Below are 115343 nucleotides of genomic sequence, written 5' to 3' on the forward strand. Positions count from 1 at the left end.
GTCGTATGCGTGCGGGTGGCGAGCCGAAGGCGATCCTGAACCGTCCGCTTCGACGCCTGCGTCACCGACTCCAGAAACAGTTGCACTGACCGGAACCCGTGAGACTTCGACAACCCCTCATCGCCGTGTTCGGCAGCAGACAAAGCCGCCACCTCCCCCGCCATCCGCACACGCAAGCCATCCACGATCCGGCCTAGTGACTCGACCTCCGCAGTCGCGGCCATGACGTCGTCGTCGGCAAGCCCGCAGGGCGCGGCAGCCCCAACCCCAGACCCAGGCAGCACGCCCAACCCCTGCAGCGCATCCACCAAACCATGCATCACCGAAGCGATGTCAAAGGAGGAGGCGGCTGGCTGGTTCATACAAACAGTCAAACACCAACCACTGACATTCCCTCAATAAGACTGCGACAAGCTGCAGCCGAAGCAAAAACAGTTCCTGAAAGTTTTCGGCGACAATGAAGCAATGACTCCGACCCCCGAGACGAGCGGCGCCGCACGCGCCAGCCTCGCCGTCGGTCTCGCCACGGCCGCCTACGGAATCTCGTTCGGAGCGCTGGCCACCGCCGCCGGCCTCGATGTCTGGCAGACCTGTTTCCTGAGCCTCGTAATGTTCACAGGCGGCTCGCAGTTCGCCCTCGTCGGCGTCATCGCGTCGGGAGGTGTCGCCGCCGGACCTTCGGCCATCGCCAGCGCAGCCCTGCTCGGCTCGCGCAACGTCATCTATGCGCTGCGAATGTCGCCCGTGGTCGGATCGGGTTGGATGAAACGAATTGCAGCCGCCCACCTGACGATCGATGAGTCCGTGGCCGTTTCGACCGCCCAGTCGACGCCGGCCGCGCAACGCATCGGGTTCTGGCTGACGGGGCTCCTCGTCTTCGTCGGCTGGAATCTCACCACTCTCGTGGGCGCTCTCATCGGTAACCTGATCGGTGACGTCAGCGCCTACGGGCTGGATGCCGCCGCGGCTGCGGCCTTCCTCGGGCTGCTCTGGCCCCGCCTGAAACACCTCCAAGCCCAGGCCGTCGCCGTGGTCGCCGCCGTCGCCGCGGCACTCCTGACACCGGTGGTCGCCCCAGGGGTCCCGGTGATCGTCGCGGCGACCGTCGCGGTCGTCTTCGGGCTGACCGACTGGCTGGGCCCACGCACTACACGAGACACAGAAGGAGCCCCGCTCGCGTGACGCTCTGGCAGATCCTCATTCTCGCGTCGATCGCGTGTTTCGCTCTCAAGCTCACCGGCTACGTGATCCCGCCGGCGCTCCTCACACGACCGACGCCAGCCCGTGTGGCCAATCTGCTCACCGTTGCGCTCCTGGCGGGTCTGATTGCTGTGCAGACGCTCGGCCAGGGGCAGTCGTTGGTTCTGGATGCTCGTGTGCCGGCCATCCTCGCAGCCGCTGGCCTCTACGCCCTGAAGGTGCCCTTCATCGTCGTCGTCGCCGTGGCGGCGCTGGTGGCGGCGGGCATCCGGCTGGTGACCTAGTAGCCGGCCTCCGGATCCACGACCCCGGCGAATCTGCCGTCACCGAGGAACGCCGCCACATTCTGTTCCAGCCGCGCCGCGAGGAGCGGAGCGGTCATCTCGGGGGTGTCCGCGCTGTGCGGCGTGACGATCACGTTCGACGCCGACCAGAGCGGGTGGCCGTCGGGCAGCGGCTCTGGGTCGGTGACGTCGACGCCCGCGCCGGCGATCTCGCCGGATTCGAGGGCAGCGACCAGCGCGTCCGTGTCGATGAGGCCGCCGCGGGCGATGTTGACGAGATACGCGGTCTTCTTCATCAGAGTGAGCTGTCGCTCCCCGATCAGGTGCCGGGTGCCCGACGTCATGGCGGCGGCCACGAACACCACGTCTGCTTCGGCGAGCACCTCATCGAGGGCATCCGAAGCCACGGTGCGATCGGCTCCGGGCAGTGGATCGGCGCTCCGACGCACGACCGTGGTCGTGACGTCGAACGGCGCGAGGAGGCGGAGCATCTCGACGGCGATACCACCCGCACCGATGATGACGACGTGGCGGCCGTACAGCGAGTCCCCCGTGGACTCGCCCCAGGATGTCGCGCGCACCCGCTCGGGAATGCGGCGCATGAGCGCCAGTGCGAGCATCAGCGCGTGCTCGGCGACAGGCTGGGCGTAGGCGCCTTTGGCGCTCGTCCAGAGCAGGTGCGGCCGGTTGTGGCTCTTCAGAACATCGGCGAACGCGTCGACTCCAGCCCACGGAAGCTGCACCCACTGCACCTGGGGGTTCGCATCGAGGGCCGCCCCGAGATCGTTCGCCGAGCTGGAGGTGAGCCAGACGATGCCGCGGGTGGCCTCGGAGAGCTCGCTCACCTCTCCCCCGGCGGCGGTCACGGCGTCGACGAAGAGGGCACCGGGCTTCGGGAGGATCGCGATGGGCCCCGGGATGGGCCGGAGCTCGGTGCTCACGGGCACGACATCGACGGAGAGCACAGCACGGTGCTGGCCGGCGTTCGGCCCTGCGACGTCGGGCTGGTCGTAACGGGAGGTGCTCATGGAGGCCTTTCGGGCGGATCCGGCGGGCGCCTAGCGTTCCGTCGTACCCATTGTCTTCGCCAGGCTGGCGACGTACGGATGCCTCGGATCGGAGAGCACCTCGTCCATGGTACCGACGCCGACGACCACGCCTTCGTGCAGCACGACGATCCTGTCCACCGATCGCCGCAGCACCTCCAGGTCATGGCTCACGATCAGGGCGGTCGCGCCGCGCTCCCGCTGCATGGCGACGATCACGTCGATGATGGGGCCCCGGATCGAGACATCCACACCCGCCGTGGGCTCGTCGGCCACGAGGAACACGGGATCCAGGATGAGCGAACGCGCGATCGCGACGCGCTGGCGTTGGCCGTTCGACAGCTCGTGCGGGAGCTTCCGGGCTGTTCCGTTCGGCAGCAGCAGGGCATCCAGAAGCGTCGCGACCTTCAGGCTGGCGGACTTCTCGTCAAAACGTTTGTCGCGGGAGAAGATCGGCTCGGCAACGAGCTCGGCGACGGTCAGGTTGGGAGCGAAGTCGTTGCCCGAGCTCTGCGGAAGATAACCGACGCCGAAGGTCAGCCGATTGAACTTGCGACCGCGCACGCCCTTGCGGAGGTCGAATCCGAGAACCCGGAACTCCCCGCCGGTCACCCGGGGGTTGACGGCCCGCGACTTGGCTCCGGCCAGCCCCGACGCGACGAGGCCGAAAGTGGACTTGCCCGACCCGCTCGACCCGACCAGCCCGATGATCTCACCGGGTTCGATGCGGAGACTGACTCCGCGAACGGCGGTGTGGACAGCGCTGACGCTGTGGGCGGGGTACTCGATCGTCACATCGGACGCGAGCAGAACGGGCTCACTCATGACTGCGAGCTTAACTGTTCTGCCTCGAAGGAGCGTCAGTCTGCGTGGATGGCGCGCCGCTCCGCTTCCAGTTGCATCAGTTCGCGCTGCAAGGATCGATACGCGTCGGGGTCGACGGACTGCTCCGTGCGCTGCAGCCGCCCGAGTACCTCTTCTTTTCGCCGCACGAGGTGTCGTTCGATGAGCGAGGAGGTGACGCGCCGGAGATAGACGTCGAGTTCACGCTCCGGCCGCTCCGGAACCGGAGCGACGGCGAGCTGCTCGACGAGCGTGACGTAGGGCGCCCCGACGCTTTCCACGATGGTGGCGACCCAGTCGGGCCGTTCGTAGTCGTCGATGGATGCCGCGATCGCACTCCGCACGGCCGCGAGCGACTGGTCGCTGAAGCCGACGACGGATGCCCGGGCCAGCAGTTCACGGCCCACGACCTTCGGGTACTGCAGCATCGCCATCAGGGCATCGCGTTCGAGACGCACAGCCGTCGTGCTGGGAAGCTGGGTGAGCGACACCTGTTGCACCGGAGGCGCTTCCTGCTGGGGCTGCTGGGACCGCTGACCGAGCTCCTGCCGACCGGCCACCTGAGGAGATTGCTGCTGCGGCTGGGATCGTTGCTGCTGGGGTTGCTGCTGCTGGGGTTGCTGCTGCCTCTGTTCAGGCCGACGACCCTGTTGCGGTTGTCCGCCCTGCGACCCTGCCTCACGGCGCCGGGCACTCTCCACGGCACTCTTGACCTCCGCGAGGTCCACCCCGAGCATCCCGGCGAGCTCCCGCGTGTAGCCCGGCCGGAGCGCGGGGTCACGGATGTCGGAGACGATCGGTGCCGCATCCCGGAGGCCGGCCGCCCGGCCCTCGACCGTGTTGAGGTCGTAGTTCGACAGCTTCTGCCTGATCGCGAACTCGAACATGGGCTTCTTCGACGTGATGAGCCTTCGCACCGCGTCATCTCCGCGGCCCAGGCGGAGATCGCAGGGGTCGAGCCCGTCGGGCGCCACGGCCACGTAGGTCTGCGCCTCGAAACGCTGCTCCTCGCTGAAGGCGCGGAGTGCTGCCTTCTGCCCTGCGGCGTCGGGGTCGAAGGTGAAGACCACTTCGCCGAGCCCGACGGTGTCGTCGCCCAGGATGCGCCGGATGATCTTGATGTGTTCGACACCGAAGGCCGTTCCGCAGGTGGCCACCGCGGTCGTCACCCCGGCGAGATGGCAGGCCATGACGTCGGTGTAGCCCTCGACCACCACGACCTGCCGCGCGCGGGAGATGTCGCGCTTGGCCAGATCCAGACCGTAGAGCACCTGTGACTTGTGGTAGACCGGCGTCTCGGGGGTGTTGAGGTATTTGGGGCCCTTGTCGTCGTCGTACAGCCGCCGGGCGCCGAAGCCGACGGTCTGGCCGGTCTGGTCGCGGATCGGCCACACCAGCCGGCCGCGGAAACGATCGTAGCACCCACGGTCGCCCGAGCTGGTGAGACCGGCGAGCGAGAGTTCCTCGGCGGTGTAGCCGCGGGAACGGAGGTGTTTGCCGAGGTTGTCCCAGCCCTGAGGGGCGTACCCGACACCGAAGCGTTCGGCAGCGGCAGCGTCGAACCCGCGTTCCCCGAGGAACCGCCGGCCGATGTCGGCGCCCTCCGTGACGAGCTGTTCGGTGAACCACTCCCTCGCCGCCTCATTCGCCGCAAGCAGCCTGGCCCGGTTGGTGTGGTCGCTGGCGGAGCCGCCGTCTTCATAGTGCAACTCGAACCCGATGCCGGCAGCGAGCCGCTCGACGGCTTCACTGAACGTGACGTGGTCGATCTTCTGCAGGAAGGTGAAGACGTCTCCGCCCTCACCGCAGCCGAAGCACTTGTAGTAGCCCACCTGCGGCCGTACGTGGAAGCTCGGTGAACGCTCGTCGTGGAAGGGGCAGAGACCCTTCATCGACCCGACACCCGCGCTCTTCAGTGTGACGAATTCGCCCACCACGTCGGCGATGTTGATGCGCGATCGCACCTCGTCGATGTCGGCGCGCCTGATCAGCCCGGCCATGGTGTCACGCCTTCTCGGGGATCGGGGTGACCGCGGTGAGCCGGGTGTGCCAGGTGAGAGCGGACTGGTCGGTGAGGCTCGCGACCTGGTCGACGACGACACGCTTGCGCTCGGCATCGGACCCGGCGGCGGCCCAGTCCGCGGCGAAGGGCGGCTCGAGATGCTGCTCCCCCGACGCCATCAGGGTCTCCGCCAGGTCGACGAGCAGCGCCCGCTGTGCCCGGTAGATGGGCTTCCGCTTGGTGCTCGACATCACGAAGGCTGCCACGATGCCCTTCAGAACCGCGATCTCCGCCGCGACGGAACGGGGAACCACCACGTTGGCGCTGTAGCGGATGAGGCTCGCCGCGGGATACGCCTCGCGAGTGGCCTGCGTGGCGGAACCCGCGAACCGCCCGATCAGCTGGCTTGTCAGGTTCTTGAGCCGGGCCTGGGCTACGCGGCTGCCGTTCCAGTCGTCCATCCAGATGTCGAGGGAGTCGAGCCGGTCGAAGGCCGCGATGAGTTCGGCGTGACTGAACGACCCGCCCACCCAGGAGTGCATGCTCGTGACGAGGGCATCGTGGTCGACCCGGCTGCCGAGAGCCGGCACGTCGACGTAGCCGTTCAGCACCGCATCCTCGAAGTCGTGCACCGAGTAGGCGATGTCGTCGGAGAGATCCATGACCTGGGCCTCGACGCAGAGCACCCCGGCGCGCGCGCCCTGCCTCAACCAGGTGAAGACGGGCACGTCGTCGCTGTAGACGCCGAACTTCTGCCGCCCGCTCGCGTCGGTCACCGCTTCGTCGGCCGACCACGGGTACTTGCAGCTCGCATCGAGGCTCGCGCGGGTCAGGTTCAGCCCGAAGGTCTCGCCTCCCTGCCCGAACACCTTCGGTTCGAGCCTGGTCAGGATGCGGAGGCTCTGCGCGTTGCCCTCGAACCCGCCGATGTCGGCTGCCCACTCGGAGAGCGCACGCTCCCCGTTGTGGCCGAACGGAGGGTGACCGAGGTCGTGGGCGAGGCACGCGGTGTCGACCACGTCGGGATCGAGCCCGAGGCTCGAGGCGAGTTCTCGCCCCACCTGCGCCACCTCGAGGGAGTGCGTGAGCCGGTTGCGCGCGAAGTCGAGGTCGGCCGCCGGGCTCAGCACCTGGGTCTTCGCGGCGAGACGACGGAGAGCCCCTGAGTGCAGCAGGCGAGCGCGATCCCGGGCGAAGTCGCTCCGGCGGCTGTAGTGCTCTTCGGGAAGCGGGCGCTCGGTGTCGACGATGCCGTACCCGCTCGGGGGTTCGACCGACATCACGCGGGCGTCAGCCACCGCTGTGCTCCAGCTCCGCGCCGGCGAGTTGGCGGAGGCCCGGGCTGTCGAGCGTGCGGGAGGCGAGCCAGCCGTCGGGCAGGGTCGGCTTCTTCGGCCGGCCGGCCCGGCCCCGCGGGCCCTCAGCGTCGACACCCGGATACGGCAGATCGGGGTCGAGCATCGCCAGCAGGTCGTCCATCTCGGCGAGCGAGGTGACCATCGCGAGCGACGTTCTGATTTCGTGCCCCACCGGGTAGCCCTTGAAGTACCAGGCGACATGCTTGCGGATGTCGCGGCAGGCGTGCTCCTCGCTGTCGTAGAACTCGGTGAGCAGCACCGTGTGACGGCGGAGCGCCAGAGCGACTTGGCCGAGGGGCGGGTGGGCACGGGCCGCGATGGCCTCCGCCTCGGAGATCTCGCCGTTACGCGCACGGAAGGCCGCTGCGAGGTCGCCGAAGAGCCACGGCCGACCGAGACATCCGCGGCCGACGACCACGCCGTCGCAGCCGGTCTCGTCGACCATACGGAGCGCGTCGTCGGCCGACCAGATGTCTCCGTTGCCGAGCACCGGCACACTCGTGATGGTCTGCTTGAGCTTCGCGATGGCCGACCAGTCAGCCTGGCCCGAGTAGAAGTCGGCAGCCGTGCGGGCGTGCAGGGCGATGGATGCGACACCGGCACCCTCAGCGGCACGCGCGGCTTCGAGGTAGGTGAGGTGGGTGTCGTCGATGCCCTTCCGCATCTTCACCGTCACCGGGATGTCGCCGGCCGCGTCGACCGCGGCTTCGACGATCGAGCGGAAGAGATCGCTCTTCCACGGCAGCGCCGAGCCACCGCCTCGCCGGGTGACCTTGGGCACGGGGCATCCGAAGTTCATGTCGATGTGGTCGGCACGGTCTTCGGCGACCAGCATGGTGACGGCCTCACGCATCACCTTCGGGTCGACGCCATAGAGCTGGATCGACCGAGTCGTCTCGGAGGGATGGTGCGTGATGAGGCGCATCGACTCGGGGGTGCGTTCGACGAGAGCGCGCGACGTGATCATCTCGCTGACGTACAGCCCGGCGCCGTATTCCCGGCAGAGCCGGCGGTAGGCGGTGTTCGTGATTCCCGCCATGGGCGCGAGAACGACCGGCACGTCGAGGGCGATCGGGCCGATGGAGAGTCTCCGCCCGGGGGCGGTGGTGGTTGTTGGTGCGGACATCTCGTCAATTCTCCCAGAGTTTCGAAGGGGCGACGCCGTCCAGGGTGCGACTGTGGAGAAGTGTCAGTTCTGCTCCGGTGTGGAGGAGCTGTTCGCATCCGCCGGCGCGCACACCCCGTCGACGCTGCAGACCATGCCCGCGGGAGTGACCCCACCCAGTAGGGACGTCACCGGGGAGAGGATCTTCACCGCACCGGCCGGAACGCCGTTCCCGGTCACGATGCCACTGCCTTCCGCTCCTCGGTCAGCTGCGTCAGCAATTCGCTGAACGTCGCCGCATCCTGTGCCCCGGAGACTCCGTACTGCTCATCGAACACGAAGAACGGCACACCCTGGATGCCGTAGGCGACGGCCTGCGCCTGGTCGGCCTTCACCCCGGCGAGGTACTCGTTCTCACGGAGCGAGCGTAGGGCGTCCTCACGATCGAGCCCGATCTCGGCGGCCAAGTCGGCCAGATCCTCGTCGCGCCCCACGTGCCGCCCCTCTTCGAAGTACGCCTTCAGCAGGCGTTCCTTCGCTTCGAGCTGCAGGCCGTGCGCCTTCGCGTAGTGGATCAGCTGGTGGGCCTTGACCGTGTTGGTGTGCTGGAGTGCGTCGTAGTCGTAGTGCAGCCCCACGTCGGTGGCGATGCCGGTCACCCGCTCCAGCATCTCGGCAGCCTGCGCAGGGCCGATGCCCTTGTGAGAAGCGAGGAACTCGGTCTCGCTGCCCTGGAAGTCGACGGGCGTGTCGGGTGACAGTTCGAAGGAGTGGTACTCGACCTCGATGTCGGATGCCTCGGCCCCGGCCGCTGCACGATACGAAGCGATGCCGCTCTCGAGCTTCCGCTTGCCGATGTAGCACCACGGGCAGGCGATGTCGCTCCACACGTCGATCTTGATGGGGGCGGTTGTCCGAGAGTCGCTCATATGGAACCCAACGGGCCGGGTGGGAAGGCTATTCCCCGATGCGCGGTTGGATGAAGACATGAACGATGTGACGAACCCGCCCGAAGAGCTCCATCCGCCCACCGGGCGCCAGCGGGTGGAGCAGGATGCCCACCGGTACGGCCTCGCAGTCGAGATCGTCGAGCGACCCGCCGCCGGCAGTCTCGACGAAGCCGCCGCACTGCTCGGGCTCGACCCCTCCGACATCGTCAAGTCGCTCGTGGTGAAGCGGCACGACGGCGACTACCTGTTCGCACTTGTTCCGGGCGACAGGCAGATCAGCTGGTCGAAGCTCCGCACGCTGGTGGGAGTCAACAAGCTCTCGCTGCCCTCCCCCGAGGCAGCCCTTGAGGCCACCGGCTACGAGCGCGGCACCATCACGCCCCTCGGCAGCACGACGGCCCTGCCGGTGTACGCCGACGAACGGATGACCGGCAAACGCATCGCGCTGGGCGCCGGTGAGCACGGCCACTCCCTCTTCGCCGAGGCCGACGCCCTGCTGGCCGCCCTCGGCGCCACGGTCGCCGACATCACAGACCCCCTCAAGCCCCGCGCCTGATCGACAGTCCGCCGAAACGTCAGTCGGTCAGAGGCCGGCGGGGGTGTCGACGGCGCCGCCGAAGCGGCGGGCGCGGCCGGTGTAGTGCTCGATCGCCTGCCAGAGGTCTGCGCGCGTGAAGTCGGGCCAGAGCCGGTCGAGGAAGACCATCTCTGCGTACGCCGACTGCCACAGCATGAAGTTGCTCGTTCGCTGCTCGCCGGAGCTCCGCACGAACAGGTCGACGTCGGGCAGGTCGGGCACGTACAGGTGCTTCTGGATGAGCTTCTCGGAGATGCCCGACGGCTTCAGCCGCCCGGCAGCGACCTCCGCGGCGATCTGCTGCACGGCATCCGTGAGCTCGTTGCGCCCGCCGTAGTTCACGCACATGGTGAGCGTCAGCGTCGAGTTGCCGGCCGTGAGCTGCTCGGCGAACTGCAGCTCGTTGATCACGGAGGCCCAGAGCCGGGGGCGGCGACCCGCCCAGCGCACCCGCACCCCCCACTCGTTCAACTGGTCCCGGCGACGGTGCAGCACCTCCCGGTTGAAACCCATCAGAAACCGCACCTCGTCGGGTGAGCGCTTCCAGTTCTCGGTCGAGAACGCGTACACGCTGAGATGCTTCACACCGATCTGGATGGCGCCCGCGACGACGTCGAGCAGCGCTGCCTCTCCGGCCTTGTGCCCTTCGACCCGGGTGAGTCCGCGGGAGTTGGCCCAGCGACCGTTGCCGTCCATGACGATCGCAACGTGCTTCGGCACCTGCGACACCGGGATCTCGGGCGGATACAGCCCGGTGTAGTCGAGCGGCTTGAACTCGGCGGCCAGCGGTGAGGTCTTGCCTACTCGGCTCATGCGGTCGGGGCTTTCGGTGAGGATGTCAGGGAGGGCAGGGTGGGGAGGCCGGGGAACGAGGATGCCGCGTGACGGGCCAGTTGCGCATCCCGGAGCGTCTTCACCGGTTCGTTCGAGCGGTCGACGTGCTGGAGGGAGCGAAGGCCCCGTTCGAGGTGCCACTGGGCGTAGGCCGCGACGATGCCGCTGGCCTGGGACTTCACCCGGTCTGCGGCGGCATCGGCGAGCATCCAGTCGCCGGAGAGCAGCGCGCTCAGCAGTTCCAGCGTCGAACCGTCGAGCCGGGGAGTGCCGGGAGGTGCGAGTTCGTCACTCACGACGCCGCCGAGCTGCACCACGAACGCCGAGTGCGGGCCGGGGGCTCCCGAGACGGCGCAGTCGAAGAAGCTCGGTGCCCAGCCTGCCATCGAGAGGGCGCGGAGCAGGTAGGAGTCCAGGGTGAGGCTCGAGCCGTGCTCGCCCCGCGAGAGCGACCGGAGGGCGCCGACGAGCAGCAGGTACTGCTGCTGGGTCGCGTCGGCATCAGTGAGTTTGTCGGCCGTCTCGACCATCGCACTGGCGGCCGTGTAACTGCCGTAGTCGGAAGCGATCTCGGCACCGTAGGAGGCGATCGTCACCGCCTGGGTGATCGTGTCGAGCGTACGGCCCTCGAAGAACTGCACGTCGGCGACCATGAACGGTTCGAGCCGGGCACCGAACTTCGACGCGGTGCGTCGCACCCCCTTCGCCACCGCACGGATCTTGCCGTGCTGGCGCGAGAGCATCGTGACGATGCGGTCGGCTTCACCCAGCTTGTGGGTGCGGAGCACGACGACTTCATCACGGTAGAGGGGCACCTGCCAATTATCAGCCCTGCGGCTGACAGTGGTGGGAGGCGCCCCTCAGGGTCGTGCTACGCCGTAGCCAACTGCCGGTCATGCCCGGTGACCCGGATCGCGCGGTTCACTGCACTGACGACCGCCTTCAGCGATGCCGTGGAGATGTCGGCATCGATCCCGACACCCCAGAACGTGATGCCCTCGACCTGGCACTCGACGTAGGCCGCCGCGAGGGCGTCACCGCCGGCGCTGAGTGCGTGCTCCACGTAGTCGAAGACACGTACCTCCACGCCCTCCTGGGCGAGAACGTCGAGGAAGGCGGCGATCGGGCCGTTGCCGGAACCGACGACGCCTCGAACCTCCTCGCCGACCCGCAGGTCGACGGAGAGCGAGGTCTGGCCGCTCAGATCGCTCGACGTGCTCGTTCGCGTGAGCTCGAAACGACCCCACTTGTCTTCGACGCGGGACGAGGGTGCGGGCAGGTACTCGTCCTGGAAGATGTCCCAGATCTGGTCGCTCGTGACCTCGCCGCCGTCGGCATCCGTCTTTGCCTGCACGACGCCGCTGAACTCGATCTGGAGGCGCCGCGGCAGGTCGAGCTTGTGGTCGTTCTTCAGCAGGTAGGCCACGCCGCCCTTGCCCGACTGCGAGTTGACCCGGATGACCGCTTCGTACGAGCGGCCGAGATCCTTCGGGTCGACCGGCAGGTAGGGCACCGCCCAGAGCAGCGAGTCGACCTCCACACCCTTCGAGGCCGCATCGGCCTCCATGGCCTCGAAGCCCTTCTTGATCGCATCCTGGTGGGAGCCGCTGAACGCGGTGTAGACGAGGTCGCCGGCCCACGGATGACGCTCGGCCACCTTCAGCTGGTTGCAGTACTCCACCGTGCGGCGCACTCCGTCGAGGTCGCTGAAGTCGATCTGCGGATCGATGCCCTGGGTGAACATGTTGATACCGAGCGCGACGAGGTCGACGTTGCCGGTGCGCTCCCCGTTGCCGAAGAGGCAGCCCTCGATGCGGTCGGCGCCGGCCAGGTAGCCGAGTTCCGCGGCGGCGACGGCGGTGCCGCGATCGTTGTGCGGGTGCAGCGAGAGGATGACGTTCGAACGATGCACGAGGCGCCGCGACATCCATTCGATCGAATCGGCGTAGACGTTGGGCGTCGACATCTCGACCGTGGCCGGCAGGTTGACGATGACCTTCCGTTCCTCGGTCGGCTCGAACACCTCGATGACCTGGTTCGTGATCTCGAGGGCGAAGTCGAGCTCCGTGCCCGTGTAGCTCTCGGGGCTGTATTCGTAGTAGATCGTCGTGCCCGGGATGGTCGCCTCGTACTGCCTGCAGAGGCGAGCGCCCTCTAGGGCCAGGTCGACGATGCCCTGGCGGTCGCTCCGGAACACGACGTCGCGCTGCAGGATGCTCGTGGAGTTGTAGAGGTGCACGATCGCCTGCTTCGCACCCTCCAGCGACTCGAAGGTACGGGAGATGAGGCTCTCACGCGCCTGGGTGAGCACCTGGATCGTGACGTCGTCGGGAATGGCGTTCTCATCGATCAGGCTGCGCACGAAGTCGAAGTCGGTCTGGCTGGCGCTCGGGAAACCGATCTCGATCTCCTTGTAGCCCATGCGCACGAGCAGGTCGAACATGATGCGCTTGCGCTCGGGGTTCATCGGATCGATGAGGGCCTGGTTGCCGTCCCGGAGATCGACGGCGCACCAGCGAGGCGCCTCGGTGATCGTCTTGGTCGGCCACGTGCGATCGGGCAGCTCGACGGCGAACGTCTCGTTGTACGGGCGGTACTTGTGGATCGGCATCGCCGACGCGTTCTGGGTGTTCTTCATGAGTCTCTCCTGCAGTCTTCGAGGGGTCTGGCCGGGGGCGAAACACACACGCCGGACTCCGCGACGGGGAGGGCCTGGTTAAGACCCGTCGCGGCAGCTAAGAAGCAGGAGACCGAAAGACACGCTCTGAGGCTAGCACTATCAACTGCGGGTGAGGAAGCCGAACGCGTGCCGGGCAGAGAACGTCGGCACATAGGCCCTCGCCAGACTCACGCCGACGACGGGCAGGGCGAGCGGGTCGGCGTAGGCGAGATACAGGGGCACCCGTGCCGGCTTGAACTTCTGTTTGAACGACAGCAGCGACTGGAATCCGTAGACCGGTTCGAGGGCCCGGCCGAGAACGCTCAACAGGGCCTGGGTCGCGTTCTCCTGGCGGGCCGGGTTCGCCGCGTCATCCGGAGCACCCTGGGCGAGCGGCGCCGCGGAGAGACTGACGAAGTCGAGGCCGCCCGCCTTCGCCCCGAGAATGGTCTCAGCGATCAGGAACTCCATCACCCCGTTCACGGAGTCGGGCCGGCGCCGCATGAAGTCGAGCGTCCACCCGCACACCGTGCCGGCACGGTAGCTCGGCAGCCAGCTGGTCACGCCCAGCACGGCACCGTCGGTGTCGACGGCCAGCATCAGCCGCACATCCGGATCGGTCAGTTCGTCGAGGCCTCCGAGGGTGAATCCCATCTCGGGCAGGTCCTTCTCGGCCACCCAGAGTTCGGAGATGTCCCGCACCTGGGCGACCTGGGAGGCACTGAGCTTGGCGAACGACGTCCACTCGGCCGTGATCCCGAGCTTCACGGCCTTGTTGATGGCGGTACGGATGCCCTGCATCTTCTTTCCCTCGAGGCTGAACGAGGCCACCTCGACGACCGCCTCTTCCGCGATCTGCATGAGCGACCAGTGCATCTGCCGGAATTCGGGCGCGAGTTCGCCCGACACCGCGTAGAAGACCGGGGTCCAGCCGTGGTCGGTCGCGAACCGGGCGAAGTCCGCCAGAGCCCCCGCCCGATCATCCGGAGCACAGAGCGGCTCACCGGTCGCGATGGCGATGCCGTTGATCACCCGGTAGGCCACCGCCGGTGCACCCTGCTCCGGGCCACCGAACCAGTAGTGGTGCCCGCTCCAGGTGGCCATCCACGACAGGGAACCGGTCGCCCCGGAGTACAGGAGCGAACGGATGCGCGCACTCGCATTCGCCTCAGAACCGAGCTTCAACCGGCTGATCGACAGCAGGGCCGCGATGACGACGACGATCCAGAAGGCGGGTCCGACCCATTCGTAGAGAAGCCGTGTCGCGTCGCTCGACGGGAACACATCCGCGCGCTCGAGGGTGAGGAATCCGACCGGCATGAACCGCTCGGGCAAGTCGACCGCGAGGTCGCCGAGCGAGACGACCGGGGTGAAGTCGGCCCGGAGCAGCCAGGCCAGGGAGAGGTACACGGCAGCGACCACTCCGAGGGCGACCGACACGACCACGAAGAAACGCGGTGTCGCCCCGGCCGAGAACTCGCTCGGGAAGATGCGGAGGCTCGACACCAGCAGCCCGGCGATGAGAAGCGGCAGCACGATGGAGATGACCACAGAGATGCTGTGCTGGTCGAACTGGCCGTTCGAGAGATCGAAGAACGTGTTCGCACCGATCGCGGGGAACACCCCGTAGTAGGTGAGGCCGAGTACGGCAAAGAAGAGGTTGACGGCGACGGCGAGCCAGAGTGCGACCCGCCGGCCACGCACGATCCCGAGCGCCGAGACGAGGAGCACGACGAGCGGGAGGAGGGTGACGAGCACGGGGCCGACCCCGTCGAGCCGCGCCGCAGCGACCGCGTCGGAGCACAGCTCGCTGTACTGCCCGGACACACAGGCAGACGCGATGTCGGCCTGGTTCGACAGGGTGTCCCGAAACAGCAGGCCGAGGGGCTGCAACGGTCCGAAACCGTTCGGCGAGACGATGGTGATGAGGGGGCCGACGGCCGTGATCGCCACGAGGGACGCAAGGAGCGAACGGAGCTCGCGGTGGCTGCTGCGGGTGACGCGGCGGGCCGCCGGGCCATCCCGTCGTCGCCGGAGGAACATGCCGAACAGCAGACCGACCACGGCCGCCAGAAGTCGGTAGAGGTCGGAGGGCAACCCGGAGTAGAGCACGAACATCAGAAGCGCTGCGAAGCCGAGAACCCGGATACGGCGCCGCAGCAGAGGGCCGGCGAAGGCGCTGGCCGCCAGGATCGCTCCCACCACCGGGATCAGCGGATCGATCGTGGCCATCGAGCGCACCTGCTCGGCCGCGATCACCTGCAGCCAGATGCCGAGGCCCTGTAGAGCCAGGCCGAGGGCGCTCGCCACAACGGCCACGGTCAGATAGACCACGACGGTGCGCCAGGTGCCGAGCAGTCGTTCTGCCGCGCCGAGCACGATGAGGATGATCGGCACCAGCACGACGATGTGCAGGGCCCGCGCGGCGAAGAGCACGCTCGTGATCCCCGCGAACCAGTGGTGCTGGCTGACGACCTGGTCGAAACTCAACGAGAGGAGGCTCTCGAAGAGACGCCCGAGAGAGGCCCGGAACACCATCTGCAGGATGCCCACCACGATCGCGACTCCCGCGATCACCCAGGTGAACGGGATCGACTGGGCCCACCGCGCGACCGAGGCGAGCCAGGGCCGAAGCGTCACGGGGCGAGCCCCCAGTGCGACGCCAGCAGGCCGACGCCGCGGGCGAAGGAATACGTGGCTGTCGTGTAGTCGTGGCCGCTCCCCGGTGCCACGAACGAGGTGGTGGTCATCCCGGCCGCCTGGGCCGCGGCGGCGACGGTGAGCTGGGTGGCGAGGAACTCCGGGTCGTTCTCGCCGACGGCGAAGACCGCGTAACTCCCGGTGTACGGTGTGTGTTCCCGAAGAATAGTCAGGGGCTGGGCAGCTGTGTAGGCCGACACGCTCCCGGCGAACCCGGAGTCGATGGTCTCCTGCGGCGTGCTCCCGTTGGTGGGTACCAGTTCGCCGGAGATGTCGAGGAGGGCACCGAAGAGCTCCGGATGCTCGGCTCCCAGCTGGATCGCGCAGGTTCCCCCTTCGGAGAAGCCGGCGATCGCCCACGTCTCCGGTGCGGCGCTGGCGGGCAGGTGTGCGGTGATCCAGGCCACCACGTCGACACTCAGGTAGGTGGCCGCGTTTCCGAGGGCACCGTCGACGCACATCGGATTGTTCTCGGGGGCGCCGAGCTGGTCGGGGCTCACCACGATCGGGGCGAGACCGTTGTGCGTTTTCGCGAACGCGTCGAGCGACTCCGTGAGGTGACCGGAGACCAGCGGATCGGCCGGGGCGCCCGGTTGGCCCGAGAGGGCGATGACGACAGGAAGCGCCGGCGGATGCGCCACGAGTGCAGCGGGTGGCAGGTAGACGAGGCCGTCGCGGGCGTGGAATCCCGAGACGGTGCCGGGGATCCGCACGCTGGAGGTCGAGCCTGCGGCCGGGAGGTCAGCTGGTGGCTGCCAGCTGGTGTACAGCGGGTCGGCGAAGGCGACGGCCTCCCCCAGCACCGGAAGGGACGACGCGTCGTAGGGGCTCACGCCGGCCAGGGACTGGATCGTGGGATACGTTCCGATGTCGATGTTGACACTCATCGCACCCGCAGCGAGAAACACGACCGCGCCAAGAGCGCCGAGCAGTTTTCGGCGGAGGCGCCCGGCCACCACGGAACAGAGCCCGAGCGCGACACCGGCAACCGCAGCCGCGATCCAGGCACGGGTGACGAGGGAGAACGACACGCCGAAGAGGTTCAGCACGTCATCCGTGAACCAGGTGAGGAGGGCCCCTGCCACAGCGCCCACGACCATCACGATGAGGCAGACGGTGACCCAGCGACCGCGGATCCAGGTCGCGTTCGGCCGCGCAACCACCAGCACCAGTGCCAGCAGCAGAGCGACCGCGTAGAGCACCCACACCACGGGTCCGTCGACGATGCTTGCGCTCCCGAAAGAACCCATGCAGCAACCTCGATCTGTGTTTCCAGCCCCCCGCAGCCCCGGTGGGGACGCCGACGCCCAGTGTGCTGGGCCTTTCTGAATGTAGTCTGTAGAGACCGAACCGGAAGGCCGTGACACATGGACATCCTCATCTCCGGTGGGTCGGGGTTCATCGGCACCGAGCTCACCAGGCAGCTCCGCCAGAGCGGGCACGAGGTGGTGCGGCTTGTGCGGCACCCGACTCGGAACGCCGACGAACGCATGTGGGACCCGGATGCGCTCTGGCTGAACCCCGAGGCCGTCGAACGCGCCGACGCGGTGATCAACCTGTCGGGCGCATCCATCTCCCGTCTCCCGTGGACGCTGGCGTACAAGCGCGTCATCCTCGAATCCCGGGTCAACGCCACCTCAACGCTCGCCACTGCGATCACCCGGGCCGAGAAGCCGCCGACGGTGTTCCTCAGCGGGTCGGCTGTGGGGTACTACGGCGACCGTCCCGGCGAGGTGCTCACCGAGCAGAGCCCGATCGGATCGGGGTTCCTGCCGAAGGTCGTCGATGCCTGGGAACGTGCCTCCCAGGTTGCCGCACCTGTCACGCGCGTGGTGAACTTCCGCACGGGCGTTGTGCTCGGAGCCGGCGGACTGACGAACACGCTGAAGCTCATCGCCCGCCTCGGCGGTGCAGGGCCGCTCGGATCGGGAACCCAGCACTGGCCCTGGATCAGCCTGCACGACGAAGCCGCCGGCATTCGCCACCTGCTCGACTCCACCCTGAGCGGACCGGTGAATCTCGCCGCGCCCCAGCCGGCGACCGCAGCCGAGGTCATGAGGACGATCGCCGAGCAGGTGCACCGGCCGTACTGGCTGCCCGCGCCGGCGTGGGCGATAAAGGGCATCCTGGCCGATGCAGGCAGGGAGCTCATCCTGAGCGATCAGAACGAGTCGTCGGAACTGATCGTCTCCGACGGTTTCGCCTTCACCGACACCGACCTCGGTGAGACGGTGGCGAAGGCGCTGGCCGGCTGAGCCCGGCGGGCGGCCGCGCCTATGCGGCGTTCGGCTGCACCTGGTAGAACGCGATCGCCTGCCGGAGCGCCTTCCGCGCCCGCTTGCGGTCACCGCTCGCGTCGTAGGCGAGACCCAGCCGGAACCATGCCTTCCAGCTCTCGGGCGCAGATTCGACCTCCGCACGGTAGAGCTCGAACTCGGCGTCGGCGTCGGCGCGGTACGGGCGTCCGCTCGGGCGCTTCGGCAGGTCATCCACCGGCAGGTCGTCGTTGTTCCGCAGGATGCCGACGAGCTTCTGGGTGCGGAATCCGAAGAGCAGCTCGCGGTAGAGAGCCCAGGCACCCACCACCGGCAGAACCAGCAGGGCCACACCGATGCCGATGCCGATGCCGGCCGGGTCACCCGTGCCGATGAAAAGCAGGGCGTGCTGGAACATCAGCGCGATGTACATCACGAGCAGCAGGGCCATCACCAGGGCCGCGATCCGGCCCTTCATGCGGTGGTCGCCCGTGCCGCCTGGCCCGAGACCCGCTCCGGCTCGGGCACCCAGCCGTCGTCGGGCGCGGCTGCGGCGCGGAGGAGACGGTTGAGGTCGAGCAGCCTGTCGAGCCCCACGACGACCCCCGTCGCCGTGGTAGCGGCCCGGAGGCCGAGCAGGATTCCCGCCTCGTACGACGTCGACGACAGGGTCTCGTGGCTGAGGGTCAGCACCTCGCCCACGCCGCCGAAGATCACGGACTGCTTCGCGACGACTCCCTGCATCCGGAGGCTGTGCACGGGAACGCTCGCCACCTGCTGGCCTCTCGCCCGCTGGTCGGTGTGCGGAGCGGAGACCGGGCCGACCCCGCTTCGTGCCGCGGCGATGAGTTCGGCGGTGCGCACGGCGGTGCCCGAGGGAGAGTCCACCTTGGTGGCGCCGTGCGCCTCGACGATCTCGATGGAATCGAAGAACTGCGCCGCCATGGCCGCGAAGGCTGTGGCGAGAACCGAGCCGAGCGAGAAGTTCGGCACGATGACCACTCCGGTGCCAGGCGTCGCCGCCACACGGTGCTCGAGGGCGAGGATGCGATCGCCCGACCACCCGGAGGTGCCGACCAGAACGTTGATGCCGTGCGAGACGGCGAAGTCGACCACGGCCTGGCTCGCGGCCGGCACCGTGACATCGAGCACGACGTCGGCCCCGATCATCCCGTCGAGGGCATCCTTCGAGCCCAGCTCGGCGACGATCTCGAACTCGGCTGCGGCACCGGATTCGCGCGTCAGCAGTTCGTGCGCCAGGCGCCCCATCTTGCCCGACGCGCCGACGATGGCCACCTTGGTACTCATAGGGACAATCTACCAAGCGCGCGTAGGCTTTCCCTGTGCGCCTCGTCGAAACCACGGTCACCGATCCGGATGCCCAGCTGCTGCTCGGGCACTACTTCGCCTCCCGTGCTGATGGCTTTCCGCCCGAACTCGGCACGTACCGGGTGACGTTCCCCGACCCGACCCGGTTCGTGCCCCCGCACGGCGTCTTCGTGGTGCTGCGGGGCGACGTGGTGCTGCGGGGCGAGGTGGTGCGGCCGGGTTACGCTGACGTGCCGCTCGGCTGCGGCGGCATCCGGCGCCTGGACACTCCTGACGACGAGACCCCCACCTTCGAGGTGAAACACGTGTGGCTCGAACCTCCAGCGCGCGGGCAGGGCTGGGCGGGCATCCTGATGCAGCACCTCGAAGACCGGGCGAAGAGCCTCGGCGCGGCAGCCGTCGTGCTCGACACGAATGCGAGCCTCCTGGGCGCGGCGAAGCTCTACACGCGGCGCGGCTACGAGAACATCCCGGCCTACAACGACAACCCGAATGCGACGAACTGGTACCGCAAAGCGCTGGCCTGACGGCTGTCCGGAAGCGTGGGAGTGTGGGACGCGCGCGCCGCTAGTACGGCTGCTGGTCGGCGAGGCCTGTGCGGAGTTCCACGGGAAGGTGGCCGAGATCGTTGTGGGTGACCAGCTCGGGCATCCGCCCGCTCCGGTACCGGATGATCGTGAGCCCGCAGTTCGCCTGGTTGACCCCGACCCAGCGCCAACCCGGCGCGCTCAGCGCCTCACGCACGAACCAGCCGATGACGAAGTTGTGGGTGATGAGCAGGTCGTGGGTGGTCTCCCGCGATGGCGTGAGGAACTCGGCCACGGCGTCGGACATCTGCGCCCGTCCGGCGTCGACCTCCTCCTCGGTCACCGAGTTGAAGAACGGTTCGAACGCCTTCGGCATCTCGGGTGAGTACTCGGTGGGCACACAGTCGAACAGCAGGGGCGTGGGTTTCGGATCGAGCGCGGGAAGCTGGCGTGCCATGATGGCAGCCGTCTCCTCAGCCCGCTGCAGGGGCGAGTGCCAGACGCTCTTGAAGGGCACACCACCCAGACGGTCGGCCAGCAGGCGCGCCTGGCGCTCACCGCGCGGCGAGAGCGGGCCGTCGGCGACGCCGTACTCTGCATCGACCTGCTCACCGTGCCTCACCAGATACAGCACATGGCCCATCGTCACTGTTGCACCACCCCGTCGAATGCGCCCGCCTCGAGGGCACCGACCGCGGCGATGGACAACGGCCGCGAACGGAGCTCGGCCGCGAGTTGCTGCACGTCATCCAGCGTCACCGCGTCGAGTCGTCGGAGGCCCTCGTCGAGGTCGGCGAACTCTCCCGTGGTGATCTCCGAGCGGCCGAGACGTGACATGCGGGTGTCGCTGTCTTCGAGCGAGAGGGCCGCCGAGCCCGAGAGCTGGCCCTTGGCGCGGGTCAGTTCGTCTGCCGTGATGCCAGCGGCTGCGAGCTTTCCGAATTCCTCGAGCAGCAGTTCGCTCACCTGGGCCGCGTTCTTCGGCGAGCATCCGGCGTACATGCCGAACAACCCTGCGTCGGAGTAGCCGGCGGCGTAGGAATAGACCGAGTAGGCGAGGCCGCGTTTCTCCCGCACCTCCTGGAAGAGCCGGGACGACATGCCGCCGCCGAAGACGGCGTTCAGCACGCTCAGGGTCGAGCGCCGGTCATCCGTCGCCACCAGGCCCGGGTAGCCGAGCATGACGACGGCCTGCTCGTTGGGCCGGGTGGTGATCGAGAGCGCCGAGCCGCGGGTGAGCACGACAGAGTCGCCAGTGCGTCGCTCGACGGGGCGCGCGGAGCCGGCGAGATCCCAGCCGGCAGCGGCGACGGCCTGCTGCACGCGGGCGACGAGCTCATCGTGGTCGACCGCGCCCGCAACCGTCACCACGAGGTCGTTCGGACGGTAGTTCGCGAGGTAGTGCTCCCAGACGGCGTCACGGGTGACCGCACGGATGGTGTCGCCCGTTCCGCCGATCGGCCGGCCCAGCGGATGATCGCCGAGCACGGCCTCGAACAGGCGCTCTCCCACGACGTCGTTGGGGTCGTCATCCGCCATCGCGAGTTCTTCGAGGATGACTCCGCGTTCGTTGTCGAACTCGACCTCGTCGAGCAGCGACGAAGTGAACATGTCAGCGAGCACGTCGACGGCCATCGGGAGATCCCGATCCTGCACCTTCGCGTAGTAGCAGGTGTACTCCTTGCCGGTGAGGGCGTTGTGCTCACCGCCGACCTGGTCGAACGAGACGGCGATGTCGAGCGCCGTCCGCGACGGGGTGCCCTTGAAGAGCAGGTGCTCGAGGAAGTGGGTCGAGCCGAACCGCGACGGGACGGCCGCGACGGCGCCGAGCTCGTCGCGGGATCCGACCGCCACCCAGAAGCCGATCGTGGCGCTCCGGGCACCGGGAACACGTTCGCTCAGGATCCGGATGCCGCTCGGCAGCACGGAACGCCTCACAAGGGCGTCACCGGAAGCGGTGAGGGACAACTCGGGCAGGTCGAGGGGAAGAGCAACAGCACCGTTCATCGAGACCAACCCTAGCCGATGACACCCCGGAAGACCGGGAGGATGTGCCGCAGACGACGGCCGGGTGGCCGAGCGCTGGTCGTCACGCGCGAACCTCAGTCGCGGGCATCCGAGACGTCACGGGCCTTCATCACGGTCTGGCCGTGAGCCGGCTTCATTCCCAGCACGATCTTTCCCCGGGCGTGGCGCTTCTCGAGATCGTCGAACGCGTCGCGCACGAAACCGAAGGGGTAGTACCCCGAGATCAGCACCGAAACCTGCCTGTCTGCGGCGAGCTGGGCGAGTTTCGTGAGCACGTCGGTGTTGTGCTTCTCGGTCGCTTCGTCGGGGCAGATGGTCTCGAGTTCCAGGTCGCGACGGTGCTCAGTGGAGCTGAAGCGCTTCGGGTCGACACCGAGCTCTTCGGCGAGGGCCGCACCGTTCTGGCCGAAGTTGTCGATGTAGGCGTCGACACCGTCGGGTGCCAGCTTCTCGATGCGCTCGATGATCCCGTCTCCATAGACGACCGGCTTGATGCCGAGCTGGCGCAGGTAGTCGAAGTTCCGTTCGCCGCAGGTGCCGATGACGGTCGCGCCCCGGAGCTTCGCGAGCTGGATCTCGATGCTGCCCACCCCTCCGGCCGCCGCTGAGACCACGACGGTGTCGCCCTGGCCGACACGCACCTGGTCGACGAGGTCGTGGGCGGCGAGCCCGGCCAGGAAGAGCGACCCGGCAACCTCCCACGGAAGCTGCTTCGGCTTCGCCACGAGGCTCGTCGCCTTCACCACGATGTGGTACGCGTGCGACGACATCCGGGCGTGACCGAGCACCTCGGCGTTCCGCTTGAACTGGGTCACCCCGTTGCCCACAGCGATGACGATCCCGGCGAAGTCACTGCCCTGGGTCTGGTGGCGCGAGGTCTCGATCCGATCGGCGAACTGCCCCTGGCGGATGTAGGCCTCGATGTGGTTGATGCCCGCGGCGAGCACTTCGACGAGCACCTCGCCGGGGCCGGGCTCCGGCATCCGCACGTCGACGAACTCGAGCACCTCCACTCCCCCGAACTCGGCGAACTGGACAGACGTGGTGGACAGCGCAGTGCGACTCATGGTGTGCCTTCTCTCTGCTGCGATCATCCGCCCCTGCGGGCCCTCTCGGCAAGAGGTTTCCGGATGCTCGTCCCACCTGATTCCGCGTGGTAGAAGCGGAACGACGGATGCCCGCCAGAACCGCTCGGTGTGAGCAGGTTCTGACGGGCATCCGGGAGGAACGGGTGTGGCTAGCCTTCGGCGGGAGCCGAGGGGCCCTCGCTGTGGGCAGCGGAACCCTCGGTGTCGGCGGCGACGGCCACGAGGTTGTCCTCGAGCGCGGCCTCATCGATCACCGGGGCGAGCGACAGCTTTCCGCGGTCGTCGATCTTGGTGATCTCGACCTGGATCTTCTGGCCGACGCCGAGCACGTCTTCGACGTTCTCGACACGCTTGCCACCGGCGAGCTTCCGGACCTCGCTGATGTGCAGCAGGCCGTCCTTGCCGGGCATGAGCGAGACGAACGCACCGAACGTCGCGATCTTCACGACGGTTCCGAGGAACCGCTCGCCGACCTCGGGGTTGAGGGGGTTCGCGATGGCGTTGACCGCCGCGCGCGCCGCCTCGGCCGACGGGCCGTCGACCGCGCCGATGTAGACGGTGCCGTCGTCCTCGATCGAGATGTCGGCTCCGGTGTCGTCCTGGATCTGGTTGATCGTCTTGCCCTTCGGGCCGATCAGCTCACCGATCTTGTCGACCGGGATCTGGACCGAGATCACGCGGGGCGCGGTCGGGGCCATCTCGTCGGGCGTGGAGATCGCCGCGTTCAGCACCTCGAGGATCGCCGTGCGGGCCGCCTTGGCCTGGCCGAGCGCGCCATCGAGCACCGAGGTGGGGATACCGTCGAGCTTCGTGTCGAGCTGGATAGCCGTGATGAACTCACTCGTACCGGCGACCTTGAAGTCCATGTCGCCGAGCGCGTCTTCGGCGCCGAGGATGTCGGTGAGGGCCGCGTAGCGCGTCTCGCCGTCGACCTCGTCGGAGACGAGACCCATGGCGATGCCGGCGACGGGTGCGCGAAGCGGCACACCGGCGTTCAGCAGCGACAGGGTGGAGGCGCAGACGGAACCCATCGACGTCGAACCGTTGGAACCGAGAGCCTCGGAGACCTGGCGGATGGCGTAGGGGAACTCCTCGCGCGAGGGCAGCACCGGCACGAGGGCGCGCTCGGCGAGGAAGCCGTGCCCGATCTCGCGACGCTTCGGGGTACCCACGCGGCCGGTCTCACCGGTCGAGTAGGGCGGGAAGTTGTAGTGATGCATGTAGCGCTTCTTGGTGACAGGGCTCAGCGAATCGATCTGCTGCTCCATCTTCAGCATGTTCAGCGTGGTGACACCCAGGATCTGGGTCTCGCCGCGCTGGAAGATCGCCGAACCGTGCACGCGGGGAATGACCTCGACCTCGGCGTCCAGCGGACGGATGTCGCTGAGGCCACGGCCGTCGATGCGGATTCCGTCGCGGAGGATACGGCCGCGCACGACGACCTTCGTGACAGCCTTGTAGGCGGCCGAGAACTCGGCGAGCACGACGGCCGGAACGGATCCGGCTTCGACCTGCTCGGATATGGTCGACTTGACGCGGGCCTTGAGTGCGTCATCCGCATCCTGGCGCTCGATCTTGTCGGCGATCTGGTAGATGTTGACGAGTTCGTCGTAGGCGAGGCCCGCAACGGTGTCGTAGGACTCCTTCGAGTACGGCAGGAACACCGGGTACTCGACGATGGCCTTGGCGCTCTGCGAGGCCATGGCGGCCTGGGCGGCGACGAGCTGCTTGATGAACGGCTTCGACGCCTCGAGGCCCTGGCTGACGACAGCCTCGTCGGGCTTGGTGGCGCCGGCCTGGATGAGGCCCCACGCGTGCTCGGTGGCTTCGGCTTCGACCATCATGATCGCGACGTCTTCGTTGCCGTTCCTGTCGGTGACGACCCGGCCGGCCACGACGATGTCGAAGACGGCGTCGACGAGCTGGGCTGCGGTCGGGAAGGCGACCCACTGCGTGCCGATGAGCGCGAGGCGCACCGCACCGATCGGGCCCGAGAACGGAACGCCCGAGATCTGGCTCGACGCGGATGCCGCGTTGATGGCCAGTGCGTCGTAGAACTCGCCCGGGGCGATCGACAGCACGGTGATGACGACCTGCACCTCGTTGCGGAGGCCGGTGACGAACGACGGGCGAAGGGGCCGGTCGATCAGGCGACAGACCAGGATGGCCTCTGTCGAGGGGCGGCCTTCACGGCGGAAGAACGAGCCGGGGATCTTGCCGGCTGCATACGAACGCTCTTCGACGTCGATGGTCAGCGGGAAGAAGTCGAAGTTGTCCTTCGGGTGCTTCGAGACGCTCGTGGCGCTCAACAGCATGGTTTCCTCGTCGAGGTAGGCAGCGACTGCTCCCTGCGCCTGCTGCGCAAGGCGGCCGGTCTCGAAGCGGATCGTGCGGGTGCCGTACGAACCGTTGTCGAGCACGGCTTCGGCGAATGTGATTTCTGGACCCTCCATATGGGGGTTCTCTCCTTTGACTCATTAGTAGTGCACTGCGTTCCGCGCCATACCGGCGCTCAGAACGTCGTCATCCCGTATGGATGACGATCCTCCTCGGAGCAGGGCATGCCTCGGCATGCCTCAGGAGCGATTGACGACTGGCCAACAGTAGAAATACACCGAGCGGGCGGCTCCACCCTCGGGATACCACCACCGGTGACCAGTTCCGTACCTGGCTGCTCCGTTTGTAGCACCTCCAGTCTACTCCCGGGGTCCGAATGCGCCTAGCGGCGCGCCCGGGGAGTAGTTGTGCTAAACTGAGCAGATGTCACCTCTCTCCCGCACGGGTATTGCACTGGCCACCGTCGCCCTCCTGCTCCTCGGTGTGCCCGTGGCCCATGCCGAGTCGGCTCCGGATGGCGCGCCCTCGCTCGAGCAGCAGAATGCTGCGCACGACCATGTGATGGGTGCAACACTCGACGCTGAGGAGCCGGGCGACCCGTCACTCGGGCCGCAGGTCGCGACGGAGGCACGCACGGCGGCATCGGCAACGGGCACGCACGTGCTCGGCATGGATGTGAGCGGCTGGCAGGAGAGCGTCGACTGGAACACCGCGTGGTCGAATGGCGCGCGATTCGCCTACATCAAGACCACCGAGAGCAACGACTACGCATCGAGTCACTTCGCGGGCCAGTGGTCGGGAGCGACCGGCGTCGGGATGGTGCGCGGTGCGTACCACTTCGCGAATCCCTTCGAGTCGACAGGTGCCGTCCAGGCCAACTGGTTTGTCGACCACGGCGGCCGGTGGAGCCCTGACGGGCGCACGCTGCCGCCGCTGCTCGACATCGAGTACGACCCCTATACCGGGTCAGACCACACGAACAGCTGCTACGGGCTGAGCCAGGCTGTCACGGTGGCGTGGATCCGCGAGTTCTCGAACACGGTGCTCGCGCGGACGGGCGTGCTCCCCGCGATCTACACCACGACGAACTGGTGGAAGCTCTGCACCGGCAACTCGTCATCGTTCGGTGCGAATCCGCTGTTCATTGCGCGCTGGCCCGAGAACATCTCGGACGGCGCCGGCACCCTCCCCGCCGGATGGTCGGACTACTCGATCTGGCAGTACGCCAGCGCCGGCACATTCCCCGGCGACCAGGACCTGTTCAACGGCGACTACTCCCAGCTGCACCTGTTCGCCTCGAACGGTCAGACCCCCACCGGCGGGCCGTCCCTCGACGCCAACTACATCTCTGCGCTCTACCAGGACTACCTCGATCGGTTCCCGAGCGCGGCGGACATCAATTTCTGGGAGGGGTTCCTCGCCACAGGCTCACCCCGGTCCAGCATCGCCGCCAGCTTCGTCGACAGCGACGAGTACCGCCTGAAGCGGATCGATGCCGCCTACAAGGACATCCTCGGCCGTCAGGCAGAGGAGAGCGGCCGCCAGAACTGGCTGCGGGCGATGCAGGCCGGGGTCATCACGACCGATGACATCGAGACATCGTTCTACGCCTCAGACGAGTACTACCAGCGGCATGGCGGCACCGACACGAGTTTCGCCAAGGCGCTCTACAACACGCTGCTCGAGCGCGATGGCGGGGCATCGGAGTACGCCTTCTGGGCGGGTCTCACCCGCCAGCAGGGCCGGGCATGGGTCACCGCGCAGTTCTGGGACTCGACCGAGACCATCAGCAAGCGCGTGGCGGCGATGTACAACCGCTACCTGGGTCGACAGCCCGATCCGAGCGGTCTCACCACCTGGGTCGCGCTCGACCTGCAACTCGGCGACTCCGGAGTGCGCGCCGGGCTCACGAGCAGCGGCGAGTACTTCGGCAGGGCGCAGGCGCGCTGAGCTGGACTCGCCTCCCCTCAGAAGGAAGGACCTATGCCTCGGAGCCCGCGTCCGACTCGGGCAGGATACTCAGGGCAGAGCCCAGTCGCACATCGAGCCGGTAGTTCCTCCTGCGGGGCTCGATTGGCGTATCGCGGGTGCTGAACGGTGAGACACGGACCGCGACAGGAACCTCGCGGATCGTGAGCTCCACCGTGCGGTACACCCCGCGGGCCGCCAGGGGCCGGAGGGCCGAGTCGATCTGCTGGTCGATCTCCTTCGGCAGGTAACCGACCCGGTACACCTTGCCAGAAGCGACGGCGTCGACGGCCACCCGGATGTCGCGCCCGAGCCAGGCTGTCGCGCCCGGGACCAGCACCGCGATGACCTCAGTGCCGGCACGGGCGACCGTCGCCTCGACGCTGGCCCTGTGCCGATGGCCGTCGATGACGGGGAACGTCTGCGTTCCGGGCAGGGGAACCAGCCTCAGCTGATCGGTGAGCACGAGCGAACCTTCACCGTCGCGCCGGAGAGACCGCACGAACAGCGGAAGCACCAGCAGCACAGCCGCGGCCACCGCAGCGAGAAGGAGGACGGTGAGGGCGAGGGGGCTGACGACGGGGAGATCGAGCCGCTGGAACAGCGCCGCGACCAGCGAGAGCACCAGAACGAGCGCCGCGAGGAAGGGATCCCAGCGCCAGAGGGGAAGTCGTCTACGTTTCATGGGAGGTATGGAAATGGGCCGCTCCTCCCGCAGGAGGAACGGCCCATCCGCCAAGAAACGGTCTGAATCAGACGCAATCTATCGGCGAAGGCCCAGACGCGCGATCAGCGAACGGTAACGCTCGATGTCGACGCTCTGCAGGTAGCCGAGGAGTCGGCGACGCTGACCGACCAGCAGCAACAGGCCGCGACGTGAGTGGTGGTCGTGCTTGTGAAACTTGAGGTGCTCCGTGAGATCGAGGATGCGAGTGGTCAGCATTGCGACCTGCACCTCGGGAGAACCGGTGTCACCTGGGTGGGTGGCGTACTCGTCGATGATGGCTTTCTTGGCATCTGGCGTAAGTGGCATAGATGACCCCTTTTCTCTCATTGCGCGGCGCCCATCACAGATTGTGTGGGCTCTCTTGATCCGCGGCCGTTCGACGGCAACCTTGCGAGTTTAGCACCGAATTGCCCGGGCAGCCGCTATGAACCGGCGATGAGGGTTCCGAGCCAGAATCCGGCACCGGCCAGCAGCACGGAGACCACGAGCATCCCGACGCCATTGCAGAGGGCTGCTCCGTAGCGGCCGGCCTGCAGAAGCCGGACCGTCTCGAAACTCGCTGTGCTGAACGTGGTGTAACCGCCGAGCAGACCCGTTCCGAGCATCAGCCGCCAGTCATTCGACAGAACCTGGCCGAGCGCCAACGACGTGACGAAGCCGAGGAGCATCGCTCCGCTGAGGTTGATGACCGTCGTACCGAAAGGGTATCGCGATCCGAGACGGGACCGGACGACCCCATCCACGACGAAGCGGATGATCGCCCCGAGGCCTCCGGAGACAGCCACCAGAACGGTGAGGAGAAGTGCCGCCATCAGCGCTTACCCCCTGTACTGTCCGAACCCGTGGCACGGCGATCCGCCCGCCGGTTCGCCCGGATACCGACAGCGATTCCGAGGATGCTCGCCGCCACGCCAGCCACAAGGGTGCCCATGGCGTACAGAAGGGCGAGGCCGACCCTTCCCTCATGGAGGAGCGTGAGGGTGTCGACGGAGAGTGCGCTGTAGGTGGTGAAGCCGCCGAGAGCACCGGTTCCGAGCAGCAGCCGGAGCACCCGGCGGCGGCCCCTGTCCTCGCCCCGGCGCACGAGGTTCTCGAGCAGCAGGCCGAGCAGGAAGGCGCCGACCGCGTTGATCACCAGCGTGATGACCGGCACACCGCCCACCGGTTCGACCATCTGCTGCAGCGTGTAGCGCGCGAGCGTTCCAGCGGCACCGCCCACACCGACGATCAGAAGGAAGATCGGGCGGAGGTGCACCGGTCGAGAGCTCGCCACAGCTTCGAGCGACCCGGTCTCGATGTCGTCGACCTCGACATCGCTGTCATAGGGGAGCTCGTAATCACCGGGCGCGGGGTCGCTGTCACTCATCATCACCAGCCTACGATCCCCGACGCCCTAAACTCGGGCCATGAGCAACTACGAATTCGGGGGACGCAGCGATATCGAGAAATCCCTCGACATGCTGGTCAACCTCGACAACGCGCAGTCGAACGCCCTGGCCGTTCTCGAGATCGACTCGGAGATCGAGCGCCTGCAGCGCGAGCTCGACAAATACGACGTCAACCCGAACCACGTTCCCGACGCCGACTTCATCGAGATCCTGAGCGGATACGTCGAACGCGCCGACGACTGGAACGCGTCGAAGGCGTAACCCGGCATCCGGTCAGCCGCTGCGTAGAGACTCTGCGGAGGGACGCTGCGCAGTGCCGCCCGTCATCGCTGGATGACCAGCAGCGTCGACGTCGCTGTCGCGAGCAGGCGCCCCTGGGCATCCGTCAGCGTCGCCTCGGTGAACGCGGCCCGGCCACCCATCTTGATCACCCGGCCCGTTGCGCGCACCTCGCCTGTGTCGACCGTCATGCCGCGAAGGTACGACACCTTCAGTTCGAGCGTGGTGTACGCCTGGTCCGCTCTCAGCAGGGAGTGCACGGCGCAGCCGCACGCCGAGTCGAGCAGCGCCGCCGCGTAACCGCCGTGCACGGAACCGATCGGGTTGTAGACGTCGGCGGTCGGTGTGCCCGTGAAGACGGCCGTGCCCTCGCCGACCTCGATGAGGTCGAAGTTCATCGTGCGGCCGATGTTGGGCTGCGTACCGGCATCGATGAGGGCCTTCAACTGTTCGATCCCGGTCAGACCGGGTGCCACGTCATCAGCGAGCGTCACGATTGTTCTCGAAGCGTCATATTTCTCTCCGCGGGGATGGGGGTCGGTCCCCCGACGTTATCGTTGATCCATGGCAATCACTACGTCCCTCGCGGCTGGCAGCGACCTCCGTCTGCCGGTCCTCGATCTCTCCCGGCTCGACCGGGGCGACACCGAAGCCGAGGCATTCCGCTCCGAACTCCGTCAGGCGACCCACGAATTCGGCTTCTTCTACCTCACCGGCCACGGGGTTCCGCAACCTCTCATCGACAGGGTGATCGGAACGGCCAGAGAGTTCTTCGCGCTTCCCGAGGCCGACAAGCTGGCGATCGAGAACCTGCAGAGCGCGCAGTTCCGCGGCTACACCCGCGTCGGCGGCGAACTGACCCAGGGAAAGGTCGACTGGCGCGAACAGATCGACATCGGCGCAGAACGCGAGCCCGTGGACCGTTCCGACGGTGTCGCCGACTACTGGCGACTGGAGGGCCCGAACCAGTGGCCGGCCGCCCTGCCCGAGCTCCGCGAGGTGATGAGTGAGTGGCGTGAGGCCCTTTCCGAGGTGGCCCTCACCCTGATGCGCGCGTGGGCGGTCTCGCTCGGCTCCCCCGCCGATGTCTTCGACGAGGCCTTCGCCGACAAGCCCTTCCCGCTGATCAAGATCGTTCGCTACCCCGGCAAGAGCGACCCCGAACCCCAGCAGGGCGTGGGTGCGCACAAGGACTCCGGCGTACTCACCCTGCTCTTCGTCGAAGACGGCAAAGGGGGCCTCCAGGTCGAGAAGGACGGCGAGTGGATCGACGCTCCCCCGCTGCCCGGAACGTTCGTCGTCAACATCGGCGAGTTGCTCGAAGTCGCGACCGACGGCTACCTCAAGGCCACCGTGCACCGGGTCATCTCACCCCGGATCGGTGATGACCGCATCTCGATCCCGTTCTTCTACAGCCCCGCGCTGGATGCGAAGGTGCCCGCTCTCCCGCTTCCGCCCGAGCTGGCGCGGGATGCCGCGGGGGTGACCCTCGACCCCCGGAACCCGATCTACAACACCTACGGCGAGAACGCCCTGAAGTCGAGGCTCCGCGCACATCCGGATGTCGCGGCGATCCACCACCCCGACCTGGCCGGCGGCCGGTCGGACGCCTCATGACCCAGCCCACGGGAGACAGCGTGGAGGTTCGCGACAACCCCGGCTCTCAGCGGTACGAGGCGTGGTTCCGCGGAGAGATCGCCGGCTACATCCGCACACACCCTGAGTTCCTGGATCTCGTCCCGGGCCCGGTGCAGAAGCGCCTCGACCTGTGAGCGAGGTCCCGGGGAGACCCGCAGCCGCGCCCTCACCCGGTTCTTCGACACCCGCGCCACCCACGCGCAGCCGGTTCGTCGACCTCACCCCCCTGAAGCGGAGTCCCGCCTTCGCGAGGCTCTGGGGTGGCGCCGCCATCTCGGGCATCGGCGGCCAGATGACCATCGTCGCGGTGGGCCTGCACATCTACGACCTCACCCAGTCGACGTTCGCCGTGTCGCTGGTGGGCATCATCGCGCTGCTGCCGATGATCGTCTTCGGACTCTACGGCGGCATCCTCGCCGATTCGTTCGACCGTCGACTGGTCGCTCTGGTCGCCGGTGTCGTCGCCTGGGCGTCGACCGCCGTGCTGGCCTCCCTCGCGTGGCTGCGGATCGATGTGGTCTGGCCGTTCTACCTGCTCGCCACGGTCATCGCGGTCGCTGCCGTCGTGATCGGCTCCACCCGCCAGTCGATCGTGCCGCGCCTCCTGCCGAAGGAACTGCTGCCGGCAGCATCGGCTCTGAACGGCATCAGCGTCGGGGCCCAGATCACCATCGGCCCCGCGCTGGCCGGTGTGCTGGTGGCGACGGTCGGATTCCAGTGGACCTACACCGTCGACGTCGTGCTCTTCGTGGCCGCCTTCTCAGGCATCGTCTCGCTGCCGAAGATCGTGCCGGAGGGCGACCTGAAGCGGCCCGGGTTCGCGTCGCTGGTGGACGGCATGCGCTTTCTGAAGAGCGCGCCGAACGTGCGCATGACGTTCATCCTGGACATCATCGCGATGACCTTCGGCCAGCCCCGGGTGCTGTTCCCGGCGGTCGGCGCCGTGCTGCTCGGCGGCGGGGCGATCACCGTGGGCATCCTCACCGCGGCTGCGGCGATCGGGGCACTCTTCAGCAGCATCCTCTCGGGTCGCCTCGGGCACGTTCGCTGGCAGGGCCGCGCGGTCGGCAGCGCCATCACGGTCTACGGCCTGTTCATAGCCGGGTTCGGCCTGGTGCTGCTGGTGTCGTCGGGAACAGGCCTCCACGGCATCACCGAGTCGATCACCGATGCGAACATCCCGGCGCTCATCGTCGCTGCCGTCATGCTCGCCGGATCGGGAGCCGCCGACAATGTGAGCGCGATCTTCCGCAACACGATCCTCCAGGCGGCCGTGCCCGACGGAATGCGGGGACGCATCCAGGGCGTCTTCATGGTGGTCGTCACCGGCGGCCCGCGCCTCGGCGATGCCTACATCGGCATCCTGTCGGCGTTCGCCTTCCTGTGGATCCCCCCGCTGATGGGCGGCGTCTTCATCGTCGTGCTGGTTCTGGCGATCGTGCGGGGCAACAAGCGGTTCCGCCAGTACGACGCCCTGGCACCGACCCCCTGAGTCGCAGACCCCCCGAGGCGCAGACCCCCTGAGCTGATGGTGCGCTACCACCATGAAAAGAGGCTCGCCGCCCGGGGTCCTGTGGACGGCCCGGTGGCGGCGAGCCTGACGTTGAAGATGTGGAGGGTGCCTAGCTGACGCCCTTGAGGTCGATGACGAAGATGAGGGTGCGGCCGGAGAGCGCGTGACCGCCACCCGCAGCACCGTAGGCCAGTGCGGGCGGAACGGTGAGCTTGCGGCGACCGCCGACCTTCATGCCGGGGATGCCCTGCTGCCAGCCCGCGATCAGCTGACGGAGCGGGAAGTTGATCGAGGTACCACGGCTCCACGACGAGTCGAACTCGTCGCCGGATTCGTAGTCGACGCCGAGGTAGTGCACATCGACGGTCGAACCGGCGGTGGCTTCGGGGCCGTCGCCTTCGACGATGTCGAGGATTTCGAGACCCTCGGGGGCGGGGCCGTCGGGGGCGTCGAGTTCTGGCTTGGTGTTGAGATCTGTCATAGCTCTATCCAACCACGTCAGCTTCGACCACGAAGGTCAGCCGCTGCGTCGGCCGGGTCATCGCCACGTAGAGCGCCGACGCACCGCGCGGGATGTCGGTGAGGATGCGCTCGGGATCCACGATCACCACCGAGTCGAACTCCAGCCCCTTCGCCTCCTGCGGGGTCATCACCGCGACCTGACGGGTGAGCCCGGCCGCCCCGAGACCCACCTCGCCGGGGAGGGCCGCGCTGAGCGTGTCGAACGTGCTCTGCAGCAGGTCGGGCAGCACGATGACACCGGTCGTTCCGAGGGACGCGATCCGTCGGTCCGCCAGCACCGCTTCGAGAGTCGAGCGCACCGTCGTGATCGGCCACTCGCTCTCCCGCACCGACGTCGAGCGGGTCACGGGCAGGCCCCGACGCTCGGCCATCTCCTGGGCGGCCTCGGCGATCTGGGTGGGGGTCCGGTAGTTCACCGTCAACTCCTCGAGCCGCCAGCCCTCGCCCTGCTTCGTGCGGCCGACGAGCGGCGCGACGGCCTCGCTCCAGCTGCGCGCGCTCGATGCCGCGCTGGCCTGGGCGATGTCGCCGACGATCGTGAACGAGCGGAGCGGCCCGCGGCGCCGGAGGAGGCGCCACTGCATCGGCGAGAGCTCCTGCGCCTCGTCGACCACGATGTGACCGTAGGTCCAGGTGCGGTCGGCCGCAGCCCGCTCGGCCGTGGTCGCCCGCGACGCCTGCTCGGCGAAGGTGTCGGCCAGATCTTCGGCGTGCACGAGCCCTTCGACATCCATGTTCCGGATGGCGTTCTCGGCGTTCTCGACATCGCGCTTCCGCTGCTTCTTGGCCTCGCGGTCGACGGCGGCATTCCGGTCGTTGTGTTCACCCAGGTGCTCCGCTGCCTCGTCGAGCAGCGGCACATCGGAGACCGTGAACGGGGCGTCGCGGCCCCGGCGGAGGAGCGCGCGCTTCTCGGGACTCCAGTTCGGGGTGAGGCCGGCTAGCCACTGCGGGCGCGCATAGAGATCCTGCAGGAGCTTCTGCGGGGTGAGCGGAATCCACGCCGTGTTCAGCGCCACACGCACGTCGTACGCCGAACGGAGGTCTTCGCGGAGCATCCCGTAGTCGTCCTCGTCGACGGTGTTGCCGTGCGAACGCAGCTGCGCGGCGAGGGATCGGGTCATGTCGTTCAGAGCCGTCTTGACGAAAGTGACCCGCGCCTCGTTGTACGGCTTCCGACTCTCGTTCGCCCGGGTGATGGCCGTGGCGATCACGTGCGGCTCGAGGGTGAGCGACTCGCCGTTCACGTCGAGAACCTGCGCCTCATTGGGCACCTGCTGGCGGGAGCGGATGGCACGCTCGATCAGCGACGCCATCTCGGTGGCGCCCTTGACCCTCGCGACCTCGGGCGCATCTTCGACCGTCGCGTCGACTCCCGGGTAGAGCTGGCCCACGCTCGCGAGCACGACTCCGGTCTCGCCGAGGCTCGGCAGCACCGCCTCGATGTACTGCAGGAACGCGCGCGACGGACCGACCACGAGCACTCCGGAGGAGCGCAGCCGATCGCGAAACGAATACAGCAGGTAGGCCGCCCGGTGCAGCGCCACAGCGGTCTTGCCCGTACCTGGTCCGCCCTGTACGACGAGCACGCCGGGCAGCTCCGAACGGATGATGCGATCCTGCTCGGCCTGGATCGTCGCCACGATGTCGTGCATCCGGCCGGTGCGCTCGGCCGAGAGTGACGCCATCAGTGCACCCTCCCCCTGCAGCGCGCTCGCCTCGTCGTCGGTGATCGAGGCGCCGTCGAAGATCTCGTCCTCGATCTTCACGATCTTCCGGCCCCGGCTGAGCAGGTGCCGGCGGGACCGGATGCCCATCGGCGTGGCCGCCGTGGCCTGGTAGAAGGGGCCCGCCTGCGGCACGCGCCAGTCGAGCAGGATCGGCCTCAGGTTCTCGTCCCTGAGGCCGATGCGACCGATGTAACGGAAGCGCCCGTCGTCGTCGGTGTCGGCTGCGCCGGCAACGGTGCCTGCTCCACCATCGCCGCGCTCGGGCTCGGCCACCTCGAGGCGACCGAAAGCCAGGCGTTCGTCCACCTCGTTCAGCTGCACGATGCGGTCTTCGAACACCCTCGCGAAGGCATCGCGCTCTGAGCGACTCTGGTGGTTGCCCCCCACATCCTGGCGGTGCACCCGCTCGAGCTGCCGCTGGGCATCCGTCCGCAGCTCGTCGAGGCGCGCATAGAGAGTCGCAACGTAGTCACGCTCTCGATCAAGCTCGGAAGAAACCACGTGTGCACCCCTAAAAAATCCGGCACACAATTCTAGCCCGGCCACGAAGGCCCGGCGGCCCGGCAGCGCTCGGCGGGCGAGTAGCGCTCGGTCGGCCAGTGGCGCTCAGCCGACCAGCAGAGCGGCCCGGTCGGACACGACGGCGGCCAGCAGGTCGGATTCCTGCTGCTCGACGCCGATCCGGTTGCGGCCCGTGATGAGGCGCTGACGGGTGAAGGCCAGGGCCGTCGAATCGTGGATGAACCGGCGCATCTGCTTTGTCTTCGCAACAGGCTGCCGGCGCGCCCAGGCCGTGGCCGACCGGCGCCCGCGGCCGGTCGAGAGCATGTCGACCTCGGCCGGCACGAACCAGCCCGCCTCCTGGTATTCGGTGAGCCGTGCGCGGGTGAGCCTCGCCTCCGCGCGGCGGAGGAGCACCACCCCCACGATCGCCACGGCGAAGAGCGGCACCTGGATGACCGCGTAGGCGAAGAGGAATCCTTCGATGCCCTCGGCGACGACCGTGCTTCCGTTCCAGAGGGCGTGCAGCAGCATCGCGCAGAACAGCCCCGCGAGGAACAGCCCGGCGACCGGCCAGAACCCGCGGCGCCGGGAGGCGAAACCGAGCGCGATGCCGGTGCAGGAGGTGAACATGACGTGGGCGAACGGTCCCATGATGCCGCGGAGCGCGAACGTGACCCCCAGCGAGACTCCCCCGCCCTCGATCAGCGACGATCCGAAGTAGAGGATGTTCTCGGTGAACGCGAAGCCTCCCGCGACGGTCGCGGCGTAGACCAGGCCGTCGACGGGACCGTCGAACGTGCGCCGCAGCACGAGGAAGATGAGCAGCACGCCGAGGCCCTTCGCGCTCTCCTCGACGATCGGCGCCTGCACCACGGCGCCGAAGACGTCACTCGGCACGGCCTGCCCGTCGCTGGCCACATAGACGAGGATCTGCACGCCGGCGTCGACCAGCAGGGCGAGGGCCACGGATGCTGCGGCCCCCCAGAGGAACGCGAACCAGAGGGCGCCGCGGGGCTCGGGCTCCCAGCGGTCGATGAGCCGCACGACGAGCAGCACCACGGTGAGCGGAATGAGCGCGATGATTCCGCAGATGAGAGCGGCGACGGGCCCGATCGAGAGCATCACGTAGCCGAGCACCAACAGGAACACGAAACTGAGCACACACAGCACGATCACTCCCAGCACGAATCCGGTGCTGACCGGCTTCTTCGGGGTCGGTGCCGACCAGACCGGGGTGGGCGGCGCCTCGGCGGGGCTCGGTGAAACGGCAGGAGGCGTGCCTCCGACGGACGCAATCGTCATGATGATTCCTCAGATCAGATGTTATTCGAGCATACTGGGCGGCGGCAGGCCGCACGAGTCGTCGAACAATAGAATCGCAGGATGAGCGAACCCGTGCACGAACCCGCACCCGAATCGGAATCGGAGACGAGCAAGCTCGAACGCAACTGGACCGAATTGCTGCAGGAGCTTCGCGTCATCCAGACGGGCACCCAGATCCTCACCGGATTCCTGCTCACCCTCCCGTTCCAGGCACAGTTCCCGTCGCTCACGCCCTTCCAGAGAACCCTGTATCTCTGTCTCGTCATCGGAGCGGCCCTGGCCACCGCCCTCGCGCTCGCACCGGTGAGCGTGCACCGGGCTCTCTTCCGGCTCGGCGACAAGCGCCAGATCGTCGATACCGGCAACGGCCTGGCCATCGTCACTCTGGCGGTGGTCGCACTCGTGCTCACCGGAACGATAACCTTCGTCTTCGACGTGGTGGTCGGTGACACGGCTGCGCTGGTGGTCGGCAGTGCGGCCCTGGTCGTGCTCGCCTCCCTCTGGGTGGTTCTGCCGCTCAGGGTGAGGTCGCGTGGAAGAACGGCGAACAGCGGTTCCGGTCACGACGGGACCGGGCACAGCGGAACCGGGCGCACGTGAGCGCCGACGACGACGTGCTGAACCCTCTCGCCGGCCTCACCAAGCCCGGACTCCGCGAACGGAGCAGCCACGCCGAGTACCGTGAGCTCGACCGGCACGCGCTGCTCTACGCCGCCCGACGCACGTATCACGGGTTCATCCTGCACCGTGGCATCGATTCGGGCGCCGCCCTCACTTTCTACTCGGCACTCGCGCTCTTCCCCTCCGTGCTGGCCATCGTGTCGATCGTCAGCCTCCTCGACCCGGAGGGCGACGTGGTGAAGGTCATCCTGAGCGTCATCGACTCGTTCGTGCCCGAGGCCACCCTGCAGACCACCCGGCTCGCCCTCGAGCAGTTCACCCGGACGCCGGATCCGGTCATCCCGCTCGTCGCCGGCATCGCCCTCACGATCTGGACGGTCGCGAGCTACGCCACGGCCTTCGGGCGGATGGTGAACGGTATCTACGAGATCGAGGAGGGCCGACGCTTCTTCAAGCTGCGCATCCTGATGCTGGTCGAGTCGCTCGCCCTGATCGTGATGCTCTTCGTGATCGCCATCACGGTCATCGTCACCCCCGATGTGGCGCGCACCATCGTGAACTCCCTGCACTGGCCACCGCTCGCCGCCGATGTCTGGAACGTGCTGAAGTGGCCGTTGCTCGCAGCCTTCGCCGTGTTCACCGTCATCGTGCTCTACTACGGCACGCCGAACATCAGGCGGCGCCGGGTGCGCTGGCTCTCGCTGGGCGCCGGCTTCTCGATCGCCGCCTGGGCCCTGACCACCGCCGCCTACTCGATCTACGTGGCGCATTTCGCCTCGTACGACAGGTTCTACGGGCTGCTCGGCGGGGCGATCCTCACCCTGGTCTGGCTCTTCCTCTCCAACCTCGTGCTGGTGGTCGGTGTGGAGGTGGATGCCGAACTCACCCGGGCCCGGGAACTCCTGAAGGGCGTCGAGGCCGAGCAGGTCATCCCGGTGATCCCCCGCGACGAGCAGCGGAACGCCATCCTCGCCAGGCGCATGCACCAGGACATCAGCGAGGGCCGCGCCATCCGCGCCCGCGCCATGGAACTCGCCGACCCCGACTACGAGATCTGAGAGACAGACATCGGCGGGCGGAGGCAGGAACGGGGTCAGTCGAGGTCGGGCTCGCCGGGGTTCATCACGGCCTCGGCGTCGGCGGCGATCACCGGGATGGAGCTGGTGATCGTCTCGAGGCCCGAGAGCCGCGCGGGCGAGAGCAGCTTCGTCACACGCTCGCGGGTCATCAGGTCGGCCTCCACAACGAGGTCGGCGATGTTCCGGCCGGTCAGCAGGGCCGTCTTGGCCAGGGCGGATGAGGCGGAGTAGCCGATGTACGGAGTGAGCGCGGTCACCACACCCACAGACGTGGAGACGAGCCGGTCGAGCCGGTCGACGTTCGCCGTGATGCCGTCGACGCAGTTCACGCGGAGCGTATGACAGCCCTGCGTCATCCAGGCGACGCTCTGCAACAGCGAGTGCGCGATGACGGGCTCGAAGGCGTTCAGCTGCAACTGGCCGCCCTCGGCTGCCATGGTCACCGTGAGGTCGGCGCCGGCGACCGAGAACGCTATCTGGTTGACGACCTCCGGGATGACGGGGTTCACCTTGCCCGGCATGATGCTCGACCCGGCCTGGCGTGCCGGCAGGTTGATCTCACCGAAACCGGCCTGCGGGCCGCTCGAGAGCAGCCGGAGGTCGTTGCAGATCTTCGACAGCTTGATGGCGGAGCGCTTCAGGATGCCCGACACGGTCATGAAGACACCGGCGTCGCTCGTCGCCTCGATGAGGTCGGGAGCCGTGACGTACTCGAACCCGGTCAGCTCACGGAGGTGCCACCTGGCGCGCTCGGCATACCGCGGATCGGCGGTGATGCCGGTGCCGATGGCGGTCGCCCCGAGGTTGATCTCCCAGAGCAGGGGAACCGTCTCGGTCATGCGGGCGTTGTCCTCGCCGAGGGTCGTGGCGAAGCCGTGGAACTCCTGGCCGAGGGTCATCGGCACGGCATCCTGAAGCTGGGTGCGACCGATCTTCAGAACGTCGTTGAACTCGAGCCCCTTCTTCGCGAAACTGGCGCGGAGCAGCTCGTGCTCGGCGATCAGGTCGTTCAGCCCGAAGCCGACGGCCAGCTTCACCGCGGTCGGGTAGACGTCGTTCGTGCTCTGGCTGCGGTTCACGTCGTCAAGCGGGTGCATCAGGTCGTAGCGGCCCTTGGCCTCGCCCATCAGTTCCAGCGCGATGTTCGCGAGAACCTCGTTCGCGTTCATGTTCGTCGATGTGCCGGCACCGCCCTGGATGACGCCCACCACGAACTGGTCGTGGAACGAACCCGCCCGAACGAGCTTGCACGCCTCGTCGATGAAGCGCGCCTTCTCAGGGTCGAGCACGCCCAGTTCGGCGTTCGCGCGAGCGGCGGCCTGCTTGACGATCACGAGGGCGTCAACGAGGTCGGAGTAGACCGAGATGGGCCGCCTCGAGATGGGGAAGTTCTCGAGCGCCCGGGCCGTGTGGATGCCCCAGTAGGCCTCGAAGGGGATCTCGACCGACCCGAGCGAATCGGTCTCGGTGCGGGTGGCGGAATCGGTGCGGGTGGCGGTCTCTTCTTCGATGATCTCTGGCACCCGCACCACAGTACTCGCGCTAGGTCAGTCTTCTGAGGAATCCACGGATGAACGCATCTTTCTTCTGCGTGAAGGGCGGATACACCAGATTGAACGTGTCGGGCTTCAGAATCTTGCTCAGCACGGCCTTCTCGTGACTGAACACTGCGACGCTCCTCTCCCCGTGGTACGACCCCATGCCGCTCTGCCCGACCCCGCCGAACGGCAGGTCGGCCACGAGCAGGTGCGCCGCAGGAACGTTGAACGACACGGCTCCCGACGACGTCCGGGTGAGCAGGGCGCGCCGCGCCTTCTTCGAATTCGTGAAGGCATAGAGCGCCAGCGGCTTCTCCCCGGCGTTGATGAAGGCGATCGCGTCCGTGAGGGAGTCAGCGGTGACGATCGGCAGCAGCGGCCCGAAGATCTCCGCGGCCATCACCGGGGAGTCCCGGCGGACGCCCGAGATCACAGTCGGGGCGATGTAGCGGGTGCGGGCATCCGACTCGCCGCCCGCAACGATCCGCTCACTGCCCTGAATGCCGTCGAGGAGCCCGGTGAGGCGTTCGAACTGCGCGTCGTTCACGATGCGACCGTAGCTGTCGCTGGTCGCCGGGTCGGCGCCGTAGAACTCCTCGATGACCGTGACGAGCAGCGGCTCCAGGCGCCGGGCGATGGCGGCGGTCGTGAGCACGTAGTCCGGTGCGACGCAGGTCTGCCCGGCGTTCATGAACTTGCCCCAGGCGAGCCGGTGGGCCACTGCTTCCAGGTCGACGGTGTCATCGATGTAGGCCGGGCTCTTTCCGCCGAGCTCGAGGGTGACAGGCGTGAGGTTCTTCGCGGCGGCCTCCAGCACGATGCGACCGACCCGCGCGTTGCCGGTGTAGAAGATGTGGTCGAACCGCTCCGCGAGGAGCTCGGTGGTCTCGGGCACTCCGCCCTCCACCACGGCGACCGCGCGGTTGTCGAGGTAGCGCGCGAAGAGCCGGGCGAACACCGCGGATGTCGCGGGCGCGAGCTCGCTCGGCTTCGCCACGACCGCGTTGCCGGCTGCCAGGGCCCCGATGATCGGTACCAGCAGCAGCTGCACGGGATAGTTCCACGGCGCGATGACGAGAACGACCCCGAGCGGCTCCTTGACGGTGTACGCCGACGCCGGGGCGATCAGGAGAGGTGTGCGCACCCGCTTCGGCCGGAGCCAGCGGCGGAGGTTGGCGATCGTGTAGTCGAGCTCCGCGATCACGAACCCGATCTCGGTGAGCTGGGCCTCGGCCGGATTCTTGCGGAGATCCGCCACCAGCGCCGCCTCGATCTCGGCTGTCCGCTCGATCAGCAGGGACCGCATCGCCTTCAACGCCTTCAGGCGCCAGGCATACGGCTTGGTGATGCCTCGATCGAACGACGAACGCAGGCTGCTGACGATCTCTGAGGGGGAAGCACCGGTGCTCATCCTCTCATCGTAGGACGGTTCGCTCTGCAGGGGGCTGTGGATGCTCGGGACGCCGCCGCGCGGGAGCTCTCAGGCGTACCTCGGGGAGAACGTGAACCTCCGCCCGATCATCCGTTTCGCGTCGAACGGCGGCCACGCCACATCCGGACTGCCGTCGCGGGCGAACTGCGCCCACTGCTGCTGGATGCGCACGGCGAACTCCTCGAGGTCGCTCCAGAGCACGCCGCCGAGCATCGGCGAGCCGCGCCAGAACTCCTCGTCGGCCCAGACGAACGGCAGGTCGATGCAGTGGCACGCTCCCCACGGCGTTCCTTTCGGTCGCCAGTCGAACCGGTAGGTGAACACCCGCCCGCCGTTCTCGCTGAGGAGCCGTGCTAGAGCCAGCGCCGGGGCACCGAACACGCGCCGGGTCAGTCCTCCGGCAAGCGGCGCTGTAACCGGTCGGAGGGCAGCGGATGCCCGAACCGCCCTGAGCGCCGGCACGCTGTCGAAGAACGGCGTGAAGTCGTCGCGGGTGTAGCCGACCAGAACGTCGACGGCCGCGGCCCGGCGCGCCAGCCGCTCCTGACGTTCGGCCGCGGGTGCGACCGGCCATGCACCGGGCGTCGGCGCGAACGGCATGCCGATCGTGAGGCGGTCGCCAGTGAGGCCCCGGGGCGCCGCGAACTGCGCCGACAGCAGCTGCTCGGTGGTGGCGTCGACCGGCGACGTCTGCCCCAGCTCCCGCACGACGGCGGCGCCGAGCTGGGCTGCGATCGCTTCCCGCCCCCTGTTCAGGCCAAGCGGAGCGCTCTGCAGGATGACGCGGTTGTAGAACCCGTCGGCCTCGGGGATCGCGAGCAGTTCGACGATGGAGTCTGCTCCCGCGGACTGGCCGAACAGCGTGACGCGATCCGGGTCTCCGCCGAAGGCTGCGATGTTCTCGTGCACCCAGGCGAGTGCGGCGAGCTGGTCCTGCACGCCGAGGTTGGCCGGGGACACCCCCTCGATCGGCAGGTACCCGAACACACCGAGCCGGTAGTTGATGCCCACGACGATCACGTTGCCGCTCTGCACAAGCCGGGTCGGTTCGTAGATCTCCCCTGCGCCGGAGCCGTTGACATAGGCCCCGCCGTGGATCCAGACCATCACCGGCAGCGGTTCGGCGGCGCTGCGCCGAGGCGCTTCGGCCGCAGCGGTTTCGGGCGCAGCGGTGTCGGGCGCCGTGATGTTCAGGAACAGGCAGTCCTCGCTCATCGGCGGCACGCGCTTCGGCAGGGCGAGCATGACCATGCCGAAGGTCGGTTGCGGACACATGGGCCCGTCGACCAGGGCATCGCGGACGCCCTCCCAGGCCCCCTCGGGCTGCGGCGCGCCGAACCGTTCCGCCCGGGCGTAGCGCACTCCACGGAAGTGCCGGATGCCGCCCTCCACCGAACCACGGAGCACACCCGGGCCCGTCTGCACGTCGACGCGCGGCGCGTCATCCGGAGCCGCGAGGAAGCCCGAGAGGGCCGTTCCGTCCGTCATCGCTCAGCGCCCCGCCAGCACGTCTTCGAGGGTGCGCGGGGCCCTTCCGGTCAGTCGTTCGACGTCGCCCGAGATTGCAGCCAGCTCGCCGTCGCGGATGCCCGTGTAGGTGCTCACCCAGGCATCGACCATGAACGCCGGGGCGTCGAAGTGCGCCCGTGAGGCATAGGCCTCCTCGACGGTCTCGTCGACGAAGCTCAGCGCGCGTCCGGTGACGGCCGAGGCGCGGCTGGCGACCTCCGCGAAGCTCAGCGTCTCGCCGCCGGTGAGGGCGTAGACCGCGCCGCGATGGGCGGCCGGATCGAGAAGCACCTTCGCCGCGACATCCGCCACGTCGTCGCGGGCGACCGCAGCCATGCGGCCCTCGCCCGCCGGCCCCCGGATGACTCCCTTCTCATCGGCCCACTGCGGCAGCAGGTCGAGGTAGAAGTTGTCGCGGAGGAACGTGAAGTCGAGGCCGCTCTGCCGGATCACCTCCTCCGTCTCGCCATGGTCGCGTGCGAGCGTGAAGCTCGCGTCGGGGCCGGCGCCGACGAAGGAGGTGTAGACGATGTGGTCGACGCCCGCCTCGATCGCCGACTGCACGAACTGCACGTGCTCGGCGACCCGGTCGGTGGATTCCGCTGCCGACACCATGAACAGCACATCGACACCCTCGAGCGCCTGCCGCGCCGCGTGCGGATCGCCGTACTCGGTCACACCGACGGTGACGTCGAGCGAGTCGAACGCGGGTGCCCGGCTGGCGTCGCGGACGATCATCCGGAAGGCCCGGCCAACCGCGTCGAGACGCTGCGCGACACCCCCACCGATGCGGCCGGTGGCCCCGGTCACGGCGATCACGGGCAGCGTGGAAGAGGACGAGAGGTCGGACACCGGAAGATCTGTCATGCAGAAACCCTAGACGCTGGCCGCCTCACGGTGCACCTGCTCGATCAGACCGATCACCCGGAGCGCATCGCGCGGATCCACCGGCAGCGGTCCGCCTGAGGCCAGCGCCTCACCGAGCAGCCGGTAGAAGCCGGAATAGTCGCCCCGCTCGGGTTCGACGGCCACGGGTCCGGGGTCACCGTCGACACCGAGCACTCCCCAGGCGGAGGGCGGTTCGACACCGAACCCCGCGTCGGTCGGGAGTGCACCACCCTTCAGCGCGGCCTCCTGCCCATCGAGGCCCCACTTCGTGTACGCCGTCTGAGGCGTCAGAACGTGGAACCGGTTGCCCTTCTGGGCGGCCAGGGAGTTCATCCACAGATGACTGGTCACGCCCGAATCGTGCCGGAGCACGAGGAACGCATCGTCGGGAGCACTCGAGCGCGGGTGGCGGGTCGCCAGCTCGGCATGGGCGACGACCGCCGGGCCGAACAGGTCGAGTGCCTGGTCGATGAGGTGGGTGCCGAGGTCGAAGAGAATGCCGCCGCCCTGAAGAACCGTCGCCTCGGCCTTCCACGAGCGGGCGCCTTCGGGCTTGAACCACTCGAAGCGCGACTCGAAACGGCTCACCCCGGCGAGGCGTCCGTCGCCGATCAGTTTCGCCAGCGTCAGGTAGTCGGCGTCGAAACGCCGGTTCTGGAACACGGTCAGGGGCACGCCGCGCTCCGCGGCGAGGGCGATGAGCTCCTCTCCCTCTTCCGTGTTCACGACGAACGGCTTGTCGACGAGCACGGCGATCCCCGCTTCGATGGCCGTCCGCGCCAGGCCGTGGTGGCTGGCCGGGGGCGTGCCGATCACCACGAGGTCGATGTCATCCGGCGCCTCGAACAGCTCTGCCGCGCTCGAGAGGATGCGGGCATCCGGATGCAGCCGCCGGGCCTCGGCCTGCCGGGACTCATCCCCGGTGACGATGACACGGAGCGCGAAGGCGTCGTCTGCCTCGAGGAAGGGCGCGTGGAACACCCGCCCGGAGAGCCCGAAGCCCAACAGGGCGGTGCGGATCGGCTGGCTGCGCGGAGCGAGATGATTCATGTACCAACACTAACCAGTTGGGAATACCCAGCCCGTTCCCAGCGTTCTGTTGGCAGTGACCCATGCCCAGACAAGCCCTTCGGGCATCCTGACCGAACGTGAGAAGCGACGCCTCACGAAGCCACAGAGCGAACGCGGAATCATCGCCACGCTCGCCTTCACGGGCCTCATCGCCGCCTTCATGCAGACCCTCGTGACGCCGATCGTGCCCCAGCTGCCGATCCTGCTGAACACGAGCCCGTCGAACGCGACCTGGGTGCTGACAGCGACGCTCCTCGCGGCGGCCGTCTCCATTCCCATCAGCGGCCGGCTCGGAGACATGTTCGGCAAGCGCCGCATCGTCATCGCCCTGCTGGCTCTGCTGCTGGTCGGTTCCGTGGTCTCCGCCCTCTCGAGCGACGTGCTGCTGATGATCGTGGGCCGGGTCCTGCAGGGAACCGGACTGGGTGTGATCGCGCTCGGCGTGAGCATCCTCCGCGACGTCCTCCACCCGAAGCGTCTCGGCGGTGCGGTCGCCCTGGTGAGCGCGACGCTCGGAATCGGCGGCGCCGTCGGCCTGCCGATCTCCGCCCTGATCGCCCAGAACCTCGACTGGCACTTCCTGTTCTGGCTCTCCGGGCTACTCGCGCTCATCGCCCTCGTGCTGGTCTGGACCATCGTGCCGGTCAGCACCCTCCGCTCGGGCGGCTCGTTCGACTTCATCGGTGCGGTGCTGTTCGCGATCGGCCTGGTGGGCATCCTGCTGGCTGTCTCGAAGGGCGGCGAATGGGGCTGGGGCAGCCTCGCCACGATCGGGATGCTCGCGGGCGGTGTTCTCGTTCTGCTCGTCTTCGGCGTGTACGAACTCCGCATCGACAACCCGCTTGTCGATCTGAGGATCGCGGCGCGCCGCACCGTGCTGCTGACGAACCTCGCCTCCATCACCGTCGGATTCGCCTTCTTCGCCAGCGCCGCGGTGCTGCCGCAGCTGCTCGAGTCGCCCACCGACACCGGTGTGGGGCTCGGCCAGACCCTGCTCGTGGCGAGCCTCTGCCTCACCCCCAGTGGTCTCGTGATGTTCTTCCTCTCGCCCGTCGCCGCTCGACTCAGCGCCGCACGAGGGCCGCGCACGAGCCTGGTGGTCGGTGGGCTCTTCATCGTGATCGCGTACGCGCTGGCCGTCGGCCTGATGACCGAGGTCTGGCACGCCGTGCTCATCGCCACGATCACCGGTCTCGGTGTCGGGTTCGCCTACGCTGCCATGCCGACGCTCATCATGCGTGCCGTGCCGGCGAACGAGACGGCCGCGGCGAACGGTCTGAACTCGGTCATGCGCACCCTCGGCTCCACCGTGGCAGCTGCCGTGCTCGGCCTGATCCTCGCCTCGAATGCCGTGGTCGTGAACGGCCACGCCATCCCGACGGCCGCGTCGTTCCAGCTCTGCTTCATCATCGCCGCCGTCATCGCCCTGATCGGCACGGTTCTGGCCTTCCTGCTGCCCAAGCACGAAGTGCCGACCGACACGGCGAGCATTCCCTCTGTGAAGACGGCGGACGCCGAGCGGGTCTCCGCCCGCTGAGCGCACACCGCGGCCGATTCCACACTGTCAACCGATATCGCGGGACGACCGCAGATGCCTAGGGTGAAGCACCATGGATCCCGCTGAACTGCTGCTCATCCTGGCGGGTTCCCTCGCCGTCAGCGCTCTGGCGCGCTGGCGCGGCTGGCCGGCACCGCTCCTGGTCGTCGCCGTGGCGCTCGGCGTCTCGTTCATTCCCGGTGTTCCGAGCATCGAGATCGATCCCGAGATCGTGCTGAGCGTCATCCTGCCGCCCCTGCTCTATTCAGCGGCTCTGGATGTCTCGTTCCAGAACTTCTCGCAGAGCCTCCGGCAGATCCGGCGGCTCGGGATCGGGCTGGTGGTGGTGACGGCGCTCGTCGTCGGGCTCGTCGCGTGGTGGCTGGTCCCCGCGCTCACTCTGCCCGGCGCCCTGCTCCTCGGGGCGATCGTGGCACCACCCGATGCTGTCTCCGCTTCGTCGATCGGTCGCCGGCTGGGGCTGCCCCGCCGAGTGATGACGGTGCTCTCGGGTGAGAGCCTGATCAACGACGCCGCCTCCCTGACCCTCTTCAAGGTGTTCGTCGCGATCATCGGCGGATCCATGCTGAGCGTGGGCGGTGTGCTCTGGATGTTCGTGCTGGCGATCGTCGTGGGGCTGGCTGTCGGGCTGGTGATCGGTGTGCTGGTGCAATTCGTCCGCACCCGGGTTCCCGACTCGCTCGTCGGCACGACCCTCGGGCTGCTCGTGCCCTTCGGCGCCTATGCCGCGGGTGAGGCCCTCGGCGGCTCGGGTGTGCTCGCGGTCGTGGCAGCGGGACTCTATGTGGGCTACAACTCCCCGAAGACCGGCTACGAGACCCGGCTGCAGGAGCGCCCGGTGTGGGCCTCGATCGACCTCCTGCTGGAGGGCTTCGTGTTCGCCCTGATCGGACTGCAGGTCGCCGACGTCGTGCGGGCGGTGTCGGGCAGCTCGCTCGGCCTCGCCCGGTCGGCAGCCCTCGCCGGCGCCGTGTTCGTGGTCGTGCTGCTCGTTCGTCCGGCCTACGTGTTCGCCACCTACTACCGCACCAAGGGGCAGCGGAACCTCGGCAGGCGGCTCGGCAGGCATCTGGTCGAGCGGATGCCGGGCATCCGGAGGCTCGGCATCGTTCGGCGCGGCCGTGCGCACCGGAGCGAGCATCCGCAGCCGCAGTTCAGCAGGCGCGAACTCGTGGTCGTCTCGTGGACCGGGATGCGCGGGGTCGTCACCCTGGCCTCGGCTGCGGCCGTGCCCACCATGGCCGCCTCCGGTGAGTTCGCCGGCCGCGAGACGATCACGCTGGTGGCCTTTGTCGTGACCGTCGGCACACTGCTGCTGCAGGGACTGAGCCTGCCGTGGATCATCCGTCGCCTGAACGTGATCGACAGCGGACAGGAAGAGCGCGACGGCGTCGAGGAGGTGCGGATCTTCGAGCTCAGCGTGCGGGAGGCGAACGACTACATCGACCAGCACCGCGAGAAGTGGGGCACGAAGTACGGTCTCGACGAGCTCGACGGATCGATCGAGATCCTGAAGCAGCAGTACGAACGCCAGGCGACCGTTCTGCTCGATGAGAACGAACTCGACCAGCAGGACATCGACGCCCCCGGCCTCGACACGGCCGAGGCGGAGAAGCCCCGGCTCAGCGGGCCCCAGCTCACGTCGCTCCGCCGGGAGCTCATCGACTTCCGGCGGTCGGTCGTGCTGCGGCAGCGGAATGCCGGCGAACTCGACGAGGACGTCATGCGGAGCGTGTTGCGCGGGCTCGACGCCGAGGAGCTGGCGCTCGACACGTCGACGGTGACCCGCAACAGGTCCTGACCGGTATCGTGGGATCCGATGGGTTCTGATGAGTTCTGACGCGGAGCAGGGCGGTTCGCCCGGGGGTGCTGGGAGCGCCGCCTGGGCGATCGGGCACGTGCCGTTCGCCCGTGGGTTCTACGCCGGCAGGCGCGTGCGCGGCGTCGAGGTTCGCGAGGAGACCCTGGCCGCCCCCTTCGACACCGTTCGCCTGAAACGCCACGAACGCGTGGGCGGTGCGGATGTCGGCGGTGCCGGGGCAGCCGCTCCCCTCGTGGTGTTCTTCCCCGACGCCGAAGCCGTCTCCGCGCGTGGGCGGAGAAGCGGCGACTGGCTGGCCGCTTCGCTCGCCCGGCGGCTGCCGGTCGTGGTGGTGACGGTGCAGATTCCCGCTGCGGTGCTCGACGACAGGGAGGCGGCGTTCGAAGCACTGCTCCGTGCGCTCGGGGCGGGCGGTGGCGGCAGCAGCGGCAGCGGTGCAAGCGGCGGCAGTGCCAGCGGCGCCGGCGGCGACCCGAAGATCGCGCTCGTCGGCGTGGGCACGGGCGGAGCCCTGGCCGCCCGCACCGCGATGCGGGCCAGGGACACCCGCGACGTGCCCGATAGCGCGGTTTCGGTTTCCGAGGTGCCCGGCGGGCCGCGCATCCAGAGGCAGGCGCTCATCTCCCCCGATTTCGCGCTGCTCACCGGGCCTCCCGCCACGGAGGACGCCCTCCGCACGTCGCTCGTGGCCCGGCTCTCCGAACTCCCCGCGACACTCGTGCAGCAGTACGGCGATCGTGCAGCGAGCCGAAGCGACCCCTCCCAGAATCTCGTCGAGCTGCTCCGCGAATCGGGGGTGGCCGTGCGCTCCATCGCCTACCCGCCCCAGCGCCTCGACTGGACAGAGTACCCGCGTGCAGTACGGAGCTCCAGCCGTGCACTCGACGACCTCGTCGCGTTCCTCGAGCGGGGTATCGTTACCGACGGATTCGACGTCGTACCGGCGTGGAACCTGCACTGATCCCCACACCGCCCTGATCCCCGCACCGCCCTGATCCCCACACCGCCCTGATCCCCGCACCTCAACCGCACCGAGGATGGCCATGCCCGCACCCGACACCGACAAGGCGAACGCCCGGCACCACGTGATACCCGATCCGGAGGCCAGACCCCAGAGCCGACTCCGACAGTGGCTGCTCCAGGGCCTCGTCGACCAGTCGGGGCGCTACCAGGGCTCCTACGGCGTGAAGGTCGAGAAGACGCACTCCTGGTGGCGGGTGATGTGCCTGACCGGCGTCGACTACTTCTCGACCCTCGGCTACCAGCCCGCGATCGCCGCACTTGCGGCCGGGTTGCTCTCGCCGTTCGCCACGATCGTGCTGCTGCTGCTCACCCTGTTCGGCGCCCTGCCGGTGTACCGCCGGGTCGCTCGCGAGAGCTTCAAGGGCGAGGGTTCGATCGCGATGCTCGAGCGGCTGCTGCCCTGGTGGGGTGGCAAGCTCTTCGTGCTGGTGCTGCTGGGGTTCGCCGCCACCGACTTCATGATCACGATCACCCTGTCGGCCGCCGACGCCTCGGCGCACGCCATCGAGAACCCGTTCGCGCCGTCGTGGTTCCACGGCAACGAGGTCATCATCACTCTCGTGCTGGTGGCGCTGCTCGGGGCCGTCTTCATCCGCGGCTTCAAGGAGGCCATCGGCATCGCCACCGTGCTCGTCGCGGTCTACCTGGTGCTGAACTTCGTCGTGGTGCTCGTGTCGATCGTCCACGTGTTCGAGAACACCGTTGTGATCACCAACTGGTGGGAGGCGCTGAACGCGCAGCACGGCAACCCGCTGGTCATGGTGGGCATAGCGCTGATCGTCTTCCCGAAGCTCGCCCTCGGCCTGTCCGGCTTCGAGACCGGCGTGGCCGTGATGCCGCAGATCACCGGCAGCCCGGGCGACACTCCCGAGCAGCCGACCGGGCGCATCCGGGGAACCTGGCGCCTCCTCACGACGGCCGCCGTCATCATGAGCACCTTCCTCATCACGTCGAGCTTCGTCACCACGCTGCTCATCCCGCAGGCAGAGTTCCAGGCGGGTGGGCAGGCCAACGGCCGCGCCCTGGCCTATCTCGCACACGAGTACCTCGGCAGTGCCTTCGGAACGATCTACGACATCTCGACCATCGCCATCCTCTGGTTCGCCGGCGCTTCGGCCATGGCGGGCCTGCTGAACCTCGTGCCCCGGTACCTGCCCCGCTACGGTATGGCCCCGCAGTGGGTGCGCGCGGTCAGGCCGCTCGTGCTCGTGTTCACCAGCATCGCCTTCATCATCACCCTCGCCTTCAAGGCCAGTGTGGATGCCCAGGGCGGCGCCTATGCGACAGGAGTGCTCGTGCTGATCACCTCCGCCTCGGTCGCGGTCACCCTGTCTGCCCGTCGCCAGCGGCAGAAGAAGCGCACGGTCGGGTTCGGCATCGTCGCGCTGGTCTTCGTCTACACGACCATCGCGAACGTGTTCGAGCGGCCCGACGGCGTGCGCATCGCGGCGCTGTTCATCCTGGCGATCCTCGTCGTGTCGCTGGTCTCCCGCGTGCAGCGCTCGTTCCAGTTGCGGGCCACTTCGGTGACGCTCGACGAGACCGCTCTGGAGTTCCTCCGGGCCGATGCCGAACTCAGGGTGATCCACCTCATTGCGAACGAGCCCGACGACGGCAGCGCGCTCGAGTACCGCATCAAGAACAAGGAGGAGCGGCACGACAGCCACATTCCGAACTCGGCGAGGATCATCTTCATCGAGGTCTATCCGGCCGACTCATCGAACTTCGAGGAGGATCTGGTCGTTCGCGGAGTGACCAAGCACGGTTACCGGGTGCTCGAGGTGCGAAGCGGCAACGTGCCCAACACGCTCGCCGTGGTGATGCTGACGATCCGCGACGAGACGGGGGTCGTGCCAGAGATCTACTTCGAGTGGACGGAGGGCAACCCCGTGTCGAACATGCTCCGTTTTCTGATCACCGGCAGCGGCGAGGTCGCGCCGGTCACCCGCGAGGTGCTCCGCGAGGCGGAGAAGAACGTCACGCTCCGCCCGGCCGTGCACGTGAGCTGATCCGGGAACAGGGCCTAACCCTTCGGAGTCTCCTCCCGGAGCGCCCGCAACTCCGCGGTGAACACCTCGCGCGAGTGCGCCATCTCGGCCCGCAGCTCGTCGATCTGCCGCGACAGGGCGTCGACATGGTCGACGTTCGCCCGCTGCACCTGCACCTCGCTGCTCCGCACGCGGTCGACCAGCCAGCTGGCGAGGGTCGCGGTCACCACACCGAGAAGGGCGATGCCCGCGATCATCAGTCCGACCGCGATCATCCGCCCCTCCACCGTGACTGGCGTGTAGTCGCCGTAACCGACCGTCGTGATGGTGACGAAGGCCCACCACAGCGCGTCGCCGAACGAGACGATGGATGCCCCGGTGCGTTCTGCTCGGAGTCCAGGATGCCGAGGGCCGCGATCAGCACGAGCAGGCCGGCGGACCCGATCACGTAGGTGGCCACGCGTCCGCGGAACGCTGTGCCCGCCGTGCGCTGCAACACGGAGAACAGCATGACCAACCGCAGGAGCCGGAGGGGGCGCAGCAGCGGCAGCACGACGATCAGGAACTCGAGGATGTGCGTGAAGAACCACCGCCACCGGCGCGGAGCGAGGTAGAGGTTCGCGACGTAGTTCACCACGAAGACGCCCCAGACCGCCCACATGACGATCTCGGCGACGAAGTTGGCCTCGTCGTGGAGGTTGCCGATCACATCCCACGAATACGCGATGAGGAACACCAGCGACACCGCGGTGAGCGGCCACTCCATGCGGGCGTTCCAGGAGGCCTGGCCCTCGATTCCGCGAACGATCGGCACCCTGTGCAGCTCGACCTGCTCGTCAAGGGTGCGGGCCCGCCGTCGGGGCAGGATCCTCGGAATGCTCATCGTGACCCCACTCGACGGGCGGCCACAGTGCGCCGCGGAAGGCTGCAGAACGTGCCCCCAGCCTAGTGCGAGGGTCCGCATCCCGGCGGCGGGGCGGGGCGGGGGCGCTCAGGCGCCGGGCAGCCACTTCTTCGCGGTGAGGAACTCGCCGCGGGCGCGGGCGTAGTCCTCGATCGCGCGGTCGGCGCGCTGCTGCTCCAGCGCGTGCAGACGGCCGTACCCGAAGGTGTTCTCGCCGGCCTCGGCGGCGGCTCCGGCAGTGGCGTACAGCAGCCGCTGGAGCGCCACGCTGTCGCGGTACTCCCCCAGCGCATCCTGCACCCGCTCCGCGGCGGAGGCGAGGCGCGCGACCTTCTCGCCGAACACCGCCGTTCCCGCGAACGCGGTGTCGCCCGAGGTCACCGCCTCGATGCCGAACCGCAGCCGCCGGGCGGCTTTCCGCACCACGTGCACCCGGGCATTCCACTCGTCGGGGTTGCCCGCCTTCGCAACGGCCTTCATCCGTCTCTTCACCCGCCGGAAGTCCGCGGTGATCGGCCGGCCGAGCACCTTCGTGGCGCGCCCGGCCGATCTCTTGCCGAGCCGGGCTGCGTCGCCCGTGCCGGCGGCGAACGCTTCGAGAGAATCGAGCAGCCGGAAGTACCGTGCGCTCGACAGGATGCGCTGCAGGTAGCCGAGCGAGCGCTGGTACTCCGCCTCCTTGTCGGAGACGAGGCGCGCGAGCACCGCTTCGTGCATACGCTTGTTCGCCTGTGAGCGCACGAGATTCCGCGCCCTGTCGTGCATGACCTGCGGGTCGCGGGTGTCGCCGAGCACGGTTCCGAGTTCGGCGAGCTCCCGCTCGAGCCGCTTCGCCTCGTCGGAGTCCAGCACCGACCGGTAGGTGGCGAGGATGCTCCGCAGCCGCCGCACGGAGGAGCGCATCGTGTGCACCGCACCCGCTTCGTCTTGGCGAACGAGTGGATCGGCCTGCTTCAGCCGTTCCGTCTGCACAGCGATCGCGGCACGGAGCACATCACCCGCCGAGCTCTTGCCGCTGAGCGGTCGCCGGGGTTCCCGCTCCCCCAACCGCTCGCGGCCGAGCGCGTGGGCGAGCTTCGAGACGCTCGCCGACGGCCGGGCACCAGCCGTCTCGAGCTTCTTCTCGATGGCGTCGAGCAGCAGAGCGCGCTTCCGCGGCGAGCCGGGAGCGTCGTCGGTGAGTTCGACCTCCCATTCGCGCCAGACCCGCAGCTGGGCGGTGGCGACATCCCCGGCCGACACCAGGTCGTCGGCGATCTCGGCGAGCGCCACGTCGTCGCCGTCGTGGAGGCAGGTCGTCGTGCGGGTCGTGGTCAGTCGGGCGACAGGAGCGAGCGGATGATCGCGCACGTGCACCAGCACGAGGTCGAGCACGGCCTCGGGGATCGGTCCGTCGTCGCCGAGCGGCCAGTGCAGCTCCAACCGGCCCTCGTCGCCCGGCAGTTTGATGTGCCAGCCCTCGTCGGAGCCGCCCTCGCGGCGCCGGAGCACGATCCGCTGGGCTGCGAGATGGAGTTCCGCGGTGTCGTAGTAGACCGCGTGCAGCGTCACCGTCTCGGGGTCGGAGACCCGCGCGACCTGGGCCACCCCGGTCAGATCCGGCACGACGGTCTGGTCGTCGACGTCGTACTTCCGCTCGATCTCGATGTGCACCTGATGATTCATGCCCGTTGCCCCGACCCTCTTGCCTTCGACTCCGCCTTACACGCTAACTCAACTACGGTGGATGCATGTCACTGCAGCATCCCCCGGTCGCCCGGAAGGCCCCCACCGAACGCATCCATCACGGCGACACGGTGATCGACCACTACGAATGGCTTCGCGAGAAGGACGACGAGAAGGTGCTCGCACACCTCACCGCCGAGAACGCCTGGGCCGAGCAGCAGACGGCGCACCTCGAACCCGTTCGACAGGCTGTCTTCGACGAGATCAAGGCCCGCACCCTCGAGACCGACCTGTCGGTTCCCGTGAGGAGCGGCTCCTGGTGGTACTACACCCGCACGGTCGAGGGCAGCCAGTACGGCATCCACGCCCGCGCGCCCATCGCCGGCACCGACGACTGGACCCCGCCCCGCCTCGAACCCGGCGTTGCCGTTCCCGGCGAGGTGGTCGTGCTCGACGACAACGTCGAGGCGGAGGGCACCGACTTCTACTCCCTCGGGAGCTTCGACACGAGCACGGATGGCCGGCTGCTCGCCTACGCCGTGGACACGGTGGGCGACGAGCGCTACACACTCCGCATCCGCGACCTCGACACCGGCGAGAATCTGCCGGACGTCGTGGAGAACACCGCGCCCGGAGCCACCTTCACCCCCGACGGGCGCTTCGTCTTCTACCCGACCGTCGACGAGGCGTGGCGCCCCGACACCATCTGGCGGCACCGGGTCGGCAGTGACGGGACCGACGTCGTCGTCTTCACCGAACCCGACGAGCGCTACTGGCTCGGTATCGGTCTCACCCGCAGCGAGAAGTACCTGCAGCTCGACCTCGGCTCGAGCGTCACCAGTGAGACCCACCTGCTCGACACAGCCGACCCCGAGGGCGACTTCGTACTCGTCTGGCCGCGGGTGGAGGGCATCGAGTACTTGGTCGAGCACGCCGTCATCCCGGGGGCAGGCGACAGCGCAGGCGACCGCCTCCTCGTCACCCACAATGCGAATGGTGAGAACTTCGAGCTGCTGGAGGTGGCTCCGGATGCTCCGCTCGACGAGTCCCGCTGGCGTACCGTGCTGGCGGCGAGCGACGACGTGCGGCTCGAGAGCGTCGACGCCTTCGAGACCCACCTCAGCGTGGAGTACCGGCGCGACGCGCTGACCCGCGTGGCGGTCATCCGGCTGGATGCTGCCACGGACTCAGCGCCGGGCGCCGCGGGCGCGGTGGGCAGCAGCAGCCGAGGGCTCCTCCCCGGCTACGGCCCTCTCGAGGAGCTCCCCTTCACCGAGCCGCTCTTCTCCGTCGGCACCGGCGGCAACCCGGAGTGGACCCAGCCGACCCTCCGCGTCGGCTTCACCTCGTTCGTGACCCCCTCCACCGTCTACGACTACGTTCTCTCCACCGGTGACCTCCGCCAGCTCAAGCAGCAACCGGTGCTCGGCGGCTACGACAGCAGCGCCTACACCCAGCGCCGCGAATGGGCGGAGGCCGACGACGGCACGCTCATCCCGATCTCGCTCGTCGAGCGCCGGGATCTCGTGCGCACCGGTGCCCCCGCTCCCCTCGTTCTCTACGGCTACGGATCGTACGAGGCGAGCATCGACCCGTCGTTCTCGGTCGCCCGGCTCTCGCTCCTCGATCGCGGCGTGGTCTTCGCCATCGCCCATGTGCGCGGCGGCGGCGAACGCGGACGCTGGTGGTACGAGCAGGGCAAGAAGCTCGCGAAACGCAACACGTTCAGCGACTTCATCGCCGCGGCGCACCACCTCGTCGACGCCGGCTACACCACGCCCGACCGGCTCGTCGCGCAGGGCGGAAGCGCCGGCGGGCTGCTGATGGGCGCGATCGCCAACGATACGCCAGAACTCTTCGCGGGCATCCTCGCGCAGGTGCCGTTCGTCGACGCTCTCACCTCGATCCTCGACCCGTCGCTGCCGCTCACCGTGATCGAATGGGACGAGTGGGGCGATCCCCTCCACGACGCCGGGGTCTACGCCTACATGAAGTCGTACTCCCCCTACGAGAACGTGCGGGACGGCATCCGGTACCCGAAGATCCTCGCGGTGACCAGCCTGAACGACACGCGGGTGCTGTACGTGGAACCGGCCAAGTGGGTCGCAAGGCTGCGCGAAGCGGGAGCGGATCCGCTGCTGAAGATCGAGCTCACAGCCGGGCACGGCGGGGTGAGCGGGCGCTACGAGCGCTGGAAGGAGACCGCCTACGAGTACGCGTGGATGCTCGATGTGCTCGGTGCACTCAGCGCACCCGGCGCCCAGGCCCCCGGCGCACAGGCACCCCGTGCCCAGGCCCCCGCAGGCGCAACCCCTGTTCAGGGGACACCGAGTACGGAAGCATAGGCTGAGCACTCTTGCTGGCCACGACGAAAGCGAATCATGACCGACACAGCACCCGGTGACCTCTCAGGCCCCGATTCAGCGCCCTTCGACAATGCCCTCATCGATTCCCTGACCGAATGGATGCCCCGGCAGCGCTGGTTCGGTGGCAAGACCACCAGCCCTGCGCTGCGGCTGATCGGCAGCTTCGACCTGCCGCACGGCGACGCGGAGGTGCGGGTCACGACGTTCCTCGTGCTCGACGAGGGCGGCCAGCAGTCCCGCCTCTACCAGGTGCCCCTCACCGTGCGGAGCGAGCGCGCTCCCGAACTCGAGGCCTCCCTGATCGTCGCCGTGAGCGCGGAGCCGGGCTCCGACAGCCCGGACAGTGACGTTCCGGTCAACGCCGTGACCGTGGGCGACAAGGGCGCTCACACCCAGTTCGTCTACGACGGAACCCACGACCTCGCCTACTCGGGCGCCCTCCTCGACCTGATCGCCCGCGACCAGGCGAGCGACGGCACCGGCGGCGCGACGGCCACGGGGCGGGCCCAGGTCTCCGGGCATCCCCTCACCGTGACCCACGCCAGGGTGCTGAGCGGTGAGCAGTCGAACTCGTCGATCATCATGACGGTGACGACCGCGGAGGGCGCGGAACATCGGCCCGTCATCTGCAAGGTGTTCCGGGTGCTCCACCACGGCAACAACCCCGACGTGGTGCTGCAGTCCGCCCTGGCGAAGGCCGGTTCCACCCGGGTGCCCGCCTCGATCGGAAGCGTCGTCGGCCAGTGGCACGACTCGCGGATGCCCGACGGGCGCACCTCGGGGCATCTCGCCTTCGCGCAGGAGTTCCTGCCGGGCGTCGAGGATGCCTGGCGCGTGGCCCTCGACGCGGTCGAGGCCGGACGCTCGTTCGTCGCCGAGGCCGCCGCTCTCGGCGAGGCCACCGCGGAGGTGCACGAGACGCTCGCCGCCGTGCTGCCGACCGTCGCCCCCTCCGACGATCTCGTCGCCGGTGTCATGACGAGCATGCGCCGTCGTCACGGCGGAGCCGTACGCGAGGTGCCGTCGCTCGCCGAGCACAACGACGCCATCGAGCGGGTCTTCGAGGCCGCCGAGGCGAGCCCCTGGCCGAATCTCCAGCGGATCCACGGCGACTACCACCTCGGCCAGGTGCTTCACACGCCGAACGGCGGCTGGGTGCTGGTGGACTTCGAGGGCGAGCCGCTCCGGCCGATGGTCGAGCGGAGCCAGCCCGACCTCGTGCTCCGCGACATCGCGGGCATGCTCCGTTCCTTCGACTACGTCGCCGGTTCCTACGCGCAGACCCACCCCGGCGAGTCCGCGACGCAGTGGGCGCTGGATGCCCGGGCCGCCTTCCTCGACGCGTACATCGCCCGCGCGGGGCTCGACCTCCGCGCGAATCGTGCCCTCCTCGACGCCTTCGAGATCGACAAGGCGCTCTACGAGGCGATCTACGAGGTGCGGAACCGCCCCACCTGGGTCTCGATCCCCACCACCGCGGTCGCCCGCCTGGCGAACCGCCCCCGCGGCTAGCAGAGCAGCTCCCTGAAGTCAGACCCTCAGGTCGCGGGCGGTGGGGCCCTCGAGGAGCGTGCCGTCGGGCGCGAAACGGGAGCCGTGGAGGGGACAGTCCCAGCTCGTCTCGGCGGAGTTCCAGGTGAGCACCCCGCCGAGGTGCGGACAGACGGCCGAGACCTGGCAGGTGCGACCCCCGACGGTCGATGTTCCCGTCGGATGGATGCCTGACCGCCCGATCAGTCCCTCCCCCTCGGCGGGGAGCGGAAGGGCATCCGTCGACGGACCGGCGAGCACACCCGCCCACCCCTTCAGCGCCCACCAACCCGTTGCAGCGTTCGCGCCGATGCCCGACGCCATCGCGGCCGGCAGCGTGGCCCGGTGGTGAAGCGTCTTCGCCCAGGACGGCGAGTCGCCCGAGAGGTCGCTGAACAGCGTGAGCGCGGCCTGCACGGCGTTGGTCATCCCCCACTTGTCGTAGCCGCTCGCGAAGTAGATGCGCCCCCGGCCGCGCGGCAGGTACCCCACAAAGGGAACCCGGTGCGGCGTCTCGTAGTCCTGGGCGCTCCACGAGTGCGTGGGTACGGCACCCGGGAAGTGCCGTGCGGTCCACTCGTGCAGGTCGTCGACCAGCCGCTGGGTGTCGCCGGCGCGGCCGACCGGATGCCCGTTCCCGCCGACGATCAGCGTCGAGGTCTCCCCACCGGCACCTGGCACCGTGCGGATCGAGCGGCTCGGCGCATCCACCGACAGGTACATGCTCTGAGGCAACGCGCCACTCTCCGGCACCTCGTACGACCCCGCATACGACCGCTGCGCCCGCAGCTTCGCGAAATACAGCCCGCGGTCGAGGATCGGCACCCCCGTGGTGAGGTGCACGTGCGCACCGAAGACCGTTCCACGCGAGGTGCGCACCTCGGCCGGATCGGATGCCCGCACCCCCGTCACCCGGGTGTTCTCGACGATGACGCCGCCGAGCGCCCGAACGTCCGCCGCCAGCGCGGTGAGAACGTCGAGCGGGTCGAACTGCGCCTGGTCGGTGAGCACGACGGCGCCGAACGTCTCGAAGGGCAGGTCGGTGCTGTCGACGAGCCGCACATCGAGCCCGGATGCCCGGGCGATCCGGAACTCCCGCCCCACCGTCTCGACACCCGCAGCGGTTCCCGCGTAACTGACCGCGTCGCGGCGCTGCACGGCGACACCGCTCGAGGAGGCGTAGTCGAGCATCCACTCCTGGCCGGCGCGGTTGGCGTCCACATAGGCCTGCACGATCGATTGGTACGTGTGCGCCCTGATCTTCTGCAGTTGACTCCCTTGCAGGAGCGACAGCTTTGCGGTCGAACGGCCGGTTGCGACCGCACCGATCGAGCGCGACTCCAGCACCGCGACCCGTTTGCCCGTTCTCGCGAACAGCAGCGCGGTCACGAGACCCGTCAACCCCGCCCCCACCACGACCTCGTCGTAGCGGGCATCCGGTTCGAACGGGTCTGTCGTGATCCCAGCACCGGTTTCAGAACGGGAGTCGAACCACAGTGACGTCATCGCCTCAGGCTACGCCGCAGCCCTGATCTCGTCGGCCCCTTGCGCTCAGAGCCAGCCCTGCCTTCAGAACCAACCTTGCGCTCAGAGCCAGCCGAACAATCAGAGCCAGCCGGACAATCAGAGCCAGCCGCGCTTCTTGAACATGGCGTACAGGCCCACGCTGAGCCCCACCATGAGCCCGAGCGCCGCCGGATAGCTCCACGCGAAGTGCAGTTCGGGCATGTAGTCGAAGTTCATGCCATAGATGCCCGTCACCACAGTCGGCGCGAAGAAGATGGCCGCCCAGGCGGAGATCTTCTTGACCTCGTCGTTCTGGTGGTTGCTCGTCTCTGCGAGCTTCTTCATGTCCTCGTTCTGGCGCTGCGCGACGAGGGTCGCGTTCACCGTCAGGATCTCCCTGAGCGTCTGCCGGAATCCATCCACCCGCTCGTTCACGACGGCGACGTGGTCGGCGACATCCCGGAACGCCCGCTTCAGCTCGAGGTTTCCCTCCCCCTTGCCGTAGGTCTCCCGGAGGGTCTGCAGCATCGCCGTGAGCGGCAGGGTCGCGCGCTGGAAGTCGAGCACCTCCTGGGAGAGCTCATAGATGCGCCGGGACACCGAAGGGTCCCCCTCGAACACCTGCGCCTCGATCTCGTCGATGTCCGTCTCGAGGCCGGCGACGACGGGAGCGTACTGGTCGACGACCGCGTCCATGATGCCGTAGAGCGCGGCGATGGGCCCGAGTGCGAGCAGCCGCGGATCGCCCTCCATCCGACGGCGGACCACCGACAGGTCGGGCTTGGCGCTGTGCCGCACCGAGACCACGAAGTTCGGCCCGACGAACAGGTGGAGCTCGCCGAATTCGACCTCCTCCCGTTCGTCCACATAGAAGGCCGCCCGCAGTACGACGAACAGGACGTCTCCGTAGCGTTCGAGCTTCGGCCGCTGGTGGGCGCCGACCGCATCCTCGATCGCGAGCGGGTGCAGGTCGAACTCGGCCTGCAGGTCGGCGAGGGCCGCGCCGTTCGGACGGTAGAGCCCTATCCAGGCGAGGGCGTCCGGGATGCTCGCCAGAGCCTCGATCGTCTGCTGGGGTGTGGCGGGCGAGAGAACTCGGGTGCCGTGGGAGTAGATCGCGTTGTCGATGACACCTCCGCCCCCCTCCGCATCGACCGGATCGGCGACCACATCGTGCGTTCCGGAGCCGTCTGTGGAGGGCCTGCGGGTGACCGCGCCTCTGATGACCTGTGAGAATTTCATGGGAATTCACCTCTCCGGGCGCACCGACTGGGGGAAAAGGTCGCCACGCCGACCTCAGAATGACATACTTCTTCAGGCACAAAATCATCGAACGTCGTGTTTCTGAATAATCCGCGTGGCGTTAACCTCGCGTCCAGATATGTCTGGTTGGCTTTGTCCCGCACCACCCGTCGTGCGCCCACCACAGCGGGAAGTCAACCCGAAACGGCTCATTCACAATGACCACCCTCGCGCAGTACCCGCGTCCTGACCACTTCGTGCTCCATTTCAGCGACACGCACTTCGTCGGCACCGACGACCTGCTGTACGGCAAGGTCGACAGCGAAGGCCATCTCACGAGGATCCTCGGAGAGCTGCTCGAGTCGGGCGCCCGGCCAGAGGCCATCATCTTCACCGGCGACCTCGCCGACAAGGGCGACCCGAAGGCCTACGAGAAGCTCCGGGCGATCGTCGAGCCGGCCGCCGCGAAGCTCGGTGCTGTCGTCATCTGGGTGATGGGCAACCACGACAACCGTGCAGCGTTCCGTGCGGGTCTCCTCGACCAGCAGCCATCGATGAGGCCCATCGACCGCGTGCACGACATCAACGGCCTCCGCATCATCACGCTCGACTCGACCGTTCCCGGCTCCCACTACGGCGAGGTCACACCCGACCAGCTGGACTGGCTGGCCGAGGAGCTCTCGAGCCCTGCGCCGCACGGCACGATCCTCGCCATGCACCACCCGCCCGTGCCGAGTGTGCTCGACCTCGCCGTGATGGTGGAGCTCCGTGACCAGGCGTCGCTCGCCGAGGTGCTGCAGGGCAGCGACGTGCGCTCGATCATCGCCGGCCACCTGCACTACTCCTCGACGGCGATGTTCGCGGGCATCCCCGTCAGTGTCGCGTCGGCCACCTGCTACACGCAGGACCTCAACGTGCCCATCGGCGGCACCCTCGCCCGCGACGGCGCCCAGGCCTTCAACCTGATCCACGTCTACGAGAACACCGTGCTGCACTCAGTCGTGCCGATCGGGCACTACGCGCGGGTGTCGTACACCAGCGCCTCGGAGACGGCGGCCATCCTCGACAAGGCCGGCGTCGCCTTCGGCCCGCCCGCCGCCGCACCGGTCACGCCCGAGGAGCCCCTCGTCGTGCCGGCACTGACGGCCGCCGCCTCGACCCGCTGAACTCATTCGCAAACTTTTTGCGAAAGCGGCGTAATGGATGCCCGTGAACGGCATCTCTTCCTATGAACAACAATATAGGAGGAACACTCATGTTCGCAAAGACTTCACGCCGTACTCTCACCGCGGCCACCGCCGCTCTCACCCTCGCGGCCGGCCTCGCCGTCGGCACCGCCTCGTCGGCCTCAGCCGAGCCTGCACCTGCGACCAACACATCTTCGTTCAGCTTCACGGCTCCCGACCAAGTTTCTTCAATTGGGGAGCAGATCCGTCTGGTGTTCACTCTTCGCGGGGTCGGTCTGACAACTGCAGAGAGCGCGGGTGTCACAGCGTCGGTCAACTGCCTCAACGGAAGTTGGGCTCGAATCGACCTCTACCACTTCGAGAACACTCACCAATCGTGGGCCGAGACGAGGTTGCAGGCGTCGGACAGCGGCAAGACATGCACGATCCAGGTTGCTGGCCTGGCACCAGGAAGTTCAGTGTATTTTCCGGCCAACGAGATTCGCCACCTCTACCTGAACCAGCCTTACATCTCGCTCTACGGTGACGTCGTCATCCACAGCCGCACCGGCGGCCTGTGACCCAGAACCGACCCAAGCCAGGCCCGTCTGCCACGCGCAGACGGGCCTGGCGCGTTTCTCTGCGCAGCCGCTCAGCTGGCGTCTTCGAACTCCGACGCGGCGGCGACCTGGCGCTCCGACTCCCAGGGGGCCGGGAACGGGAAGTACTGCTCGAGGAACTCCTGCACCACGAGGGTGCGCTCCGCGGCATCCACTTCGGGGTAGCTGCCGTCGTTCAGGCAGAAGAAGTCGAACGAACGCTTCCGCAGGATGTCCGGCAGGAGCCCGAGGCCGGAGCGCATTGTGGTGTCGACGTACGACACTCTCGCCGCCTCCTGCACCACTGCCTGCCCGGTCATCAGAGCGTAGTAGTGGTAGAACGAGTTGGTCACCGAGATGTCGGTGCTCGATCGGAAGCGACTCGCGGCCGTGCGGCGGAAGTCCTCGGGGAACTCGTTCTCGAGCTCTTGCATCACGCTCTTCCGAAGCGGTGCGGCAGCGTGTTCGAGGTGGCGGGTGATGATCCGCCCGAACTTCTCCCAGAGCAGCCGGCGGTTGACCCGCGCGGCGTTCTCGAAGCCGCTTCGGCCGAGGTCGTTCTCGCCGAGGCCGATGCGGGTCTGGGCCTCGATGAACTTCGTGACGCCACCGGGTGAGAAGAACATGTTCGGCTGCACGGGGCGACCGAAGAACATGTCGTCGTTCGAGTAGAGGAAGTACTCGCTGATACCCGGGATGCGGTGCAGCTGGCTCTCGACGGCCTGCGAGTTGTGGGTCGGCAGCACACTGGTGTCTTCGAAGAACTCCTCGCTCGGCACGAAGGTGACCCGGGGATGCTCGGCGAGCCACGCGGGCTTCGGGGAGTCCGTGGCGATGAAGATACGCCGAACCCAGGGCGCGAAGAGGTACACCGAGCGGAGGGCGTACTTCAGCTCGTCGATCTGGCGGAACCGGGCATCCGAATCGTCGCCGTCGCCCGCGATGTAACCGGTACCCTGCGCGCGCCTGCGGCGCTGGTAGTCGATGTCGTTGCCGTCGACCCAGGAGAAGACCATGTCGATGTCGAAGACCACGTCGGTCGCCTGCACGTCGAACATGCCGCGAAGGGTGCGCCACGTCTCGCCGTAGAGCTCCACTGTGGAGGGGATCGCCTCGGTGCGGGGCAGGATGCGCCTCGTCAGCGAGTTCTCGACGGGGCAGATGATGTTCTCGTCGTCGAAGCTCCAGAACTGCAGCTCGATGCCGATGGACGACCCGTAGGTGAGACCGCCGACGGGCTCGACGCGCGGCCGGTACAGGCGGAAGATGCGGGCCTTGCGGCTCTCCGACAGCGTTCCGGTGCTCACCAGCATCGGCGGCCGCTTCTTGCCCGTGACGGTCTTGGAGTACATCGGTTCGTTCTGGCAGGCGAGCGCGAGGGCGCGCTCGAGCTTCCGACGGGCGGCCGCGTCGATGACCACCACGGGTCGTTCGTCGTTGCCGCGGATGAGGAAGAACTCGATTCCCGAACCGAGCAGGACGCTCCGCACGAACAGGAGATCCTCGACCATCGCCTCGTGCGGGGTCAGCGTGGTGTTGACCAGGGCGAGCATGCCCTTTCGCACGATGACATCCGGCCGGCCGTGGCTCTTCGGCCAGGAGCGCGGTGCGCCGAGGTGACCGGATGCCCGATTGAAGAGTTCCTCGGGCGCCTCGGGCTCGAGGCTGTTCTCGAGAGCGACGTTGTGGGTCGCCGCACTGCCCGTCGACATGCCGGCGGAGGTGCTGCCGATCATGAGAGGGCCGCCTCGAGCAGGCTCACCAGAGCTTCGAGCTGAACGCTGTCGCCCGACGAGATCTCGACATCCGAGCCGTCGAGCGCCCGGGCCGCGAGGCCCTGTTTGCTGTCGATGAGTTCGGCGATCTTCGAGTCGATCGTCTGGGCGGCGATGATGCGCCACGCCGTGACAGGCTCGGCCTGGCCGATGCGGTGCACGCGGTCGATGGCCTGGGTCTGCTCGGCAGCGGTCCACGACAGTTCGGCGAGCACCACGTTCGACGCGGCCTGCAGGTTCAGCCCGACACCGGCGGCGGTGAGCGAGCAGACGGCGACCGACACGGCCGCATCGTTGTTGAACGCGTCGATCTGGGACTGCCGGAACGATGCGGTCTGGTCGCCCCGGATCGAGATCGTGCGGAGGCCTGCCTTCGCCAATGCCTCCTCGGCCTGGTCCATGACGTCGATGTGCTTGGCGAAGAACACGACCTTGCCGACGGAACGCGCGAGCTGGGCTGCATAGTCTGCGGCGAGGCCGGCCTTGGCCTGGCCGATCTTCCGCACCATCGTGAAGACGTTCTCGCCGGTCGAGGACGACTTCGACTCCTCGAGTTCGGCTTTCGCCACGAGCCGCATGAGCTCCTGGTTCGGGCCGTCGGACGTGTCGTATCCACTCCCCATCGCACCGGCGGCTGCCCGGCGGTACTTCGTGACGAGACGCTTCCCGAGTTCGGCTTCGGCCTGGCGGATGGATCGCCCGAGGTCGTCGTCGAGTTCGACCGGGAGGTCGACGACGCGCTTCGCCGGGAGGTCGGCTGCAACATCCACCTTCTTGCGGCGGACGATCCCCATGTCGATGACGGCCGAGCGGGCCTCGGCGAAGAAGCCGAAGTCTGCGGGGGTGAGGCCGGTCTCCTCCAGCTTGCCCATGAGTTCGGGCGTGGGTTTGTCGCCGTCGATCCAGCCGAGGAGCTGCCAGATGGCGCGGAAGTCATCGACGTCGTTGATGAGCGGGGTTCCGGTGAGCGCCATCATCAGCGGGTCGCCGCCGGGAGCGAATCTACGGATGCGCTCCGCAAGGGCGAGCACGTTCTTCGAGCGCTGCGACTGCATGTTCTTGATGAAGTGCGCCTCGTCGACGACCATGCCCTTGAACCCGAGAGTGCCGAGCCAGGCGAGATGCCGGTCGAGCACGTCGTAGTTCACGATGACGACGTCGGCGAAGGCATCGAGGTTCGCTCCGTCGCCCTGGATGACCGTGGCGCGCCTGTGCGGCGTCCAGATCTCGACCTCGCGGGCCCAGTTCATCTTCACGACACTCGGTACGACGGCCAGCAGCGGGTAGGAGTCGGAGACCGAGGCCGCCAGCAACGACTGCGCCGTCTTGCCGAGTCCGGGCTCGTCGGCGAGCAGAAAGGAGCGGTGACCGGCGGCGACAGCGGCGATGAAACGCGCCTGGTGGTGCATCAGTTCGTGGCCGGGAGGCGAGATGCGGTCGATCTTCGGCGCTTCGGGGAGGTCCATGCTGGCGACGGTGCCGCCGGAGCCGTACTCGAACGCTCGGTAGAGCGGGCTGAGGAGCTCCCAGCTCGAGAGGCGCCCGCGCGAGACGGGGCGGTTGGCCGTGGCCGCGCTGAAGTCGGGGGCGAGGAACGGGTTGGCGAGCTGGCGTGCTTTGACCGACTGCGGCATGACCTGCTTCTCGGCGGCACCGGGCGAGAAGGTGAAGGCGGTGGCGAAGGGCGAGGCGGGCGGCGGTGCCGGAACCTCTTCTTCGGCTTCGACTTCGATGCCGGCATCCATCAGGTACTCGCGGCGCATGCGCTGCGCCACCGGCGAGACAGCGACATCGCTCTCGAGCAGGGTGATCAGCGAGGTATCACGAGCGGCCGTCTGGGCGAGGATGCCCGCAATGCCGTCGAGTCGCTTCAGCTGCTCTGCCCGTTCTCCGTCGCTCAGCTCGGAGTCACCCTTGATACGGGCGCGCTCCTCGCGCATGAGGAGGGCGACCACGAGGAACTTGGTGCGGTTCGAGGGAACGACCTTGCCCCTCTGCGCGGCAGCCTCGACCTCGCGCACCTTGCGCGCGAGGATGGGGATGAGGCCGGTGTTGTCGACCGTTCGGGTGGACCGGCGAACGCCTGATCGTGACATGCTCCTCCTGTGGAGTGGGGCGGCGCCGACATCCAGACCCAGCTGGAGCCGCCGAAACCGCGAACCTGCACCGGATCTTCGACCACGACCAGTTGTGTTTTCAGAAACAACTGCGGGTTTCCCGGCGCTGCCACTATGCTACTGCATCGCGCGCGCTGATTCGGCTACTTGTCCTTCGACACCGGGATCTTGATCAGGAGTCCCGCTGCGACGAAGACAATCGCAGCAGCCAGGTGCAGCGCGTACCAGACCGGTGGGATGAAATCGAGCGGCAGGATCGGATTCCACACCACCGCGATCGGCACCAGCCCGGCGATCCACCACCACTGTTTCGCCTGGTATGCGAACACACACACGATCAGGGCGAGGATCGCGATCGCGTAGCGGAAGAGAGTGAACCAGCCCGAGTCGATCACAGCGACGGCGGCGAGCAGGATGACCGCGGCGAGCAGCCCCGGAGCGAGAGCCGTGCGCGTGAACGTCGGATAACGCGACTGCACATTCTTGCCCTTGACCTGCGGAGCGGGGCGCGCCGGCTGACTCCGCAGCTGCTCGTTGCGAAGCCGCTGCTCGCGCAGCTGGTCGTCGCGCTCTTTCTTCGTCACTGTTCGCCCTGCAGCCATTCCAGGGCGCCGAGCACCAGTTCGTGGTCGTCGACCTGGGCGAGACCGGAGACTCCCACGGCGCCGATGAGCGAGCCGCGCACGAAGATCGGCACGGCCCCGCCGTGGGCGGCGAAGAGTGCGGGGTCGAGCCTCGAAGACAGCTCGAAGGTGGTTCCGCTCGAGCGGAACAGGGTGCCGATGACCAGCGACGACTCACCGTAGCGACGCACCACGCGGAACTTGCGCTCCAGCCAGTCGTCGTTGTCGCTCGACGCCCCGGGCAGCCCCGCGTGGAAGACACGCTGGTCGCCGAAGACGACGGCAATCGCGATCGGCAGATCACCCTCGAGCGCCCTGTCGCGCAGGTGCGAGCCCACCGAGAACGCGTCATCGTGGTCGAAGGAATCGAACTGCAGCGCGCGCTCACGGGCGCGGAGCCTCTCCAGACGTTCGGCTTCTTCGAGGATGGCAGAATCACTGGTAGGCATAGCCCCCAGCCTAGAACTTCGAGCGAACAGAAAGATCCACGGATGCCCCAGCCCTTCCTTGTCTCCGACGCCGTTGCGGATGCCCTGCAGCACGGTCGCCCCGTCGTCGCCCTCGAGTCGACGATCATCTCGCACGGGCTCCCCCGCCCCCGGAACCTTGAGGCTGCGAAGGAGTTCGAGCAGATCCTGCTCGACACCGGCGTCACTCCGGCGACCATCGCGGTGCTCGACGGCATCCCCCGCATCGGGCTCGATGCCGACGGAGTGGCCCGCATCGCCAACGAGGACATGGTCAAGGCGAGCGTGCGCGATCTGCCGATCCTTTCCGCCAAGGGCATCAGCGGGGCGACGACGGTTGCCGCAACCGCGTACCTCGCAGGCAAGGCTGGAGTGCGCGTCTTCGCCACCGGCGGACTCGGTGGCGTGCACCGCGGCGCCAACGCGACCTTCGACGAGTCGGCCGACCTCAGTTCGCTCGCCCTCGCCGGCGTCACCGTGGTCGCGGCGGGCGTCAAGAGCGTGCTCGACATCGCAGGAACCCTCGAACGACTCGAGACCCTCAGCGTGCCGGTCGTCGGCTACCGCACCACGAACTTCCCGAGCTTCTGGCTCACCGAGTCCGGCGAACAGATCGACTGGTCCGTCGAGTCACCCGCGGAGATCGCCCGGGTCATGCGGAGCCAGGACGCTCTCGGCCACGGCCAGGGCATCATCGTGGCGAACCCCCTGCCGAGCGATCTGCAGTGGGAGCCGGAGGAGCACGACCGGGTGCTGCTCGAAGCGCTGGCCGAAGCCGACGCGCAGGGCATCCGGGGCAAGGCCGTGACACCGTTCCTGCTGTCGTACATCGTGGGAGCATCCGGTGGCCGGAGCCTCGAGGTCAACCTCGACATCGCGCGGAACAACGTTCGGCTCGCCGGCGAGATCGCGGGTGCGTGGAGCGCCCTCGCGCGTGAGTGATGTGAATCCGCACGTTCGGGTCGTGATCGTCGGTGACGTGTTCGACGACATCATCGTGCGGCCCACCTCGGGCATCCGCACCGACACCGACACCCTCGCCAGCATCGAGCGCCGGGCGGGCGGTTCAGCCGCCAACACCGCGGCATGGCTCGGCTCGCTCGGCACCCTCGTGGACTTCGTCGGTCGCACTAATGTCACCGACACCTCGCGCCACGAGAACCTGCTGCGGGATTCCGGGGTGACGCCTCACCTCGCGGGCGAGCTCGTTCTGCCGACCGGCACCATCGTGGTGATCGTCGAGGCGAACGACACCCGCACCATGCTCACGGAGAAGGGCGCGAACGTCGACACGTCGCCCGCGGACCTGACCGACAGCATGCTCTCCGCGGCAGCCCACCTGCACTTCACGGGCTACACGCTGTTCAGCGGCCAGCCGGTCGCCGGTTTCACCGACCTGGTGCGACGCGCGAAAGCGCACGGGGTCACCGTCTCGGTCGACCCGGGGTCGTCGGGATTCATCGTCGACCACGGCGTGCGGGGTTTCCTCGAGGCGGTTGAGGGTGTGGACATCCTGTTCCCGAACCTCGACGAGGGGCGCGAACTCTCCGGTCGAACGGATGCTGCGGGGATCGTGGATGCTCTGGCCGAACACTTTCCGGTGGTCGCTCTGACACTCGGGCGACGAGGCGCGCTGGTCGGTGCCGGAACCGGAGTCGACGCTCTGCGCATCCCGATCTCGTGCGTGCCCGCAGAACCGCGGGACACCACGGGTGCCGGTGATGCCTTCGACGCGGGATTCCTGGCCGGGCTGTTCGACGGTCTCACTGCGTCGGACCGGCCGCTAGCTGCGCAGGGCGAGGGGCTGCGCCGGCGGCTCGAGCAGGCCGGTACGTCCGGTGTCGCTGCGGCTACGCGCGCCATCCAGATCGTGGGCGCGAGGCCCGGCGGAGTGGTGCCGCACGACGCTCTCGGCTGAAACGCCGGGCGACGGCTCCGTCAGAAACCGCGGCGGAGTTCCGGCAACCGGATGGGCCGACTCTTCGGCGGGAGCCCGTGCACCCGTTCGAGAGCCGGTTCGAGCTCTGACAGCCACGCCTCGTATCCGTCGGCGTTCAGATGCAAGCGGTCTGTCGTGTAGGCCGGGTTCAGTTCGCCATCATCCAGCGCCAGCGCGGGCCAGAGGTCGAGATAGTGGGTGCGCACCGATGACGCGAACTGCCAGATGTGCCGGTTGATGTCGCGGATTTGGGCCGCGTATTCGTGGCCTCGCGGCATCACCGACTGCAACAGGATCTCGGCGTCGGGGAGCTCGTTCCGGAGCCTGACGAGGATCGTCTCGATGTTCTGCACCACATGCTCCACGGAACGTCTCTTCGCCAGGTCGTTCGCTCCGATCAGCAGCACGACGGTGCCCGGATGCACTGCTACGACCTCTTCCAGCCTCTCCTTGACGCCATCCGTCGTGTCGCCCGGAACACCCATGTTGTGCACGGTGTAGTCGCCGAAGTACTTCTGCCAGTCTGCGCCCGCGGTGAGACTGTCGCCCAGAAAGACGATCGAGGGATTTTCGATCATGTCCGCCTCCGTTGCCCGTTCGTCATAGTGTGTCAGCTGAGTCGGCCCTGCCAGTGGAATCGGCGGAATCGGCGGGATAGGAGGAATCAGTCGAGCCCTCTGTCTCGGCCCCGGTTGCGCCCGCGGCGGGGGCCAGATCGGCCTTCTCCGCGGGGACCTTCTTCGTCGGCCCCGGGTGTTCGTTCCGGCGCTCGGCCTCCCTCACCGCTGTCTCGGTGATGTGGTTCGCCATTCCCGGAAAGATGAACCCGTGGAACGGCAGGATCGAGTACCAGTACAACCGGCCGCCGAGCCCACGGGGGAAGAACACCGCGCGCTGTGTGTACCGCGAGCCACCGCCCGCGCGCGGGGAGACTGTCAGCTCCAACCAGGCCAGACCCGGCACCTTCATCTCGGCGCGCAGGCGGAGGAAGGTGCCCCGTTTGATCCGCTCGACCCGCCAGAAGTCGAGCGCGTCGCCGGTGTGCAGGTGATCGGGGTTACGGCGGCCACGGCGAAGCCCCACTCCCCCGACCAGCTTGTCCATCCAACCCCGCACCCCCCACGCAAGCGGGAACGAATACCAGCCGTTGTCGCCGCCGATACCCTCGATCACACGCCAGAGGTCGCCCGGGCGGGCATCCGTCTGCCGCACCTGCACGTCGGTGTAGACCGTGTGACCGGCCCAGTCCGGATCGCTCGGCAGGTTGTCGCTCGGGGCGCCCTGCACGACGGTGTCCTGCCAGCTCGTCTCCACCTGCCCGTCACGCATCTTGCCGAGGGCGAGTCGCACCGCGCGGCGATAGCCGGTGAGCCCACCTTCGGGGTCGGGAATGTATGCCTTGATGTCCTGTTCCTGGGCGACGCACTCGAACTGCAGCGACTCGATGATCGGCACGGCTAGATTGCGCGGGATCGGCGAGACCAGGTTCACCCACTGTGACGCGAGCCACGGCGTGAGCACCGGCAGCGGCGCGATCGGACGCTGGTTGAGCCCCGCCTCCACCGCGTATCCGTTCATCATCTGCCCATAGCGGAGCACATCCGGCCCACCTATGTCGAACGTGCGGTTGAGGCTGTCGGGAATCTCCGCAGCTCCCAGAAGGTAGTGCAGCACGTCCCGCACCGCGATCGGCTGGATGAAGTTGCGCACCCACTTCGGCGCCGGCATGTACGGAAGTACCTCGGTGAGGTGCCGGATCATCTCGAAGCTCGTCGACCCGGATCCGATCACAACGCCGGCCTGCAGCGCGACCGTCGGAACGCCCGACTGCAGCAGGATGCTGCCCACCGCCGCGCGCGAACGGAGATGCCGCGACAGACTCTGGCCCTTCGGGTGCAGCCCGCCCAGATACACGATGCGCTTGACGTCGGCTTTCAGAGCGAGTTCCGCGACGTTGCGGGCCGAACTGAGCTCGGTTCCGTCGAAGCTACCCTTGCCACCCATCGAGTGCACTAGGTAGTAGAGCACATCGACACCATCGAACACGCCCTGACTCTCGAGCGACTCATGGTCGCTGAGGTCGCCCTGCACGATCTCGACCTTCGAGCCCCACGGCACGTCGGCCAGCTTCTGCGGTGAACGCACCAGAACGCGCACCTTCCAACCTGCTTCGAGCAGCCGCGGCACCAGTCGACCGCCGATGTAGCCCGTAGCGCCGGTCACGAGAGCGATTCTGTCAGTAGTCACCCGTTCAGGGTACGCCGCTCGGCTGGGCGTTGGGAGAACCGGCGTGCCGATTCTGTGCGTAAGCGCTGGCGTGCACTCTGTTGCTGCCGCGCCCTTCGGGCTTGCCGTCGGATGGATGGGTTCTGGATGCGCGTGGCTGGATTGATGGTGCGCGACGTTCGGCGACGATACGAAGCATGGGTGGTCGGCTGTGATGGCCGGCTGCAGGGCGCACTGTGATGACGTCGTGTGAGGGTTCGGGTGGTGGGCCCGGGTGAGGGCGTCGGTAGAGGGGCCAGTGGAGAGGGCCCGGGCGGAGGGCGCCGATAGAGGTCGTCGGTGGAGGGCCCAGGTGAGGGCTCGGGTGGTGGTGGCGTTTTACCCAGTGTCGCTGGAATGGTCGTTTCGCAATTGGTCGTCCACTTCACGGCCCGGTGAGTGATGGCCGGGCGGTAACTGCCTGGCCCTGTTCTGTTGGCAGGGTCTGGGTGTCTGATTCCAGTCGAGTGACGCGGGTGGGGTGACGTGGGGGGTGCCATTTCGGATGGTCAGTTTCCAGCGTGTTTTGTGCACGTTCGAGTGGTGGAAGTGGCAGAGCAGAGCCCCGTTGTCGAGATCCGTCAGCCCACCCGGATGCGATTTCGATAGCCACCCGTCGACATGATGCGATTCGCACCAGGAGGGGGGTGCGTTGCAGCCTGGCCAGACGCACCCGCCGTCGCGTGCCGCGAGGGCACGGTTCTGGGCGGTGGTGAACAGGCGCCGGGTCTTGCCGTGCTGGATCACCTGCCCGTGCTCACCGAACAAGGTCGTGATGACATCCCCGTGACACAGGAGCGTTTCAACGGTGCTGTACGGGACGGGTTCGGTGAGCCCATCGATCCACCCCACACCCCGCCCCGAGGTCACATCCTCGAGGGTGGCGTGCAGGTTCACGGTCGGCGCCGCACCATTCAACCTCGGCACCGCCGGGTCCTTCACCCCCAACCCGATCAGCTGCACCAGGCCATCAGCACGCTTCTGACCCGCACTCCGCGTATCCGCCGTCACAGCATCACCCAGCACACCGTCACCGCCTTCGTCGCTGCCGTCATCGCCGTCGTCGCCACCGACGCTTGCCGGGTCGGGTTGGAAGGAGACAATCCGGGGGCTGGTGAACGGTTCCAGAGCGGCGCCGATGATCCCGGCCATCGAGCCTGTCAGCATCCCCGTGACACGGGTCATCCCCGAACAGTGCGGCGTCAACGTCAGGAAGCGGCGTTCGAACAGGTCAGCGTCCCGGGGCTCGGCACCGTCGGGGTCGAGGTGCTCCCGGTACCTGATCGCGAGATCATCGACCTCCCGAACGGAGTATCCGAACCCGCCAACCCGATCCTGCGCGCACGACACCAGGCCGCCCTCAGCTTCTTCGAGTTGTTCGGTGAATCCGGTACGGGTCGCCACATCGGTGAGGCGGCGGGTGATGACCGCGGCGACATCCACCCCGATATCGCCCCGGGCGAGGGCTTCTGCGACGCGGGGGAACTGCGGCGGGTTCGGCAGACCGACCAGAGACATCGTCGTATGGGTTCGGGTGGCGAGCCGAAGGCGATCCTGAACCGCCTTCTTCGACGCCTGCGTCACCGTTTCGAGAAACAACTGAACAGACCGGAACCCCTGAGACTTCGACAACCCCTCGTCGCCGTACTCGGCAGCAGACAGAGCCGCCACCTGACCAGCCATCCGCACACGCAGGCCATCCACGATCCGGCCAAACGACTCGACCTCCGCAGTCGCCACCATCACGTCCTCGTCGGCAAGCCCGCAGGGCGCGGCAGCCCCAACCCCCGACGCCAGCAGCGCGTCGAACCGCTGCCGGGCATCCGAAACCCACCCCATCACCGAAGCAATGTCAAAGGAGGCGGCTGGCTGGTTCATACCAACAGTCAAACACCAACCACTGACATTCCCTCAGTAAATCAGGGTCCCCGCAGACCCAGATCCAAAACTCTCAGAAAGGAATTTCGCGCGCCGACGCACGAGAGGATTGAAGCATGCTGCCCCATGATCTCGGCGATGGATTCGACCTCGTGCCGCGTGATCTGTCGACCGTCGACGAGATGCTCGCGCTGACCTCCGCCAACCTGGTGCGGCTGCGCGAATGGGAGCCGTGGGCTCAGGGCGAGCAGACCCGGGAGGGCCTCGTGCGCTACACCGAAGCGCTCATGGCCGACGCCGTGGCCGGCCGCCACATCCCCACGGTTCTGAGATTCGACGGCATGCCCATCGGGTCTGTGACCTGCCGCATCGACCGGCAGCAGCGCGTTGCCGAACTGGGCTACTGGATCGACGCAGCGTTCGAAGGCCGTGGCATCGTGACCCGGGCCTGCCGGGCGATCCTGGAAGAGCTCGAAGCGCAGGACATCACCCGGGCGGAGGTCCACGCGGCGACCGGCAACGATCGCAGTCGGCGAGTCGCAGAGCGCCTCGGCTTCACCCTCGAGAGAGTGCGCCCGAAGTCATTCCCGGTCGCCGGGGTGAGGCACGACCTGGCGATCTACGTTCTGGAACTGCCCGCTTGACCGCTCAGATCAGCGACTTCGTGTGCCACACCGTCTTCGTCTCGGTGAACCCGACGATGCGGGCAAGCGAGGGTGCCGCGGCATCCGAACCCTGCTCGGGCGGGAACACGCGCTTGAGGGTCTCGGCTGCGTCGATCTGCAGTTGCACCCAGTCCAGCGCACCAGCGCCGACGAGGTCGAGCGCGTTCACGTCGGCGTGCGACGCGAGCCACGGCGCGATCTCGGCGGGTGAGCCGGTCAGGATGTTGACCACTCCGCCGGGCACATCGCTCGTCGCCAGCACTTCAGCCAGGCTGATCGCGGAGAGCGGCAGGCGTTCTGCCGCGATGACGACGACGGTGTTTCCTGCGACGAGGGCCGGCGCGACGGCGCTGACGAAGCCGACCAGAGACGAATCCTGAGGGGCGACGATCGCCACGACACCGGTCGGTTCCGGCACCGAGATGTTGAAGTAGGGACCCGAAACCGCGTTGGCGTTGCCGGCGACCTGCACGTATTTGTCTGCCCATCCGGCATACCAGATCCAGCGATCGATGGCTTCGTCGACCTGAGCCATCGCAGCCGCTGCTGACACGCCTTCGGCGTGCACGATCTCGTCGACGAACTGCGCCCGGCGGCCTTCGAGCAGCTCAGCGATGCGGTAGAGCACCTGCCCACGGTTGTAACCGGTTGCCTTCGACCAGCCGGAGACGGCAGCGCGCGCCGAGACCACCGCATCACGGGCATCCTTGCGGGATGCCTGCGCAGCATTCGCGAGGAACTCCCCCGAGGCGTCCAGGATCTCGTACACGCGCCCGGATTCGCTTCGCGGGAATTTGCCGCCGATGTAGAGCTTGTAGGTCTTCGGCACGGCGAGGTGGCTCATTTGCTTGATCCTTCGGTCGTGATGGGAGAAGCAGGCGACTCGACGTTTCCGCTGTCGATCTGGGCGGCACCGGATGCCCGCTCCACCGTTCCCCGAGAAGAGACACCCTGCGACGAACCGGCTGGCGCGAGGTACGCCGCCAGGCCCTGCTTGCCGCCCTCGCGGCCGTAGCCCGACTCCTTGTAGCCGCCGAACGGCGACGAGGGGTCGAACTGGTTGAAGGTGTTCGCCCAGACGACTCCGGCGCGCAGCTTGTCGGCAACCGCCAGCACGCGCGAGCCGTTGCTGCTCCAGATGCCAGCCGAAAGTCCGTAGGGCGTGTTGTTCGCCTTGGCGACCGCCTCGGCGGGTGTGCGGAACGACAGGATCGACAGCACCGGCCCGAAGATCTCGTCACGCGCAATGCGCGACGCGGTCGACACGTTGGTGAAGATCGTCGGTGCGAACCAGAAGCCGTCCGTGGGCAGATCGCACGCGGGGCTCCACCGCGAGGCGCCCTCCGCCTCGCCGATGTCGGACAGCTCGCGGATGCGCGCCAGCTGCTCCGCCGAGTTGATCGCCCCCACATCGGTGTTCTTGTCGAGCGGGTCGCCCACGCGGAGTGTCGACAGGCGGGCCTTCAGTCGGTCGACGACCTCGTCGTGGATGTTCTCCTGCACGAGCAGGCGCGATCCGGCGCAGCAGACATGACCCTGGTTGAAGAAGATGCCGCGCACGATGCCCTCGACAGCTTCGTCGATGGGAGCATCGTCGAAGACGATGTTCGCGCCCTTGCCTCCGAGTTCGAGGGTGAGCTTCTTCGAGGTTCGGGCAAGCGACCGGGCGATCTCCCGGCCCACGGAGGTCGAGCCGGTGAAGGCGACCTTGTTGACGTCCGGATGATTCACCAGGTCACGACCGGTGGAGCCGGCCCCCGTGATGATGTTCACCACACCGTCGGGAAGCCCGGCCTGCTGCACGATCTCGGCGAACAGCAGCGCGGTGAGCGGAGTCGTCTCGGCGGGCTTCAGCACGACGGTGTTGCCGGCGGCCAGGGCCGGCGCGATCTTCCACGCGAGCATCAGCAGCGGGAAGTTCCACGGGATCACCTGGGCGGCGACACCGAGCGCACGCGGATCGGCGCCAAGGCCAGCGTGGTCGAGCTTGTCGGCCCACCCCGCGTAGTAGAAGAACCAGGCGGCGACGAGGGTGACGTCGACGTCGCGGCTCTCCTTGATGGGCTTGCCGTTGTCAAGGCTCTCGGCCACGGCGAGCTCACGGGCGCGTTCCTGCACGAGCCGGGCGATGCGGAACAGGTACTTTCCGCGATCACGGCCGGACAGGCGCGACCACGTCGAATCGTAGGCGCGGCGCGCGGCGGCGACCGCGGCATCCACATCGGCCGAGGAGGCCGATGCGATGGTGGCGATGTGCTTCTCGGTCGCCGGCGAGATGGTCGAGAACGTCGGGTTCGAACCGGCCCGGAACGAACCGTCGATGAAGAGCCCGTACTCGGACTGCAGGTTCAGCAGGGCAGTCGACTCGGGTGCGGGGGCATATTCCAGAAATGACATGTAGTGGGTCCTCAGTCGATGGTGACGTAGTCGGCGCCGGAATAGTGACCCGAGGCGAGCTTCTGGCGCTGCAGCAGCACGTCGTTCAGGAGGCTCGACGCTCCGAAGCGGAAGAGGTGCGGCTGCAACCACTCCTCGCCCGCTGTCTCGGCCACGGCCACCAGGTACTTGATTGCGTCTTTGGAGGTGCGGATGCCGCCTGCCGGCTTCACACCGATCTTCTCGCCGGTGAGGCGGTGCCAGTCCCGCACGACCTCGAGCATCAGAAGCGTGACGGGAAGCGTGGCGGCCGGAGCCACCTTGCCGGTAGACGTCTTGATGAAGTCGCCGCCCGCGAGGATCGAGAGCCAGGATGCGCGGCGCACGTTGTCGTAGGTGTTCAGTTCGCCGGTCTCGAGGATCACCTTGAGGTGCGCGAAGCTCCCGTCTGGCCGCCGGCAGGCCTCCTTCACGGCGACGATCTCGTCGAAAACCTGGCCGTAACGACCGGAGAGGAAGGCGCCGCGGTCGATGACCATGTCGATCTCGTCTGCGCCGGCAGCGACAGCGTCTGCCGTGTCGGCGAGCTTGACGGCCAGCGAGGCGCGCCCGCTCGGGAACGCCGTAGCGACGGCCGCCACATTGATTCCGCCCGGGCCCTTGTCGAGCCCGTGCGAGGCACCGAGCGCCTCGACGGCGGCCGGCACCATATCGCCGTACACGCAGATGGCGGCCACTCTCGGGCTGGTGGGGTCTGCCGCATCCGGATTCAGGCCCTTCGCAACGAGCGAGCGCACCTTGCCGGGAGTGTCTGCGCCTTCGAGCGTCGTGAGGTCGATCAGGGAGATGATGCGATCGAGCGCCCACGCTTTGGAGGTGGTCTTGATCGACCGGCTGCCGAGATCGGCCGCGCGTGCCTCGAGACCGACGGCGTCGACCCCGGAGATACCGTTCAGGTAGCGCTTCAGGCTCGACTCGGTGAGCTCTCCCCCGAGCACCTCGGTGGCCCGGGAGGCGGGACTCACCAGTCTGTCAATCGTCACAAGCACACCTGTCGTCGAAAGGAACTCCCCCTCGTCGAACGACCCGGAGGGATCGGAGGAAGCACCATCAAGTGTAGACGTCAGACGGTGCGGGCCGTTCTGTGCCAGTCGTCTTCGATGAACCGGGGGCGGGAGACGACCCGCACGACGAGCAGCACGGACGCCGTGCTGGCAAGCAGCAGGATGAGCGGAGCCGTCCATTCGCCTGTCACCTGGTGGAGCACACCGACCAGCAACGGCCCGAGGGCGCCGATCAGGTATCCGAGGCCCTGCACGAAGCCGCTGAGAGCCACAGCGCCGCGCTGGGTGCGGCTCCGCTTGTTGATCAGCAGCAGTGCGAGGGGGAAGAGGAGCGGGCCGACGCCGATCAGGGCGACCCACAGCCAGAGCGCCGTCGTGGGCAGCAGCAGCAGACCGAGGTACCCCAGGATGAACGCCGAGACGCCGAAGACGATGATGCCGCCGACGTTCCTGAGCCGCACCGCGATGACCGGGATCAGGAGCGACGCGGGGATGCCCATACTCGTGTAGAGCGAGAGCAGAGCTCCGGCGCCGCCCTGGTCGAGCCCCGCGATGTCGCCGAGGATCTGCGGCAGCCAGGCGAAGCACGCGTAGGTGTTGAAGGCCGTGACGCCGAACATGAGGCCGAGGGACCACGCGAGGGGCGAATGCCGGGCGTGCCCGAGCAGTGCGCCGTCGGCCTCTGGCAGCACGCCTTCGGCCGTGACCGGGTCGGGTGTGCTGCGGCGGTCGGCAGCGAGCAACCGGATCCACGGCACGATCGCCAGCACCGCGAGCACGCCCCACATTCCGACCGAGAACCGCCAGCCCGAATTCTCGCTCACCTGAACGGCAACCAGAGGCGGGAGGAGTGCGAACAGAGCCATCACGGTGGCATAGACCGCCGTCAACGGACCGATGCGCCCGGGGAAGTACTTCTTCACCAGCGGCGGCAGCAGCACATTGCCGATCCCCATGCCGGCGAAGGTCAGCGCGCTGGCCAGCACGAGCATCGGGTACGACAGAGAGAGCGCCCGGAGCGCATCCCCGGTGACCATGGCGGCGAGGGCGATCACCATCAGCGACTCGACGCGCAACCGTCGCTGGAAGAGGGGCGCCAGGAGCCCGAACAGGGCGAAGCAGAGGGGCGGGAGGGTGCCGATGATGCCGACATCGAGGCTCGAGAGGGGGATGTCGGCACTGATGTCCCCGTAGATCGGCGACAGCGCCGCCACCGCGGTTCGGAGGTTCGCCGCAACCAGCACGATGCCGACGAGCGCCAGCACGCCCCCGGCTCGCCGGAGCGTCGGTCCGGCAGCGGTCACGCCAGGCGCTCTCTGACCTTTTCGACGTCGTCGTTCATCTGCTCGATCAGCGGGCCGATGCCGGTGAACTTCACCATTCCCCGGATGCGGTCGGCGAAGGCGATCAGCACGACATGCCCGTAGAGGTCGATGGTCTCATCGAGCACGAACGCCTCGACCTGCTTCGGCGGCACCCCGTCGAACGTCGGGTTGCTGCCGACCGAGATCGCGGCCGGGTAGCGCGAATCGCCGTCGGTGAGCCAGCCGGCATACACACCGTCGGCCGGGATGAGCCCCTCGGAGCTCGGCGACAGGTTCGCGGTCGGGAAACCGAGCTCACGCCCGCGCTTCGCTCCGTGCACGACTTCGCCCTGCACGGCGGGCGCGTGCCCGAGGAGGGCCGCGGCCGTCTTCACGTCTCCGACGGCCAGCAGTTCCCTGATCCACGTCGAAGAGACGCGGCGACCGCCGGAGGGCATGACGTCGTCGATGATGTGCACCGTGAAGCCGTGCTGGAGACCCAGCTCGGTGAGCATTGCCACGTCGCCCTCGCCACGGAAGCCGAACCGGAAGTCGCGCCCCACGAGCACGACCCTCGCGTGCAGGCCGTTCACGAGGATGCTCTGCACGAAGTCGACCGGTGTGAGGAAGGCGAGGGCGGCGTCGAAGGTGAGGATGAGCGTCGCGTCGAGCCCGGCGCCCGCGAGGAGGCCGAGCTTCTGGTCGTTGCCCACCAGGGCCACCGGCGCCCTCTCGGGTGCGAGGAACGTCGAGGGGTGACGGTCGAATGTCACAGCCGTGGCGACGAGGTTCTCTTTCGCGGCAACGGCGAGCAGCTCGCGGATGACCGCGCGATGGCCCTCGTGTACGCCGTCGAACTTGCCGACCGTGATGGCTGAGGGGCCGAAGTCCGCCGGGATCTCGTCGACCGATCGGAAGACCTTCACTGGGCGCTCTCCGGGTTGGTGGTGGGCCGCTTCCTCGACAGCCAGATCATGCCGAGCACCGGGAGCACCAGCGGGATGAACAGGTAGCCGACCCCGTAGTACGACCAGACCGAGGCGTGGGCGAACAGCTCGGGTGCGACGACGCTCAGCGTGCCCACCACCAGCACGCCCACCATCTCGAACGAGATCGTGATCCAGGCGACGCGGTACCACACGGCGCCCCGTGCGACCAGGGCCACGGTGGCGACGATGTACACGAAGGCCGACACGGCCGAGAGGGTGTAGGCCAGGGGTGCCTGGTCGAACTGCTGGATGATCTGCACGAGCGATCGGCCGAAGGCACCGAGCGCGAGGATGGCGTAGATCACGACGAGCACCCGGCCGACACCGGCGATTCGAGGGCGTCGGGCCGGTGGGTTCACGGGCGCGGGCAGGGATTCTGTTGGCATGTCGGTCTCAAGTTTAGACGTTCTGGATGAGCCAGATTTCGTTCATGCGGAACACCATCACCGCAATCGCGAGGCAGGCGACACCGAGGATGACCGTGCTCCACTTCGTGCGGTCGATCAGCGCCCAGAACACCGCTGCAGCGGGCAGCAGAAGGGCAGAGACGGCGTAGACGTAGAACTCCAGCACATCCCCGCGGGCGTCGTTGCCGAAGGCCGGTGCGAGCAGGGCGACGATGAACTGGATGACCAGCAGCACTTCGACGAGCGCCGTCGCCCCGAGCGTGTAGTCGTTCGGGATCCGGCCGCTGAAGCCGACCACGAGGCAGAACACGCCGGCCAGCACCGCCACCGCGATCTGCGCGTAGGAGAACCACTCGATCATGTTGCGGGCCCGTCTGTGGCTGTGGCTGTCTCTGTGGCTGTGGTTGCATCAGTGGGGAAGTTCACGAGCACCCGGGCGGTGCCACCGCGGATCTCGAAGAGACCGATCAACAGCCCAGCGGGATCGATCGCTGCGAGCGGAGCCGGTCCGCTCCGCGCGGCGTCACTGAGGTCGACCCACTTGCCGTTCCGGAGGTCGGCCGCCTGAGCCGCGTCGAAGGGAACCGTCGGGAACAGCAGGGCGGCGACCGCTGCAGGGGCCAGGAGATCGCGGTCGGCGTCGATCGTCTCGAGGGTGTGGGCCTCCGCGACCCCGAACGGCCCGATCCGGGTTCGCCGGAGCTCCGTGAGGTGCCCGCCGACCCCCAGCGCGTCGCCGAGGTCACGCGCAATGGCGCGGATGTAGGTTCCCGACGAGCAGACGACCCGCACACTGACGTCCCAGAAGGCGGCGGCGCCAGACCCGTCGGCCGCGGACACCGGCCCGCCGCCCAGCACGTCGATCGACGAGATCGTCACGGCACGGGCATCCAGAACCACCGTTTCGCCGCCCCGCACCCGGGCGTACGCCCGCTTGCCGTCGACCTTGATCGCACTCACCGAACTCGGGCGCTGCAGCACGTCGCCGGTGAGCGCTGCGAGGCCGTCGGTGATGCGCTGGTCGGTGAGACCGCCGATCGCTCCGGCGGGTGCCACCTCGAGAACGTCCCCTTCGGAATCGTCGGTCGTCGTCGAGGCCCCCAGCCGGATGACCGCTTCGTACTCCTTGTCGAGACCCACCACGTAGGTCAGGAGCCGGGTGGAGCTGTTGACGCCCAGCACCAGCAAGCCCGTCGCCAGTGGGTCGAGGGTGCCGGCGTGCCCCACCTTGCGGGTTCCCGCGAGTCGGCGGGTGCGGGCCACGACGTCGTGGCTGGTGTTCCCCGGCGGTTTGTCGACGAGGAGGATGCCGCTGCGGTTGCTTCCGGGATTCACTCTGCCAAGGGTACAAGCTCCCGGCCGCACGGGAGCTCCACGCCCCGCAGAGCACCGTCAGCAGCGGTCGGCGAACACTCTGCGCGGATCGTTCTCATCGATCGCCGACACGATCGCGTCGCTGGCGCTGCGGGGCTGCACGGCTCCGATGTAGAGCTCGTCTGCCCCGTCGATCCGCGGGTCGAGCTTCGAGGCGTCGGGCTCCAGGTAGACCACGAAGTTCCAGATGCCGCGGAGCTCGGGGCGCTGCAGGAAGGGCCCGTCGACCAGCAGGATCGCGTCGGCCGGGGCGGTCAGCCACCGCGGCGCGAGCGGCACATCCCGCGAGGCGTCGAAGCTCGCCGCGACGAACCCCGCACTGCCGCCGAGCTTGAACGGCTGCACCAGCACGCGGAGGAATGTCGAGTAGTCGTACCGGTCGTCGTAGTAGCCCGGAGCGGAATCCGCGCCCTGTTCCTCACGGGCCGCCCGCGGTCGCAGAAAGTCGTCGAGGGTTGCCCGCGCAACAGCGTGACCGGCCTCCCTGAGTGCCACGCCGAGAGCATCGGCGAACAGCTTCGTTCCCGCAGCCCCGTCGACCGCGACCAGGCGTCGCCCGCGAGCGTAGTTGTGCACGATCTCCGCCGCCAGGGCATCCGAGAGCACTTCACGAGGGGAGGGAGGAAAGGACATGGTGGCAGTCTACGTTCGGTAGATTGAAGCGGATGTCCCAGGCCACCGTGATCACAGAGACCCTGAACGCGTGGTTCGCGCTGAATGCCCGCGACCTGCCCTGGCGGAGGCCCGGCTTCAGTGCCTGGGGCACGTTGGTGAGCGAGTTCATGCTTCAGCAGACACCCGTGGTACGGGTCATCCCGAGGCTCGAGGAGTGGCTGGCGCGCTGGCCCACCCCCGCGGCGCTGGCGGCGGAACCCGCGGGCGAAGCCGTTCGTGCCTGGCAGTCGCTCGGCTACCCCCGCCGAGCGCTCTGGCTGCACGCCTCGGCCGTCACGATTCTCGAGCGGCACGGCGGCGTCGTACCCCGGGCGGTGGATGACCTGCTCGCCCTGCCCGGAGTGGGCGACTACACCGCGCGGGCCGTCGCCGCCTTCGCCTACGGGGACAGGCATCCGGTGGTCGACACCAACATCCGCCGGGTCATCGCCCGCGCCGTGGACGGGCACGCGGAGCCGGGCCCGCCGAGCGCGCGGCTCGACCTGGTCGCCATGGAGGCGCTCCTCCCCCTCGACCCGCTCGCCGCGCGGGCGTTCAACGGAGCGATCATGGAGCTCGGCGCCGTCGTCTGCGCCGCCCGGTCACCGCGCTGCGATGCCTGCCCGATCGCGCACTCCTGCCTCTGGCGCACCGCGGGCTATCCGGGTTATGACGGCAAGCGCAAGGCCGTGCAGAAGAAGTACGAGGGATCGGACCGGCAGGTGCGAGGACTCGTGCTCGGCGCCCTCCGCGCGCACGACGGGGCGGTGCCCCCGGCCACGGTGACGGCGCTCTGGGCCGACGACGTGCAGCGCGAGCGCGCTGTGGCAGGCTTGGTGAAAGACGGCCTGCTGGTAGAGACGCCCGCGGGGTACACGCTTCCCTGAGCCAGGTGCCTGTCACGGCGAGACCCTCGCCGGCCCCGGGCCCACACCGTCCCGTTCATGTGAAAGGTCGCCCAGGATGCAGATCGCCGTTGTCGGAGGTGGCGCCATCGGCGGCACGATCGCCGCGCTCCTCGACCGGGCCGGGCACAGTGTCGAACTGACCGCGCGCGGCGAGCACCTGGCGGCCATCCGGGAGTCGGGCATCCGGCTCACCGGAGGCTGGGGCACACACGTCGCACCGGTGCAGGCGAACGAACGCCTCACAGTAGCGCCCGAGCTGGCCTTCGTCTGCACGAAGGCGCAGGATGCCCGGTCGGCCATCCTCTCGAACGCCGACGTCCTCCGCGGCCGGTCTGTGGTCATCGTGCAGAACGGTCTCGAAGCGCTCGACACCGCCCGCACGGCGCTGCCGGATGCGGAGTGGACAGGCGCCCTCGCGCTCTACGCAGCGAGCTACCTTGCGGCCGGCGAGATCTCTGTGACGACGACGGGCGTCACCTACCTCGGCTCGGGTGACGGCGAGCCCTCCCCAGCCGCGCTCGCGGCCACGGCCACGCTGTCGGCCGTCATGCCCGCCGAGGCGATCGCGAACTTCACCGGCGCCCAGTGGTCGAAGCTGATCGTGAACCAGGTGAATGCGATGCCCGCGATCACAGGGCTCAGCGTGCAGGAGACCATCGAGCATCCGGAGCTCCGCCGCATCATCACACGCAGCATGCAGGAGGCGGTGCGCACCGGTTTCGCGCGCGGCACCCACTACGGCAGGGTGCAGGGACTCAGCCAGGCGCTGCTCCGGGCCTTCGCCCTCGCCCCGGTGCGGCTCGCCGAACAGCTGCCGCTCCGGATGCGGGCGCGCATGGGTTCGACGCCGAACCCCGGTTCGACGCTGCAGAGCATCCGCCGCGGCCAGCCGACGGAGATCGACTACCTCAACGGTGCCGTCGTTGCCGAGGCGACCTCAGCCGGGCGCACCGCACCCGTCAACGCGGCCCTCGTCGACCTCGTGCACGAGGTCGAGCGAACCGGCGACTTCCTGACGCCCGCCGCGGTCACCCGCGCGGTACGCTGACCGGCCGGCGTCCGCCGTCTGCAGATCGGCTGGGGAGTTCCGGTCGCTTCGCGGCGCGGATACCGACCGAAAGTCCCGAGTCGATGGGTTCTTCGGTCGGGGTGGGCGGGGCGGTGAGTCAGGCGGCGGGCGGGGCGTCGTCGAAGTCGTCGTCGTCAGCGATGACGCGGGGCTTGACGTAGGGATCGGCGTCGCCGGCGTACTGGCCCTGGCGGGCCAGGGTCTCCACCTCGGCATCGCGGGTGCGCGCCTCGGTGAGCAGGCTGTCGATGAGCTTGGCGTTCTCGGGGATGCCGTCGGCGATGAACTCGAGCGACGGCGTGAGCCGCGACGTGATGTTCTTGCCGACCTCGGTGCGGAGCATCCCGGTCGCGGATTTCAGCGCGGCGGCGCTGTCCGCACGCTCCTCGTCCGTGCCGTACACCGTGTAGAAGATCGAGGCGTGCTGCAGGTCGCCCGTGACGCGGACGTCGGTGATGGTCACGAAACCCATTCGCGGGTCTTTGATTCCGCGTTCGAGCTTCTTGGCCACGATGACCTTGATGCGGTCGGCCAATTTGCGTGCTCTGGCTTCGTCAACCATGACGCGTCCTTTCGTCAAAAGAGTGAGGGCGGGGCATCCGGAACCTGAAGGAACCGGATGCCCCGCCAAGGGTAGTGCTGACCGCTAGGTGCGCGGCTTCTCTTTCATCTCGATCGTCTCGATCTCGTCGCCGATCTGGATGTCGTTGAACTTGCCGAGACCGATACCGGCCTCAAAGTCCGTACGAACCTCGGTGACGTCGTCTTTGAACCGGCGGAGCGATTCGATGGCGAGGCTGTCGCCGACCACGACACCGTCGCGGATGACCCGCGCCTTGGCGTTTCTCGTGATCGTACCCGAGCGCACGATGACACCCGCGATGTTCCCGAACTTGGAGGAACGGAAGATCTCGCGGATCTCGGCCACACCCGACTGCACCTCTTCGAACTCGGGCTTGAGCATGCCCTTGAGCGAGTTCTCGATGTCTTCCAGTGCGTTGTAGATGACCGAGTAGAACCGCACGTCGACACCCTCGCGGGCCGCACGTTCGCGGGCCTTCGGGTCGGGGCGCACGTTGAACCCGATGATGATCGCGTTGTCGATCGTCGCCAGGTCGACGTCGGACGCCGTGACGGCACCGACACCGCGGTGGATGATGCGCAGCTGCACGCTGTCGTCGACCTCGATCTTGAGCAGCGACTCCTCGAGTGCTTCGACAGCACCGGAGACGTCACCCTTGATGATGAGGTTGAGCGACTCGACCTTGCCCTCTTCGAGAGCCTTGGTGAAGTCCTCGAGCGAGATGCGCTTGCGGGCACGGGCCAGAAGGGCGTTACGCTCCACGGCTTCGCGCTTCTCGGCGATCTGGCGGGCGGTGCGGTCCTCCTCGATGACGAGGAAGGTGTCACCGGCGCGGGGAACGGAGGAGAGACCCTGCACCTGCACGGGACGGGAGGGGGTGGCCGCGAGGACCGCGACACCGTTCTCGTCGTGCATGGCACGCACGCGGCCGTAGGCGGTACCGGCGACGATCGCGTCTCCGACCTCGAGCGTTCCCGACTGGATGAGCACGGTTGCAACCGCGCCGCGACCCTTGTCGAGCTTCGCCTCGATGGCAACCCCTCGGGCGTCCTTGTTCGGGTTGGCCCGCAGGTCGAGACCCGCATCTGCAGTGAGCAGGACAGCGTCGAGCAGCTTGTCGATGTTGACGTTGTTACGCGCCGAGACATCGACGAACATGACGTCTCCGCCGTACTCCTCGGCGACCAGGCCGAACTCGGTGAGCTGCTGGCGCACCTTGGCCGGGTTGGCTCCGGGAACGTCGATCTTGTTCACCGCGACCACGATCGGCACGTTGGCCGCCTGGGCGTGGTTCAGTGCCTCGATGGTCTGGGGCATGATGCCGTCGTCTGCTGCCACCACGAGAACCGCGATGTCGGTGACCTGCGCACCACGGGCACGCATGGCGGTGAACGCCTCGTGACCGGGTGTGTCGATGAAGGTGATGGCGCGTTCGATGCCCTCGTGCTCGGCGACGACCTGGTAGGCACCGATGTGCTGGGTGATGCCACCCGCCTCACCGGCCACCACGTTGGCGTTCCGGATCGCGTCGAGGAGGCGCGTCTTACCGTGGTCGACGTGACCCATGACGGTGACGACCGGCGGGCGGATCTCGAGTTCTTCGTCGGTCTCCTCGGCGAGTTCCTCGTCGAGGTCGATGTCGAAGCCGAGCAGGAGCTCGCGATCCTCGTCTTCGGGCGAGACCATCTGGATCTTGTAACCGAGCTCTTCGCCGAGCACACCGAAGGTGGCCTCGTCGAGGGACTCCGTCGCGGTCGCCATCTCACCGAGGTGGAACAGCACGGTCACGAGATTGCCCGGGCTCGCGTCGATCTTGTCGGCGAAGTCGGTGATGGATGCTCCACGGCGCAGGCGCACCACGGTCGATCCGTCGCCACGGGGAACACTCACGCCACCAAGCGAGGGTGCTTCCCTGAGCTCGAACTCTGCTCTCTTCGTGCGCTTGGACTTGCGTGCCTTGGCACGACCGCCGCCACGACCGAAGGCACCAGCGGTACCACCGCCGGGGCCACGGCCGCGGCCACCCGCACCCGCTGCGGGGCGGGGAGGGCCGAAGGTGTTGCCGGGAGCTCCACCGGGAGCGCCACCGGGACGGAACCCGCCGGCTCCGGCCGGACGGGCACCACCGGCGCCGCCGGGACGGAAGCCGCCGGCACCGGCCGGGCGAGCACCGAAACCACCGGGGCGGTTGCCCTGGCCTGCTCCACCGGGGCGCGGGGCGCCGGGGCGGGGTGCACCGGGGCGCGGAGCGACGGGACGGGGGATGTTGTTGGGCGTGGCGCTGCCACCGGCGGGAGCCCCGGGACGGGCGCCGGCTGCGGGAGCCGCACCCATGCCCTGGGAGCTCGCGAACGGGTTGTTGCCGGGACGAGGTGCCCCGGGGCGCTGCATTCCCTGCGACGACGCGAACGGGTTGTTGCCCGGTCGCGGTCCGCCGGGGCGGGCGCTGCTGCCGGGGCGCGGAGCCGAGCCGTCGCCGGAAGCGCTGCCCGTGGCGGGAGCGTCAGCCGAGGCCGGGCTGGTCGATGAGGCTTCGGGCGCCGAGGCACTCGGAGCGGCGGCGGGGGCCTCCGCTGACGGAGCAGGGGCGGGCGACGGGATGGCCGTGCGGGACGACTGGCTCGTCGGAGGCACCATCGCACCTGACCGGCCCGGGCTGGCCGGGGTTCGCGGTGCGGTGGCACTGGATGCAGGGGCAGCCGGCGTGCTCGATGCAGGAGCTGACGGCGCGGACGGGCTTGCCGTCGGGGCCGAGGGTGCCGGGGCCTTGGGCGCGGCGGGACCGGGACGGCCTCCGCCCGGGCGTGCAGCAGTTGCCGTCGACGTGGTCGACGATCCTGCGCTGGCCGTGGTGGTTGCGCCGCCGGCTGATGCCTTGGCGCTCTCGGCCTGCAGCGCCTCTTTCAGGCGCCGGGCGACCGGTGGTTCGATGCTGGATGACGGTCCCTTGACGAATTGGCCCATTTCCTTGAGCTTCGCCATGGCGACCTTGCTGTCGACGCCGAGTTCGCTTGCGATCTCGTGTACGCGTGGTTTTGCCACAATTCTCCTTGTTCGGGCCGTGACCCCGAACAGGGACGGCCTCAGTTACGTGCGCTACTCATTTCGAGGCGCTCATTAGTTGGCGTTGCTAATCATTAGCTAACTCAGTGTTGTTCACAGTGGCGTTCAGCCTTGTCTCTAGTTCGGAAATGTCGAGCTGCCTGTCAGTCCGCAGCGCCCGGCCGAAGGCCCGACGTTTCACGGCGTTCTGAAGACAGTGGATGGTTGCGTGGAGATACGCGCCTCGCCCGGGCAACACAGCGCCGCCATCGACGACAAGCTGGGAATTCTGGGCCACGACCCTGAGAAGGGAGGATTTCTCGGCACGCGCTCGGCAACCGACGCACGTTCTTACAGGTTTCATTCTAGCACCGCCCTGATTCGCCCGGACGGTATCGACACCGCTCGGGCTGTCGAATGGATGCCCGGGCTAGTCGTCTTCGAGGATCGAGTCGGGCTGGATGTCGATCTTCGCGCCTGTCAGTTTTGCGGCGAGACGGGCGTTCTGCCCCTCCTTGCCGATCGCCAGGCTCAGCTGGTAGTCGGGAACGAGCGCGCGCACGGCCTTCAGCGACGCATCGATGACGAACGAGCTTGTCACCTTCGCCGGGGAGAGCGCGTTGGCGACGAAGGTGGGCAGGTCATCCGAGTAGTCGACGATGTCGATCTTCTCGTTGCCGAGCTCGTTCGTCACGGCGCGCACACGCTGGCCGAGCTCTCCGATGCAGGCACCCTTGGCGTTGATGCCGGGCTCCGTCGCGCGAACGGCGATCTTGGTGCGGTGGCCGGCCTCGCGGGCGAGCGACACGATCTCGACCACACCACTGGCGATCTCGGGGACCTCGAGCGCGAAGAGCTTGCGCACAAGCGAGGGGTGCGTGCGCGAGACGGTGATCTGCGGGCCCTTCAGCCCCCGCCCGACGGCAGTGACGTAGACACGGATCCGGTTGCCGTGGGTGTACGTCTCGCCGGCGACCTGCTCCTCGGGAGGCATGATCGCCTCGACCGTGCCGAGGTCGACGTGGATCATCCGCGGGTTCGGACCCTGCTGGATGACCCCGGCGACGATGTCACCCTCCCGGCCCTTGAACTCGCCGAGCACGGCGTCGTCGGCGATGTCGCGGAGGCGCTGGTTGATGACCTGTTTCGCCGCAAACGCGGCGATGCGGCCGAAGTCGCTCGGTTCGTCGATGCTCTCACCGACGACGATTCCCTCGTCGTCGAGCTCCGGCACGAAGATGCTGACGTGCCCGGTCTTCCGGTCGAGGTGCACGCGGGCCTTCGGCGCTTCGCCGGCCGGCGCATGGTCAGCCTGGTCGGTGTGCTTCAGGTAGGCGGTCAGAATCGCCTGCTCGATGATCTGCACAAGCTCGTCGAAGGGAATTTCGCGTTCGCGTTCCATGAGCTTGAGCACGCTGAGGTCGATGTCCACGGCCGGCCTCCTTTTCTTACGTATTCAGTTTCGTCTGTCTCAGACGGGCGGTGGCCCGGTCCAGCTCTCTAGGATAGCCGATCCCCCGGCGCCATGGCGTACCACTCGGCCAACCGTTGCAGCCCCTCGTCGAGCGATACCGAGGGCCGCCAGTCGAGCGCCTGGCGCGTGCGGCGCTGGTCGTACCAGTGCGAGGTCGACAGCTGCTCGGCGAGGAACCGGGTCATCGGCGGCTCGTCCTGCCCGGGTCGCACGGCCCAGAAACGCTCGATCAGGCCCCCGGCCTCCCGGGCCACCGCGGCCGGTACGCTCCAGGCCGGTGCAGGCGCTCCAGCCGCTCTGCAGATTCCCGCGAGCAACTCGGCGACCGTTCGCGGCTCGCCGTTCGACACCACGAACGCCTCGCCGTGCACCCGGTCGGCGCGTTCGAGCGCTGCCAGAAGGGCGGAGGCCGCGTTGTCCACATAGGTCGTGTCGATCAGGGCGAGCCCGCCGCCCAGGATCGGCAGCCTCCGCCGTCTGGCCCGCTCGACCACCCGTTCGATGAGCTGGGTGTCGCCCGGTCCCCAGACGATGTGCGGGCGAACGGCGACGACGGCGAAACCCGGCTGGTCCGCATCCAGCGCCAGCAGCTCGGCTGCAGCCTTGGTGCGCGCATACTCCCCCCGCGCGCGAAGTGGATCGGCCGGCAGCGCATCGTCACCGACGATCGAGAGCCCGGCGTGCGCCACAGACGGCGAGGACACCATCACGAACCGGCTCACCCCCGCCTCCCGGGCTGCCGAGAGGAGCGAGCGGGTGCCTTCGACGTTGACCGCGCGGAAGTCCTCCGGCGCCCCCGCGAACGAGACCTTCGCAGCGAGATGGACGACGGCGTCGACGCCATCGGTGGCCAGAGCGACGGCGCCGGCGTCGGTGATGCTGCCCCGGGCATCCGTCGCACCGGCCACCCCCGATGCTCCGCGCTGGAACGTGCGCACGTCGTGGCCCGCTGCAAGCACCCCGCGCGCGACGGCCCTGCCGAGCATCCCACTCGCTCCGGTGACCAGCACCTTCACGGCTTCGACCGCCGCCCGCCACCCAGCACTCCGGCGGCCCAGGAAGCAAGGCCGAGGCGGTCGATCTTGGAGTTGTGGCGGATGTCCGTCGGCAGGTCGCCGACCACCAGCACGGCCGCGACGTCGACTCCGGATGCGCGCCTGACCGCCCCCGCCAGGGACGGTTCGGCGAGCGTGACCCGGCCTCGTCGGGAGCTCGCAGTTGAGGTCTCGATCACGGCGACGACCTGCTGGGTGCCCCGCGGGCCGATGCCGACAAAAGCAGCACGGCGCACCCCGGGCAACGCTTCGACCGTCTGCTCAGGGCCGACCGGGGTCAGGATGCCCGCCGCCGTGGTGATGACGTGCGGCAGGCGACCCTCGATCCAGAGCCGGCCCTCTGCATCGAGATGCCCCACGTCGCCGGTGCGGTGCCAGCGGCCGGTGGCTGCCTCGGCGCCGGATCCGGAGCCCGCCAGCCAGGCGTCTTCCGAGGGTGTTCCCGCCGTGGCCGCACGATCGGTGAGCCAGAGCTGGTCGTAGTGGTCCTTCAGGTGGGGGGCCGAGACGACGATCTCGCCGGTCACCCCGGGTGCGGCGCTGAGGGGGCCGGTGGCAGCACCCCGCTCGTCCAGGGCGCTCAGCAGCACCTGCACTCCGGCGACGGGCAGGCCGACGCAGACACCCCCCGGCTGACGGGTGTCTGCCTGCCCGGGGTGCGCCTTCACCTGCTCCGCTCTGCGAACGATCTCGTCGAGGGTGATGTCGGTCATCAGCAGACCCTCGGTCATGCCGTAGGGAGTGTGGATGCTCGCGGCCGGCATCAGCAGCGCGACCTCCTCGAGCAGCGGAACGGGCAGCGGTGCGCCGGCGGAGAGCAGGGTCTTCACGCGGGCGAGGGCATTCCGTTCGACGACGGTCAGGGCATCCGCTTTCGCTGCTGCAGTCGCTGTGGCGCACACGTTCACCAGGGCCGCGGGCGAGGCGAAGACGACGATGGCGTCGACGGCCGCCGCGGCCTCGGCGATGGCGCGGGCGGTGAGGGTCCGGGGTGCGGTGACGTCCATGTCAGGGGTGACCGAGGTGGCGCCGAGCGCCGGGCCGAGCAGGGCGAACGGCGCGAATCCCGCCACAAGGCCTGTTCCGGCGGCGATTCCGAACCGGTCGCGGAGCAGGGTGACGAGGGCCGCGAGCTGCCGGTGGGTGTAGACGACCCCCTTCGCCGGTCCGGTCGAGCCGGAGGTGAAGAGGATGGCGGCGGTGGCATCCGGGTCGACGGCGGGGTCGGCGGCGGCGGTGTCGACGGACGCGGCGACGCGAGGCCCTCCGCCGTCGGCGATCGCGGCGCGACCGAGCCGGGCGACCCCCGCGAGAGAGTGGCTCACACCGAGCGCAGCGGCAAGAGGTGCGGAGAACGTGCGCGTCGAGATGCGCTGTCCGGGCCAGCCCAGCACCCGGGCCGCGGCCAGGGCCGTCTCGATGCCGATGACATGGTCGGGGCGTGCGCCTCGCACAGCACGGCCGAGGCCCGTGATGCCGAGTCCTGCGTCGGCGACGACGACGATTGCGCCGATGCGGAGGCACGCGTAGAGCACCGCCGTGAGGTCGGCGCCGGGAGGCACGAGCAGCGACACCCGGTCGCCACGCTCTACGCCGGCAGCCGTGAGGCCGGCGGCGAGTTCATCCACCCGCCGCTTCAGCAGGCTCCAACTGACTGAGCGGATGCCGCTCCCCCGCCGGGCGCCGCGCGGGGCCATCTCGACGACGACGGCCCCGCGGTCTGCCGCGTGCTCGTCGAGGGTGGCCCAGAGCGGCCGGAACTCGGGGGCCGGGGCGGGCTGCGATTCGTCCGGTATGCCCGCGGCTGGCGCGGGAGCTGCCTTCGCGTTCCCGAATCGGGCGGCCAGCCAGGCGAGGATCATCGGGGCGACCGCGACATCCTCACCGACCAGGTGCCCCGCGTCCTCGAAACGGGTGACGTCGGCGTGGGGCAGGCGCGCGATCAGGTCACCGAGGTAACGGTCACTGAAGATGGGGTCGCGGGGACCCCAGAGCATCAGGGCGGGCACGTCGAGCCGGGCGACCGCAGACGAGACGCGCGTGAGTTCCGCGAAGCTCGGATGTGAGGCGTCGACGGGTATGTCCGCCACGAAGGCACCGATCCCCTCGCGACGCCGGGCCGATCGGTACGGCGCCCGGAAGGCCTGCCGCACCCGTGGCTCGAGAGCCGGGTGCGCGATGGCGAGGGTCGTGTCGAGGAAGGCGGTCGTGCGGACGGTGCTGGCAACCAGGAGCGAGCGTTTGAGTACCAGCCGGAGCGCAGCCGGGAGCGGTTCGTGCTCGGGCTGATGCACCGCCGTGTTGAGCATCATGACCCCGGCGAGGAGCTCCGGATGATCGACTGCCCAGCCCAGCGAGACGACACCGCCCCAGTCGTGCCCGAGTGTGATGACCGGGCCGGCGAGGCCGAGCGCGTCGGTGAGCGCGCCCAGATCGGCGATGCGCGCCGGCAGGCCGCGATCGTGACCGGAGCGCTCCGAGAAACCCATCTCGAGCTGGTCGACGGCGATGACCCGCCAGACCGGTGCCGACGGGGGCTCTGCGGCATCTGCACGTGAGGCACCGGCCAGTGCGGCATCCGTCGCCGCAGCGACGACGCTCCGCCAGAGGTACGACCAGGTCGGGTTGCCGTGCACGCAGAGAATTGTGCCGGTGGGCTCCAGGCCCGCCTCCGTGAGAAGCGACAGGTTGTCGAGCAGATGCCAGGTGCGCGGAGTTCCGCTGTGGTCGGGGGCCGTGACGAGCCGGGACCACCGGGCATCCAGACCCGGGAAGTCGTCGGTGGCAGAGCCAGTCGACCCGGCCGCCTGGTGCACCCCGGGCAGCGACGCCGGCTCGCGCCAGCGCTGACGGCCCATTACCAGACGATCTCGGTCATGGCGGTGTTGATGCCCGAACCGACTCCCATACAGAGGACCCGGTTGCCCCTGACCAGCTTCGAGGATTCGAGAGCAAGCGTCATCGGAAGCGATGCGGGGCCCACATTGCCGAGTTCCGGGTAGGTCAGCGGGATCCTGTTGCGGTCGAGCTTCGCCGCCTTCACGATGGAGTCGGTGTGCACGTCACTCACCTGGTGCAGGATGTAGCGGTCCATCTTCTGCCAGTCCCAGGACCCCTTGGCCTCTTTCCACGCCTCGACGACCAGCGCCATACCGCCCGCGAGCAGCTCCTTGGTGTGCGTGAACATGCCGTCTTTGTCGCCGACGCAGAGCAGGTGGTGCTCGGTTCCGGCCCGGGAGATGCCGCCCATGATGCGGTGGCCCTCCGGGTGGGCATCGGCCGGGCCGAGCACGGCGGCGGCGGCACCGGATCCGAGGGTGAGCGAGGCGAACTCGTTCACGAAATCCTTGCGGGAGATGCCCGGCTGCGAGAGGCGGTTGATCGTGTTCGCCTGGATCTCGTTCGAATCCTCACCGTCGACGATCACCGCGTACTTGATCTGGCCCGAGTCGATCATCTGCGAGGCCAGCGTCATGCCATTCACGAAGCCGAGGCACGCGTTCGTGATGTCGAAGTTCATCGCCGAGGAAGGCAGGCCGAGAGCGTGGTGGATGCCCACAGCCACGCTCGGCTCGAGGTGCTTCCGCGTGACGGAGGTGTTGATCAGCAGGCCGACGTCTTTCGGGTCGACCTTCGCCTCGTCGAGCGCTTCGGCGGCGGCTCCCGCTGCGGCCTCATCGAACGTGCCGTTGTCGTCCCAGTTGCGGCGGGAGATCACGCCGGCGACCCGCTGGAGCAGACCCGTGGGCAGACGGAGGCGGGTAAGCGCCTCGGCGAGCCGCACGTCGATCTCCTCCGAGGTCACCACGAGCGGCGCCAGACGCGCCTTCACCGCGAGCAGCGCTGAGTTCTGATGCCGGAAAGTGGCATTCAAATTAGTCAATGGAGTCCTTCTGCGCCTGATGCGGTTGCGCCTGTGCGATGACACGGTGATGCAGCCAATCCATGACTGCGCATCTGTCAAGTCTAGGTTGAGCTTGGTGTGAGTTCGCCCACCGGCGCTACCGCCTCGATTCGGGCGGGCGGCAGTGCTATGGGACGGCTCGGAGCTCCCGGCTGGACAGTGCGCCGGGAACCCCTCGGATTCAGAGGGCCGGAACGACCCCGTCGAGCCCGACCTCGGTGCGTTCGCCGGTGGCCCGGTTCCAGAGTTCGACCGTTCCGTCAGCCACGCCGCGGCCCACGATGACGATCGTCGGCACACCGATCAGCTCGGCATCACCGAACTTCACGCCGGGCGAGACCTTGGGCCGGTCGTCGAAGAGAACCTCACGACCAGACGCCTCGATGTCGGCGACGATGCGCTCGGCGGCCTCATAGACGGCCGCGTCACGACCGGTGGCGACCACATAGACGTCGAACGGCGCCACCGCGGGGGGCCAGATCAGGCCCTTCTCGTCGTTGTTCAGTTCGGCGATGATCGCGAGGATGCGCGTCACACCGATACCGTACGAGCCCATGGTGACCGTGACGAGCTTGCCGTTCTCGTCGAGCACCTTGAGGCCGAGGGCCTCGGCGTACTTGCGGCCGAGCTGGAAGACGTGCCCGATCTCCATGCCGCGGGCCGTCTCGATCGGGCCTGAGCCGTCGGGAGCCGGGTCACCGTCCCGAACATCTGCGACCTCGACGAAGCCGTCGCCCACGAAGTCGCGGCCGGCGACGAGGCCGAAGGCGTGCTTCTCGTGCTCGTTGGCGCCGGTGATCCACTCGGTGCCGGTGACCACGCGGGGGTCGAGCAGGTAGCGGATGCCGGTGCTCGACTTCTCGCCGAGCACGGCGTTGCCCGCGACATCTCCGCCGGGCTGCGCGGTTGCCCAAGGCCCGATGTAACCCTTGACCAGGCCCGGGTGCTTCGTGAAGTCGTCTTCGTTCGCGGCCTCGACCTCGGCCGGCTGGAAGGCGACCTCAGCGCGCTTCAGATCCGCATCGCGGTCCCCGGGGATGCCCACGACGACGATCTCGCGGCTGCCGTCTAGCTGCGTGATGGCGAGCACGACGTTCTTCAGGGTGTCGGCCGCGGTCCATTCGCGACCGTCAGTGCGGGGTTGCTCTTCGTTCGCCAGGGCGACAAGGCTCTGGATGGTCGGGGTGTTCGGTGAGTCGAACACCGTCGGTGCGGGCAGGCCCTCGACCGGCAACGCCTCGGGCACGAGGGTCGTGAAGGCTTCGACGTTGGCGGCGTAGCCACCCGCGGAGCGCACGAAGGTGTCTTCGCCCACCGGGGTGGGGTGCAGGAACTCCTCGCTCTTCGAGCCGCCCATCGCACCGGCGTCAGCTTTGACGATCACGTATTCGAGGCCCAGTCGTGTGAAGATACGCTCGTACGCATCGCGCTGAGCCTGGTACGACACGTCGAGACCGGCATCGGTGTAGTCGAAGGAGTAGGCATCCTTCATCGTGAACTCGCGACCCCGCAGCAGGCCTGCACGCGGCCGCGCCTCGTCGCGGTACTTGTCCTGGATCTGGTAGATCGAGAGCGGGAGGTCTTTGTAGCTGCTGTACAGGTCTTTCACCAGCAGGGTGAACACTTCTTCGTGGGTCGGCGCGAGCACGTAGCCCACACCGCGGCGGTCTTCGAGGCGGAACATGCCGTCGCCGTAGTCGACGTAGCGACCGGTCGCCTCGTAGGGCTCCTTCGGCAGCAGGGCCGGGAAGTGCACCTCGTGCGCTCCGGCGTTCGACATCTCCTCGCGGACGACCTTCTCGATCTTCGCCTTGACGCGGAGCCCGAGCGGAAGCCAGGCGAAGATTCCCGGCGCCTGGCGACGGATGTACCCGGCCCGCACGAGGAGCCGGTGGCTGGTCACCTCCGCGTCGGAGGGGTCTTCACGGAGGGTCTTCAGAAAGTAGTTTGTGAGGCGAGTAGGCACCGGAACAGTCTATTGCGGCGCGCTACGGAGCCTGGACGGGGTGCCCGCAGGCGGTGCAGAACCGCTGGCCGGCCGCGGTCTCCGTGCCGCACGAACCGCAGTGGGTGGCCGAGGGGGCTGGTGCGGGTGCCGGTGCCGGCGGTACGGTCGGTGCGGGCTGCACGGCGGGTATCGACGGTGAGGCCACGGACGCAGCGGCCACCGGCGCCGCGAAGACGGCCGCGGCGGGCTCCCCCGGCGCTGCCCCACCGGCAGGCAGTGTCGAGAAGGGAACGTCGGTGCGGGGCAGAGCGGCGCGGCGCTTTCGCCGTCCGCGGAGCACGAGGAGGAGCACGAGGCCGATCACGAGCAGAAGGAAGACGGCTCCCCCAATGGCGACCCAGAGGAGCCAGCCGGTGGTGTTCTCGCGGGGGAAGGCCTCTGTCGCCTTGGCCTGGTACTGCTGGGCGATGGCGTTCTGCGGGTTGGCGGCAACCGCCTTGCCGAGGTCGTCTGCCGCGGCATGATATTTTCCATCGAAGTACTCGGCGAGGCCGGCGCGGAAGTGCGAGTCGGCAGCGCCGAGTACGTTCTTCACCCCGTTTCGGGAGAGGAGCGCCGAGATCGTCTCGGGTGCGGCAGCGAAGTTCAGCTGCTGGGTGTCACCGGAGGGGCCGAAGCTGATGGTTCCGATGACGTCGCCCGAGGTGTCGATGACGGGACCGCCGCTCATGCCGGGGCTCATCGTGACGCCGATCTGCGTGAACGGCCCGCCATCGGTCTGCTGCCGGCCGCTCACCTGGCCCTGCGCGAAGGTGGGCTGGGGGTTGCCGCTCACGAGGCCGGTCACGTTACCGGGGTAACCGATGGCGTCGACCTTCTGGCCCGTGGCCGGCTGCTCGCCGGAGACGACGAGCACGGGAAGTGGCGAAGGCGCATCGATCTTGAACAGGGCGACGTCGCCCTGGCCGATCGGCCGGTCATCCTGCAGCACCGCAGTGAAGCCCGACGCGCTGTCGGCGGAGATCGAGATGGCCGGGTAGACCTTCATGGCCAGCACCGGCGCCTCCCCCGTCTTCTGCCCTTCCACCGGCCAGGCACCCTCGGCCCCCGCCGCGATGTAGGCCTGCGCCTCAGCCTCGGTGATGTCGCCATTGTCGACCTCATTCGAGAGGAACTGGTCGACCAGCGCGGTCTTGCCCTCGGCCACGTCGGCGCAGTGGCCGGCCGTCACCACGAAGCCGTCGGAGCTCGCGACGAAACCGCTGCAGCTGAATGAGGCGTCGATCTGGTCGGACCAGGCCGTCGTGCCGTCGGGGAGCGGGAAGTTCACGAAACCCGACCAGGTGCCGCTGAGGTAGACCGTACCGGCCTCGCCGATCGCGGCGAGGTGCTCCTGCGAGAGTTCGTTCAGCGGCTCAGCCATCGCGACGGCAGCAGATGCGGGCAGCGCCGACCCCGTCAACGCCAACCCGGCTGACAGGGCACCGCAGACGAGCAGAGCGCCCAACGCACCCTGCTTCAGGCTCTCGTGGGTGGTTCTCTTGACGACATTCACTCGGCATCGGCCTCTCGTTCGGATTTCTCTCCGAAAGACACGTTATCAAGAAAAGCTCACTAATGAGTAATCATCATGGCGGTCGGCTCACCGCTTGTCGGCGACCGCGTTCTGCAGCCCGATGAAGTGAGGCGAGCCGTGCACGTGCACGGTGAGACGGAGGTGCTGGTGCCTGATCATCCAGAGCAGACCGATGATCGCGGCGGCGAACCCGGCGACCGCCGCCACGCCGATCGCCCACCGCGGCCCGAGGGTGTTGGCGACCAGTCCGACGATCGGCGCTCCGATCGGCGTGCCGCCCATGAAGATCGCCATGTAGAGCGCCATCACGCGCCCCCGGAACTCGGGCGCGGTCGTCATCTGCACGACGCCGTTCGCCGTGGTCATCAGGGTCTGGGCCGCGAACCCGAGAAGCACCAGGCAGAGCGCGAAAGTGAGGTAGGTGGGCGAGAGCGCCGCCAGCAGACAGCTCACCCCGAACAGGGCGGATGAGGCGAAGACGAGCCGGAGACGCGGGCTCTCCCGTCGCGCCGAGAGGAGGGCACCGGCCACCGAGCCCACTGCCAGTACAGACGACAGCAGCCCGAAGGCGGTCGAATCCAGATGGAAGGTCCCGGTCGTCATGGTCGATGTGAAGATCTGGAAGTTCAGCCCGAAGGCTCCGATGATCGCGATGACGACCAACACGATGATGATGTCCGGGCGTTTCGACACGTACCGGAATCCGTCGAGCAGCTGGCCCGGCCCGCCCTTCGAACGTTTCGGAACCCGGAGATTCTCCTGGCGCATGCGAGTGAGCGAGACGAGGACAGCCGCGAAACTGACGGCGTTGATCAGGAACACCCAGCCGGATCCGACGACCGCGATCAGCACCCCGGCGAGGGCAGGGCCGATCATCCGGGCCGCGTTGAACGACGCCGAGTTGAGGGCGACCGCGTTCGAGAGATTGCTGTCAGAGACGAGATTCGACACGAACGACTGCCGGGCCGGCGCATCGAACGCGCTGGTGATGCCGAGCAGCAGGGCGAACACATACACCTGCCAGAGTTGGGCGCCTCCCGACAGCACAATCAACCCGAGCGCGAGACCGAGGAGGCCCATCACGCCCTGTGTCGCCATCAGGAGCTTGCGGCGGTCGACCCGGTCGGCGACCAGGCCCGTCCACGGAACGAGGAGCAGCTGCGGGCCCAGCTGCAGCGCCATCACGACTCCCACCGCCACGGCGTCGTTGTGGGTCAGCTGGGTGAGAACGATCCAGTCCTGCGCCGTGCGCTGCATCCAGGTTCCGACGTTCGAGACGATGGCCCCGCCGAACCAGACGCGGTAGTTGTAGTCGCTGAGCGACCGGAACATCGCGCTCAACTGTCAGCGAGCTCTCGGAGCACCGTCGCCGCCCGCGCGAGAGTGGAACGATCATCCGGAGACAACTCGGCAAGCCGGAGGTTCAACCAGGCATCGCGGCGGCGGCGGGTCTCCCGAACGAGCGCCCCTCCCTGTTCGGTGAGCGAGACCATGACCTTGCGTCCGTCGTGGGCCGATGGCGTGCGCTCGGCATAACCGGCGTCGACGACGGCGTTGATGGTGCGGTTCATGGATGGCGGCGTCACCCGCTCGAAGGCGGCGAGGGCGCCGGGCGTGCTCGGTCCGTTCTTCCACAGGTAGCCGAGGATGGCGGACTGGGAATCGCTCAGTTCGTTGTCGGCCTTCTCGGCCCGGAGCCGGCGCGAGACCCTCAGCAGGGCAGGCCGAAGCAGCGCGGCGAGGTCGTCGGCTGCCGTGACCGAATCGACGGCGGGAGAATTTGTTGCTGACACCTAATTAGCATAGGTCATTAGCGAGACTAAACGACCCGTGGCCGGCAGTCATAAATGTGTTCGTAGGGCTGCGGTGCTCACACCTCGGCCCGCGAAGGGAATCCGAACACCGCGACGCGCGCACCCGAGAGAGCATCCACCTCGTCGAGAGCCACCATGCCGAGCTTCTGGGCGACGGCGACGGACGCCCGGTTCTGCACATCGATCATCGCAATCGGGTCGTGGATGCCCGAGGCAGCCGCCCGCGCCAGGCACTCCCGAGCGGCGGCAGTCGCCAGCCCCGCTCCCTGGTGCGCGAGGCCGAGACGCCAGCCCATCTCGATCCGTCCCGTCGGACCCCACGGTTGTGTCCACGGTTGGAGGCCCACGAAACCGGCCACCGTGTCGCGGTTCGGCCGGCGCCGCACCAGCGCGAAGAGGCAGAGGCCCGACTTCGCCTCGAGTACCCGTTGGCGCAGAGCGAAGTCCTGGTACCACTCATGCGACTGGATTCGGCCGTCCCCGATGTAGCGCATGACCTCGGGATCGTCGAAGAGCTGGAACCAGGCGTCGGCATCGGCCGGAGACGGGATCCGAAGCTCGAACCGCGGAGAGCCCTCGAGGGCGCTCGGCGCGTCCGAGGCGCTCAGACCGTGACCTGCTCAGACCGTGACGACCAGCGGCGGACCGGTCTCGCCGGCCGGCATCTCCGCAGCGAGGCGGTTGGCCTCCTGGATGAGCGTGGCGACGATCTCGGACTCCGGGACGGTCTTGATGACCTCTCCGCGCACGAAGATCTGGCCCTTGCCGTTGCCCGAAGCGACTCCGAGGTCGGCCTCGCGGGCCTCGCCGGGACCATTCACGACACAGCCCATGACGGCCACGCGGAGGGGAACGGTCATCCCTTCGAGCCCGTCGGTGACATCGTTGGCGAGCTTGTACACGTCGACCTGGGCGCGACCGCACGACGGGCACGACACGATCTCGAGCTTCCGTTCGCGGAGGTTCAGCGACTGCAGGATCTGCAGGCCCACCTTGACCTCCTGCGCGGGCGGGGCAGACAGGGAGACGCGGATGGTGTCGCCGATGCCCTCCCCGAGAAGGATTCCGAAGGCCGTGGCGGACTTGATCGTGCCCTGGAACTCGGGGCCCGCCTCGGTCACACCGAGGTGGAGGGGCCAGTCGCCGCGCTCGGCGAGCAGCCGGTAGGCCTTCACCATGATGACCGGGTCGTTGTGCTTGACCGAGATCTTGAAGTCGTGGAAGTCGTGCTCCTCGAAGAGGCTCGCCTCCCATACGGCGCTCTCGACGAGGGCCTCCGGCGTGGCCTTGCCGTACTTCTGCATGATGCTCGGTTCGAGCGATCCGGCGTTGACACCGATGCGGATGCTCACCCCGGCCGCCTTGGCAGCAGCCGCGATCTTGCCGACCTGGTCGTCGAACTTGCGGATGTTGCCCGGGTTCACCCGAACCGCCGCACACCCCGCATCGATCGCCTGGAACACGTAGTTCGGCTGGAAGTGGATGTCGGCGATCACCGGGATCTGGCTCTTCTTCGCGATGATCGGAAGAGCCTCGGCGTCGTCACGGCTCGGCACGGCGACGCGCACGATGTCGCACCCGCTGGCGGTGAGTTCGGCGATCTGCTGGAGGGTCGCGTTGATGTTCGTCGTCGGCGTCGTGCACATCGACTGCACGCTCACGGGGGCGTCGCCACCGACGAGAACCTTGCCGACCTTGATTTGACGGGACTTGCGACGGGGGGCCAGAGTCTCGACGACTTTGGGCATACCCAAGTTGATTGCTGCCACGCCTTCAGCTTACCCCCGGCCGCCGGTGGAGGCCCCGCACGCCCCGAACGGTCGGCTGGCGTTCAGCGTTCGCACCCGCGCGGGCCGCCCCGCCGCGCCACGCGATCGCCGGTGAGAGCGGCTGTTGCCGCTGAGCGCGACTGTCCTGCGCGTCGCACTCAACCGCCCGAGTCGCGCTCACGCGCGTCCCGGGCAGACCGGGGCGGCTCTGGATGATCAGGCCTTCGTGGGCGGAACGGGGCCTGCGGGGCGGCCCGACTGCAGCACCTCGAGCCGGGCGCGGTACTCGACCTCGTCGATGTCCCCCCGGGCGAAGCGTTCGGCGAGCGTCTTCTCGGCGTCGGACGTGGTGCCCGCGCCTGCCGCGCCCGCCCAACCCGGTCCCCAGGCGTGTCCGCCCCAGCCGGCGCCGCCAGCTCCGCCCCAGCCCGGAGCGCCGCCGTTCGCTGCCCAGAAGCGCCGGCGGCGCCGGGCCGCGAGAGCGAAGATCAGAGCGAAGAGCCCGATCCACAACATCGGAATCAGCAGAAACAGCCAACCGAATGCTCCGCCGGGGCCGGGGCCGCCCCACGGCCCCCAATGGGTGAGCGGGGTGCCGGCCGGGCCGGTGAGGGCGGCCGAGACGATCGGCGACGAGAGAAGAACGGAGGTGAGCACGGTGTGTCCTTTCGGTGGCGGCCCCGAGTGGGGCCCTGTTTCCACCCTCCTCGCAGCCGTGCCGTCGCACATCGGCCGCCGGGAGTCATCGGGGTACTCCCCCGGTTGCGTCCCCGGCACCTGTGGCACCGGCGGGCGGTACCCCGGTACGGGCCACCGGGGGCGGGACCGCCGGTGGGAGGGGGCGGAGTACGGGTGCGGGTGCGGCTCAGCGCCAGCCGGGCCGCACGAGCCCGGCCTCGTAGGCGACCACCACGAGCTGGGCCCGGTCGCGGGCCGCGAGCTTCGTCATGGTGCGCGACACGTGCGTCTTGACGGTGAGCGGGCTGAGGAACAGCTGCAGCGCGATCTCGCCATTCGTGAGCCCGGCGCCGACGAGAGCCAGCACTTGCCGCTCCCGATCCGTCAGGGCGGCGAGTTCCGGCGCGCGCGACCCGTCGGCCAACCCCTCCGCCACCCGTTCGAGCAGCCGCTTCGTCACGCGGGGCGACAGCAGGGCCTCCCCGGCCGCGACGACTCGCACCGCGCGGATCAGTTCGACGGGCTCGGTGTCCTTCACGAGGAATCCGCTCGCTCCGGCCCGGATCGCACGCCCCACGTACTCGTCGAGCTCGAACGTCGTCACAATGACGATGTGCACCCCGGCGAGTGAGGGGTCGGCCACGATCTGCTCCGTAGCCCAGAGGCCGTCGCCGTCGGGCATCCGGATGTCCATCAGCACCACATCGGGGCGAAGCCGGCGCACGACCTCCACAGCCTCCGCACCCGTGCCCGCCTCGCCCACGACCTCGATGTCGGGCTCGTTGGCGAGCAGGGCGCTGAATCCCGCGCGGATCAGGTTCTGGTCGTCGGCGACCACCACCGTGATGCGTGCCCGGTCGACGCTCGCGCCGGGCAGAGCCGGGGTGGGCGTAGCGCTGCCCGGCGGAAGCGGCCGGGCGTGGCCGGGCGCAGCCGGTGCGGCCGCATCGCTCGGCTGCGGGACCGGCCGGCCCGCCTCACTCACGACCCGGACCGGCGCGGCACCCGGGGAACCCGGGCCACCACCGCGAACCCGCCCGAACCCAGAGGGCCCGCCTCGAGGCTGCCGCCCAGCAGTTCGGCCCGTTCCTTCATTCCGAGAAGGCCCCGGCCGCCGGCCTTCCGCGAAGAGGGCTGGCGACCGGCAACAGCTGAACGCCCGTTGTCGCTGACACGGAGCAGATAGTCGTCACCCTGCTGTTCGAGCACGACGCGGGCCTCACTCGCTCCGGCATGCCGGGTAACGTTCGCGAGGCTCTCCTGCGCGATGCGGAACAACGCGAGCTGCACGCCCGGCGGCGGAGTGTCACGCAGCCGGTTGTCGAGCTCCACGCGGAAGTCGGACGTGGACATGGAGGAGACCAGGGCCGGCAGACGGGACAGGTCGGCCTGGGGAGCGAGCGGCGCTCCGGATCTCACGCCGGGGAACAGCGCGCGGGATTCCCGTAACGGCGGCGCTTCCGAGACCCCGCCGACCGCTGAAAACCAGGCGCCGCCTCCCGCAACGGCCCGGGCCCCACCCTCGGCCCCGGCGGATTCCCCGGCGTACCCCGCCTCGCCCGGGATGGTCGAGTAGTCGAAAAGGGTGGGAGCGTCATCCAGAACCGTTGCGCCGGCCGCCGCACCCTCCGAACGGAGGAAACCGAGCACCCCGCGCACCTCGTCGAGCGCCGTCTTGCTCGTCGTCTTGATGTTGCCGAGCGCCTCGCGGGCCTTCTCGGGATGCGCGTCGATGAGGTGGAGGCCCATCGCGGCCTGCACGTTGATCTGCGAGAGCGAGTGGGCCAGCACGTCGTGCAGTTCCCGGGCGATGCGCTCCCGCTCGGCCTGTGCGGCCTCCTCACGCCGGCGCCGCACGGCCGCTTGGAACTGGGCGACCCGGTGCGTGCGGGTGCGGATGGCCTCACCGACCAGCACCACGATGAGGATGCCGAGCGAGGTCGCGATGATGCGGAACGGATGCCAGTCGATGCCGAGCAGGATCGCCCCGGCGAGCGTCAGGATCCAGCCCGTGGTGACCGAGGCGAGGGCCCACGTGCGGGCGCTCCGCACCATCGCGGACACGATCGCGAACGCCAGCGCGAGGTACGGCGCCCCCGAACCCGGGGTGAACAGCAGGTCGGCTGCAGCGGCTGCCGTGGCGATCGCCACGACGGGGCCGGGGAACCTCCTCGCACCGATGAGGGCGAGGGGCCCGACGAGGGCGAGAAACACGACGAGCAGGCCGGTGCCGGGGCGTCCCGCGCGACCGAACGCCATCAGTGCCGGCACACCCTGCACCAGCAGCGAGACCACGACAGGCACCCACAGCGTCACGGCCCGGGGTGGGCCCCAGCGCCTCGGCACCTCGACCTCGGAGGGACGGATGCTGCGCACCCACGGCGCCGAACCGGGCTGCCAGGCGGGGCCGCCCCCGACGCTGCGTTCGGGCTCGGGCGGAGGGGAGAACGGCCAGCGGTGCTCGCTCCGGATGCGGCGGACACCGCGTCGCCTGCTCCACTCGGCCGCCGTGAACCGCCGGCGTTCTGGGCGGTCAGCGGAGGGCATGACACTGATCGTAGCGATCAGAGAGGCCCCGGGCATCCTGCAGCCGGAGGCCTCCGGCTCCTCCCGTGGGAGTACGCGGAGCTGAGCCGCAGGCCACCGGCACCCGGGGCGTCGGGCGCAGGAGCAGCACCCCGTGCGCCGGGCGCACCCCGGCAGCCACCGGCCGAGCCGCCCGCCGCACGCTAACCAAAGAGGTTGACCGGGTTCACGATGTCGGCGTACACCAGCAGCGCCGACAGCGCACCGAAGAAGATGACGACCACGAAGGTCAGCGGCATCAGCTTCGCCGTGTCGACCGGCCCGGGGTTCGGCCGCTTGAACAGTTTCGCGAGCTGCCGGCGGAGACCTTCCCAGAGCGCACCGATGATGTGCCCGCCATCCAGCGGCAGCAGTGGTACGAGGTTGATCACGAAGAGGCCGATGTTCACCGAGCCGAGCAGCCCGACGAGTGTCGCGACCTTGCTCGCGAGCGGGATGTCGATGGTGGCGATCTCGCCGGCCACGCGCCCGACGCCGACCACGCTGATGGGCCCGTTCACGTCGCGGGTGCCGCCGCCGAACGCCGCATTCGCGACCCCGACGATGCGGGCGGGCAGGTTGATGATCGTGTTCGCAACGCCGGCCACGTTCTCACCGACGAACGGGAGAACCGCGGTGACGGGCTGCGGCTGGAGCTGGGTGGCATAGCCGATGCCGACGAAACCGACATCCTCCGTGACGGTCGCCCCGCTCGCGTCGGTCTTCACGACCGTCTGGCCGTTGACGACCTCGGTCACCGCGCGTTCGGTCAGCAGCGGCGTCACGCTGAGCGTCTGGTCGGATCCGTTCCTCGAGACCACGATCGAGAGCGCGGTTCCGGGCGACTGGCGGATGATCGCCGTGGCCTGGTCCCACGTGTCGATCGTGGTGCCGTCGACCGACACGATCCGGTCCCCGGGCAGGATGCCCGCGGCGCTGCCGGGCGAGACGGGGTCGTCTGCCGCGCAGGTCGTGCTCGTGCTGCCGGCCGGTTGCACGCAGGAGCTGACGCTGCCGATGGTGGTGGAGGGCGCGGCGATGCCGAAGCCGCAGAGCACGATGCCGAAGAACAGGATGCCGAGCACGAGGTTCATGGCGGGGCCGGAGATCATGATGATGACCCGCTTGTAGACCGGCAGGCGGTAGAAGGAGCGCTCGTCGTCGTCGCCGACGGTCTCGGCACTGGCCTTCCGGGCATCCTGGATCAGCGTCTGGAAGAACCCGGTCGTCGCGCGACGGGCCTTGCCACCCTCCTGCTGCGGCGGGAACATGCCGATCATCGAGATGTAGCCGCCGAACGGGATCAGCTTGACGCCGTACTCCGTCTCACCTCGCCGCCGGGAGAACACAGTGGGGCCGAAACCGACCATGTACTGGGTGACCTTGACGCCGAACAGCTTCGCGGGGACGAGGTGCCCGACTTCGTGCAGGGCGATGGAGATCGCGAGGCCGAGCGCGACGATGACCACACCGATGACATAGAGGAGCACTGTATCCACCAGCACACGATAGCCGCCCGGGTGGGTTCGGCGCTGGGCGGCGGCTGAACGCCACTTGTGAATCGACCCGCAGCCCGGTGACCTCCCTGATCCCCCGGGCGTAGAAGAGGCTGGCAGCGCCGCAGAGTCGCCCCGGGACCCAGCGGCCTCGTCATCCTCTTTTGCGCGAGGTGCGCAAGAGAGGATGCCCGAGGCGCCCAATACCCGGGGTGCCGGATGCCCGGGGCGCCCAATACCCGGGGTGCCGGATGCCCGGGGCTCAGCCCCTGGCGATCAGCCGGTCGGCCTCGCGCCGGGCCCAGAGCTCCGCGTCGAAGAGCGCCTCGCGGGTGAGGGTACCCTCGGCGGGCTCGTGCTGCTGCAGCACCTGCTCGATCGTCTGGACGATACGGAGGAACCCGATCCGTCCGGCGTGGAATGCCGCCACGGCCTGCTCGTTCGCCGCATTGAACACCGCGGGGGCCGTGCCGCCCGCGCGCCCGACCTGCTTCGCGAGCTCGACGGCGGGGAAGGCATCGGTGTCGAGCGGCTCGAACGTCCAGGAGTGGGCGGTCGACCAGTCCAGCGGCGCTCCGACCCCGGCGACACGGTGCGGCCAGTCGAGCCCGAGCGAGATCGGAAGGCGCATGTCGGGCGGGGAGGCCTGGGCGAGGGTCGATCCGTCGATGAACTCGACCATCGAGTGGATGACGGACTGCGGATGCACGGTCACGTCGATCTTCGAGTACGGAACGTCGAACAGCAGGTGCGCCTCGATCACCTCGAGGCCCTTATTCACGAGGGTCGCCGAGTTGGTCGTGACGACGAGGCCCATGTCCCAGGTCGGATGCGCGAGGGCCTCGCGCGGGGTGACATTCTGAAGCGACGCCCGTGACCGCCCGCGGAACGGCCCACCCGACGCGGTGAGCACCAGCCGGTCGACCTCGTCGGCCGTGCCCGAGCGGAGCGCCTGCGCGATGGCCGAGTGCTCGGAGTCGACGGGCACCAGCTGGCCGGGCCGGGCGACGCCCTTCACGAGTTCGCCGCCGACGATCAGGCTCTCCTTGTTCGCCAGGGCCAGGGTGCGGCCCTCTTCGAGCGCGGCCAGGGTGGGCCCGAGCCCCACAGAACCGGTGATGCCGTTCAGCACCACGTCGGCGTCGACGTCCCGCACGAGCTGCTCGGCTTCGCCTGCCCCGAGGGCGGTGTCGCCGACGCCGAATTCGGTGGCCTGGGCATCCATCGCCGCCCTGTTCGTGCCGGCGGCGAGACCGACCACCTCGAACCGCTCCGGATTGGCCCGGATGACGTCGAGGGCCTGGATGCCGATGGAACCGGTGGAACCGAGAAGGATGACGCGTCGCATGCCTGCCATCATCGCAGGTGCGCTGCCGAACCCGTCAGTCCGCGGGCGTCGGCGCCACAGTCGGGTCGGGCGTCGCAGTCGGGTCGGGTGCCACAGTCGGGTCGGGTGCCGCAGTCGGGTCGGGCACCTGCCCCACCTCGGTCACGTCGACGACGAACACGAGAACATCGGCCGGGGCCACGCCGAGCGCCGGGTTCCCGTCGGAGCCGTAGGCGTCGCCCGGGGGCACGACCGCGACCACGCGCGAGCCGACCGCCGCACAGGCTACGGCCTTCACGAGGCCGGGAAGGAACTGGGACTCGTCCACGATGATCGGCAGCGGCTGGCCGCCCGCGTCGAGGGTGCTGAACAGCTGGGCGCCCGTGTTCGCGTTGTAGAGGGTGAAGTCGACGGTCGCCTGGGAGCCGGATGTCGCGACCGCGCCTGTTCCGCTGATGACGACCGACCGCTCGGTGATGTCACTGGTCACCGGGGGGATGAACGTCGTCGTCGGGGCCTTGTCGAAGTCGCCACTCACCGAGACGGCGTCGGACGCGGTTCCCGGGGCCGTGAACATGCAGTCCGGGCTCGCACTCGGGGCCGGACCAGGCGTACCGGTGCATCCGGCGAGCGCAAGCACCAGCGCGAGGGCGGCCGCGGTGGCGGCGGTCAGAACGGCAGGAGTGCGCATCCCACAGTTTTACATGATCGGGCCCGCCGCACCTGACAGGCCGGTGGGCGCAGCCAGGGGCGTCACGTCCCTGCGCCGCGGCGGTTCACCTCCAGTTAACCCGTGGCCCCTAAACTGGGCTCCCTACCCGGCCCCCACGGGGGATCGCCAGAGTGCGTCAGACCAGACAGCGACAGAGCAGGATGCCCGGCATGACCTCCGCTTCGAACACCCCTGCCCCGTCGGACATCGCGAGCGGGGGCGGCGGCACGACGAGCGCCGGCACGGGCACCGCCAGCCCCGCGACCCCGAGCGAGAGCGCCGGCATCCTCAGCGCCGGGCCGACACCCGAGCCGCGCACGCTGGTCGACATCCTGCGGGAGAGTGCCGCCTCGAACCCGCAGGCCTCCGCCCTCGCAGACGCGGCGGGCACCCTGAGCTACCGCGAGCTGCTCGGCGAGGTGAACCGCACCGCGGCCCGGCTCGCGGAGGCCGGTGTGCGACGCGGCGACCGGGTGGGGATCCGCATCCCGTCGGGCACCCGCACGCTCTACATCTCGATCCTCGGGGTTCTCGTCGCCGGAGCGGCGTACGTTCCGGTCGACGCTGACGACCCCGAGGAGCGCGCAACGCTCGTCTTCGGCGAGGCCGGAGTGGTCGGCGTCATCGGTGCCGACGGCGAGCTGGTGCTGAGCGGGCATCCGGATGGCGCGGGAGCGTCCAGCGACGACAACGACCTTCCCGGGCATCCGGCCACCGCGAGCATCCCCGCCGCCGGCTCGCCCACCGGCACTCTCCCCGTGGTCGGCGGTCCGACCCCCGACCTCGACGCGTGGATCATCTTCACCTCCGGCTCGACCGGCACCCCCAAGGGTGTCGCTGTGAGCCACCGCTCGGCCGCGGCGTTCGTCGACGCGGAGGCGCGGATGTTCCTGCAGAACGAGCCGATCGGTCCCGGCGACCGCGTGCTCGCGGGCCTCTCCGTCGCCTTCGATGCCTCGTGCGAGGAGATGTGGCTCGCGTGGCGACACGGCGCCTGCCTCGTTCCCGCCCCCCGTTCGCTGGTGCGTTCCGGGGTGGATCTCGGCCCGTGGCTGATCTCGCACAGCATCACCATCGTCTCGACCGTGCCGACGCTCGCGGCGCTCTGGCCCCTCGAGTCGCTGGAGCTGGTGCGGCTGCTCATCTTCGGCGGCGAGGCCTGCCCACCCGAGCTCGTCGCACGCCTCGCCGTCGACGGCCGCGAGGTCTGGAACACCTACGGACCCACCGAGGCCACAGTGGTCGCCTGCGGATCCCTGCTCGACGGAGTCGGCCCTGTGCGCATCGGGCTGCCGCTCGACGGCTGGCTGCTGGCCGTGGTCGATGGTGACGGCCATCCGGTCGCCGAGGGCGAGACGGGCGAACTCATCATCGGCGGGGTCGGGCTGGCGCGCTACCTCGACCCGGCCAAGGACGCCGAGAAGTACGCGCCGATGCCGACCCTCGGCTGGGATCGCGCCTACCGCAGCGGCGACCTCGTGGTGTTCGACCGTGCCGGGCTGCTGTTCCAGGGCCGCGCCGACGACCAGGTGAAACTCGGCGGACGGCGAATCGAGCTGGGCGAGGTCGAGGCGGCGATCCAGGCCCTGCCCGGGGTCGCGGGTGCGGCCGCCGTGGTGCAGCGCACCGCCGCAGGAAACCAGGTGCTCGTGGGATACCTGGTCTCAGGCGACACTAGCGCCCCGTTCGACACGGTCGCCGCTACGGCGGCGCTTCGCGAATCGCTCCCGGCCGCCCTCATCCCCCTGCTCGCAGTCGTCGACGGCCTGCCGACCCGCACCTCGGGAAAGGTCGACAAGGCGGCGCTGCCGTGGCCGCTGCCGAGTGGGCGGAGTGGAGGAACCCGGAACGGTGCCGGGGCAGGTGGCAGCGCAGCATCCGGAGCGTCGGGGGGCAGCAACAACGGCAACAGCAACGGCAACGTCGGCAACGGTGCACGCCCCCGTAAGGGCGAAAGCCCGGACTCCCCCCTCACCGACACAGCCCTCTGGATCGCCGAACACTTCACCGCCATCCTCGGCGCCCCGGTCACCGGCCCCGACGACGACTTCTTCGCGTTCGGCGGCGGGAGTCTGTCTGCCGCCCAACTGGTGTCGGTCATCCGCACCCGGTTCCCGGAGACCACGGTCGCCGACATCTACGACCACCCGCGCATCGGCGCACTGGCCGCGGAACTGGATGCCCGCTCCCCCGTCGTCGCGGTGAGACGCGTGCCCGTACGACCGACCCCGCCGGGCACCCAGCTCGCCCAGACCCTGCTCGGCATCCCGCTCTACGTACTCGTCGGGCTGCGCTGGCTCACCTACGTGCTCGCCGTGAACAACGTGCTCCAGCTGTTCGGCGTCTTCACCTGGGCGCCCACCATCTCGTGGTGGTACATCCTTGCCGGGTTCGTTCTGCTGATCACCCCGTTCGGGCGCATGGCGATCTCGGTGCTCGCGGCCCGCACGCTCCTGGCCGGCGTCGAAGCCGGGGATCACCCGCGGGGCGGGAACGTGCACGTGCGCCTCTGGCTCGCCGAGCAGATCGCCCAGCTGGTCGGTGCGACGAACCTCGCGGGCGCACCGTGGATCATCACCTACGCCCGGGCACTGGGCGCGAAGATCGCCCCCGGCGTCGACCTGCACACCCTCCCGCCCATCACCGGCATGCTGAAGATCGGCGCCCGGGCCTCCGTCGAACCCGAGGTCGACCTGTCGGGCTACTGGATCGACGGTGACATCCTGCGGCTCGGCGCCATCCAGATCGGGGCGGATGCGGCCATCGGTGCGCGGAGCACCCTCCTGCCGGGAACACGGATCGGGCGACGAGCCGAGATCGCCCCGGGTTCCGCCGTCTCGGGCCGGGTTCCCGCGGGACAGCTCTGGGCCGGATCCCCCGCCGAACGACGCGGCAAGGCCCACCCCGACTGGCCGAGCGGCAGGCCGCCCCGGAACGCCCGCTGGCTGGTCGCGTTCGCTGCCGGCTCGGTGGCGCTCTCGCTCCTGCCCGTGCTGGCTGTGCTCGCCGGGGCGGCCGTCGCAGGCTGGTTCCTCGGGCTGAGCCTTGACCCCGGCGCCCTCGGCGGTTTCGGGAGCACCGGCGGCGGTTCGGCCCAGACGCCCCTGTTCGAGTCGGTCACGACATCGGTCGCGAGCACCGCGGGCACGGCGACCGGATCCGGCTTCACGCCCCTGCCGACCCTCGGCGACGCCGCCCTGCGCCTGCTGGCGGCCATCCCGCTCGCCACGGTCGCGGCCGGCATCGTCTACGCGGGGCTCACCGTGATCGCGGCGCGCCTGCTCGGCATCGGCCTCCGCCCCGGCAGCTACCCCGTGCGGAGCCGAATCGGATGGCAGGTCTGGGCGACCGAACGCCTGCTGGATGCCGCTCGTACCGTCCTTTTCCCCTTCTACGCGAGCCTCTTCACGCCCGTCTGGCTCCGGATGCTCGGGGCCACCGTCGGCCGGAACGTCGAAGCCTCGACAGTGCTCCTCCTGCCGAAGATGACCACGATCGCCGACCAGGCCTTCCTCGCCGACGACACCATGGTCGCCTCCTACGAGCTCGGAGGGGGCTGGCTCCGCATCGACGAGGCGAAGGTCGGCAAGCGCGCCTTCCTCGGCAACAGCGGGATGACCGGCCCCGGCCGCACCGTTCCACGGAACGGTCTCGTGGCTGTTCTCAGCGCGACCCCCCGCAAGGCCAAGAACGGATCCTCATGGCTCGGCAACCCGCCCGTGCGCCTGCGCCGACAGGTCACCGAGTTCGACGAGGGCCGCACCTTCCACCCCTCGGGCCGGCTGAAAGTCGCCCGCGCGCTCTGGGAACTGGGCCGCCTCGTACCCGTGATGGTCACCGTCGCGATCGGCCTCGGAATCGCCGTTCTGCTGGAATTCCTCCTCGGCACGCTCGGACTCGGCTGGGCGATCCTGCTCTCGGGCGCGGTGATGCTCGCGGGTGGTGCGGTCGCGGCGATCGTCACGACGGCGGCGAAATGGGCACTCGTCGGGCGCATCCGTCAAGGGGAGCATCCACTCTGGTCGTCGTTCGTCTGGCGGAACGAAGTGTCGGATACCTTTGTGGAGATGGTTGCCGCTCCCTGGTTCGCGAACGCCGCCTCTGGTACGCCCGCTCTGGCGTGGTGGCTGCGGTCCATCGGCGCGCGCATCGGGCGGGGCGCCTGGATCGAGACGTACTGGCTGCCCGAGGCCGACCTGATCTCCCTCGGGGCGGGCTCCACGGTCAACCGGGGTGTGGTCGTTCAGACGCACCTCTTCCACGACCGCGTGATGAGCCTCGACTGTGTTGCACTCGACGACGGAGCGACGATCGGGCCGCACGGAGTCATCCTTCCTGCCGCGTCGATCGGCAGCGACGCGGCCGTCGGGCCGGCCTCGCTGGTGATGCGGGGCGAGCACGTTCCCTCGGGGTCGCGCTGGGCGGGCAATCCGATCGCGCCCTGGGCCGAGCAGACGCCTGCTCCGGATGTCGCGGGCCGGGGTTCCTCCGCGCTCCGTGTCGAGACCGCGGCCGAAGCCGGCCTGCACTCGCCGTCGGTGGGTGGCTGATGGCGCGCCCCACCTCCACGGCACTGGCGGCGGCGGGAGCCCGCTCCCTCGGCGACCCCTACCTGCCGACCAGCGGCAACGGCGGCTACACCGTGCTGCACTACGACATCGACTGCGACTACCGCGTCTCCTCCAACCGGCTGAGCGCCACGGCCACCATCACCGCCGTGGCCACGCAGCGCCTCTCGAGCTTCAGCCTCGACTTCGCCGGGCTCGTCGCGAGCAAGGTGAGCGTCGACGGGCACCGCTCGGCGCACCTCACGCAGACCGCCCGGAAGCTCGTCGTCACACCCCTCACGCCCCTGAACAAGGGCGTGGAGTTCACGGTCGTTGTCAAGTACAGCGGCCAGCCGAAGCCGGTGCGGAGCCAGTGGGGCGAAGTCGGCTGGGAGGAACTCACCGACGGCGTGATCGTGGCGGGGCAGCCGAGCGGGGCGCCGTCGTGGTTCCCCTGCAACGATCATCCGTCGAACAAGGCGACCTACACGATCGCCTTCACCGCCGAATCGGCCTACCGCGTGCTCTGCAACGGTGAACTCCTGAAGAAGACGCAGCGCGCCTCCCGCACGCGCTGGGAGTTCCGATCTTCCGAGCCCCTGGCGACCTACTTGGCGACCGTGCAGATCGGGCTCTACGAGACCATGCACGTGTCCCAGGATGGCGTTCCGCAGTTCGTGTTGCTGCCCGACGACCTGCGGCCCAACGCTCTCGCCGACTTCGAGGCGCAGGGGCGCATGATGGCCCTGTTCGAGCGACTGTTCGGGGAGTATCCGTTCGACGACTACACGGTCGTGGTGACCGACGACGAGCTGGAGATCCCGCTCGAAGCCCAGGGCCTCGCGATCTTCGGCCGCAACCACATCGACGGGGTGGGCGGCTCCGAGCGACTCATCGCCCACGAACTCTCCCACCAGTGGTTCGGCAACTCGCTGACCGCCGCCCACTGGAAGGACATCTGGCTGCACGAGGGCTTCGCCTGCTACGCCGAATGGCTCTGGTCGGAGGAGTCCGGATCGCTCACGGCCGACGACTGCGCGACGGCCGCGTGGACGCGCCTCAACCGCCTGCCGAAAGACCTGATGATCGGCGACCCGGGCGCCGCTCGGATGTTCGACGACCGGCTCTACAAGCGCGGGGCACTCACGCTGCACGCGCTCCGCCGCACGCTCGGCGACGACATCTTCTTCCGGGTGCTGCGGGAGTGGGTGGCGGCGCACCGCCACGGCTCGGTCTCGACCCCCGAGTTCGTCGCCCTCGTGCAGTCGCACTCCCCCGCACCCGTCGGCGCCCTCTTCGCCGCCTGGCTCGACCAGCACGCCCTCCCCAAGCTCCCGCGCCGCGCCCCCCGCTGACCGCGCCCCGCCCCTGCCCTCCGACCTCCACCCCGCCATCCAATCGAGTGGGCAGTTCGGGCCCGGTATCCGCCGTCTCAGGGCCCGAACTGCCCCTTCGATCGGGTGGGAGCGCGCGGGGGGCGGGGCGCGGCGCGGGGGGCGGCGCGGGGCGCGGGTCAGGCCTTCGCGGGGCGGCGGGCGTTCTGGATGCCGATGGCCGACACGATGCCGCCCACCACGAGGAGCGCCGCCGTCGTGAGCACGCCGCGCGAGAACCCGTCGACCGTGAGCGCCTCCCCCACGATCAGCGCAGCCGCCGCCGTCGCGATCAGCCCCGCGACGCGAGACACCGCGTTGTTGACGGCCGAAGCGATGCCGGCACGCTCGGGATCGATCGCCCCGAGAATGGCGGCGGTGAGCGGTGCGACGGTCACGGTCATCCCGAGCGCGAAGACCACCGTGCCCGGGAACACCTGCGTCAGGTAGTCGGCCGACGCCGTGACCTGCGAGAGCAGCACCCAGCCCACAGCAGCGATCAGCGGCCCGACCGCCATGAACAGCCGCGACCCGTACTTGCCGGCCAGCGTGCCGAACAGCGACGACAGGGCGATGCTGATGATCGTCGACGGCAGCGAAGCGAGCCCCGCCTCGGTGGCGGTGTACCCCGCGACCTGCTGCAGGAACAGCGTCAGCAGGAACGACCCGAGCGAGATCGCCGCATAGACGAATGTCGTCGCCAGGTTGCCGACCCAGAAGTTCCGCACCCGGAACAGACTGAGCGGCAGCATCGGCTGCGGCACCCGCCGCTCGTTCACGATGAACAGCACGAATGCCGCAACACCCACCACCAGAGCGCCCCAGACGATCGGATTCGACCAGCCGAGTCGTCCCTGCTCGATCAGGGCGAACACCGGGAGCCCGATCCCGAGAATTCCGAGCACCGCACCGCGGTAGTCGATCACCGGCTTGACGGCGCGCGGCGGTTCGACGGCGATCTTCCGGAGCATCACAAGCGTGATCGCGATCGGGATCACGTTGATCGCGAACACCAGCCGCCACGACAGCAGGTCGACGAGCACACCGCCGAGCAGCGGACCGGCGAGGAAGGCCGTGCTCGTCCACGCCGTCCACTGCCCGATCGCCTTCGCCCGCTTCGGTCCGTCGAAGTTCGCGATGATGATCGCCAGCGAGCTCGGCACCAGCAACGCTCCCGCGATGCCCTGGATGCCGCGGCTCACGATCAGGAACTCATCCGTCGGCGAGACCGCGCAGAGAACGGATGCCGCCCCGAACCCGAGGAGCCCCCAGAAGATGACCCGGCGGCGCCCGAACGCGTCGCTCAGCGAACCGGCGAGCAGGATGACAGCTGTGAGCGAGATGAGGTAGGCGTCGACGACCCACTGCTGCCCCGCGAGCCCGCC

Annotated in this window: 100 protein-coding genes (1 of these 100 running past the window's edge); 27 read left to right on the forward strand and 73 right to left on the reverse strand. The window is 68.5% G+C overall.

Going from position 1 to position 115343, the window contains the following annotated elements; translation table 11 throughout:
• Positions 1–362: hypothetical protein (locus B7R21_RS10830; protein ID WP_147305871.1), on the reverse strand; the 362-nt coding region annotated here is incomplete at its 3' end.
• A 103-nt stretch (positions 363–465) separates the two neighbouring features.
• On the opposite strand from B7R21_RS10830, the gene B7R21_RS10835 reads away from it, so the two are divergent.
• Positions 466–1182: an AzlC family ABC transporter permease gene (locus tag B7R21_RS10835; protein ID WP_116283280.1), complete on the forward strand. Its 717-nt coding sequence runs from the start codon at positions 466–468 to the stop codon at positions 1180–1182.
• On the forward strand, positions 1179–1484 hold the full coding sequence (locus tag B7R21_RS10840; protein ID WP_116283281.1) for an AzlD domain-containing protein: 306 nt from the start codon (positions 1179–1181) through the stop codon (positions 1482–1484). Before B7R21_RS10835 ends, B7R21_RS10840 begins: the two co-directional genes overlap by 4 nt.
• Here B7R21_RS10840 and B7R21_RS10845 read toward each other — a convergent pair.
• From B7R21_RS10845 to B7R21_RS10870, 7 genes are all read right to left on the reverse strand, one after another.
• Positions 1481–2512: a D-isomer specific 2-hydroxyacid dehydrogenase family protein gene (locus tag B7R21_RS10845; RefSeq protein WP_116283282.1), complete on the reverse strand. Its 1032-nt coding sequence runs from the start codon at positions 2510–2512 to the stop codon at positions 1481–1483. The genes B7R21_RS10840 and B7R21_RS10845 overlap by 4 nt on opposite strands.
• A 30-nt stretch (positions 2513–2542) precedes the next feature.
• Positions 2543–3355, reverse strand: coding sequence for an ATP-binding cassette domain-containing protein (locus B7R21_RS10850; protein ID WP_116283283.1), 813 nt, complete (start codon positions 3353–3355; stop codon positions 2543–2545).
• 35 nt (positions 3356–3390) lie between these two features.
• The gene (gene dnaG, locus B7R21_RS10855) at positions 3391–5373 is read right to left on the reverse strand and encodes a DNA primase (RefSeq protein WP_116283284.1); all 1983 of its coding nucleotides are present in this window, start codon (positions 5371–5373) and stop codon (positions 3391–3393) included.
• A 4-nt stretch (positions 5374–5377) separates the two neighbouring features.
• A complete protein-coding gene (locus tag B7R21_RS10860) occupies positions 5378–6655 on the reverse strand; it encodes a deoxyguanosinetriphosphate triphosphohydrolase (protein ID WP_172592150.1) in 1278 nt (425 codons plus the stop codon).
• Positions 6656–6665: 10 nt separating this feature from the next.
• Positions 6666–7859, reverse strand: a complete 1194-nt coding sequence (dusB, locus tag B7R21_RS10865; RefSeq protein WP_116283286.1) for a tRNA dihydrouridine synthase DusB — start codon at positions 7857–7859, stop codon at positions 6666–6668.
• Positions 7860–7922: 63 nt separating this feature from the next.
• Positions 7923–8078, reverse strand: coding sequence for a hypothetical protein (locus B7R21_RS20105; protein WP_172592132.1), 156 nt, complete (start codon positions 8076–8078; stop codon positions 7923–7925).
• The gene (locus B7R21_RS10870) at positions 8075–8767 is read right to left on the reverse strand and encodes a DsbA family oxidoreductase (protein ID WP_116283287.1); all 693 of its coding nucleotides are present in this window, start codon (positions 8765–8767) and stop codon (positions 8075–8077) included. Before B7R21_RS10870 ends, B7R21_RS20105 begins: the two co-directional genes overlap by 4 nt.
• A gap of 58 nt (positions 8768–8825) precedes the next feature.
• On the opposite strand from B7R21_RS10870, the gene B7R21_RS10875 reads away from it, so the two are divergent.
• Positions 8826–9344 (forward strand): aminoacyl-tRNA deacylase, encoded by a 519-nt coding sequence (locus B7R21_RS10875; protein WP_116283288.1) that lies wholly within the window; start codon positions 8826–8828, stop codon positions 9342–9344.
• A gap of 27 nt (positions 9345–9371) precedes the next feature.
• Here B7R21_RS10875 and B7R21_RS10880 read toward each other — a convergent pair whose 3' ends face one another.
• From B7R21_RS10880 to B7R21_RS10900, 5 genes are all read right to left on the reverse strand, one after another.
• Complete coding sequence (locus B7R21_RS10880) at positions 9372–10178, reverse strand: isoprenyl transferase (RefSeq protein ID WP_116283289.1); 807 nt, start codon at positions 10176–10178, stop codon at positions 9372–9374.
• On the reverse strand, positions 10175–11014 hold the full coding sequence (gene recO / locus B7R21_RS10885; protein ID WP_116283290.1) for a DNA repair protein RecO: 840 nt from the start codon (positions 11012–11014) through the stop codon (positions 10175–10177). The genes B7R21_RS10880 and recO overlap by 4 nt, the downstream gene beginning before the upstream one ends.
• 56 nt (positions 11015–11070) lie before the next feature.
• A complete protein-coding gene (leuA, locus tag B7R21_RS10890) occupies positions 11071–12837 on the reverse strand; it encodes a 2-isopropylmalate synthase (RefSeq protein ID WP_116283291.1) in 1767 nt (588 codons plus the stop codon).
• 141 nt (positions 12838–12978) lie between these two features.
• Entirely contained in the window at positions 12979–15498 is a 2520-nt protein-coding gene (locus tag B7R21_RS10895) for a bifunctional lysylphosphatidylglycerol flippase/synthetase MprF (protein ID WP_116283292.1), read from the reverse strand.
• The gene (locus B7R21_RS10900) at positions 15495–16808 is read right to left on the reverse strand and encodes an alpha/beta hydrolase (protein ID WP_116283293.1); all 1314 of its coding nucleotides are present in this window, start codon (positions 16806–16808) and stop codon (positions 15495–15497) included. The genes B7R21_RS10895 and B7R21_RS10900 overlap by 4 nt, the downstream gene beginning before the upstream one ends.
• A gap of 117 nt (positions 16809–16925) precedes the next feature.
• On the opposite strand from B7R21_RS10900, the gene B7R21_RS10905 reads away from it, so the two are divergent.
• Positions 16926–17813, forward strand: a complete 888-nt coding sequence (locus tag B7R21_RS10905; protein ID WP_116283294.1) for a TIGR01777 family oxidoreductase — start codon at positions 16926–16928, stop codon at positions 17811–17813.
• Between the two features lie 19 nt (positions 17814–17832).
• Here the strand turns inward: B7R21_RS10905 and B7R21_RS10910 are convergent, their stop codons facing one another.
• Together B7R21_RS10910 and dapB are read right to left on the reverse strand one after the other, a co-directional pair.
• Positions 17833–18291 carry a tetratricopeptide repeat protein gene (locus tag B7R21_RS10910; protein WP_172592133.1) on the reverse strand — a complete coding sequence of 153 codons (459 nt, stop codon included), beginning with the start codon at positions 18289–18291 and terminating at the stop codon, positions 17833–17835.
• A complete protein-coding gene (dapB, locus tag B7R21_RS10915; protein WP_116283295.1) occupies positions 18288–19121 on the reverse strand; it encodes a 4-hydroxy-tetrahydrodipicolinate reductase in 834 nt (277 codons plus the stop codon). Before dapB ends, B7R21_RS10910 begins: the two co-directional genes overlap by 4 nt.
• A 35-nt stretch (positions 19122–19156) precedes the next feature.
• Between dapB and B7R21_RS10920 the strand changes: the two genes are divergently transcribed.
• Positions 19157–19669, forward strand: a complete 513-nt coding sequence (locus tag B7R21_RS10920; protein ID WP_116283296.1) for a GNAT family N-acetyltransferase — start codon at positions 19157–19159, stop codon at positions 19667–19669.
• Between the two features lie 40 nt (positions 19670–19709).
• On the opposite strand, the gene B7R21_RS10925 is transcribed toward B7R21_RS10920, so the two are convergent.
• The 4 genes from B7R21_RS10925 to B7R21_RS10940 form a co-directional block, all read right to left on the reverse strand.
• A complete protein-coding gene (locus tag B7R21_RS10925; RefSeq protein WP_116283297.1) occupies positions 19710–20312 on the reverse strand; it encodes a histidine phosphatase family protein in 603 nt (200 codons plus the stop codon).
• A 2-nt stretch (positions 20313–20314) separates the two neighbouring features.
• On the reverse strand, positions 20315–21676 hold the full coding sequence (locus tag B7R21_RS10930; RefSeq protein WP_116283298.1) for a M16 family metallopeptidase: 1362 nt from the start codon (positions 21674–21676) through the stop codon (positions 20315–20317).
• A gap of 95 nt (positions 21677–21771) precedes the next feature.
• Positions 21772–22764 carry an NADP-dependent oxidoreductase gene (locus B7R21_RS10935; RefSeq protein WP_116283299.1) on the reverse strand — a complete coding sequence of 331 codons (993 nt, stop codon included), beginning with the start codon at positions 22762–22764 and terminating at the stop codon, positions 21772–21774.
• 170 nt (positions 22765–22934) lie between these two features.
• Positions 22935–25238 (reverse strand): polyribonucleotide nucleotidyltransferase, encoded by a 2304-nt coding sequence (locus tag B7R21_RS10940; protein WP_116283300.1) that lies wholly within the window; start codon positions 25236–25238, stop codon positions 22935–22937.
• 307 nt (positions 25239–25545) lie between these two features.
• On the opposite strand from B7R21_RS10940, the gene B7R21_RS10945 reads away from it, so the two are divergent.
• A complete protein-coding gene (locus tag B7R21_RS10945; protein ID WP_116283301.1) occupies positions 25546–27072 on the forward strand; it encodes a GH25 family lysozyme in 1527 nt (508 codons plus the stop codon).
• A gap of 31 nt (positions 27073–27103) precedes the next feature.
• On the opposite strand, the gene B7R21_RS10950 is transcribed toward B7R21_RS10945, so the two are convergent.
• The 4 genes from B7R21_RS10950 to B7R21_RS10965 all read right to left on the reverse strand — a co-directional run bounded on the left by B7R21_RS10950 (position 27104) and on the right by B7R21_RS10965 (position 29183).
• Positions 27104–27775 (reverse strand): hypothetical protein, encoded by a 672-nt coding sequence (locus B7R21_RS10950; RefSeq protein WP_116283302.1) that lies wholly within the window; start codon positions 27773–27775, stop codon positions 27104–27106.
• Positions 27776–27853: 78 nt separating this feature from the next.
• Positions 27854–28123 (reverse strand): 30S ribosomal protein S15, encoded by a 270-nt coding sequence (rpsO, locus tag B7R21_RS10955; RefSeq protein ID WP_104243121.1) that lies wholly within the window; start codon positions 28121–28123, stop codon positions 27854–27856.
• 116 nt (positions 28124–28239) lie between these two features.
• A complete protein-coding gene (gene crcB, locus B7R21_RS10960) occupies positions 28240–28629 on the reverse strand; it encodes a fluoride efflux transporter CrcB (protein WP_116283303.1) in 390 nt (129 codons plus the stop codon).
• Positions 28629–29183: a fluoride efflux transporter FluC gene (locus B7R21_RS10965; protein WP_116283304.1), complete on the reverse strand. Its 555-nt coding sequence runs from the start codon at positions 29181–29183 to the stop codon at positions 28629–28631. Before B7R21_RS10965 ends, crcB begins: the two co-directional genes overlap by 1 nt.
• A gap of 40 nt (positions 29184–29223) precedes the next feature.
• Between B7R21_RS10965 and B7R21_RS10970 the strand changes: the two genes are divergently transcribed.
• Positions 29224–29466, forward strand: a complete 243-nt coding sequence (locus tag B7R21_RS10970) for a hypothetical protein (protein ID WP_116283305.1) — start codon at positions 29224–29226, stop codon at positions 29464–29466.
• 62 nt (positions 29467–29528) lie between these two features.
• Here B7R21_RS10970 and B7R21_RS10975 read toward each other — a convergent pair whose 3' ends face one another.
• Positions 29529–29978 carry a PaaI family thioesterase gene (locus tag B7R21_RS10975; RefSeq protein WP_253259755.1) on the reverse strand — a complete coding sequence of 150 codons (450 nt, stop codon included), beginning with the start codon at positions 29976–29978 and terminating at the stop codon, positions 29529–29531.
• Positions 29979–30048: 70 nt separating this feature from the next.
• Between B7R21_RS10975 and B7R21_RS10980 the strand changes: the two genes are divergently transcribed.
• The 3 genes from B7R21_RS10980 to B7R21_RS10985 are packed head-to-tail and all read left to right on the forward strand — an operon-like array spanning position 30049 to position 32614.
• Entirely contained in the window at positions 30049–31101 is a 1053-nt protein-coding gene (locus tag B7R21_RS10980; protein ID WP_116283306.1) for an isopenicillin N synthase family dioxygenase, read from the forward strand.
• Positions 31098–31256, forward strand: coding sequence for a hypothetical protein (locus B7R21_RS20110; RefSeq protein ID WP_172592134.1), 159 nt, complete (start codon positions 31098–31100; stop codon positions 31254–31256). The genes B7R21_RS10980 and B7R21_RS20110 overlap by 4 nt, the downstream gene beginning before the upstream one ends.
• Positions 31253–32614, forward strand: coding sequence for an MFS transporter (locus B7R21_RS10985; RefSeq protein WP_172592135.1), 1362 nt, complete (start codon positions 31253–31255; stop codon positions 32612–32614). Before B7R21_RS20110 ends, B7R21_RS10985 begins: the two co-directional genes overlap by 4 nt.
• Positions 32615–32744: 130 nt before the next feature.
• Here B7R21_RS10985 and B7R21_RS10990 read toward each other — a convergent pair whose 3' ends face one another.
• The 3 genes from B7R21_RS10990 to B7R21_RS11000 all read right to left on the reverse strand — a co-directional run bounded on the left by B7R21_RS10990 (position 32745) and on the right by B7R21_RS11000 (position 36693).
• Positions 32745–33116: an FKBP-type peptidyl-prolyl cis-trans isomerase gene (locus tag B7R21_RS10990; RefSeq protein ID WP_116283307.1), complete on the reverse strand. Its 372-nt coding sequence runs from the start codon at positions 33114–33116 to the stop codon at positions 32745–32747.
• A gap of 4 nt (positions 33117–33120) precedes the next feature.
• Positions 33121–35388: a HelD family protein gene (locus tag B7R21_RS10995; protein ID WP_116283308.1), complete on the reverse strand. Its 2268-nt coding sequence runs from the start codon at positions 35386–35388 to the stop codon at positions 33121–33123.
• A gap of 105 nt (positions 35389–35493) precedes the next feature.
• Positions 35494–36693, reverse strand: coding sequence for a PrsW family intramembrane metalloprotease (locus B7R21_RS11000; protein WP_116283309.1), 1200 nt, complete (start codon positions 36691–36693; stop codon positions 35494–35496).
• A gap of 81 nt (positions 36694–36774) precedes the next feature.
• On the opposite strand from B7R21_RS11000, the gene B7R21_RS11005 reads away from it, so the two are divergent.
• Together B7R21_RS11005 and B7R21_RS11010 are read left to right on the forward strand one after the other, a co-directional pair.
• Entirely contained in the window at positions 36775–37314 is a 540-nt protein-coding gene (locus B7R21_RS11005) for a DUF6328 family protein (RefSeq protein WP_116283310.1), read from the forward strand.
• Positions 37311–38393: a YihY/virulence factor BrkB family protein gene (locus B7R21_RS11010; RefSeq protein WP_172592136.1), complete on the forward strand. Its 1083-nt coding sequence runs from the start codon at positions 37311–37313 to the stop codon at positions 38391–38393. The genes B7R21_RS11005 and B7R21_RS11010 overlap by 4 nt, the downstream gene beginning before the upstream one ends.
• Before the next feature lie 35 nt (positions 38394–38428).
• Here the strand turns inward: B7R21_RS11010 and B7R21_RS11015 are convergent, their stop codons facing one another.
• The 5 genes from B7R21_RS11015 to B7R21_RS11035 form a co-directional block, all read right to left on the reverse strand.
• Entirely contained in the window at positions 38429–39937 is a 1509-nt protein-coding gene (locus B7R21_RS11015) for an aspartate ammonia-lyase (protein WP_253259756.1), read from the reverse strand.
• Between the two features lie 19 nt (positions 39938–39956).
• Positions 39957–41363 carry an aldehyde dehydrogenase family protein gene (locus tag B7R21_RS11020; protein ID WP_116283312.1) on the reverse strand — a complete coding sequence of 469 codons (1407 nt, stop codon included), beginning with the start codon at positions 41361–41363 and terminating at the stop codon, positions 39957–39959.
• Between the two features lie 69 nt (positions 41364–41432).
• Positions 41433–42872, reverse strand: coding sequence for a carboxylesterase family protein (locus tag B7R21_RS11025; protein ID WP_116283313.1), 1440 nt, complete (start codon positions 42870–42872; stop codon positions 41433–41435).
• A gap of 3 nt (positions 42873–42875) precedes the next feature.
• The gene (locus tag B7R21_RS11030; RefSeq protein WP_116283314.1) at positions 42876–43760 is read right to left on the reverse strand and encodes an SDR family oxidoreductase; all 885 of its coding nucleotides are present in this window, start codon (positions 43758–43760) and stop codon (positions 42876–42878) included.
• Positions 43761–43769: 9 nt separating this feature from the next.
• A complete protein-coding gene (locus B7R21_RS11035) occupies positions 43770–44831 on the reverse strand; it encodes a Gfo/Idh/MocA family protein (protein WP_116283315.1) in 1062 nt (353 codons plus the stop codon).
• Between the two features lie 55 nt (positions 44832–44886).
• On the opposite strand from B7R21_RS11035, the gene B7R21_RS11040 reads away from it, so the two are divergent.
• The 4 genes from B7R21_RS11040 to B7R21_RS11055 all read left to right on the forward strand — a co-directional run bounded on the left by B7R21_RS11040 (position 44887) and on the right by B7R21_RS11055 (position 51264).
• On the forward strand, positions 44887–46389 hold the full coding sequence (locus tag B7R21_RS11040) for an MFS transporter (RefSeq protein WP_301182562.1): 1503 nt from the start codon (positions 44887–44889) through the stop codon (positions 46387–46389).
• Between the two features lie 73 nt (positions 46390–46462).
• Positions 46463–48211, forward strand: a complete 1749-nt coding sequence (locus tag B7R21_RS11045) for a cation:proton antiporter (protein WP_116283316.1) — start codon at positions 46463–46465, stop codon at positions 48209–48211.
• A 28-nt stretch (positions 48212–48239) separates the two neighbouring features.
• A complete protein-coding gene (locus tag B7R21_RS11050) occupies positions 48240–49193 on the forward strand; it encodes an alpha/beta hydrolase (RefSeq protein WP_116283317.1) in 954 nt (317 codons plus the stop codon).
• 82 nt (positions 49194–49275) lie between these two features.
• On the forward strand, positions 49276–51264 hold the full coding sequence (locus B7R21_RS11055) for an amino acid transporter (protein ID WP_116283318.1): 1989 nt from the start codon (positions 49276–49278) through the stop codon (positions 51262–51264).
• A gap of 14 nt (positions 51265–51278) precedes the next feature.
• Here the strand turns inward: B7R21_RS11055 and B7R21_RS20715 are convergent, their stop codons facing one another.
• The 3 genes from B7R21_RS20715 to B7R21_RS11065 all read right to left on the reverse strand — a co-directional run bounded on the left by B7R21_RS20715 (position 51279) and on the right by B7R21_RS11065 (position 53812).
• Entirely contained in the window at positions 51279–51611 is a 333-nt protein-coding gene (locus B7R21_RS20715) for a potassium channel family protein (protein ID WP_253259774.1), read from the reverse strand.
• The gene (locus tag B7R21_RS20720) at positions 51515–52126 is read right to left on the reverse strand and encodes a hypothetical protein (protein WP_253259780.1); all 612 of its coding nucleotides are present in this window, start codon (positions 52124–52126) and stop codon (positions 51515–51517) included. Before B7R21_RS20720 ends, B7R21_RS20715 begins: the two co-directional genes overlap by 97 nt.
• A 108-nt stretch (positions 52127–52234) precedes the next feature.
• On the reverse strand, positions 52235–53812 hold the full coding sequence (locus B7R21_RS11065) for a CYTH and CHAD domain-containing protein (RefSeq protein ID WP_116283319.1): 1578 nt from the start codon (positions 53810–53812) through the stop codon (positions 52235–52237).
• Positions 53813–53877: 65 nt separating this feature from the next.
• On the opposite strand from B7R21_RS11065, the gene B7R21_RS11070 reads away from it, so the two are divergent.
• Both B7R21_RS11070 and B7R21_RS11075 read left to right on the forward strand, forming a co-directional pair.
• Positions 53878–56157 carry a S9 family peptidase gene (locus B7R21_RS11070; RefSeq protein ID WP_116283320.1) on the forward strand — a complete coding sequence of 760 codons (2280 nt, stop codon included), beginning with the start codon at positions 53878–53880 and terminating at the stop codon, positions 56155–56157.
• A 36-nt stretch (positions 56158–56193) separates the two neighbouring features.
• A complete protein-coding gene (locus B7R21_RS11075) occupies positions 56194–57690 on the forward strand; it encodes a maltokinase N-terminal cap-like domain-containing protein (RefSeq protein ID WP_116283321.1) in 1497 nt (498 codons plus the stop codon).
• 18 nt (positions 57691–57708) lie between these two features.
• On the opposite strand, the gene B7R21_RS11080 is transcribed toward B7R21_RS11075, so the two are convergent.
• Complete coding sequence (locus B7R21_RS11080) at positions 57709–59214, reverse strand: FAD-dependent oxidoreductase (RefSeq protein ID WP_116283322.1); 1506 nt, start codon at positions 59212–59214, stop codon at positions 57709–57711.
• A 117-nt stretch (positions 59215–59331) separates the two neighbouring features.
• Positions 59332–60456: a magnesium and cobalt transport protein CorA gene (locus B7R21_RS11085; RefSeq protein ID WP_116283323.1), complete on the reverse strand. Its 1125-nt coding sequence runs from the start codon at positions 60454–60456 to the stop codon at positions 59332–59334.
• A gap of 218 nt (positions 60457–60674) precedes the next feature.
• On the opposite strand from B7R21_RS11085, the gene B7R21_RS11090 reads away from it, so the two are divergent.
• Both B7R21_RS11090 and B7R21_RS11095 read left to right on the forward strand, forming a co-directional pair.
• On the forward strand, positions 60675–61622 hold the full coding sequence (locus B7R21_RS11090) for a phosphodiesterase (RefSeq protein WP_116283324.1): 948 nt from the start codon (positions 60675–60677) through the stop codon (positions 61620–61622).
• Between the two features lie 89 nt (positions 61623–61711).
• Positions 61712–62203, forward strand: a complete 492-nt coding sequence (locus B7R21_RS11095) for a hypothetical protein (protein WP_116283325.1) — start codon at positions 61712–61714, stop codon at positions 62201–62203.
• A gap of 71 nt (positions 62204–62274) precedes the next feature.
• Here the strand turns inward: B7R21_RS11095 and B7R21_RS11100 are convergent, their stop codons facing one another.
• The 4 genes from B7R21_RS11100 to B7R21_RS11115 form a co-directional block, all read right to left on the reverse strand.
• Entirely contained in the window at positions 62275–63957 is a 1683-nt protein-coding gene (locus B7R21_RS11100; protein ID WP_253259757.1) for a stealth family protein, read from the reverse strand.
• The gene (locus B7R21_RS11105; protein ID WP_116283326.1) at positions 63954–66092 is read right to left on the reverse strand and encodes a DEAD/DEAH box helicase; all 2139 of its coding nucleotides are present in this window, start codon (positions 66090–66092) and stop codon (positions 63954–63956) included. Before B7R21_RS11105 ends, B7R21_RS11100 begins: the two co-directional genes overlap by 4 nt.
• Positions 66093–66256: 164 nt before the next feature.
• Entirely contained in the window at positions 66257–66697 is a 441-nt protein-coding gene (locus tag B7R21_RS11110; RefSeq protein WP_253259758.1) for a DUF6804 family protein, read from the reverse strand.
• A complete protein-coding gene (locus B7R21_RS11115; RefSeq protein WP_116283327.1) occupies positions 66694–67185 on the reverse strand; it encodes a heme-degrading domain-containing protein in 492 nt (163 codons plus the stop codon). Before B7R21_RS11115 ends, B7R21_RS11110 begins: the two co-directional genes overlap by 4 nt.
• A 42-nt stretch (positions 67186–67227) precedes the next feature.
• Between B7R21_RS11115 and B7R21_RS11120 the strand changes: the two genes are divergently transcribed.
• Together B7R21_RS11120 and B7R21_RS11125 are read left to right on the forward strand one after the other, a co-directional pair.
• Positions 67228–68145 carry a pseudouridine-5'-phosphate glycosidase gene (locus B7R21_RS11120; protein WP_116283328.1) on the forward strand — a complete coding sequence of 306 codons (918 nt, stop codon included), beginning with the start codon at positions 67228–67230 and terminating at the stop codon, positions 68143–68145.
• Entirely contained in the window at positions 68138–69121 is a 984-nt protein-coding gene (locus B7R21_RS11125; RefSeq protein ID WP_172592137.1) for a carbohydrate kinase family protein, read from the forward strand. Before B7R21_RS11120 ends, B7R21_RS11125 begins: the two co-directional genes overlap by 8 nt.
• 20 nt (positions 69122–69141) lie before the next feature.
• On the opposite strand, the gene B7R21_RS11130 is transcribed toward B7R21_RS11125, so the two are convergent.
• The 3 genes from B7R21_RS11130 to B7R21_RS11140 form a co-directional block, all read right to left on the reverse strand.
• Entirely contained in the window at positions 69142–69720 is a 579-nt protein-coding gene (locus B7R21_RS11130; protein ID WP_116283329.1) for an SGNH/GDSL hydrolase family protein, read from the reverse strand.
• A 22-nt stretch (positions 69721–69742) separates the two neighbouring features.
• On the reverse strand, positions 69743–71389 hold the full coding sequence (locus B7R21_RS11135; protein WP_116283330.1) for an SDR family oxidoreductase: 1647 nt from the start codon (positions 71387–71389) through the stop codon (positions 69743–69745).
• A 357-nt stretch (positions 71390–71746) separates the two neighbouring features.
• Positions 71747–73285 carry an HNH endonuclease signature motif containing protein gene (locus tag B7R21_RS11140; RefSeq protein ID WP_116283331.1) on the reverse strand — a complete coding sequence of 513 codons (1539 nt, stop codon included), beginning with the start codon at positions 73283–73285 and terminating at the stop codon, positions 71747–71749.
• A 116-nt stretch (positions 73286–73401) separates the two neighbouring features.
• On the opposite strand from B7R21_RS11140, the gene B7R21_RS11145 reads away from it, so the two are divergent.
• Complete coding sequence (locus tag B7R21_RS11145; protein ID WP_116283332.1) at positions 73402–73929, forward strand: GNAT family N-acetyltransferase; 528 nt, start codon at positions 73402–73404, stop codon at positions 73927–73929.
• A gap of 4 nt (positions 73930–73933) precedes the next feature.
• Here B7R21_RS11145 and B7R21_RS11150 read toward each other — a convergent pair whose 3' ends face one another.
• From B7R21_RS11150 to B7R21_RS11190, 9 genes are all read right to left on the reverse strand, one after another.
• Positions 73934–74794: an aldehyde dehydrogenase family protein gene (locus B7R21_RS11150; protein ID WP_116283333.1), complete on the reverse strand. Its 861-nt coding sequence runs from the start codon at positions 74792–74794 to the stop codon at positions 73934–73936.
• Entirely contained in the window at positions 74791–76347 is a 1557-nt protein-coding gene (locus tag B7R21_RS11155; protein ID WP_116283334.1) for an aldehyde dehydrogenase family protein, read from the reverse strand. The genes B7R21_RS11150 and B7R21_RS11155 overlap by 4 nt, the downstream gene beginning before the upstream one ends.
• Positions 76348–76358: 11 nt before the next feature.
• Positions 76359–77369: a deoxyribose-phosphate aldolase gene (gene deoC, locus B7R21_RS11160; protein WP_116283335.1), complete on the reverse strand. Its 1011-nt coding sequence runs from the start codon at positions 77367–77369 to the stop codon at positions 76359–76361.
• An 80-nt stretch (positions 77370–77449) separates the two neighbouring features.
• On the reverse strand, positions 77450–78694 hold the full coding sequence (locus B7R21_RS11165; RefSeq protein WP_116283336.1) for an MFS transporter: 1245 nt from the start codon (positions 78692–78694) through the stop codon (positions 77450–77452).
• On the reverse strand, positions 78691–79620 hold the full coding sequence (locus tag B7R21_RS11170) for a bifunctional riboflavin kinase/FAD synthetase (RefSeq protein WP_116283337.1): 930 nt from the start codon (positions 79618–79620) through the stop codon (positions 78691–78693). Before B7R21_RS11170 ends, B7R21_RS11165 begins: the two co-directional genes overlap by 4 nt.
• Positions 79617–80069 carry a hypothetical protein gene (locus B7R21_RS11175; RefSeq protein ID WP_116283338.1) on the reverse strand — a complete coding sequence of 151 codons (453 nt, stop codon included), beginning with the start codon at positions 80067–80069 and terminating at the stop codon, positions 79617–79619. Before B7R21_RS11175 ends, B7R21_RS11170 begins: the two co-directional genes overlap by 4 nt.
• A gap of 13 nt (positions 80070–80082) precedes the next feature.
• Positions 80083–80451, reverse strand: coding sequence for a hypothetical protein (locus tag B7R21_RS11180; RefSeq protein WP_116283339.1), 369 nt, complete (start codon positions 80449–80451; stop codon positions 80083–80085).
• On the reverse strand, positions 80448–81425 hold the full coding sequence (gene truB / locus B7R21_RS11185; protein WP_116283340.1) for a tRNA pseudouridine(55) synthase TruB: 978 nt from the start codon (positions 81423–81425) through the stop codon (positions 80448–80450). Before truB ends, B7R21_RS11180 begins: the two co-directional genes overlap by 4 nt.
• 57 nt (positions 81426–81482) lie before the next feature.
• Entirely contained in the window at positions 81483–82097 is a 615-nt protein-coding gene (locus B7R21_RS11190; protein ID WP_147305872.1) for a hypothetical protein, read from the reverse strand.
• A gap of 32 nt (positions 82098–82129) precedes the next feature.
• On the opposite strand from B7R21_RS11190, the gene B7R21_RS11195 reads away from it, so the two are divergent.
• On the forward strand, positions 82130–83005 hold the full coding sequence (locus B7R21_RS11195; protein WP_116283342.1) for an A/G-specific adenine glycosylase: 876 nt from the start codon (positions 82130–82132) through the stop codon (positions 83003–83005).
• Positions 83006–83081: 76 nt separating this feature from the next.
• Positions 83082–84074 carry a ketopantoate reductase family protein gene (locus tag B7R21_RS11200; RefSeq protein ID WP_116283343.1) on the forward strand — a complete coding sequence of 331 codons (993 nt, stop codon included), beginning with the start codon at positions 83082–83084 and terminating at the stop codon, positions 84072–84074.
• Positions 84075–84192: 118 nt separating this feature from the next.
• On the opposite strand, the gene rbfA is transcribed toward B7R21_RS11200, so the two are convergent.
• The 19 genes from rbfA to B7R21_RS11295 all read right to left on the reverse strand — a co-directional run bounded on the left by rbfA (position 84193) and on the right by B7R21_RS11295 (position 108017).
• Positions 84193–84657: a 30S ribosome-binding factor RbfA gene (rbfA, locus tag B7R21_RS11205; RefSeq protein ID WP_116283344.1), complete on the reverse strand. Its 465-nt coding sequence runs from the start codon at positions 84655–84657 to the stop codon at positions 84193–84195.
• An 84-nt stretch (positions 84658–84741) separates the two neighbouring features.
• Positions 84742–87720 carry a translation initiation factor IF-2 gene (infB, locus tag B7R21_RS11210; protein WP_116283345.1) on the reverse strand — a complete coding sequence of 993 codons (2979 nt, stop codon included), beginning with the start codon at positions 87718–87720 and terminating at the stop codon, positions 84742–84744.
• An 88-nt stretch (positions 87721–87808) separates the two neighbouring features.
• Complete coding sequence (locus tag B7R21_RS11215) at positions 87809–88084, reverse strand: YlxR family protein (RefSeq protein ID WP_116283346.1); 276 nt, start codon at positions 88082–88084, stop codon at positions 87809–87811.
• Positions 88085–88150: 66 nt separating this feature from the next.
• The gene (gene nusA / locus B7R21_RS11220) at positions 88151–89152 is read right to left on the reverse strand and encodes a transcription termination factor NusA (RefSeq protein ID WP_116283347.1); all 1002 of its coding nucleotides are present in this window, start codon (positions 89150–89152) and stop codon (positions 88151–88153) included.
• A gap of 68 nt (positions 89153–89220) precedes the next feature.
• Complete coding sequence (locus B7R21_RS11225; RefSeq protein ID WP_116283348.1) at positions 89221–90210, reverse strand: NAD-dependent epimerase/dehydratase family protein; 990 nt, start codon at positions 90208–90210, stop codon at positions 89221–89223.
• Positions 90207–93107 carry an alpha/beta fold hydrolase gene (locus B7R21_RS11230; RefSeq protein WP_116283349.1) on the reverse strand — a complete coding sequence of 967 codons (2901 nt, stop codon included), beginning with the start codon at positions 93105–93107 and terminating at the stop codon, positions 90207–90209. The genes B7R21_RS11225 and B7R21_RS11230 overlap by 4 nt, the downstream gene beginning before the upstream one ends.
• The gene (locus B7R21_RS11235; protein WP_116283350.1) at positions 93107–94132 is read right to left on the reverse strand and encodes a 3-oxoacyl-ACP synthase III; all 1026 of its coding nucleotides are present in this window, start codon (positions 94130–94132) and stop codon (positions 93107–93109) included. Before B7R21_RS11235 ends, B7R21_RS11230 begins: the two co-directional genes overlap by 1 nt.
• A gap of 202 nt (positions 94133–94334) precedes the next feature.
• Entirely contained in the window at positions 94335–96119 is a 1785-nt protein-coding gene (locus B7R21_RS11240; protein WP_116283351.1) for a proline--tRNA ligase, read from the reverse strand.
• A 22-nt stretch (positions 96120–96141) separates the two neighbouring features.
• Positions 96142–97656 (reverse strand): trypsin-like peptidase domain-containing protein, encoded by a 1515-nt coding sequence (locus tag B7R21_RS11245; RefSeq protein WP_116283352.1) that lies wholly within the window; start codon positions 97654–97656, stop codon positions 96142–96144.
• Positions 97657–97743: 87 nt separating this feature from the next.
• Positions 97744–99009, reverse strand: coding sequence for an MFS transporter (locus tag B7R21_RS11250; protein WP_116283353.1), 1266 nt, complete (start codon positions 99007–99009; stop codon positions 97744–97746).
• A gap of 5 nt (positions 99010–99014) precedes the next feature.
• Complete coding sequence (locus B7R21_RS11255; RefSeq protein ID WP_116283354.1) at positions 99015–99470, reverse strand: MarR family winged helix-turn-helix transcriptional regulator; 456 nt, start codon at positions 99468–99470, stop codon at positions 99015–99017.
• 77 nt (positions 99471–99547) lie between these two features.
• Positions 99548–100099 carry a GNAT family N-acetyltransferase gene (locus B7R21_RS11260; protein ID WP_116283355.1) on the reverse strand — a complete coding sequence of 184 codons (552 nt, stop codon included), beginning with the start codon at positions 100097–100099 and terminating at the stop codon, positions 99548–99550.
• A gap of 12 nt (positions 100100–100111) precedes the next feature.
• Complete coding sequence (gene ispG, locus B7R21_RS11265) at positions 100112–101260, reverse strand: flavodoxin-dependent (E)-4-hydroxy-3-methylbut-2-enyl-diphosphate synthase (protein ID WP_172582289.1); 1149 nt, start codon at positions 101258–101260, stop codon at positions 100112–100114.
• A 216-nt stretch (positions 101261–101476) separates the two neighbouring features.
• Positions 101477–101917, reverse strand: a complete 441-nt coding sequence (locus tag B7R21_RS11270) for a hypothetical protein (protein WP_216364208.1) — start codon at positions 101915–101917, stop codon at positions 101477–101479.
• A gap of 208 nt (positions 101918–102125) precedes the next feature.
• A complete protein-coding gene (locus tag B7R21_RS11275; protein WP_116283491.1) occupies positions 102126–102785 on the reverse strand; it encodes a response regulator transcription factor in 660 nt (219 codons plus the stop codon).
• Between the two features lie 134 nt (positions 102786–102919).
• Positions 102920–104485, reverse strand: a complete 1566-nt coding sequence (locus B7R21_RS11280) for a sensor histidine kinase (protein WP_253259759.1) — start codon at positions 104483–104485, stop codon at positions 102920–102922.
• A gap of 182 nt (positions 104486–104667) precedes the next feature.
• On the reverse strand, positions 104668–106002 hold the full coding sequence (locus B7R21_RS11285; RefSeq protein WP_172592139.1) for a M50 family metallopeptidase: 1335 nt from the start codon (positions 106000–106002) through the stop codon (positions 104668–104670).
• 259 nt (positions 106003–106261) lie between these two features.
• Complete coding sequence (dxr, locus tag B7R21_RS11290; protein ID WP_116283493.1) at positions 106262–107347, reverse strand: 1-deoxy-D-xylulose-5-phosphate reductoisomerase; 1086 nt, start codon at positions 107345–107347, stop codon at positions 106262–106264.
• Between the two features lie 34 nt (positions 107348–107381).
• Positions 107382–108017 carry an FKBP-type peptidyl-prolyl cis-trans isomerase gene (locus B7R21_RS11295; RefSeq protein WP_116283358.1) on the reverse strand — a complete coding sequence of 212 codons (636 nt, stop codon included), beginning with the start codon at positions 108015–108017 and terminating at the stop codon, positions 107382–107384.
• Between the two features lie 191 nt (positions 108018–108208).
• Between B7R21_RS11295 and B7R21_RS11300 the strand changes: the two genes are divergently transcribed.
• Positions 108209–112588: a Pls/PosA family non-ribosomal peptide synthetase gene (locus B7R21_RS11300; RefSeq protein WP_116283359.1), complete on the forward strand. Its 4380-nt coding sequence runs from the start codon at positions 108209–108211 to the stop codon at positions 112586–112588.
• The gene (locus tag B7R21_RS11305) at positions 112588–113940 is read left to right on the forward strand and encodes a M1 family metallopeptidase (protein ID WP_116283360.1); all 1353 of its coding nucleotides are present in this window, start codon (positions 112588–112590) and stop codon (positions 113938–113940) included. Before B7R21_RS11300 ends, B7R21_RS11305 begins: the two co-directional genes overlap by 1 nt.
• Before the next feature lie 158 nt (positions 113941–114098).
• Here the strand turns inward: B7R21_RS11305 and B7R21_RS11310 are convergent, their stop codons facing one another.
• A protein-coding gene (locus B7R21_RS11310) for a DHA2 family efflux MFS transporter permease subunit (RefSeq protein ID WP_116283361.1) crosses the window boundary here: on the reverse strand, positions 114099–115343 show its 3' portion. Its footprint extends 114 nt past the window's final position; the window shows 1245 of its 1359 coding nt (coding positions 115–1359); the start codon falls outside the window, past its right edge; its stop codon occupies positions 114099–114101.

It is taken from the genome of Subtercola boreus, assembly GCF_003399625.1.
Lineage (GTDB): Bacteria > Actinomycetota > Actinomycetes > Actinomycetales > Microbacteriaceae > Subtercola > Subtercola boreus_C.

What these genes read in the sequence shown, in the direction of transcription:
- B7R21_RS10835 (WP_116283280.1), top strand. Translation starts at nt 466, where the DNA reads ATGACTCCGACCCCCGAGACGAGCGGCGCCGCACGCGCCAGCCTCGCC.
- B7R21_RS10845 (WP_116283282.1), bottom strand. Translation starts at nt 2,512, where the DNA reads ATGAGCACCTCCCGTTACGACCAGCCCGACGTCGCAGGGCCGAACGCC.
- B7R21_RS10850 (WP_116283283.1), bottom strand. Translation starts at nt 3,355, where the DNA reads ATGAGTGAGCCCGTTCTGCTCGCGTCCGATGTGACGATCGAGTACCCC.
- dnaG (WP_116283284.1), bottom strand. Translation starts at nt 5,373, where the DNA reads ATGGCCGGGCTGATCAGGCGCGCCGACATCGACGAGGTGCGATCGCGC.
- B7R21_RS10860 (WP_172592150.1), bottom strand. Translation starts at nt 6,655, where the DNA reads ATGTCGGTCGAACCCCCGAGCGGGTACGGCATCGTCGACACCGAGCGC.
- dusB (WP_116283286.1), bottom strand. Translation starts at nt 7,859, where the DNA reads ATGTCCGCACCAACAACCACCACCGCCCCCGGGCGGAGACTCTCCATC.
- B7R21_RS10870 (WP_116283287.1), bottom strand. Translation starts at nt 8,767, where the DNA reads ATGAGCGACTCTCGGACAACCGCCCCCATCAAGATCGACGTGTGGAGC.
- B7R21_RS10875 (WP_116283288.1), top strand. Translation starts at nt 8,826, where the DNA reads ATGAACGATGTGACGAACCCGCCCGAAGAGCTCCATCCGCCCACCGGG.
- B7R21_RS10880 (WP_116283289.1), bottom strand. Translation starts at nt 10,178, where the DNA reads ATGAGCCGAGTAGGCAAGACCTCACCGCTGGCCGCCGAGTTCAAGCCG.
- leuA (WP_116283291.1), bottom strand. Translation starts at nt 12,837, where the DNA reads ATGAAGAACACCCAGAACGCGTCGGCGATGCCGATCCACAAGTACCGC.
- B7R21_RS10900 (WP_116283293.1), bottom strand. Translation starts at nt 16,808, where the DNA reads ATGGGTTCTTTCGGGAGCGCAAGCATCGTCGACGGACCCGTGGTGTGG.
- B7R21_RS10905 (WP_116283294.1), top strand. Translation starts at nt 16,926, where the DNA reads ATGGACATCCTCATCTCCGGTGGGTCGGGGTTCATCGGCACCGAGCTC.
- B7R21_RS10910 (WP_172592133.1), bottom strand. Translation starts at nt 18,291, where the DNA reads ATGAAGGGCCGGATCGCGGCCCTGGTGATGGCCCTGCTGCTCGTGATG.
- dapB (WP_116283295.1), bottom strand. Translation starts at nt 19,121, where the DNA reads ATGAGTACCAAGGTGGCCATCGTCGGCGCGTCGGGCAAGATGGGGCGC.
- B7R21_RS10925 (WP_116283297.1), bottom strand. Translation starts at nt 20,312, where the DNA reads ATGGGCCATGTGCTGTATCTGGTGAGGCACGGTGAGCAGGTCGATGCA.
- B7R21_RS10930 (WP_116283298.1), bottom strand. Translation starts at nt 21,676, where the DNA reads ATGAACGGTGCTGTTGCTCTTCCCCTCGACCTGCCCGAGTTGTCCCTC.
- B7R21_RS10935 (WP_116283299.1), bottom strand. Translation starts at nt 22,764, where the DNA reads ATGAGTCGCACTGCGCTGTCCACCACGTCTGTCCAGTTCGCCGAGTTC.
- B7R21_RS10940 (WP_116283300.1), bottom strand. Translation starts at nt 25,238, where the DNA reads ATGGAGGGTCCAGAAATCACATTCGCCGAAGCCGTGCTCGACAACGGT.
- B7R21_RS10945 (WP_116283301.1), top strand. Translation starts at nt 25,546, where the DNA reads ATGTCACCTCTCTCCCGCACGGGTATTGCACTGGCCACCGTCGCCCTC.
- B7R21_RS10950 (WP_116283302.1), bottom strand. Translation starts at nt 27,775, where the DNA reads ATGAAACGTAGACGACTTCCCCTCTGGCGCTGGGATCCCTTCCTCGCG.
- rpsO (WP_104243121.1), bottom strand. Translation starts at nt 28,123, where the DNA reads ATGCCACTTACGCCAGATGCCAAGAAAGCCATCATCGACGAGTACGCC.
- crcB (WP_116283303.1), bottom strand. Translation starts at nt 28,629, where the DNA reads ATGGCGGCACTTCTCCTCACCGTTCTGGTGGCTGTCTCCGGAGGCCTC.
- B7R21_RS10965 (WP_116283304.1), bottom strand. Translation starts at nt 29,183, where the DNA reads ATGAGTGACAGCGACCCCGCGCCCGGTGATTACGAGCTCCCCTATGAC.
- B7R21_RS10970 (WP_116283305.1), top strand. Translation starts at nt 29,224, where the DNA reads ATGAGCAACTACGAATTCGGGGGACGCAGCGATATCGAGAAATCCCTC.
- B7R21_RS10980 (WP_116283306.1), top strand. Translation starts at nt 30,049, where the DNA reads ATGGCAATCACTACGTCCCTCGCGGCTGGCAGCGACCTCCGTCTGCCG.
- B7R21_RS20110 (WP_172592134.1), top strand. Translation starts at nt 31,098, where the DNA reads ATGACCCAGCCCACGGGAGACAGCGTGGAGGTTCGCGACAACCCCGGC.
- B7R21_RS10990 (WP_116283307.1), bottom strand. Translation starts at nt 33,116, where the DNA reads ATGACAGATCTCAACACCAAGCCAGAACTCGACGCCCCCGACGGCCCC.
- B7R21_RS11000 (WP_116283309.1), bottom strand. Translation starts at nt 36,693, where the DNA reads ATGACGATTGCGTCCGTCGGAGGCACGCCTCCTGCCGTTTCACCGAGC.
- B7R21_RS11005 (WP_116283310.1), top strand. Translation starts at nt 36,775, where the DNA reads ATGAGCGAACCCGTGCACGAACCCGCACCCGAATCGGAATCGGAGACG.
- B7R21_RS11020 (WP_116283312.1), bottom strand. Translation starts at nt 41,363, where the DNA reads ATGAGCACCGGTGCTTCCCCCTCAGAGATCGTCAGCAGCCTGCGTTCG.
- B7R21_RS11025 (WP_116283313.1), bottom strand. Translation starts at nt 42,872, where the DNA reads ATGACGGACGGAACGGCCCTCTCGGGCTTCCTCGCGGCTCCGGATGAC.
- B7R21_RS11030 (WP_116283314.1), bottom strand. Translation starts at nt 43,760, where the DNA reads ATGACAGATCTTCCGGTGTCCGACCTCTCGTCCTCTTCCACGCTGCCC.
- B7R21_RS11035 (WP_116283315.1), bottom strand. Translation starts at nt 44,831, where the DNA reads ATGAATCATCTCGCTCCGCGCAGCCAGCCGATCCGCACCGCCCTGTTG.
- B7R21_RS11045 (WP_116283316.1), top strand. Translation starts at nt 46,463, where the DNA reads ATGGATCCCGCTGAACTGCTGCTCATCCTGGCGGGTTCCCTCGCCGTC.
- B7R21_RS11050 (WP_116283317.1), top strand. Translation starts at nt 48,240, where the DNA reads ATGAGTTCTGACGCGGAGCAGGGCGGTTCGCCCGGGGGTGCTGGGAGC.
- B7R21_RS11055 (WP_116283318.1), top strand. Translation starts at nt 49,276, where the DNA reads ATGCCCGCACCCGACACCGACAAGGCGAACGCCCGGCACCACGTGATA.
- B7R21_RS20720 (WP_253259780.1), bottom strand. Translation starts at nt 52,126, where the DNA reads ATGAGCATTCCGAGGATCCTGCCCCGACGGCGGGCCCGCACCCTTGAC.
- B7R21_RS11065 (WP_116283319.1), bottom strand. Translation starts at nt 53,812, where the DNA reads ATGAATCATCAGGTGCACATCGAGATCGAGCGGAAGTACGACGTCGAC.
- B7R21_RS11070 (WP_116283320.1), top strand. Translation starts at nt 53,878, where the DNA reads ATGTCACTGCAGCATCCCCCGGTCGCCCGGAAGGCCCCCACCGAACGC.
- B7R21_RS11075 (WP_116283321.1), top strand. Translation starts at nt 56,194, where the DNA reads ATGACCGACACAGCACCCGGTGACCTCTCAGGCCCCGATTCAGCGCCC.
- B7R21_RS11080 (WP_116283322.1), bottom strand. Translation starts at nt 59,214, where the DNA reads ATGACGTCACTGTGGTTCGACTCCCGTTCTGAAACCGGTGCTGGGATC.
- B7R21_RS11085 (WP_116283323.1), bottom strand. Translation starts at nt 60,456, where the DNA reads ATGAAATTCTCACAGGTCATCAGAGGCGCGGTCACCCGCAGGCCCTCC.
- B7R21_RS11090 (WP_116283324.1), top strand. Translation starts at nt 60,675, where the DNA reads ATGACCACCCTCGCGCAGTACCCGCGTCCTGACCACTTCGTGCTCCAT.
- B7R21_RS11095 (WP_116283325.1), top strand. Translation starts at nt 61,712, where the DNA reads ATGTTCGCAAAGACTTCACGCCGTACTCTCACCGCGGCCACCGCCGCT.
- B7R21_RS11100 (WP_253259757.1), bottom strand. Translation starts at nt 63,957, where the DNA reads ATGATCGGCAGCACCTCCGCCGGCATGTCGACGGGCAGTGCGGCGACC.
- B7R21_RS11105 (WP_116283326.1), bottom strand. Translation starts at nt 66,092, where the DNA reads ATGTCACGATCAGGCGTTCGCCGGTCCACCCGAACGGTCGACAACACC.
- B7R21_RS11115 (WP_116283327.1), bottom strand. Translation starts at nt 67,185, where the DNA reads ATGCCTACCAGTGATTCTGCCATCCTCGAAGAAGCCGAACGTCTGGAG.
- B7R21_RS11120 (WP_116283328.1), top strand. Translation starts at nt 67,228, where the DNA reads ATGCCCCAGCCCTTCCTTGTCTCCGACGCCGTTGCGGATGCCCTGCAG.
- B7R21_RS11130 (WP_116283329.1), bottom strand. Translation starts at nt 69,720, where the DNA reads ATGATCGAAAATCCCTCGATCGTCTTTCTGGGCGACAGTCTCACCGCG.
- B7R21_RS11140 (WP_116283331.1), bottom strand. Translation starts at nt 73,285, where the DNA reads ATGAACCAGCCAGCCGCCTCCTTTGACATTGCTTCGGTGATGGGGTGG.
- B7R21_RS11145 (WP_116283332.1), top strand. Translation starts at nt 73,402, where the DNA reads ATGCTGCCCCATGATCTCGGCGATGGATTCGACCTCGTGCCGCGTGAT.
- B7R21_RS11150 (WP_116283333.1), bottom strand. Translation starts at nt 74,794, where the DNA reads ATGAGCCACCTCGCCGTGCCGAAGACCTACAAGCTCTACATCGGCGGC.
- B7R21_RS11155 (WP_116283334.1), bottom strand. Translation starts at nt 76,347, where the DNA reads ATGTCATTTCTGGAATATGCCCCCGCACCCGAGTCGACTGCCCTGCTG.
- B7R21_RS11175 (WP_116283338.1), bottom strand. Translation starts at nt 80,069, where the DNA reads ATGCCAACAGAATCCCTGCCCGCGCCCGTGAACCCACCGGCCCGACGC.
- B7R21_RS11180 (WP_116283339.1), bottom strand. Translation starts at nt 80,451, where the DNA reads ATGATCGAGTGGTTCTCCTACGCGCAGATCGCGGTGGCGGTGCTGGCC.
- B7R21_RS11190 (WP_147305872.1), bottom strand. Translation starts at nt 82,097, where the DNA reads ATGTCCTTTCCTCCCTCCCCTCGTGAAGTGCTCTCGGATGCCCTGGCG.
- B7R21_RS11195 (WP_116283342.1), top strand. Translation starts at nt 82,130, where the DNA reads ATGTCCCAGGCCACCGTGATCACAGAGACCCTGAACGCGTGGTTCGCG.
- B7R21_RS11200 (WP_116283343.1), top strand. Translation starts at nt 83,082, where the DNA reads ATGCAGATCGCCGTTGTCGGAGGTGGCGCCATCGGCGGCACGATCGCC.
- rbfA (WP_116283344.1), bottom strand. Translation starts at nt 84,657, where the DNA reads ATGGTTGACGAAGCCAGAGCACGCAAATTGGCCGACCGCATCAAGGTC.
- B7R21_RS11215 (WP_116283346.1), bottom strand. Translation starts at nt 88,084, where the DNA reads ATGAAACCTGTAAGAACGTGCGTCGGTTGCCGAGCGCGTGCCGAGAAA.
- B7R21_RS11230 (WP_116283349.1), bottom strand. Translation starts at nt 93,107, where the DNA reads ATGGGCCGTCAGCGCTGGCGCGAGCCGGCGTCGCTGCCCGGGGTGCAC.
- B7R21_RS11250 (WP_116283353.1), bottom strand. Translation starts at nt 99,009, where the DNA reads ATGTTCCGGTCGCTCAGCGACTACAACTACCGCGTCTGGTTCGGCGGG.
- B7R21_RS11280 (WP_253259759.1), bottom strand. Translation starts at nt 104,485, where the DNA reads ATGCCCTCCGCTGACCGCCCAGAACGCCGGCGGTTCACGGCGGCCGAG.
- dxr (WP_116283493.1), bottom strand. Translation starts at nt 107,347, where the DNA reads ATGCGACGCGTCATCCTTCTCGGTTCCACCGGTTCCATCGGCATCCAG.
- B7R21_RS11295 (WP_116283358.1), bottom strand. Translation starts at nt 108,017, where the DNA reads ATGCGCACTCCTGCCGTTCTGACCGCCGCCACCGCGGCCGCCCTCGCG.
- B7R21_RS11300 (WP_116283359.1), top strand. Translation starts at nt 108,209, where the DNA reads ATGACCTCCGCTTCGAACACCCCTGCCCCGTCGGACATCGCGAGCGGG.
- B7R21_RS11305 (WP_116283360.1), top strand. Translation starts at nt 112,588, where the DNA reads ATGGCGCGCCCCACCTCCACGGCACTGGCGGCGGCGGGAGCCCGCTCC.